Source organism: Lacibacter cauensis (genome assembly GCF_007830055.1).
In the GTDB taxonomy this organism is placed as follows: domain Bacteria; phylum Bacteroidota; class Bacteroidia; order Chitinophagales; family Chitinophagaceae; genus Lacibacter; species Lacibacter cauensis.
The window spans coordinates 173015-267795 of sequence record NZ_VLLE01000007.1; the positions used below are offsets into that span (position 1 = coordinate 173015).

At 42.5% G+C, this 94781-nt stretch carries 75 protein-coding genes, 3 tRNA genes and 3 rRNA genes (1 of these 81 cut by a window edge); 47 read left to right on the forward strand and 34 right to left on the reverse strand.

Annotated elements, in window-relative coordinates; all coding sequences use genetic code 11:
* The 6 genes from IQ13_RS20015 to IQ13_RS20040 all read right to left on the reverse strand — a co-directional run.
* On the reverse strand, window positions 1-342 hold the beginning of the coding sequence (locus IQ13_RS20015) for a carbon-nitrogen hydrolase (RefSeq protein WP_144888524.1). The gene continues 534 nt to the left of window position 1, outside the view; the window shows 342 of its 876 coding nt (coding positions 1-342); it begins with the start codon at window positions 340-342; its stop codon lies off the left edge, out of view.
* A gap of 166 nt (window positions 343-508) precedes the next feature.
* Window positions 509-901: a DUF1801 domain-containing protein gene (locus IQ13_RS20020; RefSeq protein ID WP_144888525.1), complete on the reverse strand. Its 393-nt coding sequence runs from the start codon at window positions 899-901 to the stop codon at window positions 509-511.
* 5 nt (window positions 902-906) lie between these two features.
* Complete coding sequence (locus IQ13_RS20025) at window positions 907-1326, reverse strand: hypothetical protein (protein ID WP_144888526.1); 420 nt, start codon at window positions 1324-1326, stop codon at window positions 907-909.
* A gap of 270 nt (window positions 1327-1596) precedes the next feature.
* Complete coding sequence (locus IQ13_RS20030) at window positions 1597-4134, reverse strand: phosphoenolpyruvate carboxylase (protein ID WP_144888527.1); 2538 nt, start codon at window positions 4132-4134, stop codon at window positions 1597-1599.
* A 170-nt stretch (window positions 4135-4304) separates the two neighbouring features.
* Window positions 4305-4592, reverse strand: a complete 288-nt coding sequence (locus IQ13_RS20035; protein ID WP_144888528.1) for a hypothetical protein — start codon at window positions 4590-4592, stop codon at window positions 4305-4307.
* A 184-nt stretch (window positions 4593-4776) separates the two neighbouring features.
* A complete protein-coding gene (locus tag IQ13_RS20040) occupies window positions 4777-5253 on the reverse strand; it encodes a GIN domain-containing protein (RefSeq protein WP_144888529.1) in 477 nt (158 codons plus the stop codon).
* Between the two features lie 210 nt (window positions 5254-5463).
* Here IQ13_RS20040 and IQ13_RS20045 point away from each other — a divergent pair, with 210 nt between their 5' ends.
* The 12 genes from IQ13_RS20045 to IQ13_RS20100 all read left to right on the forward strand — a co-directional run bounded on the left by IQ13_RS20045 (window position 5464) and on the right by IQ13_RS20100 (window position 19150).
* Window positions 5464-8529, forward strand: coding sequence for a ligand-binding sensor domain-containing protein (locus tag IQ13_RS20045; protein WP_144888530.1), 3066 nt, complete (start codon window positions 5464-5466; stop codon window positions 8527-8529).
* A 5-nt stretch (window positions 8530-8534) separates the two neighbouring features.
* The gene (locus IQ13_RS20050; protein WP_144888531.1) at window positions 8535-9644 is read left to right on the forward strand and encodes an acyltransferase family protein; all 1110 of its coding nucleotides are present in this window, start codon (window positions 8535-8537) and stop codon (window positions 9642-9644) included.
* Window positions 9645-9713: 69 nt separating this feature from the next.
* A complete protein-coding gene (locus tag IQ13_RS20055) occupies window positions 9714-10346 on the forward strand; it encodes a response regulator (RefSeq protein ID WP_144888532.1) in 633 nt (210 codons plus the stop codon).
* A 317-nt stretch (window positions 10347-10663) separates the two neighbouring features.
* A complete protein-coding gene (locus IQ13_RS20060) occupies window positions 10664-11242 on the forward strand; it encodes a Crp/Fnr family transcriptional regulator (protein WP_144888533.1) in 579 nt (192 codons plus the stop codon).
* Window positions 11243-11314: 72 nt separating this feature from the next.
* Complete coding sequence (locus tag IQ13_RS20065; protein ID WP_144888534.1) at window positions 11315-11905, forward strand: DinB family protein; 591 nt, start codon at window positions 11315-11317, stop codon at window positions 11903-11905.
* A gap of 109 nt (window positions 11906-12014) precedes the next feature.
* A complete protein-coding gene (locus tag IQ13_RS20070) occupies window positions 12015-12605 on the forward strand; it encodes a hypothetical protein (protein WP_144888535.1) in 591 nt (196 codons plus the stop codon).
* Window positions 12606-12635: 30 nt separating this feature from the next.
* Entirely contained in the window at window positions 12636-13838 is a 1203-nt protein-coding gene (locus IQ13_RS20075) for a serine hydrolase domain-containing protein (RefSeq protein WP_144888536.1), read from the forward strand.
* A gap of 17 nt (window positions 13839-13855) precedes the next feature.
* The gene (locus IQ13_RS20080; protein ID WP_144888537.1) at window positions 13856-14632 is read left to right on the forward strand and encodes a hypothetical protein; all 777 of its coding nucleotides are present in this window, start codon (window positions 13856-13858) and stop codon (window positions 14630-14632) included.
* A 106-nt stretch (window positions 14633-14738) separates the two neighbouring features.
* A complete protein-coding gene (locus tag IQ13_RS20085) occupies window positions 14739-16184 on the forward strand; it encodes a serine hydrolase domain-containing protein (RefSeq protein ID WP_144888538.1) in 1446 nt (481 codons plus the stop codon).
* An 18-nt stretch (window positions 16185-16202) separates the two neighbouring features.
* The gene (locus IQ13_RS20090; protein WP_144888539.1) at window positions 16203-16733 is read left to right on the forward strand and encodes a dihydrofolate reductase family protein; all 531 of its coding nucleotides are present in this window, start codon (window positions 16203-16205) and stop codon (window positions 16731-16733) included.
* A gap of 68 nt (window positions 16734-16801) precedes the next feature.
* Complete coding sequence (locus tag IQ13_RS20095) at window positions 16802-18103, forward strand: S41 family peptidase (protein WP_144888540.1); 1302 nt, start codon at window positions 16802-16804, stop codon at window positions 18101-18103.
* A 261-nt stretch (window positions 18104-18364) separates the two neighbouring features.
* Window positions 18365-19150 (forward strand): hypothetical protein, encoded by a 786-nt coding sequence (locus IQ13_RS20100; protein ID WP_144888541.1) that lies wholly within the window; start codon window positions 18365-18367, stop codon window positions 19148-19150.
* Between the two features lie 53 nt (window positions 19151-19203).
* On the opposite strand, the gene IQ13_RS20105 is transcribed toward IQ13_RS20100, so the two are convergent.
* The 3 genes from IQ13_RS20105 to IQ13_RS20115 all read right to left on the reverse strand — a co-directional run bounded on the left by IQ13_RS20105 (window position 19204) and on the right by IQ13_RS20115 (window position 24672).
* The gene (locus tag IQ13_RS20105; protein ID WP_144888542.1) at window positions 19204-22689 is read right to left on the reverse strand and encodes a VCBS repeat-containing protein; all 3486 of its coding nucleotides are present in this window, start codon (window positions 22687-22689) and stop codon (window positions 19204-19206) included.
* 53 nt (window positions 22690-22742) lie between these two features.
* Window positions 22743-23975 (reverse strand): hypothetical protein, encoded by a 1233-nt coding sequence (locus tag IQ13_RS20110; protein ID WP_144888543.1) that lies wholly within the window; start codon window positions 23973-23975, stop codon window positions 22743-22745.
* Between the two features lie 82 nt (window positions 23976-24057).
* A complete protein-coding gene (locus IQ13_RS20115) occupies window positions 24058-24672 on the reverse strand; it encodes a Crp/Fnr family transcriptional regulator (RefSeq protein WP_242009595.1) in 615 nt (204 codons plus the stop codon).
* Window positions 24673-24883: 211 nt separating this feature from the next.
* Between IQ13_RS20115 and IQ13_RS20120 the strand changes: the two genes are divergently transcribed.
* The 7 genes from IQ13_RS20120 (at window position 24884) to IQ13_RS20150 (ending at window position 31701) form a co-directional block, all read left to right on the forward strand.
* Window positions 24884-25360 (forward strand): c-type cytochrome, encoded by a 477-nt coding sequence (locus IQ13_RS20120; protein ID WP_144888544.1) that lies wholly within the window; start codon window positions 24884-24886, stop codon window positions 25358-25360.
* A gap of 39 nt (window positions 25361-25399) precedes the next feature.
* Complete coding sequence (gene nosZ, locus IQ13_RS20125) at window positions 25400-27385, forward strand: Sec-dependent nitrous-oxide reductase (protein ID WP_144888545.1); 1986 nt, start codon at window positions 25400-25402, stop codon at window positions 27383-27385.
* An 84-nt stretch (window positions 27386-27469) separates the two neighbouring features.
* Window positions 27470-28483, forward strand: a complete 1014-nt coding sequence (locus tag IQ13_RS20130; RefSeq protein WP_242009596.1) for a nitrous oxide reductase accessory protein NosL — start codon at window positions 27470-27472, stop codon at window positions 28481-28483.
* Window positions 28483-29718, forward strand: a complete 1236-nt coding sequence (gene nosD, locus IQ13_RS20135) for a nitrous oxide reductase family maturation protein NosD (RefSeq protein ID WP_144888546.1) — start codon at window positions 28483-28485, stop codon at window positions 29716-29718. The genes IQ13_RS20130 and nosD overlap by 1 nt, the downstream gene beginning before the upstream one ends.
* A gap of 3 nt (window positions 29719-29721) precedes the next feature.
* Window positions 29722-30423: an ABC transporter ATP-binding protein gene (locus IQ13_RS20140; protein WP_144888547.1), complete on the forward strand. Its 702-nt coding sequence runs from the start codon at window positions 29722-29724 to the stop codon at window positions 30421-30423.
* Window positions 30424-30433: 10 nt separating this feature from the next.
* Complete coding sequence (locus tag IQ13_RS20145) at window positions 30434-31201, forward strand: ABC transporter permease subunit (RefSeq protein ID WP_144888548.1); 768 nt, start codon at window positions 30434-30436, stop codon at window positions 31199-31201.
* A gap of 104 nt (window positions 31202-31305) precedes the next feature.
* A complete protein-coding gene (locus IQ13_RS20150; protein WP_144888549.1) occupies window positions 31306-31701 on the forward strand; it encodes a group III truncated hemoglobin in 396 nt (131 codons plus the stop codon).
* Window positions 31702-31774: 73 nt separating this feature from the next.
* Here IQ13_RS20150 and IQ13_RS20155 read toward each other — a convergent pair whose 3' ends face one another.
* Window positions 31775-32329, reverse strand: a complete 555-nt coding sequence (locus tag IQ13_RS20155) for a fasciclin domain-containing protein (RefSeq protein WP_144888550.1) — start codon at window positions 32327-32329, stop codon at window positions 31775-31777.
* 137 nt (window positions 32330-32466) lie between these two features.
* Here IQ13_RS20155 and IQ13_RS21535 point away from each other — a divergent pair, with 137 nt between their 5' ends.
* Window positions 32467-32643: a DUF6728 family protein gene (locus IQ13_RS21535; protein ID WP_199758323.1), complete on the forward strand. Its 177-nt coding sequence runs from the start codon at window positions 32467-32469 to the stop codon at window positions 32641-32643.
* Here IQ13_RS21535 and lpxB read toward each other — a convergent pair.
* Together lpxB and IQ13_RS20165 are read right to left on the reverse strand one after the other, a co-directional pair.
* Window positions 32621-33745, reverse strand: a complete 1125-nt coding sequence (lpxB, locus tag IQ13_RS20160; protein ID WP_144888551.1) for a lipid-A-disaccharide synthase — start codon at window positions 33743-33745, stop codon at window positions 32621-32623. The two genes, IQ13_RS21535 and lpxB, sit on opposite strands and share 23 nt — an antisense overlap.
* A gap of 58 nt (window positions 33746-33803) precedes the next feature.
* Complete coding sequence (locus IQ13_RS20165) at window positions 33804-37169, reverse strand: PAS domain S-box protein (protein ID WP_144888552.1); 3366 nt, start codon at window positions 37167-37169, stop codon at window positions 33804-33806.
* 654 nt (window positions 37170-37823) lie between these two features.
* Between IQ13_RS20165 and IQ13_RS20170 the strand changes: the two genes are divergently transcribed.
* Together IQ13_RS20170 and IQ13_RS20175 are read left to right on the forward strand one after the other, a co-directional pair.
* Window positions 37824-38222, forward strand: a complete 399-nt coding sequence (locus tag IQ13_RS20170) for a hypothetical protein (RefSeq protein ID WP_144888553.1) — start codon at window positions 37824-37826, stop codon at window positions 38220-38222.
* A gap of 165 nt (window positions 38223-38387) precedes the next feature.
* Window positions 38388-39233 (forward strand): toxin-antitoxin system YwqK family antitoxin, encoded by an 846-nt coding sequence (locus IQ13_RS20175; RefSeq protein WP_144888554.1) that lies wholly within the window; start codon window positions 38388-38390, stop codon window positions 39231-39233.
* Window positions 39234-39252: 19 nt separating this feature from the next.
* Here IQ13_RS20175 and IQ13_RS20180 read toward each other — a convergent pair whose 3' ends face one another.
* Both IQ13_RS20180 and surE read right to left on the reverse strand, forming a co-directional pair.
* Window positions 39253-39546 carry a hypothetical protein gene (locus tag IQ13_RS20180; protein WP_144888555.1) on the reverse strand — a complete coding sequence of 98 codons (294 nt, stop codon included), beginning with the start codon at window positions 39544-39546 and terminating at the stop codon, window positions 39253-39255.
* Window positions 39546-40334 (reverse strand): 5'/3'-nucleotidase SurE, encoded by a 789-nt coding sequence (gene surE / locus IQ13_RS20185; RefSeq protein ID WP_144888556.1) that lies wholly within the window; start codon window positions 40332-40334, stop codon window positions 39546-39548. Before surE ends, IQ13_RS20180 begins: the two co-directional genes overlap by 1 nt.
* Before the next feature lie 218 nt (window positions 40335-40552).
* On the opposite strand from surE, the gene IQ13_RS20190 reads away from it, so the two are divergent.
* Window positions 40553-41302, forward strand: a complete 750-nt coding sequence (locus IQ13_RS20190) for an XRE family transcriptional regulator (RefSeq protein ID WP_144888557.1) — start codon at window positions 40553-40555, stop codon at window positions 41300-41302.
* Window positions 41303-41392: 90 nt separating this feature from the next.
* Window positions 41393-43855 carry a DUF5916 domain-containing protein gene (locus IQ13_RS20195; protein WP_144888558.1) on the forward strand — a complete coding sequence of 821 codons (2463 nt, stop codon included), beginning with the start codon at window positions 41393-41395 and terminating at the stop codon, window positions 43853-43855.
* A 153-nt stretch (window positions 43856-44008) separates the two neighbouring features.
* Here the strand turns inward: IQ13_RS20195 and IQ13_RS20200 are convergent, their stop codons facing one another.
* Together IQ13_RS20200 and pdeM are read right to left on the reverse strand one after the other, a co-directional pair.
* The gene (locus IQ13_RS20200; RefSeq protein ID WP_144888559.1) at window positions 44009-44854 is read right to left on the reverse strand and encodes a histone deacetylase family protein; all 846 of its coding nucleotides are present in this window, start codon (window positions 44852-44854) and stop codon (window positions 44009-44011) included.
* An 89-nt stretch (window positions 44855-44943) separates the two neighbouring features.
* Window positions 44944-45597: a ligase-associated DNA damage response endonuclease PdeM gene (gene pdeM / locus IQ13_RS20205; RefSeq protein ID WP_144888560.1), complete on the reverse strand. Its 654-nt coding sequence runs from the start codon at window positions 45595-45597 to the stop codon at window positions 44944-44946.
* A 74-nt stretch (window positions 45598-45671) separates the two neighbouring features.
* On the opposite strand from pdeM, the gene IQ13_RS20210 reads away from it, so the two are divergent.
* A complete protein-coding gene (locus tag IQ13_RS20210) occupies window positions 45672-46157 on the forward strand; it encodes a hypothetical protein (protein ID WP_144888561.1) in 486 nt (161 codons plus the stop codon).
* Between the two features lie 27 nt (window positions 46158-46184).
* Here the strand turns inward: IQ13_RS20210 and IQ13_RS20215 are convergent, their stop codons facing one another.
* The 7 genes from IQ13_RS20215 to guaA all read right to left on the reverse strand — a co-directional run bounded on the left by IQ13_RS20215 (window position 46185) and on the right by guaA (window position 54957).
* Complete coding sequence (locus tag IQ13_RS20215) at window positions 46185-46682, reverse strand: heme-binding domain-containing protein (protein WP_144888562.1); 498 nt, start codon at window positions 46680-46682, stop codon at window positions 46185-46187.
* Window positions 46683-46771: 89 nt separating this feature from the next.
* On the reverse strand, window positions 46772-49270 hold the full coding sequence (locus IQ13_RS20220) for a ligase-associated DNA damage response DEXH box helicase (RefSeq protein WP_144888563.1): 2499 nt from the start codon (window positions 49268-49270) through the stop codon (window positions 46772-46774).
* Window positions 49271-49350: 80 nt separating this feature from the next.
* A complete protein-coding gene (locus tag IQ13_RS20225; RefSeq protein WP_144888564.1) occupies window positions 49351-50958 on the reverse strand; it encodes an ATP-dependent DNA ligase in 1608 nt (535 codons plus the stop codon).
* A gap of 29 nt (window positions 50959-50987) precedes the next feature.
* Complete coding sequence (locus IQ13_RS20230) at window positions 50988-52013, reverse strand: ligase-associated DNA damage response exonuclease (protein WP_144888565.1); 1026 nt, start codon at window positions 52011-52013, stop codon at window positions 50988-50990.
* Window positions 52013-52171, reverse strand: coding sequence for a DUF2256 domain-containing protein (locus IQ13_RS21735; RefSeq protein ID WP_144888566.1), 159 nt, complete (start codon window positions 52169-52171; stop codon window positions 52013-52015). The genes IQ13_RS20230 and IQ13_RS21735 overlap by 1 nt, the downstream gene beginning before the upstream one ends.
* A gap of 62 nt (window positions 52172-52233) precedes the next feature.
* Window positions 52234-53394, reverse strand: coding sequence for an ABC transporter substrate-binding protein (locus tag IQ13_RS20240; RefSeq protein ID WP_144888567.1), 1161 nt, complete (start codon window positions 53392-53394; stop codon window positions 52234-52236).
* A gap of 27 nt (window positions 53395-53421) precedes the next feature.
* Window positions 53422-54957 carry a glutamine-hydrolyzing GMP synthase gene (guaA, locus tag IQ13_RS20245; protein WP_144888568.1) on the reverse strand — a complete coding sequence of 512 codons (1536 nt, stop codon included), beginning with the start codon at window positions 54955-54957 and terminating at the stop codon, window positions 53422-53424.
* A gap of 214 nt (window positions 54958-55171) precedes the next feature.
* Between guaA and IQ13_RS20250 the strand changes: the two genes are divergently transcribed.
* On the forward strand, window positions 55172-55903 hold the full coding sequence (locus IQ13_RS20250; RefSeq protein ID WP_144888569.1) for a head GIN domain-containing protein: 732 nt from the start codon (window positions 55172-55174) through the stop codon (window positions 55901-55903).
* Between the two features lie 246 nt (window positions 55904-56149).
* Here IQ13_RS20250 and IQ13_RS20255 read toward each other — a convergent pair whose 3' ends face one another.
* On the reverse strand, window positions 56150-56488 hold the full coding sequence (locus tag IQ13_RS20255; protein ID WP_144888570.1) for an MmcQ/YjbR family DNA-binding protein: 339 nt from the start codon (window positions 56486-56488) through the stop codon (window positions 56150-56152).
* A 158-nt stretch (window positions 56489-56646) separates the two neighbouring features.
* Between IQ13_RS20255 and IQ13_RS20260 the strand changes: the two genes are divergently transcribed.
* Both IQ13_RS20260 and IQ13_RS20265 read left to right on the forward strand, forming a co-directional pair.
* Window positions 56647-57678, forward strand: coding sequence for an aspartyl protease family protein (locus tag IQ13_RS20260; protein ID WP_158637449.1), 1032 nt, complete (start codon window positions 56647-56649; stop codon window positions 57676-57678).
* The gene (locus IQ13_RS20265; RefSeq protein ID WP_144888572.1) at window positions 57669-59114 is read left to right on the forward strand and encodes a hypothetical protein; all 1446 of its coding nucleotides are present in this window, start codon (window positions 57669-57671) and stop codon (window positions 59112-59114) included. The genes IQ13_RS20260 and IQ13_RS20265 overlap by 10 nt, the downstream gene beginning before the upstream one ends.
* A gap of 3 nt (window positions 59115-59117) precedes the next feature.
* Here the strand turns inward: IQ13_RS20265 and IQ13_RS20270 are convergent, their stop codons facing one another.
* The 4 genes from IQ13_RS20270 to rpsT all read right to left on the reverse strand — a co-directional run bounded on the left by IQ13_RS20270 (window position 59118) and on the right by rpsT (window position 62553).
* The gene (locus IQ13_RS20270) at window positions 59118-59621 is read right to left on the reverse strand and encodes a PH domain-containing protein (RefSeq protein ID WP_144888573.1); all 504 of its coding nucleotides are present in this window, start codon (window positions 59619-59621) and stop codon (window positions 59118-59120) included.
* Window positions 59622-59647: 26 nt separating this feature from the next.
* A complete protein-coding gene (locus IQ13_RS20275) occupies window positions 59648-60370 on the reverse strand; it encodes a ThuA domain-containing protein (RefSeq protein ID WP_144888574.1) in 723 nt (240 codons plus the stop codon).
* Window positions 60371-60397: 27 nt separating this feature from the next.
* The gene (locus IQ13_RS20280; protein WP_144888575.1) at window positions 60398-62125 is read right to left on the reverse strand and encodes a M14 family metallopeptidase; all 1728 of its coding nucleotides are present in this window, start codon (window positions 62123-62125) and stop codon (window positions 60398-60400) included.
* A gap of 173 nt (window positions 62126-62298) precedes the next feature.
* Entirely contained in the window at window positions 62299-62553 is a 255-nt protein-coding gene (gene rpsT, locus IQ13_RS20285) for a 30S ribosomal protein S20 (protein WP_129132758.1), read from the reverse strand.
* Between the two features lie 343 nt (window positions 62554-62896).
* Here rpsT and IQ13_RS20290 point away from each other — a divergent pair, with 343 nt between their 5' ends.
* The 6 genes from IQ13_RS20290 to IQ13_RS20315 all read left to right on the forward strand — a co-directional run bounded on the left by IQ13_RS20290 (window position 62897) and on the right by IQ13_RS20315 (window position 75644).
* On the forward strand, window positions 62897-65653 hold the full coding sequence (locus IQ13_RS20290) for a 2-oxoglutarate dehydrogenase E1 component (protein ID WP_144888576.1): 2757 nt from the start codon (window positions 62897-62899) through the stop codon (window positions 65651-65653).
* Window positions 65654-65827: 174 nt separating this feature from the next.
* The gene (locus IQ13_RS20295; RefSeq protein ID WP_144888577.1) at window positions 65828-69121 is read left to right on the forward strand and encodes a toxin-antitoxin system YwqK family antitoxin; all 3294 of its coding nucleotides are present in this window, start codon (window positions 65828-65830) and stop codon (window positions 69119-69121) included.
* 4 nt (window positions 69122-69125) lie between these two features.
* Window positions 69126-71033 (forward strand): transglutaminase-like domain-containing protein, encoded by a 1908-nt coding sequence (locus IQ13_RS20300; protein ID WP_144888578.1) that lies wholly within the window; start codon window positions 69126-69128, stop codon window positions 71031-71033.
* 10 nt (window positions 71034-71043) lie between these two features.
* The gene (locus IQ13_RS20305; protein ID WP_144888579.1) at window positions 71044-73011 is read left to right on the forward strand and encodes a DUF3857 domain-containing protein; all 1968 of its coding nucleotides are present in this window, start codon (window positions 71044-71046) and stop codon (window positions 73009-73011) included.
* A gap of 135 nt (window positions 73012-73146) precedes the next feature.
* Window positions 73147-74367 carry a 2-oxoglutarate dehydrogenase complex dihydrolipoyllysine-residue succinyltransferase gene (gene odhB, locus IQ13_RS20310; RefSeq protein ID WP_144888580.1) on the forward strand — a complete coding sequence of 407 codons (1221 nt, stop codon included), beginning with the start codon at window positions 73147-73149 and terminating at the stop codon, window positions 74365-74367.
* Between the two features lie 101 nt (window positions 74368-74468).
* Window positions 74469-75644, forward strand: coding sequence for an RsmB/NOP family class I SAM-dependent RNA methyltransferase (locus IQ13_RS20315; RefSeq protein ID WP_144888581.1), 1176 nt, complete (start codon window positions 74469-74471; stop codon window positions 75642-75644).
* Window position 75645: 1 nt separating this feature from the next.
* Here IQ13_RS20315 and IQ13_RS20320 read toward each other — a convergent pair whose 3' ends face one another.
* From IQ13_RS20320 to mnmA, 3 genes are all read right to left on the reverse strand, one after another.
* A complete protein-coding gene (locus IQ13_RS20320; RefSeq protein WP_144888582.1) occupies window positions 75646-77634 on the reverse strand; it encodes a S8 family peptidase in 1989 nt (662 codons plus the stop codon).
* A 17-nt stretch (window positions 77635-77651) separates the two neighbouring features.
* Complete coding sequence (locus IQ13_RS20325) at window positions 77652-78458, reverse strand: hypothetical protein (protein WP_144888583.1); 807 nt, start codon at window positions 78456-78458, stop codon at window positions 77652-77654.
* A gap of 125 nt (window positions 78459-78583) precedes the next feature.
* A complete protein-coding gene (gene mnmA / locus IQ13_RS20330) occupies window positions 78584-79699 on the reverse strand; it encodes a tRNA 2-thiouridine(34) synthase MnmA (RefSeq protein WP_144888584.1) in 1116 nt (371 codons plus the stop codon).
* Window positions 79700-79874: 175 nt separating this feature from the next.
* Here mnmA and IQ13_RS20335 point away from each other — a divergent pair, with 175 nt between their 5' ends.
* On the forward strand, window positions 79875-80306 hold the full coding sequence (locus tag IQ13_RS20335) for a single-stranded DNA-binding protein (protein WP_144888585.1): 432 nt from the start codon (window positions 79875-79877) through the stop codon (window positions 80304-80306).
* Window positions 80307-80359: 53 nt separating this feature from the next.
* Here the strand turns inward: IQ13_RS20335 and radC are convergent, their stop codons facing one another.
* Complete coding sequence (gene radC / locus IQ13_RS20340; protein ID WP_144888586.1) at window positions 80360-81049, reverse strand: RadC family protein; 690 nt, start codon at window positions 81047-81049, stop codon at window positions 80360-80362.
* Window positions 81050-81105: 56 nt separating this feature from the next.
* Here radC and IQ13_RS20345 point away from each other — a divergent pair, with 56 nt between their 5' ends.
* From IQ13_RS20345 to IQ13_RS20375, 7 genes are all read left to right on the forward strand, one after another.
* Window positions 81106-81312: a hypothetical protein gene (locus tag IQ13_RS20345; protein ID WP_144888587.1), complete on the forward strand. Its 207-nt coding sequence runs from the start codon at window positions 81106-81108 to the stop codon at window positions 81310-81312.
* A 196-nt stretch (window positions 81313-81508) separates the two neighbouring features.
* Window positions 81509-82459 carry a ribose-phosphate pyrophosphokinase gene (locus IQ13_RS20350; protein WP_144888588.1) on the forward strand — a complete coding sequence of 317 codons (951 nt, stop codon included), beginning with the start codon at window positions 81509-81511 and terminating at the stop codon, window positions 82457-82459.
* Between the two features lie 35 nt (window positions 82460-82494).
* Window positions 82495-83070, forward strand: a complete 576-nt coding sequence (locus IQ13_RS20355; RefSeq protein ID WP_144888589.1) for a 50S ribosomal protein L25 — start codon at window positions 82495-82497, stop codon at window positions 83068-83070.
* A gap of 85 nt (window positions 83071-83155) precedes the next feature.
* Window positions 83156-83731 carry an aminoacyl-tRNA hydrolase gene (gene pth / locus IQ13_RS20360; RefSeq protein ID WP_144888590.1) on the forward strand — a complete coding sequence of 192 codons (576 nt, stop codon included), beginning with the start codon at window positions 83156-83158 and terminating at the stop codon, window positions 83729-83731.
* 124 nt (window positions 83732-83855) lie between these two features.
* On the forward strand, window positions 83856-84467 hold the full coding sequence (locus IQ13_RS20365; RefSeq protein ID WP_144888591.1) for a fumarylacetoacetate hydrolase family protein: 612 nt from the start codon (window positions 83856-83858) through the stop codon (window positions 84465-84467).
* 91 nt (window positions 84468-84558) lie between these two features.
* Window positions 84559-86706: an alpha-ketoacid dehydrogenase subunit alpha/beta gene (locus IQ13_RS20370; protein WP_199758324.1), complete on the forward strand. Its 2148-nt coding sequence runs from the start codon at window positions 84559-84561 to the stop codon at window positions 86704-86706.
* 81 nt (window positions 86707-86787) lie between these two features.
* Window positions 86788-87540 (forward strand): sulfite exporter TauE/SafE family protein, encoded by a 753-nt coding sequence (locus tag IQ13_RS20375; RefSeq protein WP_144888592.1) that lies wholly within the window; start codon window positions 86788-86790, stop codon window positions 87538-87540.
* A 296-nt stretch (window positions 87541-87836) separates the two neighbouring features.
* Here the strand turns inward: IQ13_RS20375 and IQ13_RS20380 are convergent.
* A tRNA-Met gene (locus IQ13_RS20380) sits at window positions 87837-87910 on the reverse strand.
* A 43-nt stretch (window positions 87911-87953) separates the two neighbouring features.
* Entirely contained in the window at window positions 87954-89153 is a 1200-nt protein-coding gene (locus IQ13_RS20385; protein WP_144888593.1) for a pyridoxal phosphate-dependent aminotransferase, read from the reverse strand.
* Window positions 89154-89649: 496 nt separating this feature from the next.
* On the opposite strand from IQ13_RS20385, the gene IQ13_RS20390 reads away from it, so the two are divergent.
* From IQ13_RS20390 to rrf, 5 genes are all read left to right on the forward strand, one after another.
* Window positions 89650-91180: ribosomal RNA gene (locus IQ13_RS20390) — 16S ribosomal RNA — on the forward strand.
* Between the two features lie 118 nt (window positions 91181-91298).
* Window positions 91299-91373, forward strand: a tRNA-Ile gene (locus tag IQ13_RS20395).
* A gap of 11 nt (window positions 91374-91384) precedes the next feature.
* Window positions 91385-91458: transfer RNA gene (locus IQ13_RS20400), tRNA-Ala, on the forward strand.
* 172 nt (window positions 91459-91630) lie between these two features.
* Window positions 91631-94506 (forward strand): 23S ribosomal RNA (locus tag IQ13_RS20405).
* Window positions 94507-94562: 56 nt separating this feature from the next.
* A 5S ribosomal RNA gene (gene rrf / locus IQ13_RS20410) occupies window positions 94563-94674 on the forward strand.
* Together the 16S, 23S and 5S rRNA genes with 2 tRNA genes alongside form the textbook arrangement of a ribosomal RNA operon.
* Window positions 94675-94781: the final 107 nt, after the last annotated feature.

A 94781-nucleotide genomic window follows, 5' to 3' on the forward strand; every position in this document is an offset into this window, starting at 1 on the left:
GTATTTGCCCAGGTAAGTACCATCGGCATCCAGCACTGCTGTTGTATTGTGATACAAACCTTGTGTACGTTTTTCAAACAACGAAGCAATGATTACCACGCCTAACTCTTTTGCCACGGCACTCAATGCATCGGTAGAGGGACCAGGAATGGCTTCTGCCAGCAGGAAATTATCATAGTTCTCTTCATCGCAGAAGTAGAGCGATGTAAACAGCTCCTGCAAACAAACGATCTGTGCGCCTTTGGCAGCAGCCTCTCTTGTTTTAGCAATGGCCTTTTGCAGATTTTCTTCTTTATTGGCGGTACAGCTCATTTGCACCAACCCAACCTGTACTTTACTCATTGTGCTTTTTGATTAAGGGAGCAAAAATACAGAAATTGTGGGAGGGGGGAGCAGAGGTTTGGAATTAGGAATGGGGAATTGGTTTGATCATGTTTACATGGCTGATTTCATGCACTTGTGGTGGGCATGTACGTAAAACCTGTCTGCCGAAAATATACATGAAGCTTTATTTTAACCGCTCCAGCACACCTTTTCGTTTCACGATATTCTTATAATCCCACTGAATGTCTCTTGCTTTTTGCAACCATCGTTTCAGATCTTTGGTATTGATCTCTGATGTATTGTTGTAGAAAACTGATGCGTCTTTAAATTTTTCTCCCTTTATATCTAAAGCTTCTTCATCAAAATCAGCACCGCTCCAGAACATCAGGCGGATTCCTTTTTTCTGTTTACTGTAACCTACAATAGGGTTGCCATCAAGAAACCAGACAGGATGTGCATGCCAGATTTTGTTCTCTGCTTCATCAAGTGTTTTGTTGATTTCCGTTGCCAGCAAATCGCAAATTGCTTTCTCTAACGGAGACTGTTTGTTGTTGTAGGCTTGAATATCGAGATGCATAATATTTATTTTATGTCTGTTGGCCTGTATGCAAAACCATATTGTTGTGTGGAGTCAGATACCGGTAATCCATCATCTCTTATATACAAAACAGATATCCAATCGAAGCTGTTTATATTAGTAATATGGCTTTTTAAAATACGGGCAATACGTCTGGATAAACTGTCTAAATCAACAGTAGTATAGGCGGATACAGCCGCATTTGTTAATTCAATCTTCAAATCACAGGTAGGATTTACATCTGAAGAATATTTGTTCATCGAAGAGATTGAAAAGTTGGTGATTGAAGTTTGTTTCGATAGATCTGCAATGACGGCCTGTAACGAATTTTTGTATTCAGGTTGTATCGGTTTGTTTACAGGCATACAAGCCTGCATAAATAAAGCAAGGAAAGTGACCGATAATAGTTTGTAGTTTATATTCATGTGCTACAGGTGTAATTTTCTGTGAAATTCTTTACCTAAAGTAAACAAAATTGTGTGCAACAAAAAATAACGGATTGGCAACAACTCAACATCCTGCAAAATTAAATAGCTCTTATCAACCTATTTCGGTTGATACGGTTACCAACCAAAAAGCTAAAGCAAAAAATCTGCTCTATCGGTCACTTTCGATAGTATAAATACAGCATGCAAATAAAAAAATCCGTGCAGCGTACACCACACGGATTTCCATTATCAAGATAAACTTAGTTCTTACGCTGAATTTCTTGCTGCATTGATAATACCAAATGAACAACGGATGATGAGCTTTTCGTACGCTGCTTTGCTGGTTGCATTTTGCTGTCCGTTCAACTCTCTGCACTTTGCAATGGCATATTGTTGAATAGTGAGCAACGGCAACACAATGCGTTCACGCATTTGTATCGACAACTGATCGACCGGATAATTTTCCATCAGCTCTGTATTGCCGCTCAACAGCAACACATACTTCTTGGTCAATTCGTATTCGTTGTAAATCATCTGCCATATTTCGCCATACACCGGATCGTTGGCTAAATATTCTGTAAGCGGAAAGAAACATTTTTTCATTGCCATCTCACAATTATCCATCAGTGTTTTAATAAACAGCGAATTATTGTACAGTTGCTTAAATTCTCCAAAACGACCTTGATCGTCTAATGCTTTCAACGCAGTACCCACACCATAATAACCGGTAACATTTTGTTTCAACTGGCTCCATGCACCCACATAAGGAATGGCACGCAGGTCTTTCAATTCCAATCGTGCAGAACCGCCACGTTTAGCAGGGCGGCTGGCAATATTTGTATCGCTGTAATACTTCAGCGGACTTGTATCTACCAGGTACTGCATAAAGTACGGATGCTTTTTCAAATCCGAATAAGCATCATAACTTGTACCGGCAACTTCCATAATCAACGCTTCTTCTTCTTTACTCAACGTTACTTTATTGGTAGCAAACAAATCGTTGCTGATACCCGCATTCAGCAGTTGTTCAATATTAAACTGTGCAGCATCTGTTGTACCAAAGTTGGAGCTTACGGTTTGTCCCTGTATGGTTAACTGTATTTCTTTGTTGGAAATATGTTTACCCATCGATGCATAAAACTTATGTGTTTTACCGCCGCCACGTGCAGGAGGACCACCACGTCCATCGAAAAACATCACGTCAAAATCATACTCTTTTGATATGCGGCTCAGTTCTTCTTTCGCCTTATAAATTCCCCAGTTGGCCATAAGGTAACCACCATCTTTTGTGCCATCACTAAAGCCAAGCATAATGGTTTGGCGGCGTCCACGGCGAACAAGGTGTTCTTTATAAACAGGATGTGTATACAATTCTTTCATTACAGCAGGTGCGTGCTGCAAATCTTCAATGGTTTCAAACAAAGGAACAATATCAATGTTGAGATGATCTTTATCCCAGCCACTTAACAACAGCAGCTGAAATACTTCCATTACATTTTCTGCGCTTGTACATTGGCTGATGATATAACGGCTGCAACCATCGGTTCCATTTTGTTGCTGAATGGTGCGGATGTTTTTCATTACATCCAGCGTTTCTTTTACCATGTCGGTTGTAGCTGTGTTTTCTTCATCAACAGTATAGCCCGGTAAAAACGGAAAGTTGTTTCCATCTTTTGCTGCAATTGCCGATAACACCTTGCGGTGTATTGAACTATCCTGACGAATGTCGAGCGATGCAAAATGCAAACCGAACAGCTGCACTTTGTTAATGAGTGCATCAACCTGGTTCTGGAACAAGCCATTGTGTTGATGAATAAGAATGCTTCTTATTTCGAACAACGTTGCAAGTATTTCTTCTTTGCTTAAGCTGGTAGTGTGCCCCGGGATAAAAATATTATCGTAGAGTTTCTTTTCCAGTCCGGCTAATAAAATATCTACTCCCTGGAAAGTGAGACGACGCTTCATGCGACGTACATCGAGGTAATAACATTTGATAATAGAACCACGTAACAATTCTGCAACCTTTAAGGTAATATCTGTTGTTACAAACGGGTTGCCGTCTCTGTCGCCACCAGGCCAAAAGCCCATGCGAATGAGTGGTTGATTAAACTCAATACCCAGTTGCAGTTGATTTTTAATGTTGCTGTAAATTCTTCCTGCAGCAGCATAAAAAACATTTTCAAGATACCAGATTAAACTTACTGCTTCATCGTAAGGTGTAGGACGTTGCTTTTTCAGAAACGGTGTTTTACCTAACTGCTGCAAGTAAGTATTAATCTGCGTAGCATTGTTTTCTGCCAATGCTTTTGATAAGTCGTGAATGATTCCTAAAACAGAACCGGGATAAAATTGTGTAGGGTGAGCAGTTAATACCAAACGGATACAATAGTCGTTTAGCTTTTGAATCAACTCTTCTTCTTTTTCTTTTGTTTGTACTTCGTTAAACAATTGCTTTAACGAACCAGCTCCCTGCATATCATGCACATCTCGGTAAGCAGCATCTTCCAACGCATCAAACAACACAATCTGGCGTTCGGTGTATTGCACAAAGCGAAACAGTAAATCGATCTGTTCCTGTTCTTTGCTGTACGTTGTGTGGCGTGAAAAGAAATCTTCAATAATTTCTACAGGGCTCAACTTCTTTTTATAACCATCTTCTGTATTGGTTAATAAAAGCGAAAGCATAATACCTGTGCGCTCAATACGATGAAATGGCAACGAGGTAAATAAACTGTTGTAAAGCTGAAATTTAATACCTACCTGGCTTTTAAATTGCTGAAGCCCGGTTGTGTTTGAAAATGACATAATAGTAATCCTGTTTTAAAAAGCAGGCAATCGTTGAGCGGAAAGATAAAAAGAATTACAGGGCTGGAAAAATTTGTTTACGCAAACGTTAAAGCCGCCTTACAGGGCGGCTTTGATTTTAAAACGGATAAGAGTTGCGGACAGGACGGTTTAAAATAAAGTAAGTGTTTTTAAAGGCTGTTAATTGTTAATAAGGTTTCATGGTTAATACGCTGTGCTTCTCTGCAGGCCTGCAACGGCAATGTTTTTATCGTTTGCTTGCAACTGTTTGTTTTTATTTTAATGTTCGACAAATGAACGGTAGTAAAGGAGAAAAATTCTTGCTGAATATGCTTTGCAAACAGCATTGCTTTTTGATCAATGCTGTTATTGCTGTGTGCAAAAGCAGTTGCGTTTTGACGGGTCTTCAGCACGAACCATGCTGCCAGTACCAGTATGACTAAAATTCCTTTTTTCATGTTGATGATGTTTACTGTTCAATTACAACTCAAAGATAATTTGCTGTTAAGCCTGCACAATAGCATAAATATGTGAAAAGCAAGAATGGTTGAATGAAGTGTTGTATTTGCACAACGAATCGTTTTGCAGTAAATAAAAAAAGCTGCCCTTTACGGACAGCTTTCGTTACCTGAAAATGTTGAGTTAACGGGGAGCATTTGTTTTGTTCCATTTTTGCACCATGATGTCAATGCCCTCATCGGCTTCAAATACAATACTGCCGATGTTGTTAATTTCAACTTTCGATGCGCCACTGAGTTTCACCTGCAATTCTTTTGAATTTAAGTTGCCGTTACTGCGGATGTAAGATGAGCCTTTAACAATAAGGTTGTGCAGGTTTTGTACAGGTACAAACACTGTAATTTTTTTGTGCATCGAACCTTTTTTGCTGAGGATACGCACTTTGCCGTTTTTTTCATCGAGTAAAACAGCGTTTGCAAGTTTTTCTTCACCTTCAATACGGATGCTGTTGTCGGTGCTTTCCGTTAACACCACATCAATATCGTGGCTTACTTCCAGAATGGTGAAGCTGCTTTTCAGCTTCACTTCCCGTGTTACTATTTCTGCCTGTGCTGCAGCGGCTGTAAACATGCCGATGAATAGAATGAATAAATACTTCATGATGATAAGGTTTGCGGCTTTCGCCTTTTGTTTGATCGGTTTAACGGTACAAAGATGCTTCGCCAGCAGGGGTTTTACAACCGCATAAACATGTTCAATAAACCAGTCAACGGCATGGAAGCAGTTATACACCACATAAGTATGTGGTTTTACCGCAGGTATTCTTTTATGTAAAACACGTTGTTTACATTTGATGCAGTAAGCATTTGCATGAGAATACTTTTTACGCTTCTTTTTTTATGTACCACAGCTGTGCAACTTTCAGCGCAACGTTTTTCGTATGCCTTTAACCGCATCAGTACCGAAGATGGTTTGGGATTACAGTCGAATGTAATTTTTAGTATTTACCAGGATAAGAAAGGTTTTATATGGATTGGTGGCAGTAACGGCATACAACGTTTCGATGGCGGTAAGTTTGTAACCTTTAATCCCACAGGTACAAAAGGCGATCCGTTACCTACTGTTGCCGTTAACCAGATTTTACCGTACGACAGCAGCAGCATGTGGCTGGCCGTTTTTACAATGCGGCAGGTAGGTATTTTCAATCCTTCCACTTACACATATAAAAACGTTCCGATTAAAACTTCAAAGCCGCTTCCCGCACGGTCGGAGTTTCGTATGTGGCAGGATGGTTATGGTAATACGTACATTAACATAAAGCAATATGGTAAGATTGTTAAGTACGATAAGGCACTAAATGCTTTTACCGAAAATACAGTGCTGAACAACTTACCTCCAAACTGGAAGCTTGGTTTTAATACGTTTCACGATACAATCAAAAAACGATACTGGACTGTTTGCGATAGCGGATTGCTGGTGTACGATGAATCTACGAAACAAACATGGTACAGCGGTAACAACCCCGCCAATCTTCCATTGCTCAACAATAAGCAGGTCAACCATTATGTATCTGAAATTTATATTGATAAGCAACGCAGGCATTGGGTGTTTAACTGGCCGGGCAGCCAGGCATACCATTGTTTTGACGAAAGCGGTAAGCCATTAAAAGATACTGCCGGTTTAAATGGTGTGAGCACATCGTACACAGAAGTGCGTAATTTTTTTGAAACAAAGCAAGGTGTTTTATGGGTATATGGGCTGGCGAATTTATATAGCCTCTCCAATGTAAATGATCCCATTAACAAAGGCTTTCAGTTATACCGCACCCAGTACCTCGATAATTATGGCATACGTTACGAAGCCATCAATCAGTTATACGAAGACAGGGATGGTGTGTTGTGGATTGCCAGCGATCAAGGCTTGTATTACACCTCTAATTTTTCTACGGATATCGTAAACATGTATTTGTCTGCAATTCCCGGACAATACAGTGTTACCGATTTAACCGAACTGCAAAACGGCGATTACTGGATTAGTACATGGGGGAAAGGAGTAATTACATTGGGCCGCAATTTTATGCCCTATCCATCGCCGTTGTATAAACAAATGCAGCATGTTTCTGAAAACGACAAGTATAATTATAAACTTACATGGAGCATGTGCCAGCAAAAAGCCACCGGCAAAATATATATCGGTTGCCAGTTTGGTTTTCTGATGGTGCATGATGTAAAAACGCAGAAAACAGAGTACCTGCATCCACCGGAGTTTGATAACCGAACTATCCGTTATATTGTTGAAGATAAAAATAACATGCTGTGGTTTGGTACACAGGCTGGTCGTGTACTGAAGTACGATGGTAAAACATACCGTACTGTACTTGATCTTGGGGTTGGTGCTATCATCTATAAACTGTTAGTGGATAACGATGGCTGGATTTGGGTGGCAACACAGGACAAAGGTATTTATGCCATTAACGGTGTAACAGGAAAAATTGAACAGCATTACACATCTTCCTCAGCAACCAATAATCTCTTCACAAATTCCTGCGATGATCTTGAACAGTTGAACGACAGTATTATTTATGCAGCTACATCTGCCTTAAACATCATCAACAAAAATGCAAAAACAGTTCAACAGGTAACTGTACAAAACGGGTTGCCCTCTAACTCAATTAAGCGCTTACGTTTAGACAGAAACGGGTACCTCTGGATTATTACACACAAAGGTCTTTCCCGTTACGATCATAAACGCAAAAGTTTTACCAGCTATGGCAGCAAGGATGGGATATTGATGGGCGAGCTGACCGACAAAGCAGATTTCATTTGCAGCGATGGTTACCTGATGTTTTCGGGTGTAAACAGTTTGTTGTTTTTTAAGCCCGAAACTTTCCGCAGAAGCGCTCCGCCTCCCGATGTAACCTTAACGGATTTTCTGTTGGGAAGCGAATACCAGTTGCTCGACTCGTTACAGCGTTTGCGTGAAGTACGGTTAAATCCCGATCAGAATAATTTCACCATTAGCTTTGCTTCGCTCGATTTTAAGAACAGGGAAAAGTTTATTTACTATTACAAAATGGAAGGATTGAACGACGATTGGATCCGTGCCGATCGGTTGTCTGTTCCGTTTACTGCGCTTGCCCCGGGCCGTTATGTATTTAAAGTAAAAGCCGAAAGTCTTGATGGATTAGTGTCAAAAAACATCAGCAGCTTACAGATATTTGTAAAGCCACCTTTCTGGCGCACCAAATGGTTTATTACGATGCTGCTGGTGATCATTGCTTTGATTGCGTACAGCATGCATCGCTTGCGCCTCAACCGCTATTTTGCTGTCGAGAAAATCCGTAACCGTGTAGCACGAGATCTGCACGATGATATGGGCAGCACCCTCAGCACCATCAATATCCTTAGCTCAATGGCTAAGGCCAAGCTAAATACCGATACCCATAAAACGGCAGAATACATCAGCAAGATCAGTGACAACAGCCAGCGTATGATGGAAGCAATGGATGATATAGTGTGGGCCATTAAACCGGCTAATGACAGTATGCAGAAAGTGGTGGCCCGTATGCGTGAGTTTGCTACAAGCGTGTTTGAAGCAAAAGATATAGAGCTCGATTTTAAAGCCGATGAAGACGTAAACGAAGCAAAGATTGATATGGAGGGCCGAAGGGATTTCTTTCTTATTTTTAAAGAGGCCGTAAACAATGCAGCAAAGTATGCACGTTGCTCTAAAGCAGAAGTGCATGTGTTTGTTGACAACAGGAAGCTTTTATTACGTGTTAAGGATAATGGTATTGGTTTTGATATTAAGGATGCAGATGGCGGAAACGGGTTGGGTAATATGCAAAAGCGTACCGATGCATTAAAAGGAAAATTACAATTAACATCAATAGCAGGGGAGGGAACAGAAGTTGTGTTAACAGTACCGCTTAATTAAACATCATGACTCGTTCACTTAGTCAGAAGTTCCGCTTTTTTACATTCATCTGCATTGCATTGCTGGCGTATGTACATGGCTACAACCTGGAGAACGGATATCTTGCTCCCTTCAGCTCGGTTGAAGAACCTTTAACCATCACTACCTTTTTTGAATATTTTGTTGCTAACGGATTGTTGCGTTTTCGTATTCCGATGTTATTTATTATTTCGGGTTACCTGTATGCAACTTACGATCATCGTCCGTACCTGCAACAGGTGAAGAACCGTTTCCGCACATTGCTTATTCCTTACGTAGTATGGAGTGGGTTAGGCTTGTTGTTTACATTCTTATTGCAGCAGTTTCCATACACTGCTAAAGTAGTTTACGAAGCAGGTATTGATCAGCTGGGCGATAACCGCCCCTATGCCGAAATAGGCTGGCGGGGTATTGTTGAACGCTGGTTACTGGCTCCTATTTCGTACCAGCTATGGTTTATTCTTTCGCTGTTTATTTTTAACCTGCTGTACCCGGTTATCCGTTGGCTGGTAGTAAAGCTGCCGTATATCTGGCTGCCATTTACCTTCATCCTGTTTTTTGTTTCCATCATCAATGTACCGTTTATTGATTTCAGGGGACTGTTTTTCTTTTCGCTCGGTGTGTGGGTGCAGAAGAGAAATTTTTCGCTGGAAAAAGAACCGCAATGGTTTAGTCTTGGGTTGGCGATGATTGTATTCATAGGGTTTTCATTAATTAAAACATTTATGGCGTTTGAGCTGGAACCCGATACAAAGCAAACATGGACAATTTTAATCATCATGCACCAGGTTGCAGTAGTAGCCGGTATTATGAGTATGTGGTTTGGTGCCGACCGTGTAATTAAATGGTTCCTCAGTAAACGCTGGTACCATGTAACAAGCAGTTATTCCTTTTTTATTTTCGGCATACATGTTCCGCTACTGCCGTATATGATGCAATGGGCGGTAATGAACACTTCCATGTTTCCGAATTACCGTTTATTGTGTTACCTGTTGGTGCCGTTGGTTACCTTGAGTATTTGTACAGTTGTGGGTATGCTGTTGCATCGCTTTGTGCCAAAGCTTTATGGATTTTTGACAGGTGGCCGTGGCTTCTGATAACTTACACATGTTTATGTGATGGATGGCAAAAGGCAGTGCTGTACTTTTGTAAAAACACAAATCAATATGATTAAAGTAATGCTGTACGAAGATAATCCGCAGTTGCGTGAAGGATTAACGATGCTGATTGATGGCAGTGACGGATTTAACGTATTGGCTTCTTACAAGAACTGTGATAATGTAACTGATGAAGTGGCCGCCTGGAATCCGGATGTGATATTGATGGATATTGATATGCCCGGAACCAACGGTATTGAAGGCTTGAAAAAAATACGTGCAGTCAACAGCAACGTAAAAATATTAATGCTCACTGTTTTTGATGATAATAAAAACGTATTTGATGCCATCCGTAACGGGGCTAATGGATATGTGTTGAAGAAAACACCGCCTGCGAAACTGCTGGAGTACATACAGGAAGCGGCCAGTGGAGGCGCACCCATGACAGCATCGATTGCTACACAGGTATTGAAAATGTTTTCGCAGATAACACCTTCGCAAAACGAAGACTATAATTTAAGCGATCGTGAAAAGCAGGTGCTGCAATTACTGGTAGATGGCTACAGTTATAAAATGATTGCTTCCGAAATGTTTATCTCCATCGATACCGTACGCAGCCATATTAAAAAGATTTACGAGAAACTGCATGTAAACTCCAAGAGTGAGGCAGTAGCAAAAGCATTTAAAGATAAATTGTTGTAACAAACTTTGTTTGTTGAGGAACAGCCCCGGCAATGCCGGGGCTGTTTTGTTTGGTACCCATGCGGTTCATCATTTCAGGCAATACAATCCGCAATTCACACAGTTATGCGATTGATTTTTGTGTTGCTGCAATCTATCTTCACATCAGTTACGTTAATACATTAAACCTTATTTTATGAACGATCTGATGTGGGCACATATTTATGTTGTAGCAACAGGCAACAGCGTTCGTTACCTGCTCATCAACTGTACGGGTAATCCCGAAAATAACTGAAGCTTCTTTTCTGCTTCAGCTTCATTGCACTATCTTTAGTGTAATGGAAATTACTTTGCTGCAACAGTTTGTACAACAGATTTCTCCTCTGCCACAGGAAGAACTGGAGCGCTTTACTGCCAACTGGCAACCGCTTACAGTAAAACGTAAAACCATTCTTACTGCAGCCGGCGAAACCGAACGTTACCTGTACTTTGTACTGGAAGGGGTGCAACGTGCTTTTTATATTGGCGATGAAAACAAAGAAGCCACGATTGTATTTACGTACCCGCCTTCGTTTAGTGGTGTAGCCGATAGCTTTCTTACACAATCACCCTCACTTTATTTTTTAGAAACCATTACAGCCAGTCGTTTTTTGCGTTTGCCTTACGATGAAGTGGAAGCGATGCGCAAATCATCACCACTCATTCAACAGTTATTGTTTAAAGCAACTGCTTTTGCACTAAAAGGAGCTTTGCAACGCCACATCGAGTTGCAGTGTTTCAGCAACGAAGAAAAGTTTAAAACCTTACTCAAGCGGAGTCCGCATATCCTCAATCTTGTTCCGCATAAATACATTGCCTCTTACCTGGGCATGGATGCCACTAATTTCAGTAAGTTGCTCGGCTCTGTAAAAATCTGATGACCGTAAATCTTGGTTTTTACCAAGAATGCTTTCTGCTGTTCTGTTGAATTTTGTTGAAAATAAGAAACAATGAAACAGATTAACAGCAACACCTTACTTGAACTTTTGCAAAACGATGTGCGGGAGCTGTTACTGCAATGCACGCTGTTGCAAAACACCGATCCGGCTTTGCTTGTAAAGCAACCGGCCGAGGGAAGGTGGAGTGTAGCGCAGGTGCTGGAACACCTCAACATTTATGCACGTCATTACATTCTTGCCATAGAGCAGAAATTACATTTAAATCAAACGGGTGCTAACGATGTATTTACACCGGGCTGGCTGGGGAATTATTTTACACAGTTGATGAAGCCCTTGGATAATAACAGTTTAAAGTCGAAGATGAAATCGCCTTCGAATGCGGTGCCATCTGCACAACCCGATGCACAGGCGATGCTGCAGGAGTTCATCAATCATCAACATCATTTGCTCAACCTGTTGCAGATTGCCCGTACCGCTAACCTCGATTACATCCGTGTTGCTACCACCCTCAGCAAATTAATTACGTTAAAACTGGGCGACACCTTCCGGTTTTTTATTGCACATGAGCAGCGTCATTTTTTGCAGATAGAAAATACACTGAAGGCGTTGCAACCCTTCGTTGCTCACCTGCAGGTAAAATGATGTGGTTGTTTTATCACATCATTTTATACCTGCGGCTGCATTTTCACATGATTGTGTGGTTGGGGCAGAACCGGAATTTCGGAAGCTTTGCAAATCAATAAATGTTACCATGAAATTAAACCTTATCATCTTTATCATCAGCTTCTCTTTCGGTTGTACCCTTACCGGTGCAGCACAGCAATCAAAGCCCCTGGGTTTCGATGTGGCAGCGGGTGTACAAACCTATTACGCACCTTTTTTAAAAGCCGATGTAGTTGGATTGCAGCCGGTAGTTATTGCAAGTGTACATCAACCGTTAAATATCAAAAACACAATTGCACTTTCTTTTCGTTTAGGCTATAATAAACATCCCAAACAAGGCGATGCGTTGTTTACACAAGTACTTTTTCAATACAATCCTGTTATTGCCAAACGTATTGAGTTGGGTATTGGTACAGGTATCGGTTACCAGTTTTCATTCTATCCTTCTGCGCCTTTAAAGTGGAATGGAGCAGAATGGGTAGAGGGAAAAGCTGCTAAAGGTGTTTTACAATTACCGGTACTTGCAAGTGCAGGTTACCGATCGATTCATACCAAAGCAGGAAACTTTACACCTTACCTGGCTTATCAGTTAAATGTGTTGATGGGGTATACGCCCGATCTTTCGCCTTTGCCATCATCGTATTTTTTACTTGGTGTAAAGTACTCTTCAAAAAAATAATTACTGCTAACCTTTATTATCATCCATTGTATGAAACAGTTTCGTTTTATTTTACCCGTTTTGTTTTTAGTGATTGCACAATCCTGCCGGAAAGATATTTACAGCACATCTACAGCAGTTATAAACGGACCTGCTTTGCCGGTTAACTTCGATCACCCCATGAAAGACAGTCTTGTTTTCCTGGTAAAAAAACATATCGACAAAGGTGTTACCGGTGCGCAGGTAATGGTAAAAAATGCCGATGGCTTATTTGTAGTAAATGGAGGTTATGCAAAGGTGGAAAGCAAAGTTCCTTTCACCGATCATATTACCGCATGGATCTACAGCATCTCTAAAACTTACCTGGTAGTAACCGCATTGCGCTTGAAGGAAAAAGGATTGTTGAACCTTGATGCAAAGATCAGCCAATACCTTTCTGCAGATGTCATCAGTCCGATAGCAAACGCAGATAAGATTACAGTTCGCCAGTTAATGAATCACAGCAGCGGTATGTTGAACCATACCGTTGAACCATCTTTTCAACTGTACCAGTTAAATAATCCGCTTACTGTACTGAGCCTCGAAAAAAAGATCAGCTTTATTTATAACAAACCGGCTTTGTTTGAACCGGGTACCGATTTCTTTTACAGCAATAGTGGGTATACATTGCTGCAATGGGTAGTAGAAAAGGCAGCAGGTAAGCCGTATGCACAGGTTTTGCAGGAAGAAATTTTACAACCGCTTCAACTTACAAAAACATACTACGGTGTTAACGATGCGCAGATTGCAGCATTGGGTTTTCCCAACTATTACTTTGAACGTTACAATAACGGACAAATTGAAAATGTAACGCAGTGGCACAACACCATTGCAAAAGGATTGCAAGGCTATGGCGGTATTGCTGCCAATGGTTTGGATGTGATTCGTTTTATGGAAGCATTGATTAAAGGACAAATCGTCAGTTCTGCTTCATTGCAGGAAATGCGTACATGGGTACAAGGCAAAAACAGTACAGAGCCCGATTATGGTTTGGGTTTTGAATACTACGGCCGCTACAATAAAACGGAGCCTACCGTTACCTATGGCCACGAAGGCGATGGACTTGGCGGAACCACGCAGGTAATTTATGTGCCGGCAAACGATACGTACCTGTTTATTACCATTAATGCAGGCCGGCAGTTATTTGGCGAGTATCTTTTTAAAACAAGCGATATGAAAATTGATTTATGTCGTTACGTAGCAACCTATCGTTAATCAACTAAAATAAGTGTATGCGAAACATCTATACCTTCCTGTTTATTGCTGCAGTAATCTTTACTTCCTGCAAGCCCGAAAAAAATCCGGTGCCGGTTGTTGAGCCGCCGGTAAAATATGTAACTAAAATTGCTACTGCCGAAAGCGATTACCGGGAGTATTTCTATAACAGCGAAAAGCAATTGATCAAATACGATCTGCAGTTTGTTAATGGTGGAGGCGTAAGCAAAACCACAACAACGTATAGCTATGTTGATGGTACAATCAATACGGCAGGTTCTGAGGCTGCTTCTGTATTTTACGAAACAGAAGGAAAACGTGTGGTAAAAGTGCGCAGCTTTCGTCCTATGGGCGGCGAAATTTCGGTAATCACTTTCAGCTACAATGCAAAGGGGCAGCTCAGTGAAGCTATTGAAAGAATTAATCAAAACGATCCCGGACTTCCTGTTGAAACAAAGCAGACGTATGAATACTACTCAGATGGTAATCTGAAAAGGATACTGTATCATTTGCGATACAATCTTGCAGACCTATTCACCTTATCAGGTTATGTTGTATTTGATCAGTACGATGCGGCTAAGAATCCGGATAAATTTTTCTCTTCACTTGTTTACTTGCCTGATGTGATTTTTCAAAAGAATAATCCTCGCCGTATTGTGCATTATTCACCAACAGGTGATGTTAACCAGCAAATCACATTTGAATATACGTACGATGCCGATGGTTACCCGGTAACCAAACGCATGTTCGACAGCCGAAGTACTGTAAGTATTCTTTTTAAATACAGTTATTGATTGTATTGGTTTAAGTTGGGTCTTGGTTTCAGTGGGCGTCGAAGGACGCCCTTTTTCACATACTTATGTGATAGGTGTAAACATTATCCGGACTTACTTTTAAACCATGAAACCTGTCATCTTTTTACTCGCATTCAGCGTACAGCAATTGTATGCCCAAATTACTACGCAGCAGCAATTACAAATCGATAGCCTGTTGCAGCAGTTCACAACTACCAAACAGTTTTCGGGCACAGTGCTCGTTGCAAAAAACAACAATATTCTTTACAGCAAAGCGATTGGTCTTGCCAGCAAAGAATCGGCCGTACCGAATAAGCTTGAAACCAATTTCAACATTGCATCGATGGGTAAAACCTTTACTGCTACCTTGATTATGCAGTTGGTGCAGGAAGGAAAGTTGTCGTTGAACCAGAAATTGTCGTCTATTCTTCCTGAGTTTGCTATTAAACGGGCCGATAGTATTACGGTGTACCAGTTGCTCACCCATACATCGGGAGTTGGTAACTACATGATGCATGTTAACTACGAAGCCGAGCGGCATCAGTTAAAATCGTTGAACGATGTAATGCCGTATGTTGTGGCGATGGAACCCACAACGGGCTATCCGGGCGAAAAATTCGATTACTCCAATTCAGGGTTTATCATTCTCGGGAAAATTGTGGAGAAACTTACCGGCAAATCGTACAACGAAAACCTGGAAGAACGCATTTTTTCAAAAACAGGAATGAAGCAATCCTACATTCATTATCCTGCAACGTTTGTATCGCCCAAAGAAGCTACACCCTATCTTGCTTACACCGAAAAAACATTTGTAAACGGAACAGCTGATGAGTTTCCGGGTTTTTCTGATGGAGGCATGCAGTCGAACGTGGTTGATTTGTACAGATTTGCCAAAGGCTTATTAAACGGAAAGCTGTTGAATACTGCTATGCGTGATAGTATGTGGAGCGGTAAAGTTAAGTTCGGCAGAGGCGGCATGTACAGTTTTGGATGGATGGATAATGAAAACGAATTCGGCAAGCATATTTACAGTCATGATGGTGGTGGCAAGGGATTCTCTTCCGATCTGCGCATAGTAAAGGAAGATGGGTATGTGGTTGTTGTGCTGATCAACAACCGGGTGAATCCTCGTGATGTATCGGGTAACATCCTGCGTATTTTATACAACAAGGAAGCAGAGAAACCCATTAAGTACCTGGAAAATGTATTGATGGAAATTACCGAGCAAAAGGGATTTGAGTACGTGTGCAGTAATTACAAGCAGATACTGAAAGAGCAGGGTATGGATAAAACACCTAACCCCTGGATCTATATTATGTTTTCGGATATGTTTGAAAACATGAAAGAGATTGATAAAGCATTTAAAGTAATGGAGATGGGCAGAGAGGAATTTCCAAATGAAGCATCGATGTACAATGTAACAGGGCAGCTCTATGTTAATCAGAAAAAATACAAAGAGTCAGTTGAGTGGTTTAATAAAGCACTTGCTATTAATGCAAACGATGAGTTTGCGAAAATGATGTTGCAGAGTATCAGCAGTAAATTAAAGTAAGCAAATCAGCAAAATTCAATGAAACGGAAAGCAGTTGTTTTTATTGCAGCAAGTATTGATGGATTTATAGCAACAACCGATGGTGATCTCAGTTTTTTATCGGCTGTGGAAAAGGAAGGAGAGGATTACGGATATGCCGCATTTATTTCTGCAGTGGATACGGTGGTGCTTGGTAAAAAGACCTACGATAAAGTAATAGCGATGGGCTATCCTTTTCCACATGCCGATAAAGAAGCGTACATTATAACAAGAACTTCAAAAGAAGCAGTTGGCTCGGCACAGTTTTATACAGGCGATGTTGTTGAACTGGTGAAGCAATTAAAGCAACAGGAAGGCCGTACCATTTTTGTTGATGGCGGTGCTTACGTTGTGAACCGTTTACTGCAGGCAGGACTGATTGATGAACTGTATGTGTCGATTATTCCTGTTTTACTTGGCAGCGGTATTGCTTTGTTCGAACAGCACTATGCAATGCAGAAAATGAAATTGCTGCAGGCAAAGTCGTTCGATACCGGATTGGTACAACTGCATTACAAGGTACAACAGTAGTGCTTTTTTCACATGTTCATGTGAGAAAGCCCGCAGCTGAACCAGCGTACATTTGAGAAAAGGAACGTATGAAACAGTTTGTCAACCTTATCATCTTTTGTTTTGTTCTGCTTTCTTCTGCACGTGCACAATTAACTACACAGCAAAAAAATGAGGCGGTAGATAGTGTAGTAAAACTGATGAACGAACGCTACACTTTTCCTGAAACAGCGAAAAAGATTGAACAGTTTTTACGCAACCAGCAGTCTGCAAATGCGTACGATACTATTAACGATGGTAACAGCTTTGCAGCAAAACTTACGGCCGATATACGCAGTATTTGTAGTGATAAGCATGTTAATATCCGTTACTCAGCAGAAGCTTTGCCGGTAAGCCGAGGAAATATTCTGCAGATTTCAGAAGAAGAAAAGAAAGGCTATGCTGAGTTTTTGCGGCTTGAGAATTATGGCGTAACCAAACTGGAAGTACTAAAGGGAAATATCGGCTACATCGATTTTAAATTTTTGTGTGGTACAGAATATGCCGGTGATTTTTATGCAGCCATGATGAATTATGTGCAGCATACCGATGCGCTCATTATCGATTTCAGGAAGTGTGGTGGTGCCATGAGCGACAATGTTATTCCTTTTCTCTGTAGTTATTTCTTTGCAGATAAAACACATCTCAACGATCTCTATTGGCGTGAGGGAAATTTTACACAGCAAACATGGACGCAGGTGGTCGTTCCCGGAAAAAAATACCTCAACAAGCCGGTATATATTTTAACCAGCAACAGAACATTTTCCGGTGCAGAAGAAATGGCTTACGATTTGAAGAACCTGAAGCGTGCAACCATCATTGGCGAAGTAACCGGTGGTGGTGCCAACCCCGGCGGTTCTGTAAATGTTACCGAACACTTCAGTATGTTTCTGCCGGTTGGCCGGGCAATTAATCCTATTACAAAAACAAACTGGGAAGGAGTAGGCGTGCAGCCGGATACAGTGATCAAATCCCGACTGGCTTTGCACAAAGCACAGCTGCTGGCGATGCAATATGGTTTGCAAACAACAACCAATAATTTTTGGAAGGATGAATTGAAACGCCTGATCGCAGAACATGAAACACAAGCACCGCAGTTGACGAAAGTAACGTTCCGGGTAAAAGGATATGTAACAGCAAAGCATATAGCAGTTGCCGGTGGATTTAACGATTGGTCAACTACTGCTGCTACAATGAAACGTACAGGTAACGAGTGGGTAGTTGAAACCGAAGCTGAACCAGGCAAACACCTCTATAAGTTTGTTGTAGATGGCGAATGGATTCTTGATCCGGCAAACAAACAAAAAGCTTGGGAAAACGGGTATGAAAATTCGGTGGTTGTTGTAAAATAATTGGAAGGTGTTGTAACATTCCAATCGTAGTTACGTACAGTTAGTGTAACAATAAAAAATGATTCACATGTTTATGCGGTTGAAAATGCAGGTAAAAAGAAACAGCTTTGTCTCGTCATAATTAGTAGAAATCAACGTTGCTAACCAAACACCAAACCTGCATTGTTCAACCATCTTTAAGTTCACATATTTATGTGGTTGCAACCTGCAGAGCAACGAATGAAATTTGCGAACCTTATCATCATCATTAAACCTTATAGTATGAAATTCAGCCTTGCTAAAGCAGTAGGTCTGCTTGTGCTAATCGTTAGTACGTCTTCTTTTTTCAGTTCCTGTAAAAAACCAACATCCGAACCTGCTCCGGTTACAAAAATCAAATCTGTTTTTTCGCCCGAAGATGAACTCACTTTTGAATACAACAACAATGGTTCAGTAAAAACAGTACAATTAAAAAACAGTTTTGTTACATCGGGCGACTTAGTAAACTATGCCGTGCATTATAACGCACAGGGAAAAATAACAGAAATTGTTTCGGATGAAGATATCCGCATTGTGCCTGTTTATGCCGAAGGAAAGTTAAAAGAAGCTTCTTTTGAAACACTGGATGGTACACTTTTATTGCAGACAGATTATGCGTACCTCGACGAACGTTTAAAAACAGTAACGATTACAACCGCAGCAGGTCAGCCATGGATGCGTTTTGGATTTGATTATACTACTGAAGGGAATATTGCAAAGACTTCTTTCTTCGGACAGGATCCTTTCAATCCCGATCAGTTTATGTCGAGTGGTACTGTTACGTATACCTACGATACAAAAATTAATCCGTTGAATGAAGTGCGGGACATCTTACACTTGTTGTGGCTGCCTGTAAATCCAAATAATACTTTAAGCGAAGTGCATAAAGACAGAGATGGTTTATTGGAAGAAACGGTAAACTACAGCTATCAGTATCATTCCAATAAAACGCCGAAATCTGCAGTAATGCAATCAACAGTTCCCGGCCAGGCCACTGAAAACATTAATTTATTTTTTGCTTATTTCTAATTTTTTTTCAGCATACAGTAGTTGGTACGCCCGGGTATTTTTGCCCGGGCTTTTTAATATGCTATGCTGAATCGTTCGGATTGCGAACCAAACGACGTACCGAAATAATATTCTTCTTTTCTTGTTTTGCCGTTCTTTAATTGTACAACTTTACTGCTGGTTGTTATCTCTACAGGAACTGTGCTTACTGGTTGTTTTAAACGGAAAAAACGCAATCTTCCTTGGTTTTGTGCCGCAACAACAGCAAGAGAGCCATTGTAGGTGAATTGTATCAATGATCGTGCGTTACCCGGCACCAGTATTCCACTTTGTAAAATCGATAGTGGTTTAAAATTACCTGCACCATCACCCTGCAATAACAATCCGTTCGATGCATCAATACGTCCTTGGTTGGGATGCATATCGTAAAGATTACCTGTAAGCAGTAAGTCAATATTTCCATCCTGATTGTAATCATTTGCAGTAATACCAAATACCGCACTTATTTGTGCAAGTGCCGGCAATGTATGTACTTCAAATTCAAATTTGCCTTTGTTCTCAATCCATACACTTGAAAGCGTAGTAGCAGTTAATTTTAATTCGCCGTCCCGTTTAAAGTTGCTCATTATTTTGTTCATGTCGGCATTGGCATATATATTGTAAACAGGATAGAATTTTTTAATAGAAGGAATTTCATCTGCTAACTGGTCACGATAAGCAACCGGAAATTCTTTTACTGGTCCGTGCAGTGTTGCAGGCTTCCATATGCTTAGTAACGCATCGTACTTGCCATTACCATCGTAATCGCTGCTGTACACATGCATGGGTTGCTGTTCGCTTGCATGATAGTAACCGTTGTTGCCAAAGTTGCCCGCCACATAATCCATATCGCCATCGTTATCTACATCGGCAGCTGTAATACTGTTCCACCAGCCGGTTAATGCATCGGTTGCAGTTGATTGTTGTACCAAGGTTCCTTTATCGTTACGGAAGAAATGGATGCCCATCCAATAACCTGTAACAAGCAAGTCTGCATCACCATCGTTATCAGCATCACTCCATGTTGCATCGGTTACCATGCCAATTTGTTTTAATGCAGGCGCTGCTTTGTCTGTAACCACTTCAAATTTCACCACTCCGTTTTTACTGTTGTTGCGCAGCAGAAAACTTTTTTCAGCTTTTGGATATTCGCCGGGCACAGCTTTCCCTCCAACAAATAAATCAATATCGCCATCGCCATCGTAATCGGCACCCTTTACACAGGATTTACTGTTTGTAAGTAAGGGAAGTGCAGTACTGTCGTACACAAACACTGCATTGCCGTTGTTGATGAATAACCGGTCAGCATAACCAGTACTGCCTTTTGGTAATTCATTACCGCCACTGCAGATGTATACATCAAGATCTTTATCGCCATCTGCATCAAATAAACAAATACCTGCATCATCAGCAGTTTGTTTCGTTCCTGCGAGTGGTTGTTTAATAAACTGGTGGTTGGCTTGTTGTACATACACAACCGGAGGTTCGGGTAAGCTGCCACCGATTACAATATCAACGAGGTTATCGTTATTTAAATCGCCTGCTGCCATAGCCGGGCCCGATTGCGAAAGTTTGAACGGTAGCTGGCGCTGAATATTAAAGTCTACATAATCGTATTCGTTATGAAAGAAATCCAAACCTGTTTGTGCGGTAATGTTGCTGAATATATTGGCAGTTGCATATTGCTGCTGTACTTCGTTATTAGGTTGTGCTGCTGCCGACTGGCTGATGAGCATTGTTTGATTGCAGACTACATCCCGCAGCACTTCTTTTTTGCCATCGGGCCAGTAAACAAGTATGGAATCGATTTTTGCAATACTGTCTAATCCAAAGTGCAGAATATTTTCAACTGAACTCATGTAACCGTGGTAGGGGGTGTTTTCTGCAACTTGTTCGCCGCCTTTGTACATCAGTTTAACCGTTGTACCAATGCCGTTGATGTTTGCAGTATCGCCCCGGAAACGGATGCGCAGATAATTCTTTTTATGCTCAGTTTCGTTGAGTTTGTTTTCCAGCAAGGTTGCTTCCATATTGGTGTTGTTGATGACCACATCCAGGTCGCCATCATTATCAAAATCGGCCGTTGCAATACCGGCAGAGTAGGTAGGGATATTCCAGCCCCATGTGATGGTTTTATCTGCAAACGTAAGATTGCCGTTGTTGCGATAAATATAATTGCTGATTTGTACGGGAGGTTGCCGTTGTATCAATTCTTCGATACTGGTTGCGGTTTGCGATTCTCTGTACGCTACAAAATCAAGATCGGTTACATCTTTCGGCAAGCCATTGGTCATCATCAGATCTTTGTATCCATCATTATCTGCATCGGCTAACAGCGCAGCCCAGCTCCAGTCGGTGTTGGCAATGCCCGCCATGTAAGCAATTTCGCTGAACACCGGAGCGCCAATAGTATCGTTTTCTGTTAAACGTGGACCTTGGTTCAACTGCAAGGTGTTTCTTACTAGCTGGTACGGAAAGCCGAATTGCGATGAGTATTGATACCAGTTATAATCAACCGGGTTAAACATCATCTTCTGCCGGTAATTATCTTCGGGCATCATATCCATTTCAACAATATCAAGCAGACCATCGTTATTAATATCGCCTGCATCGTTGCCCATTGCATTTAAACTGCTGTGTTTAAAATATTCGCTGTTGCGATTGGTGAAGGTTCCGTTTTTATTGTTTACGTACAACAGGTTGCCGCTTAAGTAATCGTTGCTGATGTAAATATCTTTCCAGCCATCTCGATTAATATCGAGCACACTTATTCCAAGACCGTTGCCTTCCCATAAAATACCTGCTTCTTTTGTTACGTTGGTAAATACAGGATGCTTCATCACATCATTCCAATCATTACGGTACAGGATGTCGTTGGTAAAACCGGTGCCGTCATCTTTTATTTTACGGAAATTATTCGGGTACTCCTGGTTAAGATCGTTTACAACAAGGTACACATCTAAATCGCCATCGTTGTCATAATCAAAGAAGTTGGCCATGTGTGTACTTACTGTATCAATTAAACCATATTCGGCTGCACTTTCTTTAAACGAAGGAATTTTGGTAGCGGGGTCAACACCGGTGTTTACATACAGTAAATCCTTTTTCAACTCAGGGTCCTGCCATGCAGCGGCACAAACATAAATATCTAGCAAGCCATCGTTGTTAATGTCTACCACCGTTGCGCCACGGCTCCATTTTTTATTGCCACCAACGCCTGCTTTTTCCGTTACATCTTCAAATTTGAGATTACCCCGGTTAATGTACAAACGGTTGGGTGCAATAGAAGCTGTGAAATAAATATCGGGAAGGTCGTCGTTATTAAAGTCGCCGATACCAACACCACCACCATTGTAGAGGTATTGGTAGTTCACCATGTTCATTTGAGAATTTTCAATGATTTCGTTGTTGAACGTAAGGCCGCTTTGGGCAGAAGGAACGGCAACAAACAACGGCTTTTCTTTTTTTGCGCAGGCTGTAAACAACAGCATCGCAAACGAAAACAACAAGGGCAATCGCATAATCAGTAGTATAGTTGCCCGAATTTAGGATAAATACCGAGTATACAAACTGTTTACGCCTTAGCCTTACTTGTTTTTTGCTTTATCAGTAACAGTAACAGACCGGTTAAAATAATGCAGGCTGCTGCCAATAGAAAATAGTTGGCAATAGCAAAAGGCTGGCTTTGCATGGCTCTTACGCCTTGTAACATTAGCAGTACTTCGTTAAACAATACGCCCGATACAAAAATCCAGGCAGCTGTTGTAGCGGCACGTTTGTTTAACAATATCAGTTTCTCTTGAAAAAACCATCCAACAATAAATACGCTTACAAAACAAAGCAGCACAAGGTGGAGGAAACCAATAACAATCGAACGTAAACCAAAGGCATAGGTATTCAGTTGAGGAATGGCCGATAAACCCTGCATCAGAATTTTTAAAGCGAAAGCTGTGCCTGCAATAATCCAGAACCATTTTACAACCGGTTTCAGCCGGCTGTTGATTGCATATCTGTTGCGGTAAACAAATTGCAGCAGGTAGCCGAGTGCCGGCAATTGAATAACAGCTGCAGTTACAGCTAAGTAATACATCCAGCCGGGTATGCGCATCCACATCAGCGATAAAAACCATGCTGGTATTAACGCCAGCAGTAAGCAATAAAAGAAACGGTTAAGGTCTTTCGAATTGGCGGGAGTAATGAGTTGTTGCAGTGCTGCAAAAAAGATCCCGACTATGGTAAACAAAAACCAGCCATTGTATTGAAAGTGGAGATAGAAATAAACCGAGCCAAAATAAAGATCCTGCTGCAGGTTGCGTGTAGCCATTAAATACGCAAGGATAAATGTACCTGCCGATGACACAACATTGCAGAGCAATCCGGTAATAAGAAATTTGCGAACAATTACATTGATGTTTTGCTGCAACATTTCTTTAATGGCCAGCCATGTAAATGCATACGATACAAAAATAGAAGCGGTGGAAAAGGCAATGGAGCCCGTATCATAACCTGTAAACGGAAATGTGAACAGCATACCAAAGCTGCTCATTTGTTGCGCAACTAAAATCCACTCGAACTGACGGAGTTTTTTTTCTGAAGGTTGAAGTACATAAATGATGGCAATGTACAGTGCAAGACTTACCCAGCCGGCAAATGCAAAGTGCGAGTGCGCATGCAGTAAATGTTTCTGTTCTACAAAGGGTAACCGGAATACTATTTTATAACGGAGTAAAACACCCAGCGTAGCCAGTAAAACGAAATTAAATAATGCAAAGCGGGCCCATTTGCTGTAAAAGTTTGTGTAGTTCATTTCAATTGCAAAGCACAGGAAGATGTTGGTAATTGGTTATGATTAAAGTCATAGCACTGCATGAAGTTGCAGGTACTGCAAATCAGCAGAACACTTTTCCTTTTTCGATCTGCAGCTTCCCTTTTTCATGCAGTTCACGAATAGAACGGATAACTGTTTCAACCCGCAAGCCGGTCATATCGGCAATTTGCTGCCGGGTTAAATCAATCTTTAATTTTTCATTATCTGCAATACCACGGCTTTTCTTGTATTCCTGCAGTAAACTGATGATGCGGTGCGATGGTCCGTACGATGAAATTTCTTTCGACATCAGCGACTTGAAACGTAAGCGCTTGGCCAGGTTTTGCGTAAAAGCAAAATGAATGTCAAAATTGTCTTTCAGCAACTGCAGGAAATTTTCTTTTCGTAACCGGATAACAATACTGTTGGTATCTGCCACGGCACTTGCAGGATAGGCACTTTCATCGAACAGCGGCGGCTCGCCAAAACTTTCGCCTGCTTCAAAAAAACCTTGTATGAATTCCTTGCCTTCATCGTTGCAATTGCACATCTTAATACGCCCTTCTACCACCTGGTAGTAAAAATGAGCAATGTTGTCTTCGTAAAATAGTACCTGCCCCTTTTCAATGTTATGAAGGGTGGCGCCCCAGGCAAGGAGCAAATCGGTATCAATGATGCAGGTATTGGTGTGTAACATGGCGGCAAGTTAGGTGCCCCATGAAAAGTAGGGCAGTGATGCTAAATACCAAATTACATGATTTTGGTCATATTAATATGCTGTTTTTAGCCTGAAAATTGCATTTAATATGACATGGGCAGGAGGGTGTTTGCCGGATTATGACTTCAATCATATTTCTCTGAGTTACACCGTAGTAATCTTGTCCTGTAAAAACAAAAAATTATCAGATATGAAAAAATTACTTCTTGTGCTTGGTGTTTGCGGGTTCATCTATGCCTGCGGTAGTGGTCCATCAACCGAAAACAAAACCAGCGATGCGGGTGAAAGTAAAGCGCCTGCTGCTACCGAAAACCCGGCAAACGATCCTAACCGTGGTATTGGCAAGTTTACCAAGGTAGATGTTGGTGCATCACTCGATCAGAAAATGGCAGAGGCAGGTAACAAAGTGTACGATGTAAAATGTGCAAGTTGTCATAAACTATCAGAAGAGAAATTGGTTGGTCCGGGTTGGAAAAATGTAACACAGCGCCGCACAGCAGAGTGGATTATGAACTTCGCTACCAACACCGATGAAATGTTGAGTAAAGACCCTGATGCAATGGCTCAACTGGAAATTTGTTTGGTGCGTATGCCTAACCAGGGATTAACCGATGATGAAGCCCGCCACATTTATGAATTTATGCGCAAAAACGATGGCGTAAAATAAGAAAGGTAATTCTTTATAACTCTTAATACTACAACACAAATGAAACGTTTTAAAACACTACTGCTTCTGTCAATACCATTGCTTGCCCTGCAGATTACAGGATGTAAACCAAAAGGTGCAGGTGGTGCTGCCGCAACGGGTAATGCTGCAAAAGCATATGTAGCTCCCGGTAAATACGATGAGTTTTACAATTTTGTAAGTGGCGGTTTCAGCGGACAAATGAGCGTGTATGGTTTGCCCAGCGGCCGCTTGTTCCGTGTAATTCCTGTATTTTCTGTTGATCCTGAAAAAGGATGGGGCTACAGCGAAGAAACAAAGCCCATGTTAATGACCTCTAATGGTTTTGTTCCGTGGGATGATCTGCACCATATTTCTTTCTCACAAACAAACGGCGAAATTGATGGCCGTTGGACATTTGGTAATGCCAACAACACACCTCGTGTTGCACGTATCGATAACAAAACATTCCGCACTGCAGAAATTATCGAATTACCAAACAGTGCAGGCAATCACTCTTCACCATTTATTACAGAAAATTCGGAGTATCTCGTAGCCGGTACACGTTTCAGCGTACCTATTGGCGATAACCAGGATGTACCTATTGCATCGTATAAACAAAACTTCAAAGGCACCATCAGCTTTGTAAGCATTGGTAAAGAAGGTGAACTGGATATTGCATTCCAGTTACTGCTTCCCGGTGTAAACTTCGATCTCAGCCGTGCAGGTAAAGGTCCAAGCCACGGTTGGTTCTTCTTTAGTTGCTATAACAGTGAACAGGCAAACACGTTACTCGAAGTAAATGCTTCGCAGCGTGATAAAGATTTTATCCTTGCTGTTAACTGGAAAAAAGCAGAAGAATACCTGAAAGCAGGTAAAGGTGTAAAACAACAGGTGCGTTATGCGCATAACAAGTGGGATGAAAAAACACATACTGCAAAACATGAGATCAGAACAGAAGTAACGGTATTGGATCCTGCTATTCTGAAAGATATCTGCTACTTTATTCCTTGTCCGAAATCACCTCATGGTTGCGATACCGATCCTACAGGCGAATATATTGTTGGTAGCGGTAAACTGGCTGCTGTAATTCCTGTATTCTCTTTCACAAAAATTCAAAAAGCAATTGCTGATAAAAAGTATGATGGCGATTTTGGCGGTATTCCTGTAATTAACTACGAAGCTGCTTTACATGGCGAAGTACAAAAACCAGGTCTCGGACCATTACACACAGAATTTGATGCAAACGGTAATGCCTACACTTCATTCTTTGTAAGCAGTGAAATTGTAAAATGGAATGTAAAGAGTTTGAAAGTGCTGGATCGTGTACCTACTTACTATTCAATTGGTCACTTATCAATTCCCGGTGGCGATACTCGTAAGCCTTGGGGTAAATATGTTGTAGCGTACAACAAAATTACCAAAGACCGTTACCTGCCTACAGGTCCTGAGTTAACACAAAGTGCACAGATCTACGATATCAGTGGCGATAAGATGGAGTTGATCCTCGACTTCCCGACTATTGGTGAACCACACTATGCCGGTTCAATGCCTGCATCGTTAATTAAAGACAAGAGTCAGAAAATTTACAAGATTGATGAGAACAACCACCCTTATGTAACAAAAGGCGAGAAGGAAGCAAAAGTGGTACGTGAAGGAAACAAGATACATGTGTACATGACATCGATCCGTTCGCACTTTGCACCAGATAATATCGAAGGTGTAAAACTTGGTGATGAAGTATACTTCCATGTAACCAATCTCGAACAGGATTGGGATGTACCGCATGGCTTTGCCGTAAAAGGTGCATTGAATGCTGAGTTGCTGATTATGCCGGGAGAAACATCAACACTGAAATGGGTTCCTGAAAAAGCAGGGGTATATCCCATTTACTGTACAGACTTCTGTAGTGCGTTGCACCAGGAAATGCAGGGTTATGTTCGTGTATCACCTGCAGGAAGCAATGTGCCGCTTACATTCAGTTTAGGTAAGCAGGGTGCACCAGAAGCAGAAGCTGCAAAAAAATAAGCGATTCGAAGTTTTAGATGATTATCATTTCCGTAAGTGGCCGGCAAACAAAGGCCGGCCACCCAACGGAAAATAAAAACACGTATGATGAACAACAAATTGTCAGTAAGGGCACGCTTTCTATCATTATTGTGTGCAATAGGTTTAGCTGTATCGCTGTTGTTTCCACTATGGAGAATTGATTTAACAGCACCTCAATACCCGGAAGGATTAGTATTGAAGATTTATCCGCATAAAATTGGTGGAGATGTAGATGTGGTAAACGGCTTGAACCACTACATTGGCATGCGCACATTACACACAAAAGACTTTTTTGAGTTTACGATTTTACCTTACCTCATTGGTGCGTTTGCAGTGTTTGGGTTACTCACTTTTCTTATTAACCGCCGCTGGTTTTTTTATACCTGGGTAGTGTTGTTTGTTGCATTTGGCGTTATTGCCATGTTCGATTTTTATCGTTGGGAGTATAACTACGGACATAATCTTGATCCCAACGCTGCTATTGTTGTACCGGGCATGGCTTACCAGCCGCCGCTTATCGGGTTTAAGCAACTGCTCAACTTTGGTGCATATTCTTTTCCCGATGTAGGCGGATACATTTTTCTGCTTTCCGGTTTAGCACTGGTAGTGCTGTTATTTCTTGAATGGCGTTCATCCAATAAAAAAAATATTCCGGTAAATACAGTTTTAGCATTGATGTTTATGCTTTTCCTGCAGTCGTGTAATACCGGTCCGCAGCCCATTGCTTACGGTAAAGATGCCTGCCACTTTTGCAAAATGATCATCAGCGATAAAAAGTTTGGAGCAGAAGTAGTAACACAAAAAGGCAAAGCCTACAAATTTGATGATACCCATTGCCTGCTTTCTTTTTTAAGCAAGAAAGAACTGCCGGCATCGGAAATAGCTGCTGTGTACCTGGCAGATTATGCGCAACCCGAAAAACTACTACCTGCTGAAAAAGCATTATTGCTGCAAGGCGATGCAGTGCGTGGACCGATGGGGGGCAATATTGCTGCATTTGAAAATGAAGCCACCATGAAGCAGGTACAAACTTCATTAAAAGCATCTTCAATTACCTGGAGCGAAGTATTACCGTAATGCGATTGATTAGTACAACCATATTGCTCTGTTGTTTATGCTGTGTTGCGCAAGCCCGTACGCTTACAGTAGGTAAGGGTAAAATGTACAGCTCTGTAAAAAAAGCCGTAGAGGCTGCAGTTGCCGGCGATACTATTTGTATTTATCCCGGTGTGTACAAAGAGCAACACATTGATGTGGCCAAAACAATTCACCTGAGAGGAATAGGTTTACCTGTACTTGACGGCGAAAAGAAATACGAGATATTGACGATCCGTGCTAATAACGTTACAGTTGAAGGAATCTGTTTTCGTTATTCGGGCAGGAGCAGTTACATGGATATTGCTGCTGTGCGCATTGCAGAAAGCAGGAATGTGGTGATCAGGAAAAATGTTTTTGAAATAACTTTCTTCGGCATCTATTCGCAACATGCAACTGCATGTGTTATTGAGGGCAATCGCCTTTCTTCCGATGCGAAAGATGAAATTAATTCGGCCAACGGTATTCATTGCTGGAAGAGCGACAGCATGCTGATTACAGGAAACACGATTACCGGCCACAGAGATGGTATTTACTTTGAGTTTGTTACCAACTCACACATAAAAAATAATTACAGTTACCAGAATATACGTTATGGATTGCATTTTATGTTTTCCAACAGCGATACGTATACAGCGAATACATTCCGCAATAACGGAGCAGGTGTGGCCGTGATGTATTCCAACCACATCAACATGTTTAAAAATACGTTTGCCGATAATTGGGGCAGTGCTGCATATGGTATTTTGTTAAAAGATATCAGCGATGGTACAATTGAAGGCAACAGGTTTCAGAACAACAGTGTGGGTGTGATGATGGAAGGCAGCAGCCGTTTAAAAATGCAGAAAAATACCTATACACAAAATGGCTGGGCTATGAAAATACAGGCGAACTGTATGGATAATGCCATTGTGCAAAACAACTTTACCGGCAACTCTTTTGATATAGCTACGAACGGAGAGCTGGTGCTGAGCAAATTTGAAAAAAACTACTGGGATAAATACGAAGGCTACGATCTTAACCGCAATGGTATTGGCGATGTGCCGTACAGGCCTGTGAGTTTGTATGCGATGATCACCGAACGAAATCCGTCGAGCATGATGTTGTACCGGAGTTTTATTTCATCGCTGATTGATAAGATGGAAAAAATTATGCCCGCACTTACTCCGGTTGAATTGAAAGACGATAGTCCCATGATGAAACCTTTAAAACTCTGAGCTATGCTGATAGCATCGAACGTTACAAAAACATTTGGCAAACTGAAAGCACTCGACAACGTGAGTGTTACCTGCAATAAAGGGCAAACCATTGCATTGATTGGTCCTAATGGAAGTGGTAAAACAACATTGATTAAAACTATGCTGGGCATGGTTGTTCCCGACAGCGGCTTTATCACCTTCGATCAACACAATATTCTGCATAGCTGGCATTACCGTGAACGTATTGGTTATATGCCGCAGATTGGCCGTTACCCCGATAATATGACTATTGCACAGGTGATGGACATGATGAAAGACATTCGCAAAAGTGATGTACTCGATGAAGACCTGGTAAATGAGTTTAATCTGCCGGCACTGGCGCATAAGAAAATGCGTACACTCAGCGGTGGTACGCGGCAAAAAGTAAGTGCATCGTTGGCTTTTCTGTTTAACCCCGATGTGTTGATCCTTGATGAACCAACAGCAGGTCTCGATCCGCTGTCGTCGGAAATTCTCAAGCAAAAAATCGTTGCTGAAAAGGAAAAAGGGAAACTCATTTTAATCACATCGCACATCCTCAGTGAACTCGATGACTTGGTAACAGAGATCATTTACATGCAGGAAGGTAAACTGCAGTTTCATAAAAGTATAGCACAGTTGCAAGAGGATACCGGCCAGGTAAAACTTACCCAGGCTATTGCACATGTAATGAAGACACATTAAACAACTCACCATGCGTACCATTGTAAAATATGTCATGCTCGATTTGCTCAAGAACCGTATTGTAATGGGTTACACCCTGTTGTTGCTGGTTCTATCCTTCGGTATGTTCAGCATCGATGAAAACTCAACCAAGGGCGTTTTAAGCCTTATGAATATTGCACTCATTTTTGTACCACTCATCAGTATTATTTTTTCAACGATCTATGTTTATAATTCCGCAGAGTTTATTGAATTATTAGTGGCACAACCGTTAAAGCGGAAAACATTGTGGTTGAGTATCTACAGCGGTCTTGCGTTATCGCTTGCTGTTGCCTTTTTAATTGGGGTAGGAGTGCCTGTGCTTATTTACGAAAGTTCTGCTACGGGGCTTATACTGGTTGTTTCCGGATTATTTCAAACACTCATTTTTACAGGCATTGCTTTGCTGGCCTCTGTAAAAACAAGAGATAAGGCAAAAGGCATTGGCGTATCAATTTTAACTTGGTTTGTATTTACATTGATTTACGATGCAATAGTGATGTTATTGCTTTTCCAGTTCAGCGATTACCCCTTGGAGAAGCCAATGATTGCATTAACCATGCTGAATCCGGTTGATCTTTCACGCATCTTAATCTTATTAAAGCTGGATATTTCTGCAATGATGGGTTATACCGGTGCCGTGTTTAACGAATTCTTCGGCGGGCAGCTTGGTATGTTGGTATCGGCTATTGTATTGTTATTATGGACAACGGTGCCTGTTTGGTTGTCTGTAAAACAGTTTCAGAAAAAGGATCTCTAATTACGCCTTTTCTTTTGTACGCAGTTTTTAAAAACACAACTGCTGCAATACTAAAATCTGTATGCTGGTTTTAGTGTGATGTGAAAAACAAAAAAGGTTAACACATGAAAAAAGATATTGAAACAACAGAGGATATTGTGTTATTGGTAAACAGCTTTTACGAAAAGGTAAAGCAGGATAACAGTATCAGCTTTTTCTTTACCAAAGTCGTGCCGGTGAATTGGGAAAAGCATCTGCCGGTAATGTACAGGTTTTGGGAGAATATTATTTTTCACAGTGGTGGTTACGTTGGTAATCCTATGCTTGTGCATGCACAACTTAGTGCCAGGCATACCATGCAGCCATCGCACTTCGAAAAATGGATAGCGTTGTTCAATGCAACGGTAGATGAGTTGTTTGAAGGGGCCAATGCAGCGCTAGCCAAGCAACGAGCACACTCCATAGCTACTGTTATGCAAATAAAAATTGCGGCATCACCAAACGATCAACCTGTTTATTAAACAATTGTTTTTTACAAACGAAAGAGGCATCCGGTTTGGATGCCTCTTTTGGTATGGTTCATTCAAAGGATTATTATTTTGCAGGAGGAAGTAATACACCATCTGTTACATAAATGATTCCGTTTGACGCCGGGATAGTAGCAACAATGTTAATGCCGTTTACTGTCATTTTCCCATCCTTATTGCCTATAGTAATGTTTTGTCCGCTGGCCATGCCGTAGGTAAGTCCATCGCTCATTAATGCGTCTTTTAATACACCAACATACACATGGTATTCTAAAATACTGCGAAGTTTGTCTTTATTCTCGGGCTTCAGTAAATCATCCAATGTTCCGGCAGGTAATTTGTCGAAGGCTGCATTGGTGGGCGCAAAAACAGTAAAGGGACCGGCATTGGAAATAACATCCACATACTCGGCTGCTTTTAAAGCAGCAACCAATGTGCTGTGATCTTTACTGCCTGCTGCAATTTTTACAATGTCTTTGGCCGATTCATTGTCTTCTACAGTTGATTGGCCACCATCGGCGGCGGTTGTGGTTGCGGCAGCTGCTGTGTTACTGTCGGCAGCGTTATTGCAGGAAATGCAAATACCCAGCGCTATGGCCGGAAGTATAAAACGATAATTCATAAACAGGGGTTAATGGTTTAAACAAATGTGTATTTATCACATCGAAACTAAAAAAGCCCTTGGCAACACTTTATGATTGAAGTCATATTCAACTGAACTTTCTGCTAACTTTGTTGTTGCTAGTTAAAAAATGTTTTATGGGAATTCTACGCCAGGTTGCTGAATATCTTTACATCAAAAAGCCCGATCCCAACCAGGAGAAAACGCAATGGATGAAATACATGCATGGCATTAACCGCATCTCCATTTTTGTATTTCTGTTTGCGATGTTGGTATTGCTGGTGCGTTATGTTATACTGCCTTTATTCCGCTGAGAATTGCTTTTGCAGCTGCCGACGAGGCATGGCCGCCTGCCTGTAAAACGGCACGGAGTTGTTTGTAATGCTGCAACATGTGTGCACGCTTTTCTGCACCGGGAAGTATAGCCCGTAATTCCTGTGTAAGATTTTCGGTATTCATTTCGTGCTGAATCAATTCTTTTACTACCTCTTTATCCATGATGAGGTTCACCAGCGAAATGTATTTGATGTTGATTAAACGCTTTGCTATCTGGTAGCTTATTTCGTTACCCTTGTAGCATACAACTTCAGGTACTTCAAACAATGCTGTTTCCAATGTAGCAGTGCCCGATGTTACCAATGCAGCAGTGGCATGATGCAGTAACGAATAGGTTTGGTTACTTACGTACGAAACATTGGTGTAGGGTGTTAACAGCTCATCGTAAAACGAACTGTCGAGCCCAGGCGCTTTTGCTACAATAAACTGGTAATCGGGAAACTGCTTGCTTACTTCCAGCATAACGGGAAGTTTTTTTAAGATTTCCTGTTTGCGGCTGCCGGGTAATAGGGCGATGATGGGTTTTGAATGATTGCCTGTGTGTTGAAGTGTTTGCGCATCTTCAGATTTAAAGCGATCAATTTCTTCCATTAACGGATGGCCCACATATTCTACGTTCCAGTTCCACTTTGTTTGATAGTACGGCTGTTCAAATGGAAGAATCACCAGCATCTGATCAATGCATTGTTTCATCATCTTCACCCTGTTTTCCTTCCATGCCCATACCTGTGGTGAGATGTAGTACACCACACGAATGTTTTGCGCTTTGACCCATTTGGCAATACGTAAGTTAAAGCCGGGATAATCTATTAAAATAAGCACATCGGGTTGATGCGCAAGAATATCTTCTTTACAAAAAGCAAGGTTGCTGAAAATAGTACGGATGTTTTTCAACACTTCCACAAAACCCATAAAGGCAAGATCACGGTAATGCTTTACCAAAGTAGCACCTGCTGCCTGCATTTTTTCGCCACCCCAGCAACGGATCACTGCTTCATGATCGTTATGGTGCAGTTCTTTAATCAGGTTACTGCCGTGTAAATCTCCGCTTGCTTCGCCTGCTATAATGTAATACTTCATGAGGCTGCTAAGGTAAGCACTGCTGCTGAGATGATAAACCGCAGTTGTTTGTTGGGGCTCAGAGAGGAATAGCGGCTTGTATTGTGCATCCTTTTCCCGGGGCAGATTGGATGGTTACATCGCCATTTAAAAACAGTATCCTGCGGCGAATGTTTTCCATGCCAATACCTTCTTTCTTTTGTTTCATATCGAAGCCTTTACCGTTATCGGTAATTTTCAATAAGAGCCCGGTCTTTGTTTTTGTTACTGCTACCTGCACCTCAGTAGGATCGGCATGTTTGTGAATATTGGTAAGCTGCTCCTGTAAAATACGGAAGATGGCTGTACGCACTTCCGTACTCATAATTTTTTTGTGTAGGCGGTTGTCTACAGTAATCAACACTTTACAATGTTCATCGAACTGCATACTGTTCACAATGGTTGAAATGGTATCGGTGAGTTCCAGTTCTTCATCAATAGTTGGGGCTAACTGATGCGAAAGACGTCTTAGTTCATGTACGGCATCTTTCAGGTATACCGAAACTCTTTGCAGAATTTCGGCGAGCATATCTTTTTGATCGAGCTTGTGTTTGGCCAGTTCCAGGTTTATTTGCGATGCTGCAATAATTTGCTTTACGTTATCGTGTAATTCCATACCTATCTGCTGCCGCTCTCGTTCCTGCGCATCAATGATTGCTTTATTGGTGCGTTGTTCTTCTTCTTTGAGGTAGGTGATATCCTGCATTGCACCAATGATACGCACCGCTTCGTTTTCGTTATCGTAAATAACGAATGCACGGTCGTAAATATTTTTGTAGGTGCCATCTGCACAACGGAAGCGGTATTCTTCTGTAATTACTTTTTGTTTCTTTACAAAAGCGGAATCTAATTTGGCCGCAATTTTCGGATAGTCATCCGGATGAATATTTTCTCTCCACCACGCATCAATATCCTGTATTTCTTCAATGTTATAACCAAGCATGGTTTTAATACCGTTGCTGTAGGTGATTTTATTGGTACGCAAATCTCTGTCCCAGATGGTATCGCTTGTTGCCTGTGAAAGTATTTCGTATTGTTCGTTGGCAATTTTTACTTTTTCTTCTGCAATTTTCTTTGCTGTAATATCGCTGCGGATACTGATAAACTGAAATACTTCTCCATAACTGTTTATAAAAGGAACAATCGTTGTATCTACCCAAAAGAATTCACCCGTTTTCGATTTTTCTTTTATCTCTCCACGCCAAACTTTGCCGCTTTTAACGGTTTCCCATAACTCGGTAAAGAACGATTTCGGATGATAGCCCGAGTTTAATTGACGATGATCGATGTTACGCAATTCTTCCTGCGAATAACCGGCCACACGGCAGAAGTTTTCGTTTGCATAAAGTATACGTCCGTCACTATCAGATATATCAACCAGCGATGATTGGTCGAGCGCAAACTGATAATCTCTGACAAGTTTTTCGTTTTTAACAAATTCACTTAGGTCGTGTACAATTAAGCTGGCGTATTGCTCACCATGCTCATCGGTAAAAATAGAAGAACTTACTCTTGCAGGAAAGTGCGTACCATCTTTTCGTATTTGTGTAAATTCTGCAACAGCAAAACCTTTTTCTGCACGTTTCTTTAAAAAGTCTGCTAAACGTGGGTCGTTAACATCTACAACTCCATTTCTGCCAATTGTTTTAATTTCTTCTTCGGTACGTTGGTACATTTTGCAGGCAGCTCTGTTTGCAGAATGGATAGAGCCATCCGGAGAGGTAAGCAAAATACCATCTACACTCGAATCGAAAAACGCCTGTGTTAATGCCAGGCTTTCGTTCAACCTGACTTCAGTAATTTTTCGTTGCTCCTCTTTCTCTATATTTTCAATGGCAAACGAAATGTCTTCAGCTGCATCTTTTATTAATTCAATTTCAGTATCTCCAAAAAAATAAGGTTGGGGTGCATAAACAGTTAAAGCACCAATGGGGTTTCCGAATTTTTTTATTGCAATCGACATGGAAGAGTGGTAGCCTCTCTTTAATTGTTCCTCACGCCATGGCGCAAGATCGGGATTTGTTGTAACATCCTGGCAAATATAATAACCGCCTTTTCTTATGGCCGTACCTGTGGGGCCTTTTCCTTCTTCTGCATATTCATTAACCGATATTTTTTTTATGATTGAGAGATAACCTTCTTCGTGGCCGGCCTTTGCCACATCGTTTACAAAACCGGTTTGCTCATCAACAATGCCTATCCATGCCATGCGGAAACGGCCATGCTTTACCGCCAGTTCGCAAATGGATTGAAATAGTTGCTGTTGATCTCTTGTACGTACAATCAACTCATTGAGCTGACTGATGAAGGCATACAAACGGGTTATTTTATTCAGGTCTTCTGTTCGTTCAATTACTTTTGTTTCAAGGGTAGTAGCTAAATCACGCAGCTCGGTTACATTCTTATTTACAATGAGAATTTCGTTCAGAAATGTTTCATTCTTTATTACCGCTGATGCCGTAGTTAATACAAATATTTGTTGGCCTTTTTTTGTTACATGCGAAATTTCTGTTTGTACACTGCCTGTAATTTTTACCTGTTCAATGATCTGTTCGGGAGAAAGACTTAAATATTTGCTTTGCAATAGTTTGCCAATATGTTTGCCAACGGCCTCCGCCTCTGTATAGCCATAAACAGTTTCTGCACCTTTATTCCATTTCTTTATGATCAGATTTTCATCAATTGAAATAATTGCATCAGTTATACTGTTCAGCAATGCGTTATTATAGTGCAAGAGCTCTTCCGTTTTACGCCTGCTACGGATGTTTCTTAAAGCCACAATAATCAGAATAGACGAAAGAAAAAGTGTAACGATGAGAATAATATAAAACTGCTTTGAAATTCGGATAAGTGATTGTTCACTTTTTTTATTTTGCAGGTTTAAATATCCCTTTTCAGTATTGTCGCTTTGCTCAAGAAGTTGTTTTATTTCGCCGGTATAAAGTACGCCTCTGCCTTGTTGAATAAGTTCGAGTGTTTTTGGTAAACCATATTGGCGGCGCATGTTAATTACACTGTCAGAAAACGAAAGCCTTTTGTTTAAGATTAGCTCCAGCGAGTCTGCCTTGGTCTTTAGTTCAGGGTGCTCAAGCATTGTTTGTTTTAATGCTGTCAAGTATTGCTTTATGGGGGAAAGGGTTGCTGCTTGTTGTTTTAAGTAAGTTGAGTCGCCAGTTAATGCGTACCCTCTGGTAGCGGTTTCGTTTTTTAACAGTACAGCAAGTAATTCCTGGGAATGATCTATAGCAGATCTTGTATGCTCATTTCTTACTTGTAAATCGTGTAAGTTTTTTTGCTCAATACTGGCAAAATAAAAGACAACGGTTATGCATATCAGCAACAGAATTGCTGTTAAGGATAAAATGGTATCTGTCTTCAATTTTACATTCATGGATCGGGTAAACATTTTGATTATGAGCGCTATTCAAAAATATGATTGTGCAGATTTTAGTTACGGTTCAATCGTTTTTTTATCTTGTTTTAATGGTTAGGTATAAAAAAAAGAAGGTAGTAAAGATTACCTTTTATCTAATGTAAAATACTGACAAGTTTAAATTGTACAAATGACTTTCTTAAGTAAGGTAAAAATACTTGACCTTGTTCAATCAAAACTGTAAAGAAATTAAACGTTGCAATGGATAATAAGGGAATAATATATTGATGCGTTTGTGTTGCAATTCCTGCACAATGCTAAGGTATTAACAAGTTTAATAACGTAGTTTTTAACTTATCTATGCAATAACTGCCCCTTAAAAAAAGAGCTGTTTCAGCCATTGGCCATCATACAGAATAATTTCTGAAAGCCATGACAGTAAAGGCTTTTAATAAAATGTTATGAAATTTAAGGCCATTAAATGAGCCTGTATTTGACTTGGGCAGGGGTTTATGCCGTTGTACTTTTGCCTTGTCAATGAAACAAAATGCGTTTCGGATCCGTACCAAATCTCCGGAGTTATTAATTTGACAGTCCTGCTTGCTCCAACGATACTTGTTCCACTACTGCGATTATTGCCTGTGAAAAGAGAAACAACAATTTGTAAAAATTTAAAAGCATAGAAAAATGAGAACAACAATCAAAAATGCAGTAATTGGTTTATTAACCTTAGTAGCTGTAACTACAGGAATCAACGCAAACGCAACAACTGTAAATGCTGTAACTCCTGGCGCAGAATTAAAAATGATCGGTCGCTTAGATAATCAGCCTGTATTCCAGCTTTCATTAAACAACGCTACCAACGAAAAATATGTAGTTGTTGTAAAAGATGAGTTCGGTACAATCCTTTACCAGGAGAATGTAAGTGGTGTAAACATCAAGCGTAAATACCAGTTGAATACAGAAGAATTAGGTTTTGTTGGTATTACTATCGAAATCATCAGTTCGAAAGATGCAAAACCAGCGGTGTTTACAATCGAAAACAGCACACGTGTTGTAGAAGAAACGCTGATTGTAAAACAGTAAGCTCAAGCATTTAGTCATAATCAAATAGACAAGGGTTACGGGTCGCCAATTCTGGCGACCCTTTTTTTTTAACAGCTTGTTAATGTTCTAAAAGGACGAAAAAACTACCTGTAATAACTGCTATCGATTGTTAGTGTGCCGTACCTTTGCAACACATTACAGCGTATGAAGAAAAATTTACTCTTGTTTTTTATGACCGGTGTAATATTTCAGGGCGTATTTGCGCAACATCACCTGCATGCATCCGGTAATCCGCCAAAGCTGCCGGTAGAAATTTCGGTCTTCACTTTCAGCCATTCGCTTTTTAAAAGTTATCCGTTTAGCTTGGGTAACGAAGGTGCTCTGCAGTTTGTAACCGGCAACGGTGCTTCCTTCAGCGGCGAAACAAAAAAAGGGAAACTGCATGGCGGCTGGCAAAGCAGTTATGCCAACGGGCAGTTGCTCGACCAGGGTAATCTTGTGAAAGGCGTGCCCGATGGCGAGTGGAAAGTGTGGAATGCTGCAGGGCAGTTAATTGCATTGCGAACCTACAATGCCGATTTGTTTCAGCGGGTAAAACGAGAAGTAGAACTCAATCATCCTAAAAACTATTCGTATGCACTTACAGCCCGTTATAAAAAGGAGGGGAGAGATGCAGTGAAGTTTTTGCAGGCGGGGTCATCCTTTATACAGCAACGGGCTTTGCGTACAAACGATATTGCTGAGTTGGTAGAAACCAACAGTTCCGATCCGGCACATTACCACCCGGTGTTTAACGATTGCCTGCATCATGGTCTGTACATGAATTATTTTGATAATGGTATTGTAAAGGACTCGGGCTATTACAAAGAAGGATTGCGTGATGGTTTATGGATACATCGCACAGCAGACGGGATGTGGAAAGGAACGTATAAAAACGGCATCCGTTACAACGAATGGAAGCTGTATAATACAGCAGGTAAACTCAGCTTAATTATCTTTTATAATAAACAGGGAAAAGAAACAGGTAGAAAAAAAATGGGGCTTTCGTAAAGCCCCATTTTTGTATTTGTTACATGAAGAACTTGGCGTAAAGAATAATCAATCCGTACATCACCGTCATAGCAAAAATGCCGATAGCCGTTTTATCACGACGGGCATTGATGAACAGCGTAAACAAAATAATATTGGCAATTAAACAAACACTGCCTGCTGCGGTAAGCATGGCTTTGTTGGTGAAGAAAAATTCTACAAACTCACCAAAGCCAATAGATGGTGCTTTTATAAAATAATAAAGTACAAGACCCAGAATAGGGGCAAGCGCACCCAATACAATTCCAAAAGGCAGTTTATCCAGTTTCAGCATCAGAATTTAAGTTTGGTTTCTAATTTCTTTTTCAGTGTATAATCGGTAAGATCGAATTGAACGGGAACAACACTTACAAAATTGTGTTCGAGCGCCCAAACATCGGTATCTTTTCCTTTATCGAAGTTTTTGAACTCACCGGTAAGCCAGTAATAACTTTTACCCGAAGGATCTTTACGTTCGTCAAAATCTTCTACATACTTGGCATATGCCTGTCTGCACACTTTTACACCTTTGATCAGGCTGGCATCAACATTGGGGAAGTTTACATTGAGGCAAAGATGTTTGTCTTGTTTGCCTTTGAGCAATTGCTGTACAATCTGGCGGGCATAGCGTTTTGCTCCGCTAAAATCGGCTTCCATGCTATAGTTGAGCAACGAAAACCCAACTGAAGGAATACTTTCAATACTCGCTTCAATAGCCGCACTCATGGTTCCGCTGTAAATAACATTAATACTGTGATTGGCGCCGTGGTTAATGCCGCTGAGGCAGATATCGGGTTTACGGTGCAGTACTTTATCTACCGCCAGTTTTACACAATCGGCCGGTGTGCCGCTGCATTGCCAGGTTTCCACATCGTCCATTAAATGCACACGCTGCAAACGCAAGGGAAAACCAATGGTGATGGCATGGCCCATACCGCTCTGCGGCTTATCGGGCGCAACAACGACTACTTTGCCTAAATCTTTTACTGCTTCCACCAGGTTGCGGATGCCCGGTGCGGTAACGCCATCATCGTTGGTGATGAGGATGATGGGTTGTTCTTTCTTTTTGGTACTCTTCGCCATAAACTGTTCCTTTCTTCTATAGCGTAAAAGTGAGATATATTAGGGAGTTGGCAAAATCGGATGACGCAGTTTTGCTTCCTTCGTGAATGATTACATTTAATAAAGTGCCTGGTGCGTTTACCTAGCTTAGCAATCAGTAACAATCGTTGTAAGAAAAGAAATAAAAATTTGTCAAGCTAAAATAATTAGTATATTAGCGCCATAAAAATTAGTAAGCTATGGCAATTGCTAATCAAAACCTCAAGTACCTGCGCAAGCTGCGTGGGTGGACACAAGAAGAGTTTGCACAAAAGATCGGTATTAAACGTTCGCTCGTGGGTGCGTATGAAGAAGAGCGTGCCGAACCCAATTACGATGTATTGGAAACAGTAAGCGATCTGTTTAAAGTAACCATCGACGATCTGTTGCGTAAAGACCTCAGCGAAACAAAGGGAAGTTATCTTGCCAAACGCCGCCAGTTGAAAATGATGGCCGAAAGCAATGTGATTCACTTTGTGCCGGTAAAGGCAGCTGCGGGTTACCTCAACGGCTATGCTGATCCTGAGTTTCTCGATGAACTGAACACGTTCACTTTACCCATGCTCAGCGGCGGTACTTATCGTGCCTTTGAAATTGTAGGAGACAGTATGTTGCCAACGCCCAGCGGCAGTGTAATTGTAGGCGAGAAGGTGCATAATCTGGATGATGTAAAGAACAACAATGCCTATATCATCCTTAGTAAATCGGAAGGGGTGGTGTACAAACGTGTACTGAAAAGTAACCGCAGCAAAAACAAGCTTACTCTTGTGAGCGATAACCCTGCTTATCAACCCTACCAGGTAAATGCAGAAGATGTGCTGGAGTTCTGGAGCGCACAAATGGTACTGAGCCGTGTAAACCAGCAACAACGCTGGGATGTTACCAATCTCGCATCGCTTGTTACCAACCTGCAGGATCAGGTAAATAACCTCAAGAAGAAGATGAACTGATCCGTCGCATTTTTACTTTAAAATAACAGCAAAGCCGCTCATCCCAATCGAAAAGGGTGAGCGGTTTTGTTTAATTAGCTTGCCCGCTTTATGAAATGGATTGTAACCCTTATCTCGCTGCTTGCCACGTTCAACTTGTTTGCCGGCAATGAACCCGAAAGAAATTTGCAGGCCAATAAGATTGCACAAGCACCCAAAATTGATGGTGTGCTGGATGAAGCTTTCTGGCAAACGGCCCCCGTTGCGGAAAACTTTGTTGTCAACAGTCCCAACTATGGCGAGGCATCGGCCTACAAAACCAAAGTGTATGTGGTGTACGATAACAGTTCTATTTATATCGGCGCTTATTTGTACGACGATCCGAAACTGGTGCGTACGCAATTAACAGCTCGTGATAAAGAGAGCCAGCAGGATGTAGATTATTTCTCTGTTTTTTTTGATACGTATAACGATGACCAGAACGGTTTTCAATTTGTGGTAACAAGCCGCAATGTGCAGAGCGATGGTCGTTTGAGTCCGAACCGCAGTTCTAATTTTGGTCCGCCCAGCGATTACAGCTGGGATGCTGTGTGGGAAAGCAAAGTAACCATGCGTGAAGATGGCTGGGTGGTAGAAATGAAAATTCCTTATTTTTCACTTCGCTTTGCAAAAAGAGAGAAGCAGGATTGGGGACTCAACTTTCAACGTTATGTACGTCGCAGCAACGAAAGTTCTTATTGGAATACCATCAACCCCAATCAAAATGGTTTTGTAAACCAGTTTGGCCGGTTGAGCGGATTGGAAAACTTAGAGCCACCTTTACGTTTATCGTTTCTTCCGTATATAACAGCGGGTTACAGAACAACACCAACCAGCAAAGGCAGAGTAAATGAATTTTTACGCAATGGGGGTATGGATGTAAAGTATGGCGTAAACGAAAGCTTTACGTTGGATATGACGCTCATTCCCGATTTCGGGCAAGTCATCAGCGATAACATCGTTAATAATCTTACACCGTACGAAGTACAGTTCCAGGAGAACCGTCCTTTCTTTACCGAGGGCACAGAAATTTTCAATAAGTCGGGTTTGTTTTATTCACGAAGAGTAGGTGCCACACCTTCGGGTTATTACAAAGCAAGAAGTATGGGCTCTACCGATAGCACACGTATCGTATCAAACCCCGGCGTAGTGCAGTTGTTCAATGCAACTAAATTTTCGGGTCGTACAAAACAGAAATTAGGCATAGGAGTGTTCAATGCAATTGGCGCACCCATGTTTGCTGAAATTGAAAATACCAACAGCAAAGAAGTTGAACGGGTACAAACGGAACCGTTGACCAATTATAATTTGATTGTGATTGACCAGGCTTTGAAAGGACGTTCGTCGATTACACTTACCAATGCAAATGTTACACGCAGTGGTGCGGGCAGGGATGCCAACGTTACCGGACTGGATGTGTATTTGTTTGATAAGCGTAATCGTTACGGTTTTCAGGGTAAATTCGATTACAGCAACATTATGGGACCAAATCCTTACAGCGGTTTTAAAACTGTTGTGAGCCTGGGTAAGGTGAGTGGAAAAATTCAGTACAACCTGTTGAGCAATGTTGAAAGCGATCGGTACGATCCGAACGATCTCGGTTACCTTACTGCACCAAACGAAGTAACCAATCAGTTCCGCATCAGCTACAACCAGCTTACACCAACCGATAAATTTATTTCGTACAATTTTAATTTTTCTGTACGGCACGAAATGTTGTACAAGCCTTTTGTATTTACCAATGTGCAATACAATGCCGGTGCGTTCTGGTTCTTTAAAAACTTTTGGGATCTGAGTGTGAATACAACCTATCAACCACTATGGCAAAAGAACTATTTTGAATTACGTACGCCCGGCCGTTATCTGCGCCAGGTACCCTGGGGTTTTCTGCGGTTAAGTGGCAGCAGCGACAGCCGAAAACGTTTATTCTTCCGTTATTCATTGGGTTTTGCGGAGTCGGTAGATATTAAGAACGATCCCTACATTGTTACCAACCCGGGCATACGTTATCGTTTCAGCGACAGGTTTAGTATGGATATTGATTGGCGTTTACAAGACGATCGTGGACAGTTTGGTTATGCGTTCCTGCGTGAACCGAACGGCGATCCTATCATTGGTCGCAGACGCAATCGTGATGTGACAACACTCATTACCGGCATTTATAATTTTACCAGCCGTATGAATATAACTCTTCGTGCACGCCATTACTGGAACAAAGTAGAGTATGCAAGTTTTCATAATGTAAGTGCCGATGGATGGTACCTCGACCGTGCATTTATTCCGGGACAGGATCAAAACTTTAATGCCTGGAACGTGGATGTGTTTTATACCTGGGACTTTAATTACGGAAGCCGTTTTGTTGTTGGCTGGAAAAACTGGCTGGCAAATGATTTTCCGGTTGATGGCAGCCGTTATAAAACCTATTGGGGCAACGCAGCACGTGTACTGGCTTCGCCGCAGGGAAATGAATTTACTGCACGCATGATCTTCTTTATTGATTCGCAGAAGTTGAAACGCAAGAGGAATCAGTCGTGAGTCGATAGTGATGAGTAGTTAGTAGGAAGAGCGTGAGTGGTGAGTTGAGGATGGAGGTAGTGTGCGATGTGTGAATTGGCGTTTATTGGTTTTTGAATGTGGGCCGTTGGGTTTTACTACTTGTTCCTTGAACCTTGTCTATTGTGCCTTTCACTAATTCAATCCCCAAATATCTTTAGCCAAACGAAACGTATTACAATGCGCTTCTACAATGGTGCGTACATCGGGTGAGTAACCACCACCCATAGCAACTGTACAAGGTATGTGATGCTGCCGCAGTTTGCTGAACACTATTTCATCCCGCTGTTTACAACCCTGCATGGTTACTTTCAGTTTACCGAACTTGTCTGTTTCCAGAATATCTACACCGGATAAGTAAAACACAAAATCGGGCTTTACTTTATCAATCAGCATATCCAGCGTGTTTTGCAGCAACGGCAGATAAATGCTGTCGTCGGTTCCATCCTTCAAACCAATATCTAAATCGCTGGTTTCTTTGTGAAACGGGTAATTGTGTGCTCCATGCATACTGAAGGTGAATACCCGGTTGTTGTTTTCAAACAACCTGGCAGTACCATTTCCCTGATGCACATCCAGATCAACAATAAGAATTTGTTTGACTAAGTTTTGCTGTAACAGGTAATTGGCGGCTGTTGCAAAATCGTTCAGCAAACAAAAACCTTCGCCTCTGTCGGCAAATGCATGGTGCGTGCCACCTGCAACATTCATGGACACGCCGTTTTCAAATGCATGCATACAGCAATCGATGGTGCCTTGTGTAATAATGAGTTCACGTTCGGTTAACTCCGGCGATTGCGGAAAACCAATATGCCGTTGCTCTTTTGCCGAGAGTGTTTGTTGTTTTAATTTTTCGAGATACGTTTTATCATGTGTTAACAACACAACTTTATCGCTGCAAACAGTTGGTGCAAATAAGTTTTCTTGTGTAATGCTTCCTTCGTACAACAATTGCTCGGGAATCAGTTCGTATTTCAACATCGGAAAGCGATGCCCTTCCGGCAACGGATGTGCGTAAATAGGAGCGTGGGCAATATGTAAAAGTTTATAACTGATCTTATGTCTGTTTATTATAGTTCAACAATACGCTGTTCGGCTATTGCAAACAGTTTATCTTTTTTCTTTGGACGAATTGGGTGTAAGCCGGTGAAACGTCCAAAGGCCGGCAACACTGCATACTGTTCGGCAAAATAGAAACAAGGAAAACGCAGCGATTGTTTACCCAGGCCTGCAATATGAATGCCGGGATGAATATGCCCCGTAAAAATATACTCGCTTGTAGTTGTTTCGTTTGCAGGTAATTCGTGCATAAAAGCAAAAGGCCCTTTTACAAGTTGAGTTTCATGCACAGTAATGTCGTTTGCAGCATACCAGTCCGTTGCAAGAATATCGTGGTTACCCTTTACGAGGTGAATGGGCAGGCTTGCCAGATCGTTGCGCCATTTTTCAAAGAGTTTGATTTCATTGTTGAGATGGCTGTGAAAAAAATCGCCTACAACTATTACCTGCTTCGGTTTAAAATACTGTATCTGCGTTACAAGCCTGTGCAGGTCTTCCTTAAAAACAGTTTGGGGTATACCAATACCTGCCTTGCGAAAATGCCCGCTCTTGCCAAAGTGTATGTCCGATACAATCAGCCATTGTTCCTCTTCCCAAAACAAACAGCGCTCAGGCGAAAGCCAGAGTGTTTGTTGTAAATGTTTAAAAAGCGTTGGCTGCTGCATAACGAAGTGCAAATGTAAGTGCTGTTTTTACGCTGCTGAATTGCAGAAATGATTTATTTTGAAAGAAAAACTGCATGGAGCAAAAAGATTATCTGCAGGGTTCTTATACTGAACCATCATCGGTACCGCAAGGGATCAACGTATTAACCATTCTCAGTTTTATTGGAAGTGGTTTTCAAATAATTTCCGGTTTCTTCAGTTATTGGATTATTCCTTTCAGTGTTCAATCGGTAAACGAAACCAGGGCGCTGGAAAAAACCAGGGAAATGAAACCTTTTAGTGGTTTCCTCAAATGGTCGGTTGATGCAACCTTACGCCAATACGAACTGCGTATGCCGGTTTTGCTTGTTACCATTGCCACTGCTCTTATTTGTATTTGGGGGGCATTGCAAATGCGCAAACGAAAAAAAGCAGGGTTTGCAATTTATACTGCGGGCGAAATAGCATTGCCTTTGTTTACGGCGCTCGCAATAGATGCCTGGTCGTCGATATTCGGATTTATTATTGCAATCGTATTTATTTTACTGTTCTGGTTTCAGCGAAAGCATTTAACAGCATAAATAAAAAAGCCCCAAACGGGGCTTTTTTTATTTATGCTCACTTTTCGTATTGTCCGATTGTTGTTGGGGTTCGGCAGGTGGCAGTGTTGCAAGGCTTTCTTCGCACCATTTGTACAATGCATTTTTTTGCTCTTCGGTAAGTTTTGCTTTTGTATGAATAACGGTATAACTCTTCAAAGGCATTTTCCCTTCTTTTACCTCATCCATTATTTCATTAAATTTTTTACGCTGGCGTTTGGCAGTATAGCCTGCAAACTCCGAAAAATTCAATTCGCTTTTTCCTTCATGTACATGATCGGCCAGCCACCATGCAACAGGCTGCACTTCGGCATACCAGGGATATTTCGTGTTATTGCTATGACAATCGTAGCAGGCTTCTTTTAAAATAGATGCAACATTATCATTCACTGCAAATTTTGTACTGATGTCGTTTGGAAACGGGCCTGCAGCAACATTTTTAGCAGGACGTATAAACTGAATAATTACCAGTGCAGCAATAAGCACATAGATTATCTTTTTAAGCATGAGAAGTTGTTTTGCTAAAAGTAAGAAGAAACTTGGTTTTACAAACTGACTGTTGTTATTCCATTGTAAAAAGCCGGTGGCGATGTGTTCTATTCTCTCATCAGCTGGGCCTGCATACGGCGTATGCGGTCTTCTATTTTTTCAGATGAAAGATTGTTGCGGTTCAACCCATCGGCAATAATGGGGAAACAGAGCGGCGTGAATTTTTGCGGAACGGCGATGATGATGTTGCTGTTACCGATGCGTGTAAACGCATCACGCAAACGAACTTCTTCCATCTGTTGATCGAATACTTCCTGATAAGCCTGACGTAGTAATACATTTTTAGCGTCGTATTCGCTGAACACGTTAAACAACAAACTTGCAGATGCCTGCAGGTGTCTTGCTTTTTTTTGTTCGCCGGGAGCTGTTTGTGTAATTAAACCACCGATCACCGCAATATCTCTGAACTTGCGCCTGGCCATTTCTGTTGCATTAACACTTCGCTGAATATCGGCAGTAAGATTTTCGATTGTAAACAGTTCTGCTGCATTGGTATCATCAACAGGGATGGGCTGATCGCTCAACAGCTCAAACCCGTAATCGTTCATGGCAATGGAAAATGTAAGCGGTGCAAGTTTACCAATGCGGAAGGCGAGGATGGCACTCATGGCTTCGTGCACCTGTCGTCCTTCGAACGGGTATACCAGTAAATGATAACCATCTTTACTTTCGTGATGCTCTATGAGCAGCTCATTGTCTTTGGGAATATGCGAAAGTTGTTGCTGCAGTTGAAACAAAGAAGAAAGATGAAGCAGCTCAGGTGAATGTTCGTCTGGCCGCTTCGAGCGGCCTGACTCGGCAACCTCGTTGAATGTTTCCCGCAACTTACGGCCAAGGTTAGCCGTTAAACTCATACGCCCGCCATTCCAGCTGGGAACAATGGTTTTTTTTGAAGTTGATTTGCGCACCAGTACCGTCATGTCTTTAATCTGCACCAGTTCAAGATTTCTTCCGGCCAGTGTAAAACAATCACCCGGTTCCAAACGGCTGATGAAGTATTCTTCAATAACGCCAACATAACCACCGCTCACCATTTTTACTTTCAGCATGGCATCGCTTACAATGGTGCCAATGTTTAAGCGGTGTTGCATCGCCAACCTTCGACTCTGTATTTTATACAAACCCTCAATAATTTCAATTTTTTTATAGTCGTCGTATTGCTGCAATGCTTTACCGCCTTCTACCAGGAACTTCAAAATTTCTTCCCATTCTTCCTGCAACAGATCACGATAGCAGTAGGTTGACTTTACTTCTGCAAAAATTTCATCGGGCCGGAACCCATCTGAAATAGCCAATGTATTGAGATATTGGATCAACACATCAAAGCAAAGTAGCATGGGTTCTTTGCTTTCAATCAGTTCTTCCTCAATTGCATGTTTCAAGGCTGCTGCCTCAACAAGCTCCAGCGAATGGGTGGGTAAAAAGTATATTTTACTGACCGCATCAGGACTATGACCGCTTCGTCCTGCACGTTGCAGAAACCGGGATACACCTTTGGGCGAGCCCACTTGTATAACGGTCTCGACTGGCCGAAAATCGACACCCAGATCAAGCGATGCAGTACACACTACTGCTTTCAGTTTGGCCGTGTGCAATGCATCTTCCACCCATTGCCGCAATTCCTGTTCAATACTTCCGTGATGCAAAGCAATAGCACCGGCAAGTTCGGGTGCATGGTTCAGCAATTCCTGGTACCAACGCTCGCTCATGCCCCTTGTATTAATGAAGATGAGTGTGGTTTTGCTTTGCTCAATTATCGGAATGACTTTATGAATGAGCTTGATACCGAGATGACCAGCCCAGGGATAGTTTTCAATTTCATCGGGCAAAACAGATTCAACAATAATTTGTTTTTTCATGTTGGCTCTTACGATAACGCCGTCTTCTCCAATAGATGAAAGCAGTACTTCTTTTGCATCGTTTAAATTACCAATGGTTGCACTGATGCCCCAGATCATGGGTTTGCATTGTTGCATCGACCATTGACAATGCACAATTCTGCTTAATGCGAGTTCTACCTGTACGCCCCGCTTACTGCCCATCAGTTCGTGCCATTCATCCACTGCTATCAGCTGCAGGTTTCTGAATGCATCTGCATAATTTTTTTGTGCCAGAAACAGGTGCAGACTCTCCGGTGTAATAATGAGTACTTCAGGTAATTGTTTTTTTTGCTTTGCACGTTCGGCTGTTGTTGTGTCGCCATTACGGATGCCAATGGTCCAGTTCATTTCCAGTTCTGTAATCACCTCTTCCATAGCACGGCCAATATCTTTTGCCAGTGCACGCAGCGGTGTGATCCATAAAAGCTGTAACCCGTTTTTCGATTTGTGTTTATAATTAGTCGGATGCTGATTGATGAAGCGGATGAGTGCCCCTAAAAAAACAGAAAATGTTTTACCACACCCGGTGGGTGCATTTACAATACCACTTACGTTACGGGCAATATACTGCCATGTTTCTTCTTGAAACGGAAATGGCTGTAATCCTTTGGCGGATAGCCAGGACTTTATTTCAGAATAACCAAAGCTTTGTTGTAATTCGTTCATGCCACTTACAAATCTAAGGGTTCAACTGCAGCACCTGCACTTTCGAATCTTCTAAATAATTGCCGTTGTGTTTTGCAGCGTTATTTTCCATACTGCAGTAACAACTGCCGCAGATCTTCCAGTGTATTGATTTCATCCACTGTTTTGTCTTTGCGCCAGCGGCTCATGCGTGGAAAGCGCAATGCAACACCACTTTTATGGCGACTGCTTTTCGCTATACCTTCAAAGGCAATTTCAAAAACAAGTTCCGGTTTTACGGTACGCACCGGACCAAATTTTTCCAATGAATTGCGTTTTACAAACGCATCGACAGCTGCAAATTCTTCATCTGTCAATCCACTGTAGGCTTTGGTAAAACTCACCAGCCGGTCGCCGTCTTTTACTGCAAACGTATAGTCGGTATACAAATTACTTCTGCGGCCATGGCCTTTTTGTGCATAAATCAACACACAATCAATCACCAGCGGATCGATTTTCCATTTCCACCAATCGCCACGCTTACGACCCGACTGATAAACCGAATGCAGTTGCTTTAACATCAATCCTTCACTACCGTTTTCCCGTGCTTGCGTACGCAGTTCTTCTAATAGCTGCCAGTTGTTGAATGTAATAACCGGCGACACATGCAGTACCGGATGTTGTATCTGTTGAATAAGTTGTTCCAATAATTTCCGGCGTTGGGCAAGTGGTAGCTGACGGATATCTTTTCCTTCCCATTCCAGTAAGTCGTATGCAATAAAAGCAGCAGGTGCTTCCTGCAGTTGTTTGCGGGTTACCTGCTTCCGTCCGATTCTTGTTTGCAGTATTGCAAAGGGTAGTGGCTTTACTTCTTTACTATTGGGCGGCATACAAATAATTTCACCATCGAGAACAGTACCTGCAGGTAACAGCTCTGTTAATGATTGGTATTCGGGAAATTTATCAGTCATCAGTTCTTCGCCTCTGCTCCATACAAACAGTTCAGCATTGCGTTGAATCATTTGTCCACGAATGCCATCCCATTTCCATTCGGCCTGCCAGTCTGCAGCTGTACCCATTTCTTCGAGTGGTTGTTCCAGTGCATAGGCTAAGTAAAACGGATAAGGTTTGGAAAGATCTTCTGCTGCAGCTGTTGCACTCAGCAATTGTTCAAACGTAATAGTTGCCGGATTCCAGTTGCCGCTGATGCGGTGTGCAATAGTGCTTGCATCGAGCTGTACCGATTTGGCCAATGCATTCACAATTGTTTTTTGCGATACACCAATACGAAAACCACCGGTGATGAATTTATTAAACACAAAACATTCGTCTTTGCTCAGCTGCTGCCATTGCTGTAAAACATAAGCTTTCTTTTCTTCTTCGGTAGCAGTTGCCAATGCAAGTAATTGTTCAAAGAAAACATGTAATGGTAAAGATGCTGCTGTAGCTGTTGCTTCGGGTAACAGTAAACTGATTGTTTCTGCAAGATCACCAACGGTATCGTAACATTCGTTGAATAGCCAGTCGGGGAGTGTAGCTGTTTCGTAGCACCATTGCTTGAGTTGTGTAGATGTAACCAATCGTTTTGGCCTGCGACCGCTGAACAATGCAATCACCCATACTTTATCTCTGTCATCGGCAGTTGAAAAATAGTGCGCCAGTGCAGCCAGTTTTTCATTGCTGCCGGTACTGCTGCCGAGTGTATGTACAAGTGTTGCAAATATTTTCAAGTGTTCATTTTATTTTATTACGAAAAATTTTATGGCTGCTGTTCTTGTGTTGATGAAGGCACATCATCTGTTTCAAATGCTTCGCCGTATTGTGTAACTACTTCAGCAGCCTGTATACCTTGTTCCTGCAAATACCTGCTGAATGCCGATTGAAAGCCATGTGTTACATACACCTGTTCTGCACCCGTTGCTTTCACTGCCTGTAATAAACCATTCCAGTCTGCATGATCGCTGATGGCAAAACCTGCATCTGCATTTTGTCTTCTTTTATTTCCTCTTACCTGCATCCAGCCGCTGCATATAGCTACACGGTAAGGTGTGAAACGTTTTAACCAGGGCGAATCGAGTACAGAAGAAGGTGCGATGACCACTGCTTTTTTTAATTCATCTTTTGTTACACTTGCGGTAACCCGTTTGGCAAATGGTAATGTAATGCCGGCGTTAACGAGTACATCGTTGGTATTTGCAACAGCACCATGTAAAAAGATGTGATCGGTTACCATTGCTGCAGCCTGTAATACACGTTGTGCTTTACCCAAACTGTAGGCAAGCAAAACAGAACTATAACCCTGTTGTTGATTTTGTAAAATCCATTCACCGATTTGTGCATACTGTACAGCCTGCGGTTGCCAATTGTAGATGGGTAAGCCAAATGTAGATTCGGTGATGAAGCTGTTACATCGTACCGGTTCAAATGCGCCGCTTACACCATCATCTTCTGTTTTATAATCGCCGCTTACAACCCACACTTCTCCTTCTTTTTCCAATTGTATTTGTGATGAACCAATCACATGACCTGCGGGATGTAATGATATTCGCACGCCATTGATAAAAACGGGTTCATTCCATTCTACCTCTTGGTAAGCATGCGCCCCAAGTCTTAGCTCCAGCAAAGGTTTTGTAAGACGATGGCAGAGATAGGCTGTAGAGCCTGCTCTTGCATGATCGCTGTGCGCATGCGTAATCACCGCTTTGTTGACAGGCTTCCAGGGATCGATATAGAAATCGCCGTCAGGACAATACAAACCATTATCGGTAAACTGTAAGAGCGCCATCAGGAAGTTGCTTGATTGGATTTGTTACGGTTGTTTCTGCAACGGTCGCTGCAGTACTTGACATCATCCCAAACCTTTTCCCATTTCTTACGCCAGCTGAAAGGTCTGTTGCAAACAAGGCAAATCTTTTGTGGTAAATGTGCTTTCTTGTGTGGCATAAAAAAACAACAGGCCAGCAAATATTTTGTTGGCCTGGGCTAAACTTTTTTAAGGAATCATATCAATTCATTCTTGAAACAAGGTTATTGCTGCGCTTCAGTATGTAAATGCGTTTGTTTTCGAAATAATCGGGCTTACCACTTGTACTGTTCAATACCGGTCTGAAATCGAATTCGGTAAATGAACGATAAGTTCGTTCATTCAGATGCTGCATCAGCTGTGTATTGTAACGTAACAGCAGTTGAATAAAAAAGCGGGTCAGTTCATAACCCCTGTAGGCAACATCCGATGGCCGACCATTGGTGAGATCGGTAAATCCTTTGGTGAAATTGGTTGCAGCTACGGTGCCTGTATTAAAGAAGGTTGCAGTATAAAACAACGAAAGATCTTTGTATTCCGGTTTGGTAAGATCTTTCATGCCATCCCATGTAGGCATGCCCACCAATTCCATTGGATAGGTTTTGTAAATTTTCTGTGCAACATTTACTAGGTTTAATCCAAATGCTTCATCGAGCGAACCGCAAATAAGCACATTGGTTTTTAAACTGTCTAAATGCGGAATAAGATCGGTTTGTGTAAAGTTGTCATTCAGGTTAAGTGTTTTCCATTTCAGTAAAGTTGAACCATTGCTTCCTTTGTTGTATTTGGCAAAGTAAGAAGCAAGTCTGTCTTCCTGTGTACCTTTTCTTCTTACATACACAAGATTGGCAGTTGGGTTGCTGCGCATGATAAAATTATAGATCGCTTCGCAATGCGCAGGTAAAGTAGAGTTGACAATAATGGTGAACGGATTATTGGTTACACCTCCATCGTTGGGAAACGTAGCCGATACAAACGGAATGTTTTTCAACAGTGCAAGATCGGCCAAGGTGCGGTACTCAGCTCCGCTTACAGAACCAATCATTAAATCGAGCGAGTCGAATGTATTACGGCTGCGGAGTTTATCAAGACTTTGATCAGCCGAACGCAGATCGTACACCATTACTTCCAGTGGCTGATTACTGTTAACAGAATCAACGGCCATCAATGCACCCTGCACAAAATCGAGGCCCGGCAATATATGCTTGGGCATCTGGTTTGTGAATTTATAGGTTGAACCGGTAAAGGTTGAATCGAGATAGAGGCTGGCAAAAATTCCTACACGGTATTTTTTTACAGCACCTTGCGACGAAGCAAACAAACCGGTTGCAACAAATGCAAGTACAAATAAGAGTTGTTTCATATAGTCCGATCTACGTTCTGCAGATGATTATTCCCATTCAATGGTTGCAGGCGGCTTACTACTGATGTCGTACACCACACGATTGATACCACGCACTTTATTAATGATCTCGTTCGAGATATGTGCAAGGAACTCGTACGGCAAATGCGCCCAGTCGGCCGTCATACCATCAACAGAAGTTACTGCACGCAGGGCCAATGTAAATTCATACGTACGTTCATCGCCCATTACACCTACACTCTGCACCGGTAATAAAATGGCACCTGCCTGCCATACTTTATCGTACAGTCCATGTTCTTTTAATCCATTGATGAAGATGGCATCGGCACGTTGTAACAGATCAACTTTTTCTTCTGTTACCTCACCCAAAATGCGGATGGCTAAGCCGGGGCCGGGGAAGGGGTGACGGTTGAGCAGATCGGCCGGAATGCCCAGTTCTGCACCAACACGGCGTACTTCATCTTTAAACAAATAACGCAACGGTTCTACCAGTTCCAGCTTCATGGTATCGGGCAAACCTCCCACGTTGTGGTGCGATTTAATCGTTACCGAAGGACCATGTACACTTACACTTTCAATTACATCCGGATAAATGGTACCTTGGCCTAAAAGCTCAACACCTTCAATTTTGTGGGCTTCACGATCGAACACTTCAATAAATGTGCCGCCGATGATTTTTCGTTTTTCTTCGGGGTTACTTTTTCCCGCAAGCTTGGTATAAAAATGTTCACGTGCATCTACACCTGTTACATTTAAACCAATAGTATTATAGGTATCGAGTACCTGTTGAAATTCATCTTTACGTAACAAACCGTTATCAACAAAAATGCCGAAGAGGTTTTTGCCGATCGCTTTATGAATAAGTGTTGCTGCAACGGTAGAATCAACACCTCCGCTCAACGCCATAATTACTTTACGGTTGCCGATTTGTTGCTTTAACGATGCAACAGTTTCGTGTACAAAGGAAGCGGGTGTCCACTCAGCTTTGCAACCGCAGATAGCAGTTAAAAAGTTTTTAATGATTTTCTTTCCTTCGGTAGAATGGTAAACTTCCGGGTGAAACTGCAAGCCATATAACGGGTTGGCATAACCGCCAGTTGCACGGAACGCAGCAACGGGGATAGAATCGGTCACTGCCATCACTTCAAAACCGTCGGGTAATGCCAGGATGCTGTCGCCGTGGCTCATCCACACTTGTGATTTATCACTGATACCGTCGAGCAACACGTCTTCTTTCTGCTTGTGCAGCATGGCACGGCCGTATTCACGCTTTTCACTTTTTTCAACCCTGCCGCCTAACTGTTTTGCTGTAAGCTGGGCACCGTAACAGATACCAAGAACAGGTAAGGATTTCGTGAGTAATTCCACATCAACCACAGGGGCCTTTTCGTCGTTTACAGAAAACGGACTGCCCGAAAGAATAATGCCTTTCAGCGTATCGTCTTTTACAACCGGTTTGTGATAAGGAACAATTTCGCAGTAAACATTTGCTTCACGAACTGCACGTGCAATCAATTGTGTGTATTGAGAGCCGAAATCGAGGATAAGAATCTTTTCTGTCATGGTGCGGCGAAGGTAACAAAAACCACCCAAGCCCGAAGCGAACGATTACGGCTTATGTGGAAAAGCTATTCATTTTTTTCGTTTTATGTACGCCGTTTTTTCCTTTACTTTTGTTTTCTCCGTCTTTAACCAACCAAGTGCATAAACCCTGTCGGCTAACCCGTTGTGTTTGTGTGCGCCTTATTATCTCATCAGTTAAATAAAAACAACGAACATGCGTATTCTCTCTCTCAGCTATGTAGTAATTACCTTTATTATTTCTGTTTCCCTTGCCTCTTGCGGCTGGCGGACTGTGCGTGGTAATGGTGAAATTGTTACTACCAACCGTAACGAACGTGATTTTAAAAGCGTAAAGACAGGCGGTTCTTTTGACGTGTATCTTACCCAGGGCGATAACTATGAAATAAAGATTACCGGCGATGAAAACCTGTTACAATATGTAGAAACAAGGGTTGAAAACGGGGTGTTGCGTATTCGCCACCGCAAAGGTGTTAACCTGCGCCCGACAGAAGATATGAAAGTGTACATTACTGCTCCCCGTTTTGCCGAGGTAAGCCTTGCCGGCAGCGGTAAAATTGTGGCCGAAACAAATCTTACATCCGATAGTAAAATCAAGTTCAGCATTGCGGGCAGCGGCGATATTTTAATGAAAGATGTAAATGCGCCTCAGGTAGCGGTAAACATTGCCGGCAGCGGTAAGGCAGAAGCAACCGGTGCAACCCGTGATATTGATATTGATGTTGCAGGCAGCGGCGATGTGATTATGAAAAATCTAAAAGCCGAAAATGCAAAGGTAGTGATAGCCGGTTCGGGCAACGTATGGCTCTACGCCAGTATGAAGCTGGATGTGCGGGTTGCAGGTGGCGGCGATATTCACTATTACGGCAGCCCCACCGATATTAAATCGAAACTGGCTGGTTCGGGTAACCTTATTAAAGAAGAGTAAGGTTTTGTCACAGGATTGTTAATTGACTTTTAAAGGCAACAGAAGACCTTATTTATAAACGTTGAGCAGGAGCCGGTGCTTACTTTTGCACCGGCTCCGTCTTTTAATCCAATCCAGAAAAAAGGCAAATCCGCTACACAGAAAACAACAAACTGTTCCCGATTGTAAATAGAAAACGTCCGTTTGAGAACGAAATTTTTTAAGGTGTTTTTGGTTCATGTAAATCCTCCGTTTGCGGAGGATTTTTTATTGTTGGTATTGTTGGGCAAGTGCTTTGGGTGCAACAGTGCAGTAAGCTGTAGTTACAACATCCTGCAACAAATCCTTCTTTATTTTTTTAAGGTTGATATTTGTCCACCCCTGTAGCCCCCATTTGTTGGGAACAGCCCAAATAACCGTTTCATCAATCAAACAAAATACAGATTGATCGTTTGAGGTTAGCTTAACACAGGCCGTATGATGTACCTCATCCAGCGTAGCAATAATTTTCTTTTTTATACGGAACGAGCGTTTTTCGAAATGCGGTTCTTCGGTTACTTCTGCAAAAGATAAAAGAAGCTTACAAAATGCGTTGTTCGAAATCATGTTAATAAGATAACGACAGAGTGAATAAATACAATGCAAATGTGTAACATCTTTCTGGTTTGTTCGTATACTGTTAAAATAGGTTAGTGGTTTACTGTTGTTATTAACGGGCAATGGTTGTAAGACTGCTGTTCTATTTTTGCATCGTATTAAACCTCATGTCATCAATTTTACCGGTAAAGCTATTGGTAGCAGCAGCTATGTTATGGGCTGTTACAAACGGGTACGCACAAACGCCTGCCGGTAAAGACTCGTCGAGATTTGTGTTATCCGTAGCAGGCACAGGTATTCAAAGCAGCTCTTCTGCACAGAGTTTTACCAACGATCCGGTAATAGAAACCGATTCTGCAGATTTCATTATTCCTTTCAGCCGGGCTGGCAACCTTATCCTCATTAAAGCGAAAGCAGACAAAATTGAAGGAAGTTTTATCCTCGATACAGGCGCTCCGGGGTTGATTTTAAATACCACTTACTTTCGTGATTACCAGGTTTTGGAAGGAACAACCAATGGCGAACAGAGTGGTGGAATAACCGGCAGTATCACCGATTATGGCCGCACAATGATTCGCAAGCTTTCGTTTGGTGCTGTGCATTATCATAAAGTGGAAGCCGACCGCATCAGCCTGGCACATATTGAAAACAACAAGGGCATTAAAATCTTCGGCTTACTTGGTGTACAGCTGTTCAAGCATTTTGAAATGATCATTGATTACGAAAACAGCGAAATTCATCTGCATCATATCTCTAAGAAAGAAGCAAAATCATACCAACACCGTATGCTCAACGATACTTCGGCTTATTCTGTTTTTGATATTCAGCTCACCGATAACAAAATTCTTACGTACGGAAAAGTGGGGGGTAAGCGGCTTACTTTTTTGGTTGACACAGGAGCCGAATCGAATGTGATCGACAGCCGTTTGTCAGAAAATATATTGGACAGTGTTGCAATTACCCGCCGTATTACCTTAAATGGTGCAGGTAATGCGAAAGTTGATGCTTTATACGGCGATATGCGCAATTTTACAATCGGTGAGCGATCAGTGAGTACGATGCCGGTGTTGGTAACAAATATGGCCAAAATGTGTTTTTCCTATAACCGTTGTTTAGATGGAATGTTGGGCTTCGATTTTCTTTCGATGCATAAAATTGGATTTAACTTTGTAAAGCGTAAGATGTACATATGGAAATAAAGCAAACCATATCCTTCCTTTCTTTACTGCGCAGGTTCGTACTGCTGCTGTTGCTGCTTATTGGCAGTAACCTGTATGCACAACCGCCTGTAAAGTCGTTTGTGGTAAAGAAGGGCTACATCTACATTACACTCAGCAAAAATATTCCGTTAAACGAGCTTGAAACCTTTATCAGGAATTACAGTTTAGAAGAGCTGGATCTGAAAAACTTTTTCAAAAGCAGCCGCCCCGATTCATTGATCAAACTTGGCTGGAACATTGTGTTGAATAATGGTGAAATGCTGGTATTGAGTAAAAGCATGGAGCCGGCCGAACAGTTAATGGATCCGGTTGAAAAAATACTGCTGGCACAAAAGCATTTGCAGAACTGGGGTGTTTCCAATAAAGAACCTTTGTATGGATACAATCGCTTTAAGCGCAAGTATTCCTTTGCTGTAAAGGATTCAGCTGTAACGTTTTTTATGAAGGGCAACCTGCAGGCCAAACAGGTAATGCTGGCAGGAACGTTTAACAACTGGAATCCCGATGCATTACCGATGATCAAAACTGACAGCGGCTGGATTGCTTTTGTAAAACTGGGTGCAGGCAAGCATTACTACAAGTTCATTGCAGATGGTAAATGGACGATTGATAAAGACAATGAACTGGTAGAAAACGATGGAAAAGGCAACGATAACTCTGTTTATTATAAAACCAATTTTGTATTTGCGCTGAAAGGTTATACCGCAACAAAGCAAATGATGCTTGCCGGCAGTTTCAACAATTGGAACCCCGATGAAATTGCGATGGAACGTTGGGGCGAAGGTTGGCAGAAACAGGTTTACCTGTCTAACGGTACACATACTTACCGCTTCATTGCCGACGGCGAATGGTTTACCGATCCGTTTAATCCCGATCAATATCCCAACGAATTCAGCGAAACAAATGCAGTGGTATGTATTGGTCAACCGTTTGTTTTTTTCTTAAAAGGAAATCTTACGGCAAAGAAAGTAATGCTGAAAGGCTCCTTCAACCAATGGAAGAATTATGAACTGCAGATGAAGCGAACCGACAGCGGCTGGATTTTTCCGTACGTGCTCGGTCATGGTAACTATGAATATACCTACGAAGTTGATGGCAACGATTTAACGGATACCCTTACCCGAAAGAAGTTACCCAACGCAACACTGGTGATTGCACCCAATCAAACATTCCGGTTAAAGGGTTATGAAAAAGCAAAAAAGGTTTTTCTGGCAGGCGATTTTAATAATTGGTCGCCCGGCGGTTTTCCCATGCGTAGAGAAGGCGATATGTGGATTATTGACCAGCACTTGCTGCCCGGCAAACATGTGTACAAGTTTGTAGTAGATGGAAAATGGATTGTTGATCCGGCAAATGAATTACGTGAGCCGAATGAATTTGGAGAAGAGAATTCGGTTTTGTGGAAGGAAGAATAGCCTTTAAATTTTGTTTTGTAATGCCTGCAGAAAAGCAGCAGGCTCATCAGGTGTAACAATAATTTTCTTTTGATCGTTAGTGAGCAGTAATATCACATTCCTGTTTCTGCGTGTTGCATACCAGGTCATTTTTCCCAGTTTGCTGTTACTGAATTTTCCAAAATAACCAAACAATCCACCTACACCAAACAAACGGATTGATCCGGAAAGACTGTTATCATGTAACTGCTCGGCAGATACAATACTGTTTCGTACAATCGTTACAGGTGAAACGGAGCGTTTAATGATGAGTGCATCCGTTGTAACAGTATAACCCTGCGGACGAAATAAATAAGCCGACAGGTAAATAACGAGCAATAATGCAACGATGAAAAGTGATGCCTGCTGTCCGTTCTCTTTCATCAGCCAGAGCTGAATAGCAATCGTGCTGACGAACACCAGTGTGAGCGCTATGGATAAATTCTTTGCTAAAGCATCAAGCGATGCTTTAAAGTAATTGCCGTTCATGAGCTGTTTTTGAAAAACGCAGCAAATTATTTTTTACCACCGATTGCATAGGTAATGCCGCCGAGTACATGTTTTAAAAAAGCTTCTTCTTTATACGACTCATCAGTATGTCCCAGTGCTGTATAAAAAGCACGGCCACCATCGTATGCATGATACCAGGCCATAGGATGATAGCTGCCTTCTTTACCACCTTCATAACTGCTTTCATCAATCGTAAGCAACACTTTTACTTCGGCATTTCTGTTTTTGAAATTATACCACTCATCGAAACGTTCCCATGTTTTGGGCAAGTGTTCGGTTGAAAGATGTGGTTCGGCTGTTACATTCAGTTTTGCTTTTTGTTGCTTTGGATGGCTTGCAAAATAACCGCCAACCATGCGGCCATACCAGGGCCATTCGTATTCGGTATCGCTTGCTGCATGGATGCCCACAAATCCTTTTCCCGAACGGATATAATTTTCAAATGCAGTCTGTTGTTCAGCATTTAAAATATCACCTGTTGTGCTCAAAAAAACAACCGCATCGTACTGCTTCAATGTTTTTGAATTGAAGAAGGAAGCATCTTCTGTAGTATCAACCAGGAAGTTGTTGTTTTTTCCCAGTAGTAACATGGCTTCTTTACCTTTTGGGATAGAAGCATGACGGAACCCTGCTGTTTTTGCAAACACCAGTATCTTTTTCTTTTGCTTGGATGTGGCAGCAAAAAGTAAGGGTAAGCAGATCAATAAAAGCAAATAAGGTAAGCGCATGGCACAATTGTTTATGACAAGTTCGGATTATTTTTTCACTCTGTATACAGGATAACGCAAATGCATCGGTTCGTAGTAGGATGAGTTTTGATACACAAAGTTCAATTGTGCACTTCCGCTCTTGGCAAATGCAGTATCTGTTGCCCGGCGTTCTTCCAGTTTTTGTTTGATTGCCGGGTTTTGTTGCAGAAATGCTTCAGCCGTTTCTTCAAACACATAGCTGCTGTAACCTTCTTTTTGCCCCAGGATACCATCAAAAAAGTTCCAGGCAAAATAACTGTCATCACCGGTTGGTTCCAATACTTCAATTAAAAAGCGGTTGGCTTTTTGGTTCATGGGTATGTACCAATCGCCTTTACGGAATTTCATCTGCTGCACTGTTTTACTCGTCTTTACTTCTGAGTTAAGATGGTGACCTTCATAGGGGCGGGGACTAGCTTTGTACTCATCAATACGATATACTTCCACTTCAATCGTTGTATCTTTTTTCAATTGCTGCATTTGCACTTTGTTCACCTGCAGCAGTTCAATAACCTTCCACCAGCCTTGCGGAATAACGTAGGCTGTTGGTTTTTCAATCATTGTTTTCGGATTGAAGAAGTTGTAGAATTTGATCATCTTCTCAAACGGCTTGTTACGATCGTAATACAAACGTGGCAAACCGGAGATGTTGCTGGGTTTACGTCCTGCTGCATATCCTTTGTAGAGTATTTCAGAAAACTTCGAGCGGTCTAATGTAAAGCCAACGGGGAACTGTGTTTGTGTTAATTGTTCTTTCTGTTGCTGTGCACGCACCTGTTTAATGGCGGTTTGATTGGTTGCAGCAAACTCCATCATGCTCACCATTAGCTGGTAAGTTGCTTCAACACGTTGTGCATAGGGTTTCAGCATATGTGTTTCGGGTACAAAGGCAAATGTATTCCACAGCGATGCGTAACCGCTGCTGTAACGGGGACCATCCCAGTAAGCACTCCATCCGTTTTCGGGGTTATCACCAAAATTGTTCACGTAAGGCAGCAGGTCGTAACCTTTTGTTTGCATGCTTTTGTAAATGGCCGGTTCAAATGTCTGGTTCAGAAACTCGCCCATTTTACCGCCCAGTTTATTGTGTTGCGATGTGAGCAGGGTCATTACATGCTGGTAATCGGCACCATTGCTTACATGGTTATCGATGAAAATGTCGGGCTGTACCAGATGGAATATCTGTGCAAAGCTTTTGGCTTCTTTGGAATCATTCTTAATAAAATCCCGGTTAAGATCGAAGTTTTGAGAATTACCACGGAAGCCTTTTTCCACAGGACCATTCTGATCAATGCGATAAGTAGTGGTGCGGTTCAGCGCACCGCCAATATTGTACACCGGGATGATGGCCAGTACCACATTGGCCGGCAGTTTTGTTTTTTTAGTGATGATATCTTTCACCAATGCAATACTGGCATCAATACCATCAGGCTCACCGGGGTGGATGCCGTTGTTGATGAGAATAACCACTTTGTTTTGCTGTTGCCATTGCAGAGGCTGAAACGTTTGATCGCTGCTCACCAGCACCAAATGCAGGGGTTCATTGGCATCGGTAGTACCCATTGTACTCATGGAAACAAGGGGAGAGGCTTTGTCAATTTGTTTCCATGCAGCGATGGCTTCGTAATACGTTACCGTTTCGGTACCCTTCGAGGTTTCATAACGGGTTACAGGAAGTTGTGCAAAAGTTGCTGTGGCACAAAGACCCGTCAGCAAAAAAAACAGTTTTCTCATATCTTCTTTCGTTGGTCGGTTTTAAGAATCGTTGTGCAGGGTTACTGCCATGGCAAGTAAGCCAAGCCTGCTCAGAAACACGGTTCTTTTTATTTAATCGGGCAAAAGCGGGTATAAACAAAAAACCCGTCTGTAGCAGACGGGTTGGAAATATCTTCAGTAACTGGATATAATTATGCTAAAGCGTTCACTTTCTTTGTAAGCTTGCTCTTTAAGTTCGCAGCTTTATTCTTGTGAATTACACCACGCTTTGCCAATTTGTCGATCATCGCAGCAACAGCAGGTAATTGCTCACCAGCTTCTTTGCCGGTTGTAATTGCCTGGAGATCACGGATAGCGTTACGGGTAGTTTTACCGTAGTAACGGTTACGATCTCTGCGCTTTGCACTCTGACGAACGTCTTTTTTGGTAGCCTTATGATTTGCCATATCTTATTTTTTCGGACGGCAAAGGTAGGGGAAAAATTCAAAATTCAGCGGATGTGCAAGAGTTTTTTTACGCAAAATCAGAATTCGCCCCATCCGGCATTGCAAGATCACCATTTCAGTACCAGCTCCCGTAAAATCTACGCAATCGTTCCCACAACAAACGGCTATGGTTATGCAACTTCTTGTTGCACCAAAGCTTGCCTCTCCATTAACAGCTACTTGTTGTAAATGCCTGTGAATTAAAGCAAAAAATAACAAAATCGGATACATTGTCTGAACAACCAATACTCAAAACAACCGATATTTGTGCTCCTTTTTAAAGATTGATAGTTCAAATTCCATCATGAAAGATTTTCAATACATCACCGCCTCTCATCCGCAGTTTATCGAAAGTTTATACCAGGATTTTGTAAAGGACCCCAACAGTGTTGATCCTGAAATGAAAAAATTCTTCGAGGGATTCGATTTTGCTGTTAGTAGCGGATCAACAAATGGAACCTCGGCTCCGCTCGGTTCTGCTAATGCTGCTTCGACTCCGCTCAGCATTGACTGGATGCGGGAAATTATGGCCTACCGCATGATCCTCGGTTACCGTAACAAAGGTCACCTACTGGCTAAAACCAATCCCATCCGTAAGCGGAAAGATCGTGGTGCAAATATTGAACTGGGCTTTTATGGTTTTACAGAGGCCGATCTGGATAAAACATTTCATGCCGGCCAGTTAATTGGCTTGGGCACTACCACCCTGCGTAACATTCAAAACCACCTGGAGAAATGTTATGCATCGCATGTAGGTGTGGAGTTTAAATACATCAGCGATCAAAAGAAAGTTGATTTCTTGACCAACGCATTTGAAAAAGAATTTCATCAGCCTTTACCTATTAACAAGCGTCGCCGTGTTCTGGAAAAATTAAACCAGGGGGTGATGTTTGAAAAGTTCCTGCACACAAAATACATTGGTCAGAAGCGTTTTTCGCTCGAAGGTGGTGAAACAACGATTGCAGCTTTGGATGCGATCATAAATACAGCAGCAAATAACGATGTACAGGAAGTTGTAATAGGAATGGCGCATCGTGGTCGTTTAAATGTGCTCGCCAATATTATGGGCAAAACCTACGAGCAAATTTTCAGTGAGTTTGAAGGCACGGCCAAGCTGGATCAAACCATGGGTAGCGGCGACGTGAAATACCACATGGGTTATGGCAGTGAAGTAGAAACGCTGGATGGCAAAACCATTCACCTCAAGTTGATGCCCAACCCATCGCACCTTGAAGCCGTAGATCCGGTTGTGGTAGGTTTCAGCCGAGCCAAGGCCGATATCATGTACAACAGCGAGTTCGATAAAATTCTTCCCATCCTTATTCATGGTGATGCTTCAGTTGCCGGGCAAGGTGTTGTATACGAAGTATTGCAGATGAGTTACCTCAAAGGTTATTATACCGGCGGCACCATGCACTTTGTAATTAATAACCAGATTGGGTTTACAACCGATTTTAATGATGCACGAAGTGCAGACTATTGTACCTCGCTGGCATCAATGGTGCAGGCACCTGTTTTTCATGTAAATGGTGATGATGCAGAAGCAGTAGTAAAGTGTGTGGAAATTGCCACCCGTTACCGCCAGGAGTTTAACAGCGATGTATTTATAGATATGGTGTGTTATCGTAAACACGGACATAACGAAGGTGATGATCCGAAGTTTACACAACCGCATTTGTATGCGTTAATTGATAAACATCCGAACCCACGTGAAGTGTATACCAATTACCTGTTACAAAACGGTGAGGAAGATGCCAAAGCACTGGCACAGGAAATGGAAAAGAAATTCTGGAGCGATCTGCAGGAGCGTTTAGATGAAGTAAAACAGAATCCGCTTCCTTATCACTACCAGGCGCCGGAACTGGCATGGAAAAGTTTACGCCGTGCAACAGCTGAAGATTTTTTACAATCGCCGGTAACTGCTATTAAAGAAGCCGATTTTGAAAAGATCTTTTCTTCGATCATGAAATGGCCGGAAGATTTTAAGCCATTGAAGAAAGTTGAAAAAATCATTCAGGATAAAATTAAACTCTACAACGAAGAAAATAAGATCGATTGGGCTACCGGTGAGTTAATGGCCTACGCAAGTCTAATGCTTGATGGTAATGATGTACGTATGAGTGGTCAGGATGTACGTCGTGGTACCTTTTCTCACCGTCATGCTGTATTGCGTGATGAGAACAACGACAAAGCCTACAATCGTCTGGCGCATATTGATGGAGCTGCCGGTCATTTCCGTATTTATAATTCATTGTTGAGTGAATATGGTGTGTTAGGTTTTGAATACGGGTATGCTATGGCCAACCCCAACGCATTGGTGTTGTGGGAAGCACAGTTTGGCGATTTTAGCAATGGTGCACAAACCATGATCGATCAGTTTATTGCTGCAGGCGAACAAAAATGGAACCGTATGAACGGTGTGACCATGTTACTGCCACATGGCTATGAAGGACAAGGCCCTGAACACAGCAGTGCGAGACTGGAGCGTTACCTGCAGTTATGTGCAGAGCTGAACATGGTGGTAACGAACATTACTACAGCAGCCAACTTCTTCCATGCGTTACGCCGCCAGTTGGCGTGGCCGTTCCGTAAACCATTGATCAATTTTGCACCGAAGGCCAATCTGCGTCACCCCGGAACCTATTCGTTAAAAGAAGAATTCCTCAGTGGCGGATTTAAAGAAGTGATCGATGATCCTACAAATCCGGAAGCCGCACAGGTGAAGAAAGTATTCTTCTGCAGCGGTAAAATGTATTACGATCTGGCAGAACGCAAAGCAAAAGATAACCGTTCAGATGTTGCCATCATTCGTTTGGAACAGATATATCCCTTACCTGTTGAACAGTTGAAAGCCTTATACAACAAGTACAGTAAGGCTACCTGGTTCTGGGTACAGGAAGAGCCACTGAACATGGGTGCAGCATCGTTCCTGCAAATGAACCTGAAAGACATCAACTACGGTGTCATCAGCCGCTCAGCTTCAGCCTCCACTGCCACCGGTTACAATAAAGTACACCAGCAGGAGCAGGCCGAAATTATTGATACGGCGTTTTCGCTTTAAGTTGAAAGAATAAGATTTTCGTTAAAAACCCCCTGCTTAAGCAGGGGGTTTTTGTTTGTTTTACACTCTTATTTCCATTGCAGCACACTTATAAGTAACTTATGTGCGGCTTTCATTTTTTTAATTATTTTCAACACCGGATCATTGTAAAACATTTTTTCAAATTCAATAAATATGAAGAGCACACTCAAGTGTATCCTTTGTTTGCTGCTTACTGTAAGTGTACAGCAATTAGTAGCGCAGATCGTACCCGTTAAGTCGCCCGACTCAAGACCCATTTTACTCAAAGGCGTTGAGTTGTACGAAAAAGGATCGTATAAAGAAGCAGCGAAAGAATTCGGCAGCATACACCGTAACGATACCAGTTACCTATTGTCCTTGTACGAAAAAGCATTGGCGTTACAGCAGGACTCGTCGTACGATGATGCATTGGCAACCATCAACCTTGCGTTGACAGGTATGCATACCGAAAGTATCCACGATTATCTTGTTTTAAAAGCTAACATCCTCGACGATATGGGTAAATCGCAGGAAGCATTGCTGTTGTACGATTCAGCTTTGAAACTGTTCCCTGCATCGCAAACCATCCGTTCGCAAAAAGTAACGGCACTGGTTCGGTTAAAGCGTTATGATGAAGCTGAAGCATTAGCAAGAGAATGTGTGGTGATGAATTTTCTCAATCCCCTGCATCACTACAAAATGGGTGTAGTGGCCTACCAACAGGGTAAAATTGTTCCAACGCTGATGGCCATGATGATGGCGCAGATCGTTAATCCATCACATGGCAATGTGAACAGGGTTGTTACCTACCTCAGCAGCATCTGTAATGCAAAAGATGAAACACTCGAAGCGCAACAGCGACGCACAGGCGACAACTATCCCGATAACTTCAGCAAGGTAGAACAAATCATTTTTTCAAAAATTGCTTTCGATAAAGGGTATAAAGTAAAATTCAACCTCGATGATAATATTTTCAAACAGATCAATGTAATGCTGGAGAAACTGGAGTTCGATGAGGCGAGTGATGATGCGTACATGCAGCTGTATGTGCCATACTTTAAGCAGCTGTATACTGATAAAAAGGTTGAGGTGATGCTCAATCATGCGTTCAGCGGATTAACAATCGATGCCATTGCTTCTTACATGAAAAAGAATAAATCCGAAGTGTCGGCTTTTACAAAAGAAGCATTCAGCTATGTTGACCTGGTGCGGAGTACAAGAGTAGTACAGTACAAGGAAAGGCAAACAGCAGAACGCCTGTATCATTTTGATGAAAACCGTTTTTATGCAGAAGGAAAAATGGTAGGAGAGGGTGGCGAAGGTTATTGGAAATTCTATTTTCCTGATGGCTACCTGAAAGCGGAAGGTGAACTTTTGAATAATGAACGCAACGGCATCTGGAAGTTTTACCACGAAACCGGTAAACTGCAAAGTGTTGAGCAATTTAACAAAGGTGTTTCCGATGGCCCGGTAACAGTTTATTACTCAAACGGCGCATTGAAAAGAACGATAGCATACAAAGACGGTAAGGCGGAAGGCGTTGTAAAAAATTACAGCTTGTATGGTGTGGTAACCAGCGAAGAAAATTATGTAAATAATGAGATGGATGGAAAACAGACATATTATTACAATGATGGCACCATCAAATCTCAATTTCAGTACAAAGCCGGGAAAGCAAATGGTGCGTATGTAATGTATTATGGTAACAAAACCATTAAAGAGCAGGGCGCTTATAACGAAGATGAATTGGATGGTGAAATTAAAGTGTTCTTTACCGATGGGAAACTGAAAGCCGCATACCAGTATAGTAAAGGGAAAACAACAGGCACCTGGAGTTATTTTCATAGAAACGGCAAGCTCGATTACAAAGTAGAAATGACAGAAAAAGGAGCGCAGGGCGAAGTGCTGCATTACGATGATAAAGGCCAGCTTTCATCAAAGGAAAGTTTTAAAGATGGCATCAACGTAGGTATCAGCGAGTATTACCATAAAGGCAAACCGTATGTGTATTACAAAAGCAGTGCAAAAGGAAAAACCAATGAAATACGTTATGTGGATTCGCTTGGTAACGAAAAGCTGTTGAATAAGCGTTCGGGAAAAATATGGTCGGTTGCGTATTACAGCCCTTACGGTTATAAAACAAGTGACAAACAATTTAACCAGGACGAAGAGCTTACGAATGAAGCTGTTTATTATAACACACAGGGTTTGCCTGTTTTAAAAGAACTGTATAAAGATGGTGCACTTGAAGGCAATGTGCAATCCTGGTATTACAATAAAAATAGTAAAGACGAGACAGAGTATGTTGCGGGAAAGAAAACAGGTGTTTCCAAAACATATTTTGCCAATGGAAACCTATCTAGTGTTTCATTCTATGATGAAGATGTGTTGGTCGATTACCAATACGAATACAGCATGAAAGGAACGTTACTGAGTAAATACTTTTTTGCTGCTGGTGAAAAAACAGGTTATGGCATCAGTAATTATGCCGATGGTAAACCCTTTTATGAAGAACGCTACCTCAATGGTTGGCTTATTGAAGTAACACAATTTGATGAAACAGGTAAGCGTATGACTCCGATCCGTTTCGAAAACGGCAAAGGCATTTACAAGTTGGTTTACCCCAATGGCAAATCCTATTACGAATTACCATTGGTAAATGGCGTGTGGGAAGGAATGCAGAAATCGTATTACCCGGATGGAAAACTCATGAATGAGGTGATGTTTAAAAACGATGAAAAGAATGGTGTTGCAAAGTATTATCACACCAATGGTAAATTGAGCATGGAAGGAGCTTATCTGTACGATTTAAAAACGGGCGTATGGAAGTCGTACAATGAAAACGGTGTACTGGAATACGAAGAGTATTATGTAGATGGGTTGCAGCACGGCAAATCGAAATATTATGATAATGGTAAGTTACAGCGTGAAATCGATTATGAAGAAGGTAACAGAAGCGGTACTTCCAGGTATTTTGAAGAGACAGGCGGAACGGCATTTGAAATTTATTATGAAGATGGATTAATCACTGCCTATGCTTACCCGGATCGTTCAAAGAAAATGCAGAAGCCGATACCGCTTCCGAATTTCACCGGAACAATTGAAGCTTTTTACAGCAATGGGAACAAAGCGGCGTTTATTGAAGTTGCGGCAGGTGTATATCATGGTAAATTCAGGTTGTACAACGAAAAGGGAGTACTTGCTTACGAATCAACCGACGAATATGGGTATACGAATGGTGCAGTCAAGTCGTTTTATGATAACGGAAAATTGAAAATGGAATACACACAGGTGTACGACTTAACAGATGGCGTATTCAAAGAGTATTATCCCGATGGGAAAATACAAACAGAAGCAACCTACGACATGGGCAATCCACACGGTACATACAAAGCCTACGACCCAACCGGTAAGTTGCTTGAAACACGTGTGTATTACCAAGGCTATATCAGAGAAATAAAAAAATAAGCGAATGAAGTTTCTTTTTTCAACAGTGTGTTGCTTCCTCATTGCAGGAGTGTTTGCGCAAAATAAAAAGATCGATGTAAATGCCGTGATGCAGCAGTTCCCTGATGCAATGGCTGTATGGCTCGATCGTAAAACGGATATTGAACTTACCTGGAAAAACGGCGAAATAAAAGTTCAGCAGAAAGAGTTTGAAGACTTGCTGTTTACCAAGGATGAGTCTTCGAACTTCGCCGGATCGAACAGTGTGTACTTCAGCTATTTCTATAAACTGAAAAATTGGGATGCCTTTACGCTGTTGCCCGATGGTAAAAAAATTAAAGTAACCAACTCTACAACCAAAAGCCGCAGCAGCTTTGTTTTTTACGACGATTCAAAAGAAATTGAATTTTTGTATCCCGCCATCAGCAAAGGTGCAAGAGGCATTACCAATGTGGATTACGAATTAACCGATCCGCATCTGCTGTCGCCGTTTTATTTCGAAAACTATTTCCCCACAGCATCGGCAGCCATTGCTATCACCTACCCCGAAGAGCTGGAGTTGAACTATCTTGTGAAAGGCAACAAGGATATTGTACAGGTTAAAAAGGAAACGAAGAAAGGTAAAACCACACTCACGTTTGAAGCGCAGAATGTAGCACCGGTTAATTTCTATGGCGATGCACCTCCTTCCTCTTATTTTCTTACGCATGTGATCTTTTATATTCAAAAAGCAAAAACAACGCAGGGGGTAATGGCGCCTTATCTTGGTACAACAAAAGAGCTGGCAAAACATTACTATTCCAACATTGCCGATCTGGATATTGCAGGTGGTAAAGAAGTAAAAGAAGTTACCGATTCGCTCATCAAAGGACTGCGCACACAGGAAGAGAAAGCGAAAGCTATTTACAAGTTTGTACAACAGAGTGTACGTTACATTGCATTTGAAGAGGGGATGGGTGGCTTTGTTCCACGTAATCCTGAACTGGTTTGTACACGACGTTACGGCGATTGTAAAGATAAATCGGCTCTGCTGGTATCGATGTTGCGTTATGCAGGTTTAAAAGCTGAATTTACCTGGATCGGTTCACGTCAGTTGCCTTATCGTTATTCGGAAGTACCGTTACCGATTACCGACGATCATATGATTTGTGCACTGGAGTTAAACGGCAAAACCATTTTCCTCGATGCTACCGATTCGTACATTCCGTTCGAAACACCGGCATCGCATATACAGGGTAAAGAAGCATTTATCGTTTCAAGCCCCGATCAGTTTAAAATTATTACCGTGCCAACAGCAGAGCCCGGCTATTCGTTGTTCGACGATACCACTTACCTGCGCATTGAAAACAAACAGCTGAAAGGAAAAATTAAAATTCATACCACCGGTTACGAAACAAACGATCTGCTGCATCGCCTCGAATCCCGTACGGGTAAAGCACGGGAAGAGTATTTGCAGGCTTATTGTTACCGGGGCAATAATAAAGTAGCTATCAAGAATATAAAAGTGGAGATTGATACATTGGCACATCACGCAGTAATTACTGCCGATTTTGAGTTGCCTGATTATGCCAAGTTTTTAGGTAACGAAGTATACATCAACATGAACCTGTTGAAAATTTACACCGGTCAGGAAATTGATTTTCCGAAACGCAAGATTCCGATTGAGTACGATTTTAAATCGACCATGCGGCATGTGGTGGTGCTCGATCTTGCAGATGGATATAAAGTAAGCGAAATGCCGGCATTGAAGAACTACCAGAACGAAGTGTGGGGAGTGCAGCTCAGCAGTAAGCAGGCAGATGGAAAGTTGTATTACACACGTGAGTTCAGAAACAACAACCTGTATCTCTATCCCGATGCATTTGAAAAATGGAATAAGGTATTGGAAAACCTGTTTCCTGTTTACAAACAATCAACAGTGATATCAAAATAAAATTTACTCCATGAAAAAAATAACCCTGTTATCCTTCAGCCTTTTGCTTTTGCTGCAGGTGGTTGCACAAACTACGGTGAACTACAAAGGCTTTTCGCTTGCTGCCAATCCGGAACTGCACAAGCTTGCAAACGAGTTTACAACAGAGAGTGCTGTATTTGTGAAAGATGCACGCAAGCTGGAATTGGTGCCATCAGTTAAAGGCATCGATTTTTATACCAGCTATCATAAAATTATTCGTGTAAACGATGAAAAAGGGATTGAGAATTTCAACAAAATCTATATCCCCGTGAGCAGTTACATGGAGTTGGTGCAAATAAAAGCCAGAACCATTACACCGGGCAATAAAGTAATTGAAGTTACTCCCGACGCCATAAAAGATTATAAAGATGAAGATGGCGAGTATAAAATTTTTGCTGTTGACGGTATCAGCAAGGGCAGCGAAATTGAATACATGTATACGGTAAAACGTTCGCCTTTTTTCTTTGGAAAAGAAATTGTGCAGTCTCGTTTTCCGGTGCAGGAATCATCTGTTGAAATTGTGTCGCCTGCTACGATTAAATTCGAAGCAAAATCATTCAACAGTAAAACAGAACCGGCAGAAGAAGTTGATGAAGAAAAAAATCAACGGGTTATTCGCTTTACTGCCGCCAATGTGCCTTCGTATACCGATGAGAAGTATGCCAACGTTCGTCCCGGATTGATGCAGGTGCAATACAAATTATCGTACACACAAAACAGGGGCATGAATGTGCGCATGTTTACCTGGAACGAACTGGCAAAAGATGTGTACGAAACTTACAACCAGTTCAGCAAAAAGGAAAAAGAAGTGGCAAAGGATCTGTTGAAGAAGACAGAGATCAAATCGGCCACAACAGATGAGCAGAAAATAAAAGTGATTGAGAACTATGTAAAGAATAACATCAAAACAAGCGAAGATGTAGATGGCGAAGACTTTGAAGATTTCAATAAAATTCAGCGTAACAAAATTGCCACCAACAAAGCCATCAGCCGTTTAACCTGTGCCATGCTACAGGAAGCTGAAATAAAATACGAAGTGGTGGTAGCAGCAGACAGGGAAGAATATTTGATTGAACGCAGTTTCGAAAACTGGAATCATGCACAAAACCTGGTGTTGTATTTCCCGTCGGTAAAACAATACATCGCTCCTTCATCGTACCTGTTCCGTTATCCGTTTATTCCACCATCATGGGCGGGTACAAACGGTTTGTATTGTGTGCCGGTAGAAGTAGGCGAAATGAAATCGGCAATGGCAGAAGTAAAAGCTATTCCCATGATGGCAGCTTCAAGAAGTCATCACGACCTGGAAACCGAACTGAGTTTTAATAAAACAGGCGATACCGTTTTTGTCAATACAAAACACATTCATTCCGGTTATGATGCTGCGTATTACAAAGCACAATTTATTTTTCTGCCTCCTGATGAACAGAAAAAGTTTTTGAAAGAGATGGCGAAGAATTCAGGCAAAACCGAAAATATCATCAGCCATGAATTAAAAAACAAAGAACTCGAAATTACCGACGAGGATAAACCGTTTATTGTTGATCTGAAACTGGCTTCGGTTGATTTAATTGAAAGTGCCGGCAGTAAAATTCTGTTGAAAGTGGGCGAGTGCATCGGACCGCAGGTTGAAATGTACAACGAGCGTGAACGCCAGTTCGATATTGAAATTGATTTTCCGCATTTCCTCAACCGTAAAATCGTACTGAATATTCCTGAAGGGTATAAGGTGAAGAATCCCGATGATCTGAAATTTAATCTCAACTACAGCAACGGTTCAAAAACCACTATGGCCTTCATCAGCAACTGGAAACAGGAAGGCAATAAACTCATTATTGATATTACGGAACAATACTACCAGATCAAGTGGCCGAAAACCGATTACGACAACTTTGTAAAAATTATTAATGCAGCAGCCGATTTTAACAAAGTAGTGCTGGTACTCGAAAAGCAATAACAAACAATCATTCAGTTGAGAAATGCCCGGTTAAGACCTGGCATTTTTTGTTATGCATATCCAACAAAGCAGGTTATTTCTTAGCGAACAATTGATTTTTCCCCGAAATTTGCAACACTTTCAACCAATCAAAGTATGATAGATATAAAAGTTCCAACAGTAGGTGAGTCAATTAGTGAAGTAACGTTATTGAAATGGACGAAACCCAATGGCGCTTGGGTAGAAAGAGACGAGGTGATTGCGGAACTCGAAAGCGAAAAGGCAACCTTTGAAATTAACGCAGAACAGGCGGGTGTTTTAATTTATGGTGCGCAGGAAGGCGATACCTTAAAGGTTGGTGATATTGCCTGCCAGATTGATGAAACGGCTCCCAAGCCCGAAGGCGCTGCTGCTCCGGCTCCCGCTGCTGAAGCTCCTAAAAAAGAAGAAGTAAAATCAACAGCCCCGGTTACAGCTGTGGCTAACGATATTAAAGCTACGCCTGTAGCAGCTGCAATTATTGCCGATAAGAAAGTAGATCCGCAAAGTATTAAGCCATCGGGTACCGGCGGACGTATTTTAAAAGATGATGTGTTGAATGCGTTGTCGAACCCCGGTAAGCAGTCGTACAAAGGTGCAGAGCTCAACAGTCGCAACGTACGCAAGGAAAAGATGAGCAATCTGCGGAAGACCATCAGCCGTCGTTTGGTGGAGAGCAAGAACACCACTGCCATGCTCACTACGTTTAACGAAGTGGATATGGGTCGTATTATGGAAGTACGTTCCAAGTACAAAGACAAGTTTAAAGAACTGCATGGTGTAAACCTCGGCTTTATGAGCTTCTTTGCAAAAGCATGTGCCATTGCATTGGGCGAATGGCCTGCAGTAAATGCCTACATCGATGCGGAAGAAATTATTTACCACGATTATGCAGATATTTCCATTGCTGTTTCTACACCACGTGGGTTAACAGTGCCTGTTATGCGTAACGTAGAAAGCATGAGCATGGCCGATGTAGAGAAGAAGGTGGTAGAACTTGCAGGTAAGGCAAGAGATAACAAATTAACGATGGAAGAACTCACCGGTGGTACGTTTACCATTACCAATGGTGGCGTGTTTGGTTCGTTAATGAGTACGCCCATTATTAATTTACCACAGAGTGCAATTTTGGGTATGCACAAAATTCAGGAGCGCCCGATGGCTGTAAATGGCCAGGTGGTTGTTCGCCCCATGATGTACTTAGCATTAAGTTATGATCACCGCATTATAGATGGAAGAGAGAGTGTGAGCTTTTTGGTACGTGTTAAGGAATTGCTGGAAAATCCCGAGCTGTTACTGTTCGGAAAAGATCCGGTAAAGACACTGTTGGAAGTATAAAACACCTCGTAACTTCTAACGGTTACTTGCACATGAACGTTCTGCAATTTGCAGAACGTTTTTTTGTTACATCCTGATTGTATTTTCTTTTCTTTGTGTGCATGAGCCGTTACTATTCCTATATCAATTCTGCCCGGGAAATTATTGCGGCTTACAGCGGTGCAGAACCTTTTGCATCACATCTTAAAAAACAGTTTGCCGCTAACAAAAAGTTTGGCAGTAAAGACAGAAAGCAAATAGCACAGCTTTGTTACAGTTATTTCCGTTTAGGTAAATCGTTGCAGCAGTTTACAGTTGAAGAAAAATTATTGGCAGGTTTGTTCCTCTGTCATCGTTCTTCGAACGATTTGCTGCAGCATTTGAAACCGGAGTGGAATGATGTTATTGAAACTGCGTTTGAAAAGAAGTTGCAGCTATTGAACAATGAGGTACATGCTGCTGCTGTTTTTCCATTTACAGATGCATTGAGTGCAGGTATTGATGTGGAAGCATTTGCCTTGAGCCATCTGCAGCAACCCGATCTTTTTTTACGGATACGCCCGAGGCGAAAAGAAACGGTAGTGCATCAATTGAAAGCAGCCGATGTTCCATTTCAATTGCAGGGAGATGACACGGTAGTATTACCCAATACCACAAAGATCGAAGAACTCATTATGCTCAATAAAGATGCGGTGGTACAGGATTACAGTTCGCAACGGGTAGGAGTGTTGTTGAAAAATCTTCCACCTCAAACCTTCCACCCTAAACCTTCTGTTTGGGATTGCTGCGCCGCCAGCGGTGGTAAATCCATTATGGCAAAAGACATACTGGGCGATATTGATTTAACGGTGAGTGATGTGCGTGAAAGCATTCTTCTCAACTTAAAAAAACGCTTCGCTGAAGCAGGCATTAAACATTACAATAGTAAGGTGATTGATCTTTCCCATTCACCATTCACTATTCACTATTCACCATTCGATCTCATCATTGCCGATGTGCCCTGTTCGGGCTCCGGTACCTGGGGACGAACTCCTGAGCAACTATCGTTTTTTAAGCAAGAATCTATTGAAACATACAGTGCCCTGCAGAAAAAAATCTGTTTCAATGCAAGTACAAAATTGAAACCCGGCGGTTACTTCCTGTATATCACCTGTTCTGTTTTTAAAAAGGAAAACGAAGAAAATGTACAATGGCTGCAGGATGAATTAAAGTTGAATTTGTTGAAGCAGGAACTGTTGATTGGTTATACCCAAAAAGCCGATACCATGTTTGCGGCATTGCTGCAAAAGCCCGCATAGGTTATTGTTTGATAAACCCGTTTGTGCTGTAATGTTCCCCGTTTTTATACACGACTAAAAGATACTTACCGGCCGGTAAGGCATTTAGACGGATTTCTTTGGTTGCAGTGCCGGTTGGTTTATTGTACAATTCCTGTTGTACAATTCTTCCCTGTGCATTTACAAGCTGTAGTTGAAAGCTACCATTGCCTTGCTCTTTAAACTGTACAAACAATTTATCTGTAGTCACCGGGTTGGGGAAGAGTTTAATTTTTTCATTATTGCCTGCCGGGTCGTTGATGTTGGTGGTTGCACAACTGCTGCCCGCTGTTACCGAAACCGAATCAATAGCATACGCACGGTAGCCAACGGTATTGGTATCAATCACCTGTACAATACGGTATTGAATAATGCCGCTTACCTGCAGTGCATCGTTCACAGAATATTGCTGTGCCGAGAAAACGGTTCCTTTTGCAGCAATTGTTTGCAGAACGGAATAGCCTGTTTCACCGGGCAGCTTGCGTTCCAGCTTGTATTGCATTGATGCAATGTCTTTGCTGTTCCATTGAATGGTTGCCGTACAATTAGTAACACTGCTTGTTGCTGTAGAAAGTTCGGCAACAAGCAAACCCACGGCTGTTTTCATATCGGGCAAACCATAACCATATTGCGGTTGGGGCGAAGTGTATTTATCGCTGCTCTTATGCAGTGTGGTAATGATTTTCTGATTGTTGACTTCCGGAAATAATTGCCACAGGCAGGTAGCAAGTCCTGCCATATTCGGTGCAGAAAACGAAGTGCCATTACTTGTTCCGGGTGTCCCCGATGTTGTTGAAACGGTAGCACCTTGTCCTAATGAAACCACATCCGCTTTTACCTGTCCATCACTTGTTGGGCCAAAGCTGGAAAAAGCAGCAATCACATTACTACTGTTTACCGCACCAACGGCCAGTACACTATCAGCATCGGCCGGGGCTACTAAGTATTTCCATGTTTTATCACCTTCGTTACCGTTGCTGTTCACCACCAACATTCCTTTTTTGGCAGCCATGTCGGCATGTTTGCTTACGGTTGTGCTGTTGCCATTCATCTGCGCATAAGTATGATCATAAGCCGGGTTATCGAATTTGGTGTAGCCAACCGAAGAAGAAATCACATCCACACCTGCACTGTCTGCATATTCGGCACCCAGTGCCCAGTTAAACTCTTCAATGGGTTGTTCGGTAAAAACATCTTCGGTGCGTAAAAGGAAAAAAGAAGCATGGGGTGCAGAGCCTGTAAATGTTCCGGGCTTGTTGGCTGCAACGGTCGATAAACACTGCATGCCGTGCGCATTGTCTTCGTTAACACTCACTTCATTCAACACAAAATCTTTGGTTGCCAGAAAACGGTTTTGCAAACGCACACTGTCGAACAACGGATTGGTTAAGTAGCCAAAGAAACCACCATCTAAAAAAGCCATGTACATATTGCGGCCGGTAGCGCCGATGTTATGAAGGAAATCGCCATTGTGCATTTTTACCTGTGTGGCAGAAGCGCCATATTGCAACACATCTGCCGCCGGTTGTTGCGGACGTTGCGCAACAGGTAAAAGCGTAACAACCGGATTATTCTTTACCATCCTTCCGTTAAAAGCCGATCGTAAAGCAATGCTGTCTTTCGATTTTACAAAAGGAAAACTATTGATTTTGTTCAAGGCTGCAACATCTGTTGTCTGAATCATCACAGCATTGATCCAGCGTAAACGGCCAAGTATTGTAACTGCTCCGGCAGCACGGATACTGTCAACATACTTTTCAACAACAGGTAAATCAGTGCTGTCGATGACAATGTTGTAACGGGTCCTTCGTTCAATTGCCCGTGCAGATAAATAGGCCGAAGGTTGTGCAAGCGAATAACCCGTTTCGGATTTATTGTTGAAGTAAACAATGTATTTGCTCTGCTGACTTTTACTGCTTACTGCCAACAGCAGTAAACCAAAAAGTGTAAAGTAAAGCCGCAGGTAATTCATGCAAACACAATTCGGAATTAGTTTTTGTCGATCATCCACATTTTTATACCAAAGCCAATACGTACCGGGTTATAACTTAATACCGGTGGATTTCCGGTTGAACGTGGATTCGGTTGGTTTTCCCACAACACAAATTCTTTGTACACCAGTCCTACATTCTTTGCATATTTTTCCAGCGAAAGCTCACGAGATGCAAACGAAGTATCGGTTTTCATCGGCACATTTTCTGCCGAATCAATATGTAAAACGGTGGTTACATCGGGCAGGGTATTGGCGCCGATCTTTTCGCTGGCGTTTAATGTACCGTATTTAAATTCCCACAAATCCATATTGGCATCAATGCTCAAAGGGAAGTCGGGGTTATACGGACGGTCGGGCAAATACGAATTGCCTTTCCACAAAAAGCCTTCTTTTACCGGCAGCTTTAAACGCAGTACACGCAGATTGTTTTCGGTTACTTCCAGTCCTTTATCTACAGGGGTAATGGTATACGTGCCGTTTTGTACCCATGGGCCTACGCCTAATGAATCGGTAATGTAAGTGGCTACGATCCAGGTAGGGCGGTTTTGATTATCGGTCGATTGGCGTTCGATTAAATGTTTTACCCTGTAACGGTGAATTTCTTCTGCTTTACCTGCATTGGTAAATACAAGTGAGTCTAATCGATAAGTAATGTATTTTCCAACCTGGAGTGGAACGAGTTCTTCCAGTTTCATTGTTTCCAGTGTTTCGGTTTGTTTACAACTGAAGAGAAGCGTAAGCATACAAGCCGCTGCAAGGGTTGTTTTTCGAAAGAGAACGGTTTTACGACGATTGAATTTCATAAAGCTAAGTTAGTTAATGATTTCGGGTTTTGTATGTTGTTAAGAGCCAAAACCGCTGTTCTTCGCTGCACGAAAAAAGGTACGCACTGCGTACCTTAAAACGTGTTAACTGCAAAATCATTGTATTACAGGATGGGTTTCCGCATAATGATGCCGCCACCTACCACTTCGTCGCCTTCGTAAAACACAGCACTCTGGCCAGGGGCAATGCCTTTCGCATCTTCATAAAAACGAACGGTTACCGTTCCGTCTTCCTGCGGATAAAGATTGGCGAGTGTGCCTTTGTCTTTATAACGGATTTTGGCGGTTACTTCCATGCCAAGGGTAAGACGGTCGTATTTCAACAGGTTCAATTTACCCACCTGCATTTCCATCCGGTTCAGGTCTTCTTCATCGCCCAATACAACGGTGTTGGTTTCGGGTACGATCTCGGTTACGAAAACAGGTTTGCCAAACGTAATGTCTAAACCCTTGCGTTGACCAATGGTATAAAACGGATAGCCTTTATGCTGTCCTAATACTTTTCCGGTTTTATCAACAAAGTTGCCGCCATTTACTTTTTCTTCCAGACCATCTACACGGCGTTTCAAAAAGCCACGGTAATCGTTGTCGGGCACGAAGCAAATTTCATAACTCTCCGCTTTCTTGGCCAGTTCGGGGTAGCCATAGTCCAGCGCCATCTGGCGGATTTCTGTTTTACGGTAGTTACCTAAAGGCAGCAGCGTTCGGCTCAACAGGTCCTGCTCTAATCCCCACAATACATAACTCTGGTCTTTGGTTTCATCCTTTCCTTTACTGATGTAATAACGGCCATTTTCGTGCTGATGTATATTGGCATAATGCCCGGTAGCGATAAAATCGCAATTCATGGCATCGGCACGTTTCAACAAAGCACGCCACTTAATATGTGTATTACACAACACGCAGGGGTTGGGGGTACGGCCGGCCAGATATTCATCTACAAAATTGTTGATGACAAAATCGCCAAACTCATCCCGTATATCCAGAATATAATGGGGAAAGCCATGCTGCACTGCAGCAGCTCGTGCATCGTTAAAACTGTCGAGGTTGCAACAGCCGGTTTCCTTCTTGCCCTTTGCGCCTGTTCCACTGCTGGCATAATCCCATGTTTTCATGGTAATGCCCACTACTTCGTAACCCTCATGGTGCAACATGAGAGCCGTAACGGTACTGTCGATACCGCCACTCATTGCTACTAAAACTTTTCCTTTACGGCTCATGATAAATAATTTTCCTTGCTTTTTTACAAAGACAAGATGCAAAATTACAGGAAAACAGCGGTTGAAGAAGAAGCCGGTAAACTGTGGAATAAAATGTCAACTCTAGTTTTCGCTTATCCTGAAAAAATACCTACTTTGCCCGCTCGACAAATTATTACGCACTAAAAAATAAGCTATGATCAAGTTACAGGTTATCGGAAATTTAGGAAGGGATTGTGTTACCAACACAGTGAATGGAAAGAACGTGATGAATTTCACCGTTGCACACACAGAAAAATACAAAGACAGTACCGGCGCACAACGTGAAAAAACCATTTGGGTTGATTGCGCTTACTGGAGCGACCGTACAGGTATTGCACCTTATTTGAAAAAAGGAACACAGGTATATGTAGAAGGCGCACCGGAAGTGCGTACTTATCAAACGCAGGATGGAAAAAGCGGTGCGGCCTTATCAGTTCGTGTATCGAACATCCAGTTATTGGGCAGCCGTTCTTCCGATGGTAACAGCGGTGGCGGATACCAACAACAGGGGGGTGGTTACAGTGCACCGGCCCCTTCTATGGAACCGCCAATTGGAGGTGATGTGGCCGATGATTTGCCGTTTTAAAAATTGAGATAAAATGTTTAAAAGCCTCGTTTACAAATTGTAACGAGGCTTTTTTATAGTATGCCTTCGTCTGCAAAACTATAGTACCCTTCCTCACTTACGATGATGTGATCAATCACATTCATATCCAGCAAAACAGCTGCTTCTTTAATTTTCCGGGTAAGCAGTTCATCGGCACGGCTTGGTTTTAAACTACCGCTGGGGTGGTTATGACAAAGCACAATGTTAACGGCATTATGTTCCAAGGCTTTTTTTAAGATGATGCGGGGATCGGCTACAGTGCCCGTAATGCCGCCTTCGCTGATTACTTCCAGGTGATTGATCTTATTGGCCCTGTTGAGATAGGCGACTGCAAACACTTCGTGTAGCTTGTCCTGCAGCTGAGCCATGAAGAAATGTGCAATATCGGCACTCGTTTTTACGGTATTTTTAAGTGTTTCTACTGATTTTCTTCTGCGTCCAAGTTCCAGTGCTGCGGCTATTGTAACAGCCCGGGCTTCGCCAATACCATTGGTCTTCATCAATTCCTTGAGGCTTAACTTGGCTAATTCACTAATATCGTCTTTTGATTTGGTTAACAGTTCTTTAGCAACATCTACTGCCGATTTTTTTGAGGTTCCTGAGCCGATTAAAATGGCGATTAATTCGGAGTTACTGAGGGCGTCCGGACCTTTCAATAAGAGCTTTTCCCGGGGTCTGTCGTCCTGTGCCCATTGTTTAATGGTGGTTTTGGTGTCTTGCATGTTTCAAAATACCATCTTATTTTTAAATATCCAATTCACCGAAAAACCATCAGTGTATGCAAACTCATTCCAAAACTGCAGGTATGCGACTGCGATCATCTGTGCTGCTCATCGCAATTATCGGCAATCTTATCTTTTCGGTTGTGTTCGTATTATCTACCGGCGTTCATGTAGTGAAGTCGGGTAGCGCTGCGCAACAGACAGCAACAGCAGAAAAGGAGCCTGCCAAAGAGAAAGTACTGGTGCTGGCTCAAATTAATTAAGTATTGCCCGCAAGGCAATGAACAAAACCGGCGGATAGCTTATTCTGTTTTCAAAAAAAGTTGGACAACCGCCCAAAGTCCTGCAGTTGCTGCAGGACTTTTTTTATGTTGAAAAACGGTGACGAACCTTTCCTGAAAGTTGAGTTGAAGCGCTTATCTTCGCCGCAATTTTTATCCCCTTTACAAACAAAAATTCATGAATCCTTCTGCCAAGATATTCTCAGGCACAGCGTCGAAGTACCTTGCCGAGAAAATTGCAGCCAAATTTGGCGTTCCGCTAGGTCAGAGTATTACCCAAAAGTTCAGTGATGGAGAAATTCAGCCCATGTTCCAGGAGAGCATCCGGGGCGATATTGTTTTCCTCATCCAGAGTACCTTTTCACCTTCGGACAACATTTTGGAGTTACTGCTGATGATTGATGCTGCCAAACGGGCCTCAGCCTACAAAGTCATTCCGGTAATTCCTTATTATGGGTATGCCCGCCAGGACAGGAAGGATAAACCTCGTGTTGCCATCGGCTCAAAGCTTATTGCCAATATGCTGGAGGCAGCAGGTGCCGACCGTGTGATTACCATGGACCTCCATGCGGCACAGATCCAGGGTTACTTCGACATCCCGGTAGATCACCTGGAATCGTCTTCAATTTTCATTCCTTACATTGAAAGTTTAAAGCTGGAAAACCTTACCTTTGCGGCCCCCGACGTGGGTAGTGCCAACCGGATAAGGGAAATTGCCAGCTATTTTGAAGCCGAAATGGTGATTTGCGACAAGCATCGCAAACGTGCAAACGAAATAGCCAGCATGGTGGTGATTGGTGATGTAACAAACAGGGATGTGGTATTGATTGATGACATTTGCGATACCGGCGGCACACTGGTTAAGTCGGCAGCTCTTTTAAAAGAAAAAGGTGCAAGAAGTGTAAGAGCATTAATTACACATCCTGTATTAAGCGGTAAAGCATACGAGAATATCAATAACAGTGTGCTGGAAGAACTGGTGGTGTGCGATACCATTCCGCTGAAACAGGAAAGCAGCAAAATCAAAGTACTCAGCGTATCCGATCTGTTTGCTGTAGCACTGCGCAACGCTTTTGAAAATAAGAGCATTACCAGCCTGTTTATCCATTCGCAACGGAGAGATAAATAAGCTGCAAACAAGTAAACTTTTAAATTAGATAAACAATGAAGACAATTACTATCGAGGGTCACTTGAGGACCGAAAACGGGAAGAAAGCCGCCCGTCAACTTCGCTCTCAGGAAATGGTGCCTGGTGTAATTTACGGAGGCTCTGAAGAAATTAATTTCTACGCTCCTGCCAAAGCTTTTAAACCTTTGGTTTACACTCCCGATTTCCAGATTGCCGAAGTGAAAGTGGATGGCAAGAGCTACAAAACAATTTTGAAGGATCTGCAGTTCGACAAAGTAAAAGACAACTTAACACACGTTGATCTGCTGGAACTGGTTGAAGACAAAAAAGTAGTTGCAACCATTCCTTTGAAATTTGTTGGTTCTTCGAAAGGTGTAAAAGATGGTGGTAAACTGATTACCAAAATCAAATCAATCAAAATCAAAGCTTATCCAAAGTATCTGAAAGAAGCAATTGAAGTTGATCTTACACCATTGGAACTGAACGGTAACATTCGTGTAGAAGACATCAAAGCAGAAAACATGGAAGTAATGAACTCTCCACGTATTCCTGTGGCTTCTGTAGTGATGACCCGTCAGCTGAAGCAGGAAGAAGCAACAACGAAGAAATAAGCGTTACTGCTATACATTTAGAATCCCCCTTTATACGAGGGGGATTTTTATTTTCGTTCAGTGAACATTACAGAACTTTAGCAAGATGAAATTTTTGATTGTTGGATTGGGAAATATCGGAGCGGAGTATGCACATACCCGCCATAATATCGGTTTTGATGTGGTGGAAGCATTGGCGGCAAAACATGGTGTCGGCTTCCGAACCGACAGGCTGGCTGCCGTGGCAGAGTTTAAACTCAAGGGCAAACAAGTGATCCTTATTGAACCATCAACCTACATGAACCTGAGCGGTAAAGCAGTAAAGTACTGGATGGATAAAGAAAAAATACCTGCCGAACAGGTACTGGTGGTGGTAGATGAACTGGCTTTGCCCATCAGCAAACTTCGTTTACGGCCCGGCGGTAGTGATGCAGGCCATAACGGTTTAAAAAGTATCCAGGAGTTATTGCAAACTACGGCTTATCCAAGGTTACGCTTTGGTATCGGTAACGACTACCCGAAAGGAAGACAGGCCGAATTTGTACTGAGCAAATGGAGCCCTGCTGAACAGCCGGTGGTGCAGAAAAAAATTGAAGCCTGTGTGGAAGTTATTGAAAGCTTTGTGTTAACAGGTATTGAACGTACCATGAATCATGCAAACAAAATTGAAATAACCCTTTAAATTTCAATTTACAGATAGTACCTTCGTCGGTACACCACAATTCCTCCGGAGTTGCTTTAGAATCTCCTGTCCACTGAAACAACCATTACCTTAAACCAGATTCTGAACCAAAACAATCGAACCAATGAAAATCTTTTGCGTAGGGAGGAACTACGTTGATCATGCCAAAGAACTAGGAAATGATGTACCGGATGAGCCAGTGATTTTTCTGAAACCGAAAAGCGCATTCCTGCAGCCGCACATGCCTTTTTATTACCCCGAATTCACAAACGAACTGCATTACGAAGTGGAATTGGTGTTGCGTGTTTCAAAAAACGGTAAATACATCCAGGAGCGTCATGCATCGAAATACTATAATGCAATTACTGTTGGTATTGATTTTACTGCACGGGATATCCAGGCCGAGCTGAAGAAGAAGGGATTGCCTTGGGAAATTGCCAAAGCATGGGATAATTCTGCAGCAGTAGGCAAGTTCATCGATCTGAAACCCGGTCTGAACATCAACGATCTTAATTTCAGTCTGCAGAAGAATAAAGAAATTGTGCAGCAGGGAAATTCAAAAGACATGCTGTTTACCTTCGACCAAATCGTTTCGTATGTTTCCAATTTCTTTTCGCTCAATATTGGCGACCTCATTTTTACAGGTACACCGGCCGGAGTAGGCGAATGTGTGGTAGGCGATATCCTGGAAGCCTACATCGAAAAAGATGCGTTGCTGGAAGTGGAAGTCAAATAAATTGCAACTGAACTGTTTATACAAAGCCATTCTTTAACGGATGGCTTTTTTGTTGCTTACATCCGTTATTTTGCAGCATAATTGCCTGCACATGCTGAATGCTGAATTACTGTTAAAAACGTACCGCCTGATGAGTTATGCCCAACACATGGCGGCTACTTATGAAGCGAACCGGTCGATCTGCAAATATGTACATTCTACTTCCCGTGGTCATGAAGCCATACAGCTGGCAACGGCCTTTCAGTTAACCGCAGCCGATTGGGTAAGTCCTTATTACCGTGATGAAAGCATGTTGCTTGGTCTTGGATTTGAACCATACGAACTGATGTTGCAGTTACTGGCCAAGGCCGATGATCCTTTTACAGGAGGCCGTGAATATTATGCGCATCCCAACTACAAAGGCAACGATAAACCCAACATCATTCACCAAAGCAGCGCTACAGGTATGCAGGTTATTCCTACTACCGGTGTGGCACAAGGTTTAAAATACCTGCAAAGCCTCCCTAAATCCCTCCAAAGGAGGGACTTGTCATTCGCACAGAGCCAGCAAATAAGCGATGTTGAGAAAAAAGATACACTTGAACGGTCGGATGCTTTAATCCCCCCTTCGGGGGGAGGGGGGGCCGTGGTTGTTTGTTCATTAGGCGATGCCAGTATTACCGAGGGGGAAGTAAGCGAAGCGTTTCAGTTTGCCGTATTGAAAAAATTACCCATTATTTATTTAGTACAGGATAACAACTGGGGCATCAGTGTAAGTGCCGAAGAGGCAAGGGCGATGGATGCTTATGAATATGCCGGTGGTTTTCCGGGTATGCACCGCATCCGTTGCGATGGCAGCGATTTTACAGAAGCGTACGAAACCATGCAGCATGTGGTGGAACATGTACGCACACATGGAGAGCCTTACCTGGTACAGGCCTATGTGCCCTTACTCAACCATCATACCAGTGGTGTACGTAAAGAATTTTACCGTAGTGCAGAAGATCTTGACCAACACTTCAAAGACGATCCTTTTCCGAAGCTTCACCGGCTTTGCTTACAGTATGGCATAGCCGAAGATGTACTGCAACAGATCAATATCGAAGCCAGACAAAAAGTGGAGGATGATTTTGAACAGGCAGTTGCTGCACCTGAGCCCGATCCTGCAACCGTAACCGATCATGTGTTTGTGCCCACCCCGGTAACCGAAGAAACAGGCGATCGTTCACCTGCAGGAAAAGAAAAGATTGTGATGGTGGATGCTGCTTTGTTTGCCATTCGTGAACTGATGGAGGAGTATCCGGAAGCTGTGTTGTACGGACAGGATGTTGGCAGAAGACTGGGAGGTGTGTTTCGTGAAGCCGCTACACTTGCCGGTCAGTTTGGTGATCATCGGGTGTTTAATACAGCTATCCAGGAAGCCTATATTATCGGATCAACTGTTGGTATGAGTGCTGTTGGCGCAAAGCCAATTGTGGAAGTGCAGTTTGCCGATTATATCTATCCGGGTTTCAACCAGCTGGTTACAGAAATTTCCAAATCATCGTATCTCAGTTGCGGCAGGTTTCCTGTGCAAACATTGATTCGGGTGCCGATTGGTGCGTACGGTGGGGGAGGTCCTTATCATAGCGGCAGTGTTGAATCGACCTTACTCAGCATCAAAGGCATCAAGGTCGTGTATCCATCAAATGCGGCTGATATGAAAGGATTGCTGAAGGCTGCTTTTCTCGATCCCAATCCTGTGGTATTATTAGAGCACAAAGGATTGTACTGGAGTAAAGTGCCCGGTACCGAAGAAGCCAAAACAATTGAACCGTCCGGCGACTATATGATACCGCTAGGTAAAGGACGCATTGCGTTGGCGGCCGATGATGAGTTGATCGACGAGGGTGAGAGTTGCTGCATTGTTACTTATGGTATGGGTGTGTATTGGGCGATGGCTGCTGCCAAACAGTTTGATGGTGCTGTTGAAATTATTGATCTGCGTACATTGTATCCGTTGGATGAGGTATTGATTTTTGCCACAGTGAAAAAACACGGCAAATGTTTAGTGCTTACAGAAGAACAACAAAATAATTCCTTTGCAGAAGCATTGGCTTACCGTATAACCTACAACTGTTTTCAATGGCTGGATGCACCGGTGGAAGTAATGGGTGCCTTGAATGTGCCTGCAGTGCCACTGAATACGGGCCTGGAAGAAGCCATGCTGCCCAATGCTTCGAAAGTAAGGGAACGTTTATGGAAACTCTTTAATGCATAAAGCAACAACACAAGCTTGCTGCATGCGCTTTTCCTCTGCAGCAGATGTCTTGTTCGTTTAATTTTCTGTTTCTTTACAGCAATGGATCTTCTTGCACAATACACCCCCCTCAACTGGTTTTTTATTCTGCTGGCTGCCTTTATTATCGGTTTGGGTAAAGCCGGACTGAAGGGTGTGGATATGCTGTCGGTAACCATTATGGCACTGGTGTTTGGCGGTAAATCATCAACCGGTATTGTGTTGCCGTTGTTGTGTACGGCCGATATTGCTGCGGTGTATTACTATAACCGGCATGCGCAATGGAAGCATTTTTGGAAGCTGGTTCCCTGGATGGCCATTGGTATTTTGCTGGGTGTTTACCTTGGAAAAGATATGGATGAACGGTTGTTCCGTCAGCTGATGGCGGTAATTGTGGTGCTTACCATTGTGATTGTGTTGTGGATGGAGCTGCGTAAATCGACAAGGGTGCCTGAGAACTCTTTGTTTGCAGCAGGTACAGGACTCGCCGCAGGCTTTACCACGATGATGGGTAATCTTGCCGGTGCATTTGCCAACCTCTATTTCCTGGCCATGCGTTTACCCAAGAACGGGTTTATTGGTACGGCTGCCTGGTTGTTTTTGGTGATTAATTTCTTTAAGCTGCCTTTCCAGGTTTTTTACTGGAGGAATATTACTGCACACAGTTTACTAACCGATCTTGCATTATTGCCTGCACTGGCGTTGGGTTTTCTGCTGGGTATTCAACTCGTTAAGAAATTACAAGACAGCAGCTACCGCAAAGTTGTAATAGTGTTGACGTTGGCGGGTTCGGTGCTGATGTTGCTGAGGAAGTGATGATTGACATGCAGCCTCCATCCTTCGTCGCTAAAGGCAGGATACTCCCACTCTAAAGCGTAGATAAAGCGTACATAAAGCGTGTAAGGCCGATAAATCCGACAGGGGTTCACTATTGTAAAAAACAGTGCATCAGAACGCTGCACATCACTCGTAACCTTGAGAACACCGTTCGATTTTGTAAGTAAGAATAAAGCTTTCAGGAGATAATTAATGCATTTTGTTAGTAGCTGGTTTGCTTACAGAACTAGATCAACTAAATAAAAAAGTCCCGCAAAATGCGGGACTGATATATGTACCGGAGAGCAGACTTGAACTGCCGACCTTCGGGTTATGAATCCGATGCTCTAACCAGCTGAGCTACCCCGGCGTTTGGGGGTGCAAAAATAGAGAAACAGAGTTAATTGATGAAATCAATTTTCAATTCTTCCCGGATAAATTTTCAATGCTTCTTCCAAACAATTCATGGCACGGTCCAATGCTGCAGTATTCAGTACATACGCAAGACGTACTTCCTGTTTGCCTAAGCCCGGAGTACCATAAAAACCTGTTGCGGGAGCCAGCATGATGGTTTCGCCTTGATGCGAAAACGATTCGAGCAACCATTGACAGAAACGGTCAGAATCATCAATGGGTAGTTTGGCGATGGCATAAAACGCACCACCAGGGTTTGGGCAAATAACGCCGTGCATAGCGTTCAGTCTTTTTACCAGCAGGTTTCTGCGGCTTAAGTATTCGGCTTTTGGTGCTTCAAAGTAACTGTCGGGCAGGTCTATAGCTGCTTCACCCATAATCTGAGCCAAGCCGGGAGGACTTAATCTTGCCTGGGCAAATTTCATAGCTGCATCATACACCGCTTTGTTCTTTGTTACCAATGCCCCGATTCTTGCACCACAGGCGCTGTACCGTTTACTGATGGTATCCATCAACACAACATGTTCCTCCATGCCTTCTATATGCATGGCACTTACATATTCCCCATCGTAACAAAACTCACGGTAGGCCTCATCGCTGAAGAGATACAGATTATGCTTCAGACAAATGTCTTTCAGCTTGTACATTTCCTCTTTGCTGTATAAATAGCCAGTTGGATTATTGGGGCTGCAGATGATGATGGCCTTGGTTTTAGCGGTAATTACTTTTTCAAACTCTTCAATGGGGGGTAAGGCAAAACCGGTTTCAATCGTTGAAGTAATCGGCTTTACTGTAACACCTGCAGCACAGGCAAAGCCATTATAGTTGGCATAAAAGGGTTCGGGTACAATTACCTCATCGCCCGGGTTTAAACAGGTAAAGAAACCAAACAGGATTGCTTCGCTGCCACCTGTTGTAATCATAATCTGATCATAGGTTACATCAATACCCACTTTTTTGTAATACTGCACCAGTTTACGGCGGTAACTTTCATTACCTGCACTGTGGCTGTATTCCAGCACCCGTATATCGGCATGTTTTACTGCATCAATAATGGCAGGCGGTGTTTCAATATCGGGCTGGCCGATATTCAGATGATAAACTTTAGTGCCTTTTTTCTTAGCTGCTTCTGCAAACGGAACTAATTTACGGATAGGGGAGGCCGGCATTTCCTCACCACGTTTACTGATCGATAACATAGAAGGCAAAGATAAGGGAGCGACTTACATTTATTAGTATCGGTACAAAAGATGCTTTGTGTTTGTTGTGAAGGGAAAAACCGCAGAACTTTTTTTCTTCTGAAAATGCAGTGTTTTCAAGGCTTTCAGAAGAAGGACAAAAACTAATTTAAAAATACTTTTAAAAAGCTTTGGATTGAAAGGTGTTAACTCCTTACCTTTGCAACCCGCAAGACAAAAGCGGTAGTTCTTTATGAGGTTAGAGGGTGTGATATTCAATGAGTTAGTTAGGAGATATCTTAAAAAATAAATTGAAAAAAGTTTGGTTAGAATAAGCGAGGCCCTTACCTTTGCACTCCGTTCGAAAAACGGGTAGAAAGAAAAACAAAAGATCTTTGAAAGAATGGAAGCAACAGCAACGTTTTATGAAAATAGAACGGGTAAATTTTAAGCGTAATAAAATTCGATTTTGAACTGTTAATTCTTGAGAATTAATAGTCAGTATCAAACTTCATTTACAATGGAGAGTTTGATCCTGGCTCAGGATGAACGCTAGCGGCAGGCTTAATACATGCAAGTCGAGGGGCAGCAGCTTTGTAGCAATACAGGGGCTGGCGACCGGCAAACGGGTGCGGAACACGTACGCAACCTTCCTTTAACTGGGAGATAGCCCACCGAAAGGTGGATTAATATCCCATAGTATATTTGAGTGGCATCACTTAGATATTAAAGCTCCGGCGGTTAAAGATGGGCGTGCGTCTGATTAGGTAGTTGGCGGGGTAACGGCCCACCAAGCCCACGATCAGTAGCTGATGTGAGAGCATGATCAGCCACACGGGCACTGAGACACGGGCCCGACTCCTACGGGAGGCAGCAGTAAGGAATATTGGTCAATGGACGCAAGTCTGAACCAGCCATGCCGCGTGGAGGATGAAGGCCCTCTGGGTTGTAAACTTCTTTTCTTTGGGACGAAACCCCTGTTTCTACGGGGACTGACGGTACCAGAGGAATAAGCACCGGCTAACTCCGTGCCAGCAGCCGCGGTAATACGGAGGGTGCAAGCGTTATCCGGATTCACTGGGTTTAAAGGGAGCGTAGGTGGGCTTTTAAGTCAGTGGTGAAATCTTTGGGCTTAACCCGAAAACTGCCATTGATACTATTAGTCTTGAATTCTCTGGAGGTAAGCGGAATATGTCATGTAGCGGTGAAATGCTTAGATATGACATAGAACACCCATTGCGAAGGCAGCTTACTACGGAGACATTGACACTGAGGCTCGAAAGCGTGGGGATCAAACAGGATTAGATACCCTGGTAGTCCACGCCCTAAACGATGATTACTCGACATTAGCGATATTACAGTTAGTGTCTAAGCGAAAGCATTAAGTAATCCACCTGGGAAGTACGACCGCAAGGTTGAAACTCAAAGGAATTGGCGGGGGTCCGCACAAGTGGTGGAGCATGTGGTTTAATTCGATGATACGCGAGGAACCTTACCTGGGCTAGAATGCTGGGAGACCGCAGGTGAAAGCCTGTTTTGTAGCAATACACTGCCAGTAAGGTGCTGCATGGCTGTCGTCAGCTCGTGCCGTGAGGTGTTGGGTTAAGTCCCGCAACGAGCGCAACCCCTATCTTTAGTTGCCATCAGGTAATGCTGGGAACTCTAAAGAAACTGCCGTCGTAAGACGTGAGGAAGGAGGGGATGATGTCAAGTCATCATGGCCTTTATGCCCAGGGCTACACACGTGCTACAATGGGGGGGACAAAGGGCTGCCACTTAGCGATAAGGAGCTAATCCCAAAAACCCTCTCTCAGTTCAGATTGGAGTCTGCAACTCGACTCCATGAAGCTGGAATCACTAGTAATCGTATATCAGCAATGATACGGTGAATACGTTCCCGGACCTTGCACACACCGCCCGTCAAGCCATGGAAGCTGGGTGTACCTAAAGTCGGTAACCGCAAGGAGCCGCCTAGGGTAAAACTAGTGACTGGGGCTAAGTCGTAACAAGGTAGCCGTACCGGAAGGTGCGGCTGGAATACCTCCTTTTTAGAGCATGCTTAGATTTACATGCTGTTGCTTTTCCACTTTCAAGAAATAAGTTCTTATAAATGGTTAGTTGGCCAGTTGCTATGGATTGTTGAGGCCACTAGGCTAAAGATTAAATAGATCCGTAGCTCAGCCTGGTTAGAGCACTACACTGATAATGTAGGGGTCCCCAGTTCAAATCTGGGCGGGTCTACAAATAACCTCGGGGGGTTAGCTCAGTTGGCTAGAGCATCTGCCTTGCACGCAGAGGGTCATCGGTTCGACTCCGATATCCTCCACGAAAATTAGTTCTTTACTTCTTTGATAATGGCTTAAGGCCTGTCGGTTCGTAACCGTGTTATCAAACATAATTCTTACTCCCCTTTAGGGGATGGGGGTTAAAGTTCTTTGACATATTGGGATGTAACAAGTTGTAATTGTTTAGTAAGGCGATTTAAGTATAATAACTCTTTTAAAGCGAATAAGGGCGCATGGTGGATGCCTTGGGTCTGAGAGGCGAAGAAGGACGTGGTAAGCTGCGATAAGCTTCGGGGAGCTGCACACAAGCATTATATCCGAAGATTTCCGAATGGGACAACCCAGCACACTGAAGGTGTGTTATCCGAAAGGAAGCCAACCTCCTGAACTGAAACATCTAAGTAGGGAGAGGAAAAGAAAATAACAATGATTCCCTGAGTAGTGGCGAGCGAAACGGGAAGAGCCCAAACTTAAGCGGCGTGCCGCTTAGGGGTTGTAGGACTGCATTTAGAAAATCTCATCAAATTGAACCTTCTGGAAAGTTGGGCCATAGCAGGTGATAGCCCTGTAGATAGAAATTGAGATGGACGAGCAGTATCCTGAGTAAGGCGGGACCGGAGGAATCCTGCCTGAATCTGCCGGCACCATCCGGTAAGGCTAAATACTCCTCAGACACCGATAGTGAACCAGTACCGTAAGGGAAAGGTGAAAAGTACCCCGAAACAGGGGAGTGAAATAGTACCTGAAACCGTGCGCCTACAAGCGGTCGGAGTCCAGCAATGGATGACGGCGTGCCTTTTGCATAATGATCCTACGAGTTACTCCTCACTGGCGAGGTTAAGTTCTTCAGTAACGGAGCCGAAGCGAAAGCGAGTCCGAACAGGGCGCTTAGTCAGTGGGGGTAGACGCGAAACTTTGTGATCTATCCATGGGCAGGTTGAAGTTCTGGTAACACAGAATGGAGGACCGAACTCATTAACGTTGAAAAGTTATGGGATGACCTGTGGATAGGGGTGAAAGGCCAATCAAACTGAGAGATAGCTCGTTCTCCCCGAAATGTTTTTAGGAACAGCCTCGGATTTAAGAAGTGTATAAGAGGTAGAGCTACTGATTGGGCTAGGGGGCTTCACCGCCTACCAAACCCTGACAAACTCCGAATGCTTATACATATCTCCGGGAGTGAGGCTGCGGGCGCTAAGGTCCGTGGCCGAGAGGGAAATAACCCAGATTAGCAACTAAGGTCCCTAATACGTAGTTAAGTTGAACAAACGAGGTGAGACTTCTATAACAGCCAGGATGTTTGCTTGGAAGCAGCAATTCATTTAAAGAGTGCGTAACAGCTCACTGGTCGAGAGGTCTTGCACGGAAAATGATCGGGCATCAAACTACGAACCGAAGTTCTAAAATTGTACTTGTACAATTGGTAGGGGAGCATTGAAATCTGCTGCGAAGGTGTCTGGTGATGGATGCTGGAGCGATTTCAAAAGAAAATGTAGGAATGAGTAGCGATAAAAGTAGTGAAAAACTACTTCGCCGTAAGTCCAAGGTTTCCTGATCAATGTTAATCAGATCAGGGTTAGTCGGGTCCTTAGGGAAAGCCGAAAGGCGCACCTGATGGCAAGTTGGTTAATATTCCAACACTTGTTTATGTTTCGATGGGGTGACGGGGTAGTGAAAGATCCGCCTGGTTACGGAATACCAGGTTAAAGCGTGTAGATATATTTTTTGCAGGTAAATCCGCAAGAGATGTCGAACGTGATAGTACCGCAAAGCTTCGGCAGCGTGGATAGTGATCCTAATCAGACCTCCGAGAAAAACCTCTAAGGCTAGGCATAAACAACCCGTACCGTAAACCGACACAGGTGGACGGGATGAATATTCTCAGGCGCTCGGGTGAGCCGTGGAGAAGGAACTAGGCAAATTGACGCTGTAACTTCGGGATAAAGCGTACCATCTTCGGATGGTCTCAGTAAAATGGTTCAACCAACTGTTTAGCAAAAACACAGGGCCCTGCAAAATCGAAAGATGACGTATAGAGCCTGATACCTGCCCGGTGCTGGAAGGTTAAGGAAGGATGTTCGGCGCAAGCCAAAGCTTCTGACTGAAGCCCCAGTAAACGGCGGCCGTAACTATAACGGTCCTAAGGTAGCGAAATTCCTTGTCGGGTAAGTTCCGACCTGCACGAATGGTCTAATGAGTTGAACACTGTCTCCTCCACGAGCCCGGTGAAATTGTAGTATCGGTGAAGATGCCGGTTACCCGCCACGGGACGGAAAGACCCCGTGAACCTTCACTACAACTTTGCATTGATTTTGAATTACGGATGTGTAGCATAGTTGGGACGCTTTGAAGCAGCTGCGCCAGCAGTTGTGGAGCGGTCGTTGAAATACCAACCTTCTTTGATTTAGAATCTAAACCCTGACGGGTGACAGTGCATGGTGGGTAGTTTGACTGGGGTGGTCGCCTCCTAAAAAGTAACGGAGGCTCGCAAAGGTACCCTCAGTACGGTTGGTAATCGTACGTAGAGCGCATTAGTATAAGGGTGCTTGACTGTGAGACATACAGGTCGAGCAGGAGCGAAAGCTGGCTAAAGTGATCCGGCGGTTCTGCATGGAAGGGCCGTCGCTCAAAGGATAAAAGGTACTCCGGGGATAACAGGCTGATCTCCCCCAAGAGCTCATATCGACGGGGAGGTTTGGCACCTCGATGTCGGTTCGTCACATCCTGGGGCTGGAGAAGGTCCCAAGGGTTCGGCTGTTCGCCGATTAAAGTGGCACGTGAACTGGGTTCAGAACGTCGCAAGACAGTTCGGTCCCTATCTGTGGTGGGCGTTAGTAAATTGAGTAGGCATGACCTTAGTACGAGAGGACCGGGTCGTACGTACCGCTGGTGTATCTGTTGTGCCGCCAGGTGCAGTGCAGAGTAGCTATGTACGGAAAGGATAAACGCTGAAAGCATCTAAGCGTGAAACCTTCTACAAGATGAGTTTACTTTTAAGGGCCGTCAAAGACGATGACGTTGATAGGCTACAGATGTAAAACTGGTAACAGTAAAGTCGAGTAGTACTAATTACCCGTAAGCTTTAATTTTTTTTAATTGCCAACTGCAATTACAACTTTTCCCAATATGATCTTATTTAAGAGTTTATGGTGGTTTTTCCGAGGGTGTTCACCTCTTCCCATACCGAACAGAGAAGTTAAGCCCCTCATGGCCGATGGTACTGCACTACAATGCGGGAGAGTAGGTAGCTGCCATATTTATTCTAAACCCCTTCAATATCATGAAGGGGTTTTTTTATGTACCTATATCAGCCCTCAGTACAGACCTTGCTAACCTATCCCTAAAAATTGGTTGAATGCGGCGT

Excerpts from the sequence above, each read along its gene's own strand:
- IQ13_RS20200 (WP_144888559.1), bottom strand. The coding sequence starts at position 44,854 with ATGTTGAAATACGAACTGATTCCCGAGCAATTGTTGTACGAAGGAAGC.
- IQ13_RS20190 (WP_144888557.1), top strand. The coding sequence starts at position 40,553 with ATGGCAATTGCTAATCAAAACCTCAAGTACCTGCGCAAGCTGCGTGGG.
- IQ13_RS20195 (WP_144888558.1), top strand. The coding sequence starts at position 41,393 with ATGAAATGGATTGTAACCCTTATCTCGCTGCTTGCCACGTTCAACTTG.
- IQ13_RS20305 (WP_144888579.1), top strand. The coding sequence starts at position 71,044 with ATGAAAAAAATAACCCTGTTATCCTTCAGCCTTTTGCTTTTGCTGCAG.
- IQ13_RS20165 (WP_144888552.1), bottom strand. The coding sequence starts at position 37,169 with ATGTTTACCCGATCCATGAATGTAAAATTGAAGACAGATACCATTTTA.
- IQ13_RS20350 (WP_144888588.1), top strand. The coding sequence starts at position 81,509 with ATGAATCCTTCTGCCAAGATATTCTCAGGCACAGCGTCGAAGTACCTT.
- IQ13_RS20265 (WP_144888572.1), top strand. The coding sequence starts at position 57,669 with ATGGAAATAAAGCAAACCATATCCTTCCTTTCTTTACTGCGCAGGTTC.
- IQ13_RS20080 (WP_144888537.1), top strand. The coding sequence starts at position 13,856 with ATGCGAAACATCTATACCTTCCTGTTTATTGCTGCAGTAATCTTTACT.
- IQ13_RS20130 (WP_242009596.1), top strand. The coding sequence starts at position 27,470 with ATGATGAACAACAAATTGTCAGTAAGGGCACGCTTTCTATCATTATTG.
- IQ13_RS20295 (WP_144888577.1), top strand. The coding sequence starts at position 65,828 with ATGAAGAGCACACTCAAGTGTATCCTTTGTTTGCTGCTTACTGTAAGT.
- IQ13_RS20275 (WP_144888574.1), bottom strand. The coding sequence starts at position 60,370 with ATGCGCTTACCTTATTTGCTTTTATTGATCTGCTTACCCTTACTTTTT.
- IQ13_RS20105 (WP_144888542.1), bottom strand. The coding sequence starts at position 22,689 with ATGCGATTGCCCTTGTTGTTTTCGTTTGCGATGCTGTTGTTTACAGCC.
- IQ13_RS20240 (WP_144888567.1), bottom strand. The coding sequence starts at position 53,394 with ATGAAACAACTCTTATTTGTACTTGCATTTGTTGCAACCGGTTTGTTT.
- IQ13_RS20025 (WP_144888526.1), bottom strand. The coding sequence starts at position 1,326 with ATGAATATAAACTACAAACTATTATCGGTCACTTTCCTTGCTTTATTT.
- IQ13_RS20250 (WP_144888569.1), top strand. The coding sequence starts at position 55,172 with ATGCGTATTCTCTCTCTCAGCTATGTAGTAATTACCTTTATTATTTCT.
- IQ13_RS20115 (WP_242009595.1), bottom strand. The coding sequence starts at position 24,672 with ATGTTACACACCAATACCTGCATCATTGATACCGATTTGCTCCTTGCC.
- lpxB (WP_144888551.1), bottom strand. The coding sequence starts at position 33,745 with ATGAAGTATTACATTATAGCAGGCGAAGCAAGCGGAGATTTACACGGC.
- IQ13_RS20140 (WP_144888547.1), top strand. The coding sequence starts at position 29,722 with ATGCTGATAGCATCGAACGTTACAAAAACATTTGGCAAACTGAAAGCA.
- IQ13_RS20220 (WP_144888563.1), bottom strand. The coding sequence starts at position 49,270 with ATGAACGAATTACAACAAAGCTTTGGTTATTCTGAAATAAAGTCCTGG.
- IQ13_RS20090 (WP_144888539.1), top strand. The coding sequence starts at position 16,203 with ATGAAACGGAAAGCAGTTGTTTTTATTGCAGCAAGTATTGATGGATTT.
- IQ13_RS20145 (WP_144888548.1), top strand. The coding sequence starts at position 30,434 with ATGCGTACCATTGTAAAATATGTCATGCTCGATTTGCTCAAGAACCGT.
- IQ13_RS20210 (WP_144888561.1), top strand. The coding sequence starts at position 45,672 with ATGGAGCAAAAAGATTATCTGCAGGGTTCTTATACTGAACCATCATCG.
- IQ13_RS20180 (WP_144888555.1), bottom strand. The coding sequence starts at position 39,546 with ATGCTGAAACTGGATAAACTGCCTTTTGGAATTGTATTGGGTGCGCTT.
- IQ13_RS20315 (WP_144888581.1), top strand. The coding sequence starts at position 74,469 with ATGAGCCGTTACTATTCCTATATCAATTCTGCCCGGGAAATTATTGCG.
- odhB (WP_144888580.1), top strand. The coding sequence starts at position 73,147 with ATGATAGATATAAAAGTTCCAACAGTAGGTGAGTCAATTAGTGAAGTA.
- IQ13_RS20035 (WP_144888528.1), bottom strand. The coding sequence starts at position 4,592 with ATGAAAAAAGGAATTTTAGTCATACTGGTACTGGCAGCATGGTTCGTG.
- IQ13_RS20270 (WP_144888573.1), bottom strand. The coding sequence starts at position 59,621 with ATGAACGGCAATTACTTTAAAGCATCGCTTGATGCTTTAGCAAAGAAT.
- nosZ (WP_144888545.1), top strand. The coding sequence starts at position 25,400 with ATGAAACGTTTTAAAACACTACTGCTTCTGTCAATACCATTGCTTGCC.
- IQ13_RS20110 (WP_144888543.1), bottom strand. The coding sequence starts at position 23,975 with ATGAACTACACAAACTTTTACAGCAAATGGGCCCGCTTTGCATTATTT.
- IQ13_RS20320 (WP_144888582.1), bottom strand. The coding sequence starts at position 77,634 with ATGAATTACCTGCGGCTTTACTTTACACTTTTTGGTTTACTGCTGTTG.
- radC (WP_144888586.1), bottom strand. The coding sequence starts at position 81,049 with ATGCAAGACACCAAAACCACCATTAAACAATGGGCACAGGACGACAGA.
- IQ13_RS20150 (WP_144888549.1), top strand. The coding sequence starts at position 31,306 with ATGAAAAAAGATATTGAAACAACAGAGGATATTGTGTTATTGGTAAAC.
- IQ13_RS20170 (WP_144888553.1), top strand. The coding sequence starts at position 37,824 with ATGAGAACAACAATCAAAAATGCAGTAATTGGTTTATTAACCTTAGTA.
- IQ13_RS20260 (WP_158637449.1), top strand. The coding sequence starts at position 56,647 with ATGTCATCAATTTTACCGGTAAAGCTATTGGTAGCAGCAGCTATGTTA.
- IQ13_RS20070 (WP_144888535.1), top strand. The coding sequence starts at position 12,015 with ATGAAATTAAACCTTATCATCTTTATCATCAGCTTCTCTTTCGGTTGT.
- mnmA (WP_144888584.1), bottom strand. The coding sequence starts at position 79,699 with ATGAGCCGTAAAGGAAAAGTTTTAGTAGCAATGAGTGGCGGTATCGAC.
- IQ13_RS20055 (WP_144888532.1), top strand. The coding sequence starts at position 9,714 with ATGATTAAAGTAATGCTGTACGAAGATAATCCGCAGTTGCGTGAAGGA.
- IQ13_RS20065 (WP_144888534.1), top strand. The coding sequence starts at position 11,315 with ATGAAACAGATTAACAGCAACACCTTACTTGAACTTTTGCAAAACGAT.
- IQ13_RS20060 (WP_144888533.1), top strand. The coding sequence starts at position 10,664 with ATGGAAATTACTTTGCTGCAACAGTTTGTACAACAGATTTCTCCTCTG.
- IQ13_RS20385 (WP_144888593.1), bottom strand. The coding sequence starts at position 89,153 with ATGTTATCGATCAGTAAACGTGGTGAGGAAATGCCGGCCTCCCCTATC.
- pdeM (WP_144888560.1), bottom strand. The coding sequence starts at position 45,597 with ATGCAGCAGCCAACGCTTTTTAAACATTTACAACAAACACTCTGGCTT.
- IQ13_RS20215 (WP_144888562.1), bottom strand. The coding sequence starts at position 46,682 with ATGCTTAAAAAGATAATCTATGTGCTTATTGCTGCACTGGTAATTATT.
- IQ13_RS20255 (WP_144888570.1), bottom strand. The coding sequence starts at position 56,488 with ATGATTTCGAACAACGCATTTTGTAAGCTTCTTTTATCTTTTGCAGAA.
- IQ13_RS20075 (WP_144888536.1), top strand. The coding sequence starts at position 12,636 with ATGAAACAGTTTCGTTTTATTTTACCCGTTTTGTTTTTAGTGATTGCA.
- IQ13_RS20100 (WP_144888541.1), top strand. The coding sequence starts at position 18,365 with ATGAAATTCAGCCTTGCTAAAGCAGTAGGTCTGCTTGTGCTAATCGTT.
- nosD (WP_144888546.1), top strand. The coding sequence starts at position 28,483 with ATGCGATTGATTAGTACAACCATATTGCTCTGTTGTTTATGCTGTGTT.
- IQ13_RS20040 (WP_144888529.1), bottom strand. The coding sequence starts at position 5,253 with ATGAAGTATTTATTCATTCTATTCATCGGCATGTTTACAGCCGCTGCA.
- IQ13_RS20030 (WP_144888527.1), bottom strand. The coding sequence starts at position 4,134 with ATGTCATTTTCAAACACAACCGGGCTTCAGCAATTTAAAAGCCAGGTA.
- IQ13_RS20280 (WP_144888575.1), bottom strand. The coding sequence starts at position 62,125 with ATGAGAAAACTGTTTTTTTTGCTGACGGGTCTTTGTGCCACAGCAACT.
- IQ13_RS20355 (WP_144888589.1), top strand. The coding sequence starts at position 82,495 with ATGAAGACAATTACTATCGAGGGTCACTTGAGGACCGAAAACGGGAAG.
- IQ13_RS21535 (WP_199758323.1), top strand. The coding sequence starts at position 32,467 with ATGGGAATTCTACGCCAGGTTGCTGAATATCTTTACATCAAAAAGCCC.
- IQ13_RS20370 (WP_199758324.1), top strand. The coding sequence starts at position 84,559 with ATGCTGAATGCTGAATTACTGTTAAAAACGTACCGCCTGATGAGTTAT.
- IQ13_RS20325 (WP_144888583.1), bottom strand. The coding sequence starts at position 78,458 with ATGAAATTCAATCGTCGTAAAACCGTTCTCTTTCGAAAAACAACCCTT.
- pth (WP_144888590.1), top strand. The coding sequence starts at position 83,156 with ATGAAATTTTTGATTGTTGGATTGGGAAATATCGGAGCGGAGTATGCA.
- IQ13_RS20050 (WP_144888531.1), top strand. The coding sequence starts at position 8,535 with ATGACTCGTTCACTTAGTCAGAAGTTCCGCTTTTTTACATTCATCTGC.
- IQ13_RS20155 (WP_144888550.1), bottom strand. The coding sequence starts at position 32,329 with ATGAATTATCGTTTTATACTTCCGGCCATAGCGCTGGGTATTTGCATT.
- guaA (WP_144888568.1), bottom strand. The coding sequence starts at position 54,957 with ATGACAGAAAAGATTCTTATCCTCGATTTCGGCTCTCAATACACACAA.
- surE (WP_144888556.1), bottom strand. The coding sequence starts at position 40,334 with ATGGCGAAGAGTACCAAAAAGAAAGAACAACCCATCATCCTCATCACC.
- rpsT (WP_129132758.1), bottom strand. The coding sequence starts at position 62,553 with ATGGCAAATCATAAGGCTACCAAAAAAGACGTTCGTCAGAGTGCAAAG.
- IQ13_RS20290 (WP_144888576.1), top strand. The coding sequence starts at position 62,897 with ATGAAAGATTTTCAATACATCACCGCCTCTCATCCGCAGTTTATCGAA.
- IQ13_RS20375 (WP_144888592.1), top strand. The coding sequence starts at position 86,788 with ATGGATCTTCTTGCACAATACACCCCCCTCAACTGGTTTTTTATTCTG.
- IQ13_RS20365 (WP_144888591.1), top strand. The coding sequence starts at position 83,856 with ATGAAAATCTTTTGCGTAGGGAGGAACTACGTTGATCATGCCAAAGAA.
- IQ13_RS20085 (WP_144888538.1), top strand. The coding sequence starts at position 14,739 with ATGAAACCTGTCATCTTTTTACTCGCATTCAGCGTACAGCAATTGTAT.
- IQ13_RS21735 (WP_144888566.1), bottom strand. The coding sequence starts at position 52,171 with ATGCCACACAAGAAAGCACATTTACCACAAAAGATTTGCCTTGTTTGC.
- IQ13_RS20020 (WP_144888525.1), bottom strand. The coding sequence starts at position 901 with ATGCATCTCGATATTCAAGCCTACAACAACAAACAGTCTCCGTTAGAG.
- IQ13_RS20335 (WP_144888585.1), top strand. The coding sequence starts at position 79,875 with ATGATCAAGTTACAGGTTATCGGAAATTTAGGAAGGGATTGTGTTACC.
- IQ13_RS20120 (WP_144888544.1), top strand. The coding sequence starts at position 24,884 with ATGAAAAAATTACTTCTTGTGCTTGGTGTTTGCGGGTTCATCTATGCC.
- IQ13_RS20095 (WP_144888540.1), top strand. The coding sequence starts at position 16,802 with ATGAAACAGTTTGTCAACCTTATCATCTTTTGTTTTGTTCTGCTTTCT.
- IQ13_RS20300 (WP_144888578.1), top strand. The coding sequence starts at position 69,126 with ATGAAGTTTCTTTTTTCAACAGTGTGTTGCTTCCTCATTGCAGGAGTG.
- IQ13_RS20175 (WP_144888554.1), top strand. The coding sequence starts at position 38,388 with ATGAAGAAAAATTTACTCTTGTTTTTTATGACCGGTGTAATATTTCAG.
- IQ13_RS20230 (WP_144888565.1), bottom strand. The coding sequence starts at position 52,013 with ATGGCGCTCTTACAGTTTACCGATAATGGTTTGTATTGTCCTGACGGC.
- IQ13_RS20345 (WP_144888587.1), top strand. The coding sequence starts at position 81,106 with ATGCAAACTCATTCCAAAACTGCAGGTATGCGACTGCGATCATCTGTG.
- IQ13_RS20045 (WP_144888530.1), top strand. The coding sequence starts at position 5,464 with ATGAGAATACTTTTTACGCTTCTTTTTTTATGTACCACAGCTGTGCAA.